Genomic DNA, 115343 nt, shown 5'->3' with positions numbered 1-115343 from the left:
CCAAATTGAACCGAAAGATTAGATACTGATAACATAATGTCTTTATTAATTTTTTGCAAAAGTAGAAAAATCTCTTCACCGAGAGAAACTAAAAGCCTTTAATTTTACAAGTATAATTGATTCAAAATTATAGTAAAATCAACATTTAACAACGTATTAACAAGAGTTACTATTCGCAAGGTTTATTTTTGTTAGAAATAGATAATACCTACGATTTAAAATACTTATGAAACTATATTTAGTTACATTCTTAATATCCTCACTCTTTTTAGGTTGTAATTCTAATACTGAAAAAGGAGATACTGCCTACTTTGGCGGCGAAATAATTAACCCAAACAACAACTACATTACCATTTACAGTACTGAATCAGAGCGTGATACAGTCTATTTAGACGATAACAATCGATTTTTATATAAGATAAAAGATTTACAAACAGGATTATATTCGTTTACACATGGTGGCGAATACCAAACCTTACTTATTGAACCTAACGACAGCATTCTTTTTAGACTTAACACTAACGATTTTGACGAGTCGCTTGTTTATACTGGGAAAGGTTCTAAAAAGAACAATTACTTTATTAAAGCCTTCCTTCATGATGAAAGTGAAAGTAAAAAATTTCAAAAACTTCAACATTTAGAGCCCGAAGAATTTGAAGTTCATATAAAAATGCGGAAAGAGAAAAAAATTGAGAATTTAGAACGCTTCTTAGCATCTCATCAAGTTTCGCCTTTATTTGACAAAATAGCAAGAGCCAGTATTAATTATGACTATTACGCATATAAAGAGCTCTATCCTTTTGGTTATTTTGGAAACAATCAATTAATTCATTTTAAAGATCTACCAGAAGGTTTTTACAGCTATCGTTCTGATGTTAATTTTAACGATGCAAGCCTTAGTGGTTTATATTCTTATAACCGTTTTTTACTTTGGTATTTTCAAAATATTGGTCTTCAAAAATACTATCAAGATGGTTCTCACTTAGCTTTTAACAGGCACTCTCTAGATTATAATCTTGATAAATTAACAATGATTGATAGCGTGGTTCAAAATGAGACCATAAAGAACTACCTTCTCATGTACGCTACCCGCGAATTTATATTTAATAGTAGTAATGCTGAAAAGTCTAAGAGTATACTAGATGCCTACTTAGAAAAAAGTACAGACGCAAAAAGAAATGAATACATTAATAATTTAGTGAGTGCAACAACGAATCTTTTCCCTGGAAATACAATTCCTGATGTAAAGATTGTGGACTTTAATAATAAAGTTGTAGACCTGCATTCTGTAATAAAACAACCAACAGTTATCTATTGTTGGTCTTCAAATTTTAAATGGAGTTATCGAAATAATCATTATATGATGAAAACTCTAAAAAAAGACTATCCAGAAATGAATTTTATCGCTATTAATATTAACGATATGAATACCGTTTCTTGGAAGAAAACTTTAGGACTTTTAAAATTCCCTACGGAAAACGAATATATGTTTAAAAACCCTAGTGAAGCGATTAAAACCTTTGCTATTGTATATTCTCAAAAAGTAATTATCGTTGATAAAAATGGCACTATAATAAAGCCAAATGCCGATTTGTTTGGAAAAAATATAGGGTATCATATTGAAGCCGCTTTAGAGTCGTCTGCCTCAAAAAAATACACCTTAAAATAAAAAACTCCTGATTATCACTAATCAAGAGTTCTTCAAATATTTTATATAATGTAATTAATTGCCCTTTTTATAATCGGCAAGAAACTTCTCTAAACCTATATCTGTTAAAGGATGCTTCAACAGCCCCATAATTGAACTCAGAGGACCAGTCATAACATCTGCACCCAATTTTGCACAATCTATTACATGCATTGTATGACGTACAGAAGCTGCTAATATTTCGGTATCAAAACCATAATTGTCATAGATCATTCTAATTTCTGCAATTAAATTTAAGCCATCTGTAGAAATATCATCTAAACGACCAATAAAAGGTGAAACATAAGTTGCGCCTGCTTTTGCAGCCAATAACGCTTGTCCTGGAGAAAAGACTAAAGTGACATTTGTTTTAATCCCTTTATCTGTAAAATATTTACATGCTTTCACGCCATCTTTAATCATTGGCAATTTCACTACGATTTGTTCATGTAAGTCTGCTAGGGCTTCCCCTTCTCTTACCATGCCTTCAAAATCTGTCGCAATGACTTCAGCAGAGACATCACCATCAACAATATTGCAAATATTAACGTAATGCTTCATGATATTGTCATGACCTGTAATACCTTCTTTTGCCATCAAAGACGGATTGGTAGTTACACCATCTAAAATACCAAGGTCTTGCGCTTCTTTAATCTGATCGAGATTGGCTGTATCAATAAAAAATTTCATGTGTAGTTATGTTATAGTTGTGTTTAAAATTATGTGCACGAATTTACAATTTTATCACACCTTCCGAAGAACATATTATGAAATGATATTAACAATATACAATCTATGGGTTAATGATAATGGTATATTCTTTGGATGTAGAATCTGAACACAGCGGATCATCATATTGATCTGTATCATAGTCATAACTTAAAGGAGGATCAACAAATAAATAAACGGTAAAAGTGTAAGTTCCCGGATGTGTTGGCAAACCTTCTATAGAAACCGTTCTGTAATTAACAAATAGCTCTAAACCGTCAGGCAAATTATCATCAACTTCGAAAATATAACCATAATCGTCATCCCGAGGTTCATTTTTAATCTCGGCTCTAAACTCATCATAATAATAAGATTCCACCGTGCCTACTTCAAAGGACTTATTTGGTAATTCTGGTCTGCGATTAATAATACAATCAAAGACGTCCTCACAGCTAGACAACATAATTGAACTTAAAACAAATAATAGTAGAGGTAATAGTCGTTTCATAATGATTAATGATTTCTCAACTAACATCAAAAAACATACCAGAGGTTATAATTTATAATGATTAAGCAACAATTTCTCATAGACTTTATCTGGAAGAATACGTTTCAAAACAATCGAGAATTTTTGCATAAACGCTCCAACTTTATAGTGAATTTTTGGCGTTTTAGTGTTGATAATTTTATAAATCATTTCAGACACCATTATCGGATCGCCCCCACTATCAACATCATCGTCAATAGCTTTTAATACATTTCCATATTTTTTCTCATACGGAGATCCTTTTACAACAGGTGCATGGTATCTTCCAGCGGCAATATTTGTGGCGAAATCTCCAGGAGCAACATTAGTCATATGAATATTGAAATCTCTTATTTCCATTCTAAACGCCTCAGTAATCAGCTCTAGTGCACCTTTGCTTGCGCTATAAATACCTCGATATGGCAACCCCATATATCCAGCAATTGAAGTTACATTAATAATCAATCCTGAATTTTGTTTTCGCATTTGTGGTAAGACCGCTTTAATTACATTTATAGGACCAAAAAGATTAGTTTCGAAATTACGTTTAATTTCTTCATTAGGTATTTCTTCAATTGGACCAGTAATACCTGCGCCAGCATTATTAATAAGAATATCTATTTTTTCAGATTGTTCTACCACAGTTTTGATTGCATTATCAATAGAATTAATATCTGCAACATCTAGAGCTACTAACTTTATTTTCGAGTCTGGATAGCGTTCTGGAGATCTACTTGTTCCATACACAGTATACCCCTTTTGAGAAAGAAATTCTCCTATAGATTTACCTATTCCTGAAGACCCTCCTGTAATTAAAACAACTTTGGACATATTATTATGGGATAATTTGATTTCAAAAGTACAATAAAATAGGAAAGTATTGGGTACAAAAAAAGGCAAGCTACCTACATCACACCGCTACGACCGCGTACCTTTGCTTCGTTCCCGACCTGGAGGATTAAGCAGGAGCTGGTTGTGTAGGACTTGCCGACTGCAAAGATACAATCTTTTAATACTTTTGCAATGATTTTTTAAACTGAATTTTATTAAATAACTTGCATCAAAATCATATCAAAAATGCGATCAATTAAAACTTTCATAATCACTGTTTTAAGTATCACAATATTCTCATGTGGAAACTCTGGAACTCAAAAAACTAAGTTATCTATTGAAACAGGTGCTAAAAACAATGTGGTTAAACTTGGAGAAACCGTCAATTTATCAATAAAAAACCCTAAGGGATTGGAGATTTCTTCAGTAAACTACAAATTAAATGGAGCTCCTATTGAAGACACATTTCTACTTGATGACGAACGATTAGGCATTCAAACGATTACTGCTACAGTAAAATATGACGATACTTCTCAAGATATTAGCACAAAACTTACTATCCTAAATAATCAAACCCCAAAAGTATATAGTTATAAAATCATTAATACTTACCCACACGACATCACGTCTTATACTCAAGGTTTAGAATTTCATAATGGCGAATTGTATGAAAGTACAGGACAATATGGTGAATCTAAATTGAGAAAGGTAGATTATAAAACAGGTGAAGTTTTACAAAATGTCGATTTAGAAAATCAATACTTTGGTGAAGGTCTAACTATTTTTAACGACCATATTTATCAACTCACATGGCAAGAAGGGCTTGGTTTTGTTTATGACGTCAACACTTTAGATAAAACAAGTAGCTTTACCTACGGAAAAAGTAAAGAAGGATGGGGTATTTGTAACGACGGAACACACATTTATAAAACCGATGGAACCGAAAACATCTGGTTCCTAAACCCTGAAACCTTAGTTGAAGAAGGTAAACTGCAAGCCTACCGCGAAAAAGGAAAAGTTAAAGGTCTTAACGAATTAGAATGGGTTAACGGAAAAATTTATGCAAACCGATATCAATTTAACGGCGTTGCTATTATAAATCCTAATAATGGTGCTGTTGAAGCCGTTATAGATTTCTCTCCTCTCAAAAAATTAGTGACACAACATGATGGTTTAGATGTACTCAATGGTATTGCCTACAACCCCGAAACCAAAACTTTATTTGTTACTGGTAAACGCTGGGACAAACTATTTGAGGTAGAGATTATTGAAAAGTAGCTTTTGCTCAACCAAAAGTCATATTCACTCATTCTCAATTTGAAAGCTATTATGGTTTTTCGTTCTTTGAGTCATGAGAACATCTATTCAAGTTAGCATCCCAGAACCTTGTCATGAAGACTGGAATCAAATGACTCCAAATGAAAAAGGTCGTCACTGCATATCGTGTCATAAAACGGTAACAGATTTTACAGCATCAACAGATGAACAAATCGTTAAAACATTACAAAGTGAGACAAACCTTTGCGGACGATTTAAACCAACGCAACTCCAAAGAAAACTAGTATTAAGCCGAAAAGAGAGAAACAATTATTTATCTTATGTTGCCTCTACTCTTTTTGCATTTTTAAGCCTCGGAGCTCAAGAGGTTAACGCCCAAGGCAAACCTCAAATCATTAAAGTTGACTCTACAGAACACGTCAAACTAAAAGGTAAAACAGTTGTTTCTATTCTTGACCATAAAATGATCACTGTTACGGTTTATGGAGAATCAAAAAACAGATTGGCTTATGCTTTTATTTCATTAAAAGGAAGCACCAACAAGGTGAAAACAAATATGGCTGGAGACGCCACCTTAAAATGTAAAATTAATGATACTATACGTGTTGAATGTAGTGGTTTTGAAACCGTAGATGTACTTGTTAAACAAGCTAGTACTTATAAAATCACATTGGAACCCATTTATTATAAGATTTCTAGTGTCGTAGGCATGGTGTCTTCTGTTGAAGAAGAAAAACGTCCAAATGCATCGAATGTCCAAATTATTGGGAGAATAAGCCCTACATCAATACCAATTCCAACAAAAAAAGAACGTCGCATGCTTATTAGAAATGGAACTATTGAACGTACTTCTGTTGGAAATTTTCTATATAATATAAGTTCTATTTTCAGAAGGAAAGAATAATATCTACTTTTAAGTTTTATTTCAAAAATGAAGGTATGCAAACGCACGAACAGCAGCTTATTGTTACAAAAGACCATTTAGATGAAAGGCAACATGTTAACAATGTGCGCTATGTAGAATGGGTTCAAGACCTAGCCGAAGCACATTGGCTTTTAAAATCAACAGATGCTATGAGAGCCGAATTTTATTGGGTTATGATAAGCCATCATATTCAATATAAAGCCGAAGCTCTGTTGGATGATCTTTTATTGCTTAAAACTTATGTGACCAAATCTCAAGGTGTTAAATCAACAAGAATAGTTGAGATTTATAATGCTGCAACAGGTCAACTGCTCACGAGCTCGGAAACTATTTGGTGTTTTATGTCTTTCCAAACTCATAAACCAACTAGAATTCCAGAAAACATCAACTCCTTGTTTAGTTAAAAGAACATTAAAAGCACTGTTAAAGTCTCTTAATTAGCATATGCCTATTCTCAAAATTCTTTTAATTTGAGATAACAACCATCAACATAACCATTTGAAATTACTGCGATTATTTATCTTGCTAATTATCCCTTTGTGTTCAAATGCACAAACAATTAAGGGTATAATCTATGATGCCGAAGCCACAATTAAAGGGGCTAAATTTGTCAATAAAACTCAAAACATTTTAACCTACTCAAATGGTAAAGGTGTTTTCGAAATTGAAGCAAAACTTAACGACACCATTGTTGTAAGTTCCCTTTTCCATCATCAAAAAACCATTACAGTAACTCAAAATTATTTTGGTCAAGATGTGGTTATTGAACTCAAGAAGGTAACTAATGAACTTGATGAAGTTGAAATATCTAAGGTTAACGAAAAGAAAGTGGATACACTGCTCATTGCAAGTACAACAGCAAAACAAGGACAAATAGCCTTTAAAGAACGTGTGTTTGGAAGTGGTAAAAATTTACAACCTACACTCGATTTGATTAAGTTGGCAAACTTAATAGGGAAACTCTTTAAAAAGAAAGAGGAAACTATTAAAATTATTGAAGTTGAAGATCTACAAAAGCTATTTAAAAAAGGCGCACTTTTTAATGAAAAGTTCTTACGTGATGAGCTTAAAATTCAAAAACAGCACGAATACTTATTCTTTGTTTATTGCAATGCTCAGCAACTAAACTCATCATTACTCTCAAAAAGTAACGAGTTTAGTCTCTTAGATGAACTACTTAAACATAGTAAAGCCTTTAACATTCTTCTTGAAGAACATAACAAAAAAGATTAACCCTAAATATTTTTTTACATCTATACTAAAAGATGACTTCAAAAGTTATATTTTAGTGCCTCCATGCACAATTAGTGCTTTAATACTATGTTTTAGAATTAAAAACCATTATAATTTAAATGGAAAATTCATAATTAGTACCAAAACATCTTAAAATCAACAGTTTAAGAGCTATAAAAAGAATAAAACGAACAGATGAAACGACTTTTATATTTTCTACTTACCATTTCTATACTTATGCTTTGGAGTTCATGTCGTAAAGATTTTGATTTTTCTCCCAGTACTGGAAACTTAACATTTTCAAAAGACACAGTCTATTTAGACACGGTTTTTACTAACATAGGATCTAGTACGTATAATTTAAAGGTATATAACAGAAGTAACGAAGACATTTCAATTCCAACAGTTCGCCTTGGACAAGGAGAAGCATCTAATTATAGATTAAATGTAGACGGACTTCCTGGAAAAGAATTTCAAAATGTCGAGCTTTTAGCCAATGACAGCTTATTCATTTTTGTTGAGACCACTGCTGATATACAAGACCTCGCCCAAAATAGCTTAGAATTTTTATACACAGATGCTATTGAATTTGATAGCGGTAATAATTTGCAGAAAGTAGAATTGGTAACTCTTATAAAAGATGCAGTGTTTATCTATCCAGATAGAGACAATACAACAGGCATTATTGAGACACTAACCTTTGATACTGATGGCGATGGCACTCCAGATGAAACACAAATACAGGGGCGTTTTCTTGAAGATGATGAACTTACGTTTACCAATGAAAAACCCTATGTTATTTATGGCTACGCCGCTGTAGATGAAGGTGATGTCTTAACAGTAAATGCAGGTGCTCGTGTTCATTTTCATGCCAATTCTGGTTTACTTGTAACTAATAATGCATCTTTAAAAGTAAATGGCGCATTGAGTAACGATCCAGAATTATTAGAAAACGAAGTGATTTTTGAAGGCGATCGACTAGAACCTGGGTTTGCCGATATTCCTGGACAATGGGATACTATTTGGCTATTTAACGGAAGTGTTGATAACGAAATTAATTACACTACTATCAAAAATGGAACTGTAGGTATTTTGTCTGAAGGTGATGCCACGGCAACCAATGATAAATTAACCATTAATAATTCGCAAATCTATAATTCTAGTAATTTCGGAATTTTAGGACGTGCGACCTCAATAGCTGCCGAAAATCTAGTTATAAATAATTCTGGACAATCCTCTTTTGCTGGTACTGCAGGAGGGAAATATAATTTTACCCATTGTACTATAGCTAATTATTGGAATAATAGCTTTAGACAGTTCCCTTCGGTGTTACTTAATAATTTCTTTACAGATATCAACGGAAATGACAATGGTTTAGATTTAATTGAAGCTAATTTTAACAACTGTATTATCTTCGGAAATGATAATCCAGAGATCATTTTGGATGATATTAACGACGGCTCGGCTTTTACGTTTAAGTTTACTAATTGCCTAATTCGTTTTCAGGATAGTAATAATAACTTCCCTCAAGAACAATATAATATTAGTAATGGGGACTTATACGATGATTGTATTTTTAATAGTGATCCAGATTTTAAATTACCTTTTGAAAACATGCTGATGATTGGTGATGATTCTGCAGCAAATGGTGAAGGGGATCCATTATTTTTAATTACGACAGATATTTTAGGAACAACCAGAACATCTCCTCCAGATATTGGAGCTTATCAGCATGTAACTTTTGATGAAGATTAACGTTGTTTTGGAACAATTATTGATGCCTTTTAAGCAAGTTAAACCTTAAAAAAATCAATAACTATGGCATCTAAAATTCTAATTAAAAGTATCTTTCTTTTGTGCATAACTTTGAGTTTCACAAATCTTCAAGCGCAACAGCACGAAGTTGAACTTCTGGGACTTGAAACCATTCAATTTAGTACAATCAACAACGATGATGTTTATTATTATACTGGTCAAATCCGTTTAAAAGACCAACAAACATTTAATGGTTTAATCAGTATCAACCATAAGCGCTATAAAGATTACACTACAATTTTAAAGACAAAAGACAAATGTGTTTACATACCTAATGAAAACATCGATACTGTTATTTTGTATAAAGACGATAATCGAGATTATACCGAAACAACCTTTGTTTCAATTAAAGGTCATGACAAATTGTTTCGGGAAATCTATAAAAAAGACAATAGTACCATTGTTTATGATTTGCTAAAAAAACCATTTGATGGTAAAATAATGAACGACATTTACATCAAAGAAAATGGCAAGTTGGTTAGTATTTTTAATTTTTGGTCTTCTGGTCCCAAAAAAGATTTAATTAACTACATCAATAAAAGAGACACAAAAACGTATAAAAGACGCGACTTTAAGTCTTTAAAAGACCTCTTTGCAAAATTATAGATTAACAAGCAGTTAACATGTTTGATAGGGTTATTTCATTAACTTAATTGCTTAATTAAAAACTCTAACAACCATGAAACGCATTATTTTTGTCCTTTTAATAACTTTAAGTGCACAAATATGTATCGCTCAGTCTGCAAAAGAAGGCGTTACAAAAGCATGTATGAATTATCTAGAAGGCTTTTACGAAGGAGAGACAACAAAACTTAAAGCCAGTCTGCAGCCTACACTCCATAAATTTGGATTTTGGAAAAATAAAGACAAGGTTGATTATCGCCAAGTTAAACATATGTCATTCGAGCAAGCCTTGGCATTTGCAACAGACGTTAAAGACAATAAAAAATTTCCAGCTAAAGATGCTCCCAAGGAAGTAACTATATTGGATATTGGTGAGACCATTGCCGCTGCAAAAGTTAAAGCATGGTGGGGAATTGATTTTATCCTCTTGTCAAAACGTGGAGATAAATGGATGATTGAACAAGTCCTTTGGGAAGGCCCACTAAATAAAGAGCATTAAATATATTGGCCTTTCAAATTGAAAGGTCTTTTTTATTTCATTTTTGAGAAACGACTCTAGTTCTTAATAACCTGTCATAAGGTGTTTCTAATGTTACAGCGAGAATCATGTATAAGACATATCCAATGAACAAAATTATCCCTATCAAAGTTGCAATTGGAAACGCAGCATGTTCATTAAACCAAATAGGCTCAGGCAAGTTCAAACCTATATGAATTAATTCCCAAGGTAACAGTTTAAGCGCTGTTCTCTTAAGACCTGTTAGTACTGAAATTTGCGAATTGGGTATAGTATTCAATACTTTCAATCCCATTATTCTTTTCCCAATAGTTGTCTTATATTTTGACGTTTCAGAACATATAAAATAGAGCCAAGTTGGTAATGAAATTGTTAGCCAAACATACATTTGAACATTCCACCCTACTCTAAACCAATCTTCTGTAATCCCAAAATAATTCCGTAGCGGAACTAACACAAATAACTGTAAACACAGCATTACAAAAAGGTATACTATAGTAACATCCATAGTATAGGCTAACGATCTTTTTATAACATAATTAATTTTGCCTGGCATAACCATTTGATTTTTGATCAAATCTACGAGCAAAATTGATTAAGATGTAATAAAAGGGATTGAGCTGTTATAATCCATGTTTCAATTGTCATACTATCTATACCAATTGACAAACTAATACCTAATAAAAAAGCCTTCCAAATTTGGAAGGCCTTTTTTATGTTTTAGGACGCTTACAATTTTAAGCATTAAACAATGGTTTGCCACTCATCATATCATTTACTTTATCTGCAATAGCTTCCAATTTAGCATCGTCTTGATAGTTCATCAAAGCTTCGTCTATAAAACCTACAATGGTTTCCATATCATTTTCTTTTAATCCTCTTGTCGTTATAGCAGCCGTCCCTACTCTAATTCCAGATGTAACAAACGGGCTCTTATCATCAAATGGAACCATATTCTTGTTGACGGTAACATCTGCTTTTCCAAGAGCTTCCTCAGCTTCTTTACCAGTAATATCCTTGTTTCTTAAATCGATTAGCATCATGTGATTATCTGTACCTCCAGAAATAATATGATATCCTCTATCAACAAAGGCTTTAGCCATCGCTGCAGCATTGTGCTTTACCTGAAGCATATAATGCATAAAGTCATCAGAAAGTGCTTCACCAAACGCAATAGCCTTAGACGCTATAATATGCTCTAATGGACCACCTTGATTTCCAGGAAAAACTCCAGAATCTAATAATCCAGACATTTTTCTAAGGTTGCCATTTTTAAGCCTAATTCCAAATGGGTTCTCAAAATTTTCACCCATCATAATTAAACCTCCTCTAGGTCCGCGTAATGTTTTGTGAGTTGTAGTTGTCACCACATGACAATGTGGTAGTGGATCGTTCAAAATACCTTTAGCAATTAAACCAGCAGGATGAGAAATATCGGCCAATAAAATCGCACCAACATTATCTGCAACTTCTCTAAATTTTGCAAAGTCCATATCTCTAGAATATGCCGAAGCACCAGCTATAATTAGCTTTGGTTTTTCTTTTTCGGCAACATCCGAAAGCATATCATAATCGATACGTCCTGTATCTTTTTTTACACCATAAAATGTAGGGTTATATAATTTTCCAGAAAAATTCACTGGAGAACCATGAGTTAAATGACCTCCATGAGATAAATCAAAACCAAGAACAGTATCTCCTGGTTTTAAACATGATGCAAAAACAGCTGTATTAGCCTGACTTCCAGAGTGTGGTTGCACATTTGCATAAGCTGCTCCAAACAAGGTTTTAGCTCTGTCAATAGCAATTTGCTCAACCTCATCAACAACTTCACAACCGCCATAGTAACGCTTACCTGGATAGCCTTCAGCATATTTATTGGTTAAAACAGAACCTGCAGCGTCCATAACTTGGTCACTTACAAAGTTCTCAGAAGCAATAAGCTCTAAACCGTTTATTTGTCGTTCTTTTTCAGCATTTATGAGTTCGAAAATTTGTGAATCGCGTTGCATATATCAAGTTTGAATTAAATTTTACCAAAAATAAGAAATCATTGTATTAAAAAGATTTAAAAAATGGAGTTTAACGCCATGTTTTATGAGCAGGTTATTAACAGGTAAATTTAGTTTAAATTTTTATGGTTTTATGCAATTAAATATGTAGGTTTGAATAGAAAATAAAAACAACAAAACTCTCTATAATATGCCTTTATCTGCAAATAATCCTGATCGCTCATCTTGGTTACACGTTGGAAAAAACTCAGATTTCCCAATTCAGAACATTCCTTTTGGAGTATTTCTTACACGAGATGATATTATAACCATTGGAACTCGAATTGGAGATACAGCCATCGACCTAGGAGCACTACACCAATTAGGTTATTTCGAAGGAATTCCTTTAACAGATGACATTTTTCTTCAAGACACCCTAAATGATTTTATTGCAGACGGAAGAAAAACCTGGCGTTTAGTGCGTAACCGCATTGCCGAAATTTTTGATGCCGAAAATGATAAATTAAAAAACAACAACCCACATAAAGAAATTGTATTATTTCGTTTAGATGAAATTGAAATGCAATTGCCAATTCAAATTGGTGATTACACAGATTTCTATGCGAGTAAAGAACATGCCACTAATGTTGGTACCATGTTTAGAGATCCTGATAACGCTTTAATGCCAAATTGGTTGCATTTACCTGTTGGGTATCATGGACGCAGTTCATCGATTATTCCATCAGGCATACCTATTCATCGACCTCAAGGACAAACAATGCCTGAAGGTGCAAAAAAACCTGTTTTCGGTCCTTCAAATCTTGTTGATTTTGAATTAGAAATGGCCTTTGTAACAACAGATGCCAATGACTTAGGTGAACCAATTCCGATAGATGAAGCTGAAGAATATATCTTCGGACTAGTATTATTTAATGATTGGTCTGCACGTGATATCCAAAAATGGGAATATGTTCCGTTAGGACCTTTCTTAGGAAAAAACTTTGCGTCTTCAATGTCGCCATGGATTGTAACTTTAGACGCTCTAGAACCTTTCAGAGTTGACAGCCCTAAACAAGACCCTAAACCTTTGGATTACTTGCAATCTAAAGGCAAAAAAAGTTTTGACATTCACTTAGAAGCAGCAATACAACCTAAAGGTGCTAAAGAAACTACAGTTTGCAAATCAAACTTTAAATATATGTACTGGAACATGTCTCAACAATTAGCACACCACACTGTTAATGGTTGCCCTGTAAATTCTGGAGACATGATGGGAAGTGGAACTATTTCTGGACCAACAGAAGATTCTTATGGTTCTATGTTAGAGTTGTCTTGGAAAGGAACCAAACCATTAAAAATGAAAGATGGTAGCGAACGTAAGTTTATTAATGATTATGACACGGTTATTATGCGAGGCTACTGTGAAAATGATGGAACACGTATTGGATTTGGCTCTGTGAAAACGCAATTATTACCTGTGTTTAACCCCAAGAAAAAGAAATAAAAACACCTTATTATATATAATTTAAACTCGAGCTAAATAATAAATTTTACCTCGAGTTTTTTCTTTGGCATCATATTTGGAATTGATTAATAAATAATCAATAAAATCCAGAATTATGAAGCAATTACTACTCACAACAGTACTTCTTCTGGTACTAACATCGTGTAGCGGAAGAAAACAAATTGAAAAAGCAATTAGTCATGGTAATTATGACCAAGCTATTAATGACGCCCTACGAAAACTCGAAAATAACAAAGATAAAAAGCGTAAGCAAGATTATATTGTTATGCTCGAAGAGGCTTACTACAAAGTTTTAGAAGAAGACCTACAAGACATCCAGCATTTAAAAAAGGATGGAAACCCTGAGCAATACAAAGTTATCTATGAAATCTATTTGGATTTAGAAGCGAGACAAAATGCTATCAAACGTGTTTTGCCACTACAAATTAATGGTAGAAATTTAAACCTAAAGTTTAATGATTATACTACAGAAATCGTTGATTACAGATATAAAACTTCAGAGTATTTAATAGATGAAGGCATTGCGCTTTTAGATTCTGAAGACAAGTATAACGCTAGAGAAGCCTATAACATATTTAAATATATTGAAAATATCAATCCAAACTTTGAAGAGACCAGAAGTTTAATGACAGAGGCTCATCAAAAAGGAATCGATTATGTGATGGTGTCTATAGAAAACCAAACACGTCAAATCATTCCACAACGACTGGAAGCCGATTTATTAAACTTTGACACCTATGGATTAAATCAGTTTTGGACTGTATATCACGCTAATCAAGTTTCAGATATAAACTATGACTTTGCTATGCAATTACAATTAAAACGTATTAACATTTCACCAGAAGAGGTAAATACGATCCAAAGGTTAAAGCAAAAAGAGATTATTGACGGTTGGGAATATCAAACAGATAGCAATGGTCATATTATGGTTGATAGCCTTGGCAACAAAATAAAAATTGACAAGATTGTTAATGTAAGAGCGCGTTACTTTGAAGTCAACCAATTTAAATCTACGCAAGTTATTGCAGATTTAGTATATACAGACTTAAAAACAAATCAAACACTGGATGCGTTTCCAATTGATAGTGAATTTGTATTCGAACATATTTATGCAACCGTTAGAGGAGATAAAAGAGCGTTAAACAGAAGAGAGTACGATTTAACCCGTAATAGGCCTTTACACTTCCCTACCGATGCGCAAATGGTATATGATACAGGTGAAGATTTAAAACTGAAATTAAAAAACATCATCAACTCTTATCGAATGAGAAGAAGTTGATTCATCTATATATTTCAAGCAAAACTCCCAAAGTAATTAACTTTGGGAGTTTTTATTTCTAAAATTTTGTAGTGATATTTCCAGAAAGGTCAATATTGAAACTACGACCTTCGTCATCTCCAACACTAATCCAATTTTTACTATGGATTCTCATTTTTGGGTACTTTGGTGGAATGAGCTCTTTAAATTCTAAATCCAAAATACCGTGTTTATTATCGGTGCTTACAACAATAAAATCCTCATACTTTCCAACATATCTATATTTAAAATCTAATACGACTGTATCATTTTCATCCACCACACCATTTTTACCATCTATTCCAACAAAATAATAAGTTTTATTATGTTCTTCATCCTTAAATAATGTTTGAACAAAGCTATATTTAGGCGGTATAATTTCTTTGCCTTCTAAATTAACAATACCGCTTTTTCCATCCTTTTTTACTCTGAAATATCTGCCCAACACCACATATTCAATAGTATCATAGATTTGAGGAATCACGATTTCACCTTTAGTATTAATCAAACCATATTTTCCATGATTTAGAGAAAATTTTGATAGACCATGCGTAAAAACAAAATGACTCCTGTACACGTCAAAAGGAATTATAACGTCATTATTTTCGTTAATAACTCCATAGCGATTATTCTTTTTCACACTAGCTACTTCATAATAAAAGGGAAGAGCTTCATCATATATAAAAGGAATTTTAACTTCATTCTTAATATCAACATAACCAAATTTGTTGTCTTTTCCCATTGCAAATAAGTCATGAGTAAATATTGGGTAGCCATTTGAATAATCTAAAGGAACTAGTGTTGTTCCTTGGTAGTCTATTACACCAATTTTCAATTCGGTATTCGATATGTTTTTCACAACCGAATACATCTTTTCAGGTTCAATAACATCTAAGTTTTGAGGGTCTAAATAGTCATTATTAAAAAGTAATATGTCGTCATATATAAATGGTATTACGACTTCATTATTATAATCAACAACACCATGTTTCCCACCTTTTATGCACACAAACCTTTCTGTGTCCTGCGGATAATAATCTTTAACATAATCATACTCCAAAGGCAATATGATAGCACCTAAACTATCCAGAACTCCTCGCTTTTTGGTTTTACTGCTCGTAACATATAGGACGTTATCTTTCAAATAAACATTGGAATATGCGCCTTCCAAAATCTTCTCAAACTTGGAATTATATACTTCGGTTAAATCATAGTTTTTGCGCGCAATGTCGTACTTGCCATATGTTGAAATTCTATCATAAACAGGTTCTAGTAAAATGTCCCCATATGCATTTAGTAAACCGCTTCCTTCCTTTGTTTTTATAATATAATTGCCTTCTCGGTTATATTCTATATTTTCATATGTTTCGGGACGTAATTCCCCTGTTTGCCCGTCCTGCAATTGATACAATTTAGTTTCAAAATCGTAAAATATTTCAAACTGTTGAGCAGATAGCATATTTACATAAAGTAAAATCAGAAACGTAAATATGGCTTGCTTTAGCGCTTTCATATGATTAAGAAATCACTAAATAAACTGTTCCAAATCAATGTCATTTATAGCTCCATGAGATGCATGGGCAACAGTAGATCCATTTTTTATAATGAGTAATTGTGGTGACTGATGAATCACCTGAAATTTATACCCTATTTCATTAGATACATCCCTAAAACTAAGTAAATCCAAATAATACAAATCAACATTCGCATCCACATCATAAGCACTAACAAATTGGTTCATCACCATACTGCTTATACCGCAGCGTGTTGAATGTTTAAAAATAACTTGCGTTTTTGACTGTGATCGCTTCATAATGTCATCTAATTGTGACACATGAATTAAGGCTTGCCAAGGCAATACTTTTTCTTCTTTTGGTTCAGATGAACCGAATATACTTTTTAAAAATCCCATAGTTAATTTTTATATAAATTATGTATGTATAAAATACATTTACATTGTATAAGTCGTACCTTTAATATAATCTTACAAACTGACGAAAAGTCACGTTATCACACACTAAATCGGTCATTTTGTCGTTTAATTTTCATCATTTGCAATTGGTAAGGTTATTGACTTATCACTAGCATAAATTACTAATATAATAATAGTTTAAAATATATGAATTTTAATAATTATACAATAAAATCTCAAGAGGCCATTCAGCAAGCTCAGCAACTAGCTCAAAGTATGGGACATCAACAGATAGAAAACGAACATATTGTTAAGGCTATTTTTGAGGTCGATGAGAACGTACTACCATTCATTCTAAAGAAATTGAATGTAAATATAGACATACTGAAATTAGCATTAGATAAACAAATAGAAAGTTTCACTAAAGTTTCGGGAGCAGATTTAATGATCTCCCGCGAGGCTAGTAAAGCATTAAATGAAGCATCCATTATTGCAAAAAAAATGAATGATGACTTCGTTTCTATTGAACATTTGATTCTAGCAATCTTTAAATCAAAAAGTCAAATTGCTCAAATGTTAAAAGATCAAGGTGTTACCGAAAAAGGACTTAATGCTGCTATCGAAGAATTACGTAAAGGTGATAGGGTCACATCTCAGAGTCAAGAAGACACCTATAATTCACTTAATAAGTATGCAAAAAACCTCAATCAACTTGCTAAAGATGGAAAATTAGATCCCGTTATTGGTCGTGATGAAGAAATAAGACGAATTCTTCAAATTTTATCTAGACGTACTAAAAACAACCCTATCCTAGTTGGAGAACCTGGAACGGGTAAAACTGCTATTGCAGAAGGCTTAGCACATCGTATTGTAGATGGTGATATTCCAGAAAATCTCATTGATAAGCAAATTTATGCGCTAGATATGGGTGCTCTTATAGCAGGCGCAAAATTTAAAGGCGAGTTTGAAGAACGACTAAAAGCTGTAATTAAAGAAGTAACGACTAGCGATGGCGACATTGTTTTGTTTATAGATGAAATCCACACTCTTGTTGGTGCGGGAGGCGGACAAGGAGCAATGGACGCTGCCAATATTCTAAAACCAGCTTTAGCGCGTGGAGAACTCCGCGCTGTTGGAGCAACTACCTTAGACGAATACCAAAAATATTTTGAAAAAGACAAAGCACTCGAACGTCGTTTTCAAAAAGTAATGGTTAATGAACCAGATACAGAAAGCGCCATATCCATACTAAGAGGTATCAAAGAAAAATATGAAACACATCATAAGGTACGTATTAAAGATGAGGCTATCATAGGCGCTGTTGAACTGTCAGAACGCTATATTACTAATCGCTTCCTTCCTGATAAAGCTATAGACCTTATGGATGAAGCAGCTTCGAAATTGCGTATGGAAATCAACTCCAAACCAGAAGAACTGGATGTGTTGGACAGAAAAATCATGCAACTCGAAATTGAAATTGAAGCCATTAAACGCGAGAAAGATGAAGTAAAACTTAAAGCATTGCGTGCCGATTTAGCAAACCTAAAAGAGGAGCGTAATGAAATTAACGCAAAATGGAAAAGTGAGAAAGAAGTTGTTGATAATATCCAAACAGCAAAATCGAATATTGAAGACTTTAAACTTGAAGCCGAACGCGCCGAACGTGAAGGTGACTACGGAAAAGTAGCCGAAATTCGCTATGGTAAAATTAAAGAGGCTCAAGAACAGTTAGAAGTATTACAAAAAGAATTGAAACAAAATCAAAATGAAAGCTCTCTAATTAAAGAGGAAGTTACGTATGATGATATTGCAGAAGTGGTTGCGAAATGGACAGGTATTCCAGTAACAAAAATGCTTCAGAGCGAACGTGATAAACTTTTAAAATTAGAAGACGAATTGCACAAACGTGTTGTAGGGCAAGAAGAAGCTATAACAGCTGTTAGTGATGCCGTTAGACGCTCTAGAGCTGGCCTTCAAAACCCTCAAAAACCAGTGGGAACCTTTTTGTTTTTAGGAACCACAGGTGTAGGAAAAACAGAATTAGCAAAGGCTTTAGCCGAATATTTATTTGATGACGAGAACGCCATGACAAGAATAGATATGAGCGAATTTCAAGAAAGTCATAGCGTAAGTCGATTGGTTGGAGCACCTCCAGGTTATGTTGGATATGATGAAGGTGGACAACTTACGGAAGCTGTGAGAAGAAAACCATATTCAGTTGTTCTACTAGATGAAATTGAAAAAGCTCATCCTGACACTTTCAATATTCTTTTGCAGGTGCTAGATGAAGGACGTTTAACAGATAATAAAGGTCGTGTAGCAGATTTCAAAAACACTATAATTATCATGACCTCAAACATGGGAAGTCAGATTATTCAAGAACGTTTTGAAGCTACTAAAGACATAGACTCTGCCATCGAAATAGCAAAAATCGATGTTCTTAGCTTACTAAAACAGAGCGTACGACCAGAATTTTTAAATCGTATAGACGATACCATAATGTTTACGCCGCTGAGCAAAGCAAACATAAAAGATATCGTTGGCTTGCAGTTAAAGGGTGTTCAAAAAATGATTGCAAAACAAGGAATCACTTTTGATGCCACGCCAGAAGCCATAGCATATTTGGCCGAAAAGGGATATAACCCGGAATATGGGGCTAGACCTGTAAAACGTGTGATTCAAAAAGAAGTATTAAATGCTTTAAGTAAAGAAATCTTGTCGGGACAGATAACAACCGATAGCATTATTTTACTAGATTCATTTGATAATAAACTCGTATTTAGAAACGAAGCTAGTTTCGTCTCAGAAGAAATTTAAATGATACTGTAACAAAATCTTTGTACAACAGTCTTTTAAGTGGTTGGTTAGTTGAAAAGCAACGTAAGTTTTAGAAATAAAACGAGCGTTGCTTTTCCGTTTTACAAACTATAAACACCTGACAATTAACGATTACTTCGGATAAAATTTACTATTTTTATAAGAATTAATCCCTTTTATCATGGCTACAAAATACACTACCTCGCTCCTATTAATTCTTATTTGCACTTCCGTTTACGGACAATGGATTGATTTTGATGACGAAACCGATTCACGTATAGTTATTACCAATGTTACAGGAAACAACGATATCAATGCTGTAGATGATCAAGAAAAAGACTTAGCTGTAGGTGATTTTGATAGGGATTCAAGAATGGATTTGGTTGTCGTAAGAAAAGCACCATTTTCCTCTCCTGGAGCCAAAACTGACTTACTATTTATGAATAGAGACGGCGTTTTAACAGATGAAACCCACCTTTATGCTCCGGAATTCTTATCGGATGTCACAGATTCTAGAGATGTAATTTGTATTGATGTTAATAATGACGATTGGCCAGATTTATTTGTCATTAGCACTTTTGAAGATCAGCCTAAATTATTTATTAATCAAGGAAATGATATTGATGGTAACTGGCAAGGGTTTGAAGATGAGACAAGTACACGTTTACCCACAATAACTGTCAATCCTATCCAATTTTGTGCTGGCTGGGGAGGCGATCTCACAGGTAACAACTTTAATGATTTATACATGATAAATTATGCGCCTTCAGGAAACGCTCGCGATGTTTTACTCATCAATGATGGCACTGGAAATTTTACAGACGAGACCATAGCCCGTTTAGGAGATTTAAGAAATTCTAGCTTTGGTACTGGTGTAGAATTTCACGATGTTGATAACGATTCAGACTTAGACATTATTAAAAACCTAGGGTTAAACGATATTACTCCATTTAATACCAAAGGCACCATAATTTTATATAATAATGGTGATGCCACATTTACCAACTGGCAAAGACTTCCAGGACCAAATCCTTATATGTTTACCGCAGGTGATTTGGATGATAATGGCATGCTCGATTTTTACTTAGTTGATGATGCTGCCGATTATGTCGATAAAATCACAAGTGTTGTGATAGATCAAAACGTCACATCAACCCAATATAATATGCCTACCAATAGAACTGACGGTTTCGGTGGAAATGTAAAAATGGTGGATATTGATGATGATGGCGATTTAGATGTAGGTCTATCTAGTGTAGATACAGATCTTCCTCCTTGTGAAACTAGTGCGATTAGGCGATTTATTATTTTTGAAAATGACGGCCTACATAGTGGAAATTTAACGCATCCATATGGAGATACCATGAACCCATGGAACGTTTCGACCTATGACCATGACTATATTGATATTAATAATGATGGTTATATGGATATCATTCTTGGAACTTGCGACGGCTATAAAATTTTCATGCAAGAGAACACGACACTCTCAAGTGAAGAACTAGATACCGAAAATAGGGTGTCCATAAAACCAAACCCCAGCGACGGACTCCTCACAGTGTCGTTAAGCGATGCCATGATAGCTAATTTTTCAATTCATGTGTATAGCATTAACGGTAAACAACTTCTAACTATAGACGACAATAACAGCAATAGAATTTCTAATGACATAACGATAGACATTAGAAACCAAATAAGTAGTGGCATCTATTTTTTAAAAATTAAATCTGGCGTAGAAACTATAACGAAAAAAATAATTATTGACTAAACATCTAATAAGTCCTTACATCTAGCCAGTTGTTGCTTAAACATAGTTTCGCTCATATCAACGCGCCACGTTGGTACAATCCTTTTGCTTAATTCTTTCCCTTTTTCAGAGTGTAGAAGTTCTGGAAATGCTTTATCTAAAACGTCTAACATAACGTGTGTTGCTGTTGATGCACCAGGTGAAGCCCCTAATAAACAGGTGACACTTCCATTCTCACTGCTTACCACTTCAGTTCCAAATTGTAGAACTCCCTTTTCAAATTCATTTTTCTTGATAATTTGAACGCGTTGTCCAGCAACTAACAATTCCCAATCTTCACTTTTAGCCTCACTATAAAACTTCCGAAGTTCTTGCATACGATCTTCATGATTCATTGTCACCTGCTCGATAAGGTATTTGGTTAATGGAAGATTGTGCCAAAACGCTCCCAACATAGGTGAAATATTATTCCATTTTATAGACTTAAATAAATCTAGGTTTGATCCTTGTTTTAGAAATTTAGGGCTAAAACCAGCAAAAGGTCCAAATAACAACTCTCGCTTCCCATTAATAAAACGTGTATCAAGATGAGGCGTAGACATTGGTGGATCATTTGGTCCTGCCTTGCTATAGACTTTAGCAAAATGTTGCTTAATTATGTCCTCATTTTTACAAACCAACCATTCACCACTTACGGGAAAGCCTCCATAGCCATGTTTCTCAGGAATCTCAACTTTTTGTAACAGCAATAAACTACCGCCTCCAGCACCAATAAATACGTGATGAGCATCATAGTACTTTTTTTGATCAGTTTTTAAATCTCTTGCAATTATAGACCATTCAATATCCTCATCAGGATCTATGTCAAGCACCTCATGATAGCACTGCACTTTGGTATCAAATTGTTCGTCTAGGATTGAAAATAATTGCCGCGTCAAATTTCCGTAGTTAACCTCTGTCCCTCTATCAATTCTGCTCGCAGCAATTGGCTCATCTGTTGCTCTTCCGTTAGCTATCAGCGGGAACCACTCCTTCATTTTATCAATCTGTTCTGTATATTCTATATCGTCAAACATAAAATGTGATTTCATAGCTTCATAACGACGCTTTAGATAACTCACATTTTCGGCACCATAAACCCAACTATGATGCGGAACATGCTGTATAAAATCTTGAGGGTTTTCTATCAATCCTTGTTCAACCAAAAAAGACCAAAACTGTTTAGATACTTCAAATTGATTACAAATTTTAATCGCTTTCTTTATAGACACATCATTATGCTCATTGGTTGGGCAATAATTTAATTCACATAAAGCAGAATGCCCTGTACCAGCATTATTCCATGCGGCCGAACTTTCTAAAGCAACAGCTTCTAGACGTTCTAAAATGAGAATATTCATATTAGGATCAAATAACTTAGCCATTAGCGCTAAAGTCGCACTCATTATTCCTGCACCAACACATATTAAATCATAGTCTTTATCGATATGAACAGTAGTTTTACTCATGTTTTTTTTATAAATATAATCAAGTAAATCGAGTTTTTTATACTTTTAAATATACCGTTTGGTATATTTTTAATATATTTGTTTCATGCACACTAAAGCTGATCTTACGAAACACTATATTTTAGAAACTGTAGCTCCTATTTTTAATCAAAATGGTTATGCTGCAACAAGTATGAGCGATATTACTCAAGCTACAGGTTTAACCAAAGGCGCCATCTATGGCAATTTTAAAAACAAAGAAGAATTGGCAATATCAGCTTTTAAATTTACAGTAAAGGCTTTAATGAAACGTATTTCTAGACATTTAGAACTCAGTGATTCACCAATTCAGAAGTTATTTTTGATTTCAGACTTTTATAGAAACTATTATGACTATAGCAAGCAGTTAGGCGGTTGCCCTGTACTAAATATTGGTGTTGATGCAAACAATCAAAATACACCTTTATTAGAAAATGTAAAAATTGTAATTGAAAAAATTCAAGATCAGGTGGCGACTATTATTGAAAATGGAATTGAAGCTGGCGAAATTTCAACCGAAATCAATGCTATGCAATATGCAAAACGACTTGACACCATGATTCAAGGAGCCGTCTTTATGACCTATACCATGGATGACGAATTCTATATGAAAGACACAATGAATCAAATTGATCAAATGATTCATAACGACTTAAAATCTTAAAAAAATTTAACATATAATATACCAATTGGTATATTCTAAAAACAACACGTATGACACTACCAAAAATTGTAAACAGTAAAACAAAAATAAGGTTTCAAGACTGTGATCCTTTCAATCATTTAAATAACGGAAGCTATATCAACTACTTCATGAATCACCGCGAAGATCAATTATTAAAGCATTATAACATTGACATTTATAAAATGGCTCAAAAAATTGGTATAAGTTGGGTGTCTAGTAGCAACCAAATTGCTTATCTCAAGCCTGCGTTTTTAATGGAAACGGTAATCATCGAATCCCAATTAATATACTACGATTCTAGTCAGCTTAAAGTAGAAATGCGCATGTATAACGAAGACAAATCACAGCTAAAAGCAATTATATGGTGTGGCTTTGTACATTTCAATCTTCTTAAACAATCAAGAGAACAACATTCAGAAGCGTTAATAGCCCTCTTTAAAAGTATTATTAGTCCAATAGACAGGGCCACTTTTGAAGAACGTGTTCTTGAATTTAAACGAATTAAAACAGAAATTTAAATGGCGTGTAACATTTCAGTATTCATAGATACTTATAAGAGGAAACTTAAACTTTAATTATGAAAAAAATACTATGTTTTTTGGCATTATGCCTTGGCTTTTTTACCAACTCTAATGGACAAGAGCTTGAAAAATCGCTATTATGGGAAATATCTGGTAACGGATTAAAAGAGTCATCATATTTATATGGTACTATACATATGACTTGTGATGCATCTCTGGACGAAGATGTACAAAAAGCAATGAAGGCAACCAAATTACTTGTATTGGAGCTAGATATGGATGACCCTTCAATGCAAATGACAATGATGAAAGGTCTATACATGAAAGATGGTAAAACCATTAAAGATTTAGTCACTGAAGACGAATACAAAACTATATCAAAATTTATAAAAGAGGAATTAGGAATGCCTCTTGAGGCCATGGCTAACATTAAACCATTCTTCATAAGTGCCATGTTTTATCCGAAATTATTGGGCTGCCCTGTTCAATCTTATGAAGAAGCGCTGATGAAAGTTGCTCATGAACAAAACGAAGAAGTTTTAGGCTTAGAAACAGTTGAAGACCAATTAAATGTATTTGATGAGATTCCTTATAAAGATCAGGCTGCCGACTTATTGCGTTCTGTAAAAGACAACTTAGCTTATGACAAAGAATCATTTGTTAAAATGCTTCAACTTTATGACAATGAAGATATTGAGGGCATGGATGTTATGATGAAAGAAGATAAAAATTTATCGACAACCAAACACAGAGACAAAATGTTGGATAACAGAAATAAAAATTGGATACCTAAGATCGAAGAATTCTCTAAGAAACAGCCTACATTTTTTGGTGTTGGTGCAGGTCATCTAGCAGGTAAAAAAGGCGTTATAAAGCTATTAAGAAAAGCTGGATACACTGTAAAAGCAGTGAACTAATGTCTTAAAAACACAGCTTAAGCCTCTGAAAAGAGGCTTTTTGTTGAAAACTTGTTTAAAACTCTTGATTTATACAATAAAACTTTAGTAATTAAGGTTATGATTATTAGATTTAATTGCTAACTTTGAATTGCTATTAATTCCCAAATTTACATTAGTTAAAAGTATGCCGATTCTTCTTCAAATCAAGAATTGGTGATAAAATACGCCTACTTTAATATGAATATTAACTCATATATTGATCACACACTCTTAAGTGCCTCTGCCACTGAACGGGACATTATTGACCATTGTAATCAAGCCAAAAAACACAAATTCTACTCTGTTTGCATTAATAGTTGTTATGTACCATTAGCAAAACAATTACTAAAAGATTCTAGTATAAAAATCTGTACCGTTGTTGGTTTTCCTTTAGGAGCTTCTTCAACTGAAGCTAAAGTTTTTGAAGCCAAACAGGCCATTGACGATGGTGCTCATGAAATTGACATGGTCATGAATCTTGGTGTTTTTAAAAGTAAAAATTATGTTGAAGTTTTTAAAGATATCAAAGATGTAAAAACTGCAATTGGAAAAACGCCATTAAAGGTTATCATAGAGATTAGTGAATTGTCTAAAAACGGCATTGTTAAGGCATCAGAAATTTGCCTAGATGCAAAAGTTGACTTTGTAAAAACCTCTTCTGGTTTTACAAAAAGTGGTGCTACGCTTACCGCTGTAAAAATTATTAGAAAAACGGTTAGAGACAAATGTAAGATAAAGGCTTCTGGTGGAATAGGCGATTATGAAACTGCCAGGAAATATACTGACATTGGTGTAGAACGAATTGGCACTTCCAAAGGTGTTGCTATAGCAAATGGAGAGCTCTCGCGCGCCGATTATTAACCTTAAGTTTTAACATAGTTTTTTAAGTTTTAAATTTGGAGTCATTTATATTTGACTATCAACAAAACACTACTATGAAGCATATTATTACACTACTACTAGTTATCACTATAGCTTTGCCTTCTTTTGCTCAAGAAACAGGTAAAAAAAACGGAGAAATTACGACCTATTATTTTATTCGTCATGCAGAAAAAGATAGAAGTGATAAAACGAATAGAAATCCTGATCTCACCGATGCAGGAAAAACAAGGGCAATACATTGGAGTGAAATCCTTCAGCACGTTAAGTTTGATGCTGTCTATTCTACAAAGTATAATCGTACTATGCAAACCGCTGCGCCTACTGCTGAGAAAAACAAAGTTGAACTTCAGTTCTATGACCCGAGAGCATTATATTCTGAAGATTTCGCCAAGGCAACTCAGGGACAAACTGTTTTAGTTGTTGGACATAGTAATACAACTCCTGCTTTTGTTAATATGATATTGAAAGACAAAAAGTACGAAGATATCAACGACAATAATAATGGCAACCTTTATATTGTGACCATATCTAATGGAACCACAACAGATCAGGTTCTAACTATTAATTAACCGTAACCTCCTCTAGTTCTATTTTAGATAATAGTTTTAGCTGATTGTTATTAAATAATTCTGGTAATTTAATTAAAGATATCGAGGCGTCATCGGGCTTATAATTATTATAATCTACAAACCTTATACCTTTAATATAACGTTCATTATAGACCTCTCTAAACCGAAGTCCTAAACCGTCACTTTCATTGTATGAGTATGCCAAATAATCAACCTTGTATGACGCTTTGTTAATCCAATAAATAAATACGTCTTCAAAGTCTTCTCCTCCTCCATCTTGATTGAAGGTTACCTGAATAGTAAAATACTCATGATCTTTAATCATCATATCTGCCAATCGTTTTTTATTAACCGCAGCATCGTTTAAACCATATGGTAGTACAGAAAAATAATGTACTGAGTTTACAGAAGCCGCATATTTAGCTGCCATAGTATCTGTGACGTTCATTGGAAAATTATCAACAAACCTCATAAACCCTTTATTATTTAGAACATCTTTGACCTCATTAATAGAATCTACTTCCTCAAATATCAGCGCTTTAAATTGTCGTTCTAAGTGAAAAACCCCTTTATTTCTAAAAGCCATATAATGCTTGTCTCGAAAGTCAAAATGTATGGTAGTAGAATCCATCAAATCCCCTCCAGACACTTGAATCGCTTTGTCTATAAGCGATTGTGCTGTCACCGTTTCAGAAGCATCAGATTTACAATTTAAAAGCAAAAAGGATAACGTAATAATAACGAGATATTTCATATAATTAACTTTAGAAATTAAGTCGGAAAACTAATCATTTCATAACAGCTATAAAAGTTAAAAATAATTACCTTTGCCTTCCATGCAAAAACCGGTTAACATAAAAAACAAAAAAGCAAAGTTTGAGTACGAAATTCTCGATACTTACACCGCTGGTATTGTACTTACTGGAACAGAAATTAAATCCATTAGAGATAGTAAAGCCTCCATTGCCGAAAGTTTTTGTGAGTTTAATGATCGTGGAGAATTGTTTGTAATAAACATGACAATTCAAGAATATGTCTTCGGAAACTACTACAATCATAAACCTAAGGCAGAGCGTAAACTTTTGCTTAATAAACGTGAACTTAAAAAACTTGAAAAGGAAGTTAATGTTAAAGGAAATGCTATTGTTCCATTGCGCTTATTTATCAATGAAAAGGGTTTAGCTAAGTTAGAAATTGCCTTAGGTAAAGGAAAAAAACTCTTTGACAAACGCGACACAATAAAAGATCGCGATAATAAACGCCATCTAGATCGTATAAAAAAAATCTATAAGTAATTACATATAGATAAGTTCAAAATCTGAGATAATATTTAACAGGAAAGTTAGTTTTATTTATGATTGTTTAACAAAAGTCATTTAAATAAATACCTATGTTTGGCATCGCTTAGGCAACCTTTTTATAAAATTGTGCGTCTATATAAATAAACCATCAATCAATTCTTATGAAACAAAAATTACTCCTCGCATTCACATTCTTAATTACTTTTCAATCTTTTTCTCAAATCCAAGGTACGGTTAAAGATAACAAAGACGAACCCTTACCATTTGTAAATATTTACATAGAAAACACCTATACAGGGACTACAAGTAACGAAGACGGCAACTACGAACTTGGCATTAGCAAATCTGGTGATTATACTATTGTATTTCAATTTTTAGGCTATAAAACGGTAAAAAAAACAGTAACCATAAGTTCCTTTCCTTATACACTAGACGCCACTTTATTAGACGAAGAAATTTCGTTAAACGAAGTTGTTGTTAACGCCGAAGAAAACCCTGCCAATATTATTATTCGTCAGGCTATTGCAAAGCGAAAAGAAAATCAGAACAAAATTCAAAGTTATAAATCAGACTTCTATTCTCGTGGATTGATTAGGATTAAAGATGCACCTGAAAAAATTCTTGGTGCCGAAGTTGGAGATTTAGGTGGCGGACTAGATTCTACAAGAAGTGGTGTCATTTACCTATCTGAAACAGTTTCTAAATTGGAGTTTTTAAGACCAAATAAACTCAAAGAAAAAATCTTAGCTTCTAAAGTTAGTGGCGATGACAACGGATTTAGTTTTAACAATGCCATAGATGTTGACTACGACTTATATAACAATACTGTAGAAATAGGGAATCAAATTATTACACCAATTGCTAATAATGCTTTTGGATATTATCGTTATAAGTTAGAAGGTATCTTCTATGATGACAGAGGTAACCTTATCAACAAAATAAAAGCAACGCCTAGGCGAGAAAATGATCCCGTTTTTGAAGGTTATATATACATCGTTGAAGATCAATGGACCATTTATGCAGCCGAATTAGATATTACAGGAACTCAGGCTCGAATTCCTGCCGTTGACAAAATTACCATAACACAAAATTTCTCCTTTTCTGAACAAGATAATATTTGGGCTAAAATATCTCAAAATATAGATTTTAAATACGGAATTCTTGGTATAAAAGGTGATGGTCGCTTTACAGCCGTTTACAGTGATTACAAATTTAATCCTGGCCTAACACGAAAAGATTTTACCAGAGAAATTGTATCATTTGCAGAGGCTGCTAATAAAAAGGACTCTACCTTCTGGAATACAATCAGACCTGTACCTCTAACTGTCGAAGAAATTACAGATTATATCAAAAAAGATAGCATCCAAATTGTTCGAGAATCTAAAACCTATAAGGATTCTGTGGATGGTGTGAATAATAAATTTAAATTAGGTGATATCGTTGGTGGATATACTTATACTAATTCATATGAAAACTGGAGAGCTGGCATTAGCTCTCCTATAGAGGCTATTAGTTTTAATACAGTTCAAGGGTGGAATGCTAACATAGGTGCTTTTTACACTAAAAGTTACGATGATTTTGAGCGCTTCTTTACCATAAGAGGAAACATTAATTATGGCTTTAGCGATGATCGTTTAAGAGGGACACTTTCAGCAACTTATAAATTCAACAACAAGAGCAGACCTTTCTTAACACTTTCGGGAGGTGTTGTGACCCAACAGTTTAATACAAGTAATCCTATCTCCAAATCTTTAAACACAGGTTTTTCTCTATTTTCAGAAGAAAACTATATGAAGATTTTTGAATACAGCTATGTTCAAGCCTCCTATTCTAATGAATTATTCAATGGCTTTAGAATTAATACAAGTTTAGGCTATCAAAGACGTAAGGCGTTATTTAACACCACAGATCAGGCGTGGTATCCAAAAGATGACAAAGTTTATACTAGCAATAACCCTTTAGATGAAACAGCTTATGGTGTTGCTCCTTTTGACACTCATAATATCATGAAATTTAATCTTACGGCTCGCATTAATTTTGCCCAAAATTATTTAAGCTATCCAGATGGTAAATACAACATTCCAAATTCTAAGTACCCAACCGTAATTCTTGGATACGAAAAAGGCTTTGCGTCATCCATAGACGATTATAATTTTGATCAAGTAAAATTTAGAGTAACACAAGGGCTCAATGTTGGCGATAAAGGGCGTTTTCGATATAATATTAAAGCGGGTAAATTCTTTGGTGGAGATGATATCGCTTTTGTAGATTATCAACATTTTAATGGCAACCAAACACATATTGGCTCTGGATCTTATCTCAATGTCTTTAATAATTTACCATATTACGCGGCTAGCACTAATGATTCATATTTAGAGATGCACGCCGAACATGATTTTAACGGATTTCTATTAGGAAGAGTGCCACTTCTAAAGAAACTAAACTTTAATCTTATTGTTGGAGCACACGCCTTATCTACTCCAGACAATAAACCATATCAAGAATACACAATCGGGCTTGACAATATTGGTTGGGGAAAATTTAGATTTTTACGTTTAGATTACGTACGTTCGTATCAAGGTGGATTTCAAAGCGATGCATTTCTGTTTGGCTTGAAATTCTTTTAATCTCAACATTATGAAAAATTTAATTTTAATTTTATTCGTGATTGGTTCTCTTAGCTATGGACAAGATAAAACCGATTACTCAAAAAAAGTAGCATCCTTAGATAGTACAATAGAAACGTTATATAGTGTTATCTCTGGAGATAAAGGTGAAGCCCGTAATTGGGAATTATTCAAGTATCTATTTCATAAAGATGCTAAACTCATTCCGTCAGGGAAAGATAACGAAGGTACTCACAATGCCACCTTCATGACACCAGATGATTATATTCAACGCTCAGGTAAATGGCTTGTTGAAAATGGATTTCACGAAGTTGAAATCAGCCGAAAAGTTCAAACTTTTGGTAATATTTCTCAAGTATTTAGCACATACGAATCCTTCAGAAACAAAAGCGATAAAGAGCCATTTATGAGAGGGATTAATAGTATTCAACTATTAAACGATGGCAATCGTTGGTGGATTATTAATATCTATTGGCAACAGGAAACAAAAGACAACCCAATACCTAAGAAGTATTTGAGTAAACAATAAGTTTTTAGGTCTTACATCTTTTTAAACGCATACTCATGTTTAACTATAAAATGATTTAACTTTTATCAAAAAGTTAAATCATTTTAGTTTAGCCATATTACTTCTTATTTTTATCAAAACATTTATCAAACTATAAATTATGACAAGTTCAGTTAAATCGACATCATTAATGCTCTTTGCCTTATCGGTATTCTCTTTTAGCAATGCCCAAGATACGTCTCAAGAAGCAAAACCTGCTTTTAAAGACGGAGAAGCGCAAATCGTTGAAGCGTTTAGTGATTCTGGAAAATGGATACGACACGATTTATGGGTAGAAACTAATTTTGATACCGATGGCGACGGTAAATTAGACCGAATGCATGTTGATGTTACACGTCCAGAACAAACGGAAAGTGAAGGCTTAAAATTACCTGTAATATATGAAACAAGTCCTTATTATGCAGGAGTTGCTGCAGATGTACCAGGTGTGTTTTGGAATGTAGAGATAGAACTTGGAGAGGCCGCAGAAGAGCGCGCACATCCAGAGGTTAAGCGTCGTGGTAAACGCCCTATCATATCTAATTCTCTTATAAGAACTTGGGTTCCTAGAGGCTATATAGTTGTACATTCATCGTCTCCTGGAACAGGTTTATCACAAGGTGCTCCTACAGTTGGTGGCGACAATGAATCTCTAGCGCCTAAAGCTGTTATCGACTGGTTAAACGGTCGCGCAAAAGGTTATACAACACCAGATGGAAACGAAGAAGTTAAGGCCAATTGGAGTACAGGGAAAGTTGGTATGACCGGAACATCTTATAATGGTACTTTACCCTTAGCAGCAGCAACAACTGGTGTTGATGGTTTAGAAGTCATCATTCCAATTGCTCCTAACACGTCATATTATCATTATTACCGTTCTAATGGGTTAGTGCGTTCCCCAGGAGGATATTTAGGAGAAGACATTGATGTGCTTTACGATTATATTCATAGTGGCGATGAAGCTAAACGCCCTTATAATAATAAAACGGTTAGAGATACCGAAATGGCCAATGGCATGGATCGTCTCACAGGCGATTATAACGATTTTTGGGCTGGACGTGATTATCTCAATGAGATGAAACCAATGAAAGCCGCTTTGCTAATGTCACACGGATTTAACGATTGGAATGTCATGCCCGAACATAGCTATCGTATATATAAAGCTGCAAAAGAAAAAGGCTTGCCTGCTCAAATCTATTACCATCAAAATGGACATGGTGGCCCACCTCCTACAGCTATGATGAACCGTTGGTTTACACGATATTTACATGGTATTAAAAATGGCGTTGAAAATGAAGCAAACAAAGCGCATATCGTAAGAGAGGATGATAAACCAAATAACCCAACAACATATAAAGATTATCCAAACCCAGATGCCACAGATGTCACCCTGCATCTCACTGCTGGTGGAAATAAGGCAGGAGGCTTAAGTACGACTAAAACTAAAGGGAAAGCCATATCCGAAAAATTAATTGATGATGTAAGTTTCTCTGGAAAAGATTTAGCTAAAGCGGAATCATCAGAACATAGACTCTTATATCTTTCTCCTACACTTACTGAAGATATACACATTTCTGGCTTGGCAAATATTACTATTGAATTAAGTAGCAACAAACCAGCGGCAAATTTATCTGTTTGGTTGGTTGCCTTACCGTGGGATGGCGGAAAAATCACAAATGATATTATCACTCGTGGATGGGCAGATCCTCAAAATCATAAATCATTAACAAAGAGTGCTCCGTTAAAAATAGACAAATCCTATACTTTGAATTTCGATCTTCAACCAGACGACCAGATTATAAAGAAAGGCCAGCAAATTGGTTTAATGATTTTTTCTAGCGATAAGGAATTTACATTACACCCAGACCCAGGTACGACGCTGTCTATAAATATCAAAAATACTAAGTTGAACCTTCCTATAGTTGGGGGGATTGAAGCTTATAAAAAGGCTACACAGAAATAAATGACAAAAATACGTGCAGTAAAAAGCAAGGATGACTGCAATGCTATTGCTCAACTAGCCAACATAATTTGGCGCGAGCATTATACACCAATAATTGGAATAGATCAAGTAAGTTACATGCTGGATAAATTTCAATCTTCTGAAGCCATTAAGCAGCAAATAGAAGATGGTTACAAATATTATGCAATCAGTTATAATATGGTCTTGGTTGGCTACCTGGCGATTAAAAAAAATGACCATACCATGTTTTTAAGTAAAATCTATATCTCCAAAGATTTTAGAGGTCTTGGTATCGGCAAGACGGCTTTGAATTTTATCGATCAAGAAGCGACAAATCATGCGTGTAAAACGATAACATTAACGGTAAATAGGTTTAATACGAATTCTATCAATGCCTATGAAAAGTTAGGCTATATCAAAACCAGAACAGCCATTAAAGATATTGGTGAAGGTTATGTTATGGATGATTATATAATGGAGCGAACACTTTAATCATTATTTGTTAATAAAAAAAATAGCCATTTAATTCTTATCTTCTAATAAAGGTACAAAACGAAATTCTCCAAATTCATGTTGTTCAAACTCTTTTGGCCCTTTTCTAATAAATAAGGTCATAATTTGTACATCGTCTCCAACGGGAATAACTAAACGTCCTCCTATTTTAAGCTGACTTAATAAGGGTTTAGGTACGAAAGGAGCACCAGCTGTTACAATAATACTATCAAAAGGAGCTTCATCTTCTAAACCAATATAACCATCTCCAAAAATGAGTTTCTTTGCTCTGTATCCCAATTTTGGTAAGAATTTGCTTGTCTTTTTATAGAGTTCATTCTGGCGTTCAATACTGTACACCTTAGCGCCAAGCACACATAAAACAGCCGTTTGATAACCGCTTCCTGTTCCTATTTCAAGAACGGTATCACCACGTTTAACTTGCATAAGTTCGGTTTGAAATGCAACAGTATATGGCTGTGAAATGGTTTGATCGGCAGCAATTGGAAATGCTTTATCCTGATAAGCATGATCTAAAAAACTAGAATCCATAAATAAATGTCTTGGTATGGCACCTATAGCTTCCAGAACTTTTTCGTTAGATATGCCTTTGGATTTTAGCGTGGCCACCAGCTTTTGCCGTAGCCCTTGATGTTTAAACGTGTCTTTCAAAGTAGTTAAGTTTGTTATGCTAAAATAACTGAAACATTTTTATACTGAAAGTTAAATCTAATTGAATTATCAACCTCATAAAAGCAATGATTTTTTATTGTCATTTTCTCATAAATAAACTCTGAAAAATCTTATTTTTGTTGAAAACGTAAAATCATGCTAAAAGCTGGTGTTCTAGGTGCTGGTCACCTTGGTAAAATCCATTTAAGACTTCTTAATCAATCTGAAAAATATGACCTTGTTGGGTTTTATGACGCAGATGAAACCAATGCTAAAAAGGTGGAAACCGAATTTGGTTATAAATACTTTAATTCTATTGAAGCGCTTATTGAAGCTGTGGATATGGTAGATATTGTAACACCAACCTTGTCGCATTATGATTGCGCTAAAAAAGCAATCGCTCAAGGCAAACATATTTTCATTGAAAAGCCCATTACTAACACAGTTGAGGAAGCAGAACACATTAGAGAATTATTGGCCAAACATAACATTAGAGGTCAGGTTGGTCATGTAGAGCGTTTCAATCCGGCATTTATAGCAGTTCGAGATCAAGTCAATAACCCAATGTTTATTGAAACACATCGTTTGGCCGAATTTAATCCACGTGGCACAGATGTTCCTGTCGTTCTCGATTTAATGATTCATGACATAGACATCATCTTAAGCGTTGTTAGATCTAAAGTAAAAAATGTTTCAGCAAGTGGTGTTTCTGTAATAAGTGATACACCAGATATTGCAAATGCAAGAATTGAATTTGAAAATGGTTGTGTTGCTAATTTAACAGCAAGTCGTATTTCTCTTAAAAACATGAGAAAAACACGTTTCTTTCAAAAGGACGCTTACATCTCTGTGGATTTCCTTGAAAAGAAATGTGAAGTTGTAAAAATGAAAGATGCGCCAGAACAACCTGGAGATTTTGATATGATTCTACAAAACGCTGAAGGCATAAAAAAACAAATCTATTTTGACAACCCGCAAATAGCTAACAACAATGCTATCTTAGACGAATTAGAAACATTTGCTGATGCTATAAACAACAACACAACACCTATCGTAACACTTCATGACGGAACCGAAGCCTTACGCGTAGCAACAATGATAATAGATCAATTTTAAAAAATAAAATCAATATAAATGAAAAACGTAGCAGTTATAGGAGCTGGAACCATGGGAAACGGAATTGCCCATACTTTTGCTCAATCTGGATTTAAAGTACAACTAATAGACATTAGCGAAGATTCTCTTAAAAGAGGTATAGCCACCATTTCTAAAAACCTAGATAGAATGGTTGCTAAAGAGAAAATTTCTGAAAGCGACAAACAAACTACGTTGGATAATATTACAACATTTACTAGCATCACCGAAGGTGTGGAATATGCTGGTCTTGTGGTTGAAGCTGCTACAGAAAATATTGACTTAAAACTTAAAATTTTCAAGCAGTTAGATGAGGCGTGTCCAGATGACACTATTCTAGCAACCAACACTTCCTCTATTTCGATTACTCAAATTGGAGCGGCAACATCTCGTCCAGAAATGGTTATTGGAATGCACTTTATGAATCCTGTGCCTATCATGAAATTGGTAGAAATCATTCGTGGTTATAATACGAGTGACGAAGTAACTAATACCATTATGAAATTGTCAAAAACTTTAGGTAAAATACCAACTGAGGTTAACGATTACCCTGGATTTGTAGCCAACCGTATTTTAATGCCTATGCTTAATGAATCTATTGAAACACTCTACAATGGCGTTGCTGGTGTAGTAGAAATAGATACCGTAATGAAATTAGGTATGGCACATCCTATGGGACCTTTACAACTAGCAGATTTTATTGGCCTTGATGTTTGTTTATCTATTTTGAATGTGATGTACGACGGATTTAAAAACCCAAAATACGCGCCTTGTCCATTATTAGTTAATATGGTTAGAGCAGGTAAACTTGGCGTGAAATCTGGTGAGGGATTCTATGATTATTCTGAAAGTAGAAAAGCAGAAACTGTAGCGAAGCAGTTTACTAAGTAAATCTCCTTTTTTATGACTCGTTTGTTTATTTGTGGGCTTCTTTTACTTGCTTTCGTAGCATGTAAGAACCATGATAAAACAACAAATGAGGAAGTCCATACTATAGAAGATATCGTAATTACAGAAGACACAACGGAAGTCATCGAGCAGAAAACAGACTATCTCAAACTTCTAACAGACAATCCTGATTATAGTTCTGATGGTTTTGATTTTCCTATTGGCAAACCAAATGCACGTGGTTATTACAATGCTCAAAAATTTCAAGAAAACGATCATTTAGGTGATGATTGGAATGGCGTTGGTGGTGGTAACACAGATTTAGGAGACCCTATATATGCTATAGCAAATGGTTATATTAGTGAAGTAAAAGATTATGAAGGTGGCTGGGGAAATGTGGTTAGAATTGTGCATTTACATAATAACACATTATACGAATCACTATATGCACATTGTGATACTATGGTTGTAAAGGCAAATAACTTTATAAAGAAAGGTGAGCAAATTGCTACTATTGGCAATTGTAATGGTAATTATTATGCACATCTTCATCTAGAACTAAGAGATGCCGTTGGCTTAAGTATTGGAGGTGGTTATTCTTCTGATACTACAGGATATTTAGATCCAACAGCGTTTATAAATAAAAACAGAAAATAATTGGCAAAAATACTTCCATTTAAAGCAGTTCGACCAACACGTGATAAAGTGAGTCTTGTTGCATCGCGCTCATATCAAACGTATACACAGGCTGAACGTGAAGCTCGATTAGATTATAACCCGTTTTCTTTTTTACATATCGTAAATCCTGGCTATAAATATGCCCGAGAGATTACAGGTACAGAACGCTATACACTTGTGCGCAATCGTTATTTGGAATTTAAAGAGGATAATGTTTTTGTGCATGACAAAACACCATCATACTACATTTATAAAATCGTAGATAGAGATCACCAAGTGTTTAATGGTATTGTTGCAGCAGCTAGTGCAGAAGATTACGAAAAGGACACCATCAAGAAACATGAGGATACTATTGAATATCGCGAACGTATTTTTAAAGACTATTTAAAAACAGTTGGATTTAATGCAGAACCTGTGCTTCTCACCTATCCAGATAATCCAACCATTTCAAAAATCATTCAAAACGTTCAAAAAGAGCGTGCAGAATTTGAATTTACAACGACCTATAGAGACACACATTATCTGTGGAAATTAGAAGATCCATCGTTACTTGACACTATCAAGGAAGCCTTTGAAAAAATGTCTACTATCTATATTGCAGATGGTCATCATCGCTCGGCGTCGTCATATTTGCTTTATAAAGACGAAAAAAAAAACAACCCAAAACATACTGGAGATGAGTCTTACAATCAATTTATGACCTTTCTCATTCCAGAATCAGAATTGCGTATTCATGAATTTAACAGACTAGTAAAAGACTTAAATGGACTTACAAAGGAAGAGTTCTTAATCGAATTGGATACCATCTTCAGAATTGAAAACAGAGGTGTTGTTCCCTACAAGCCCTCAAAAAAGCATCATTTTAGTATGTACTTAGATGGTGAGTTTTATTCCTTATACCTTCGGAAATCGCTCTACAATTTTAAAACATCTTTAGATGCCTTAGACCCCCAAATTTTATACAATACTATTCTTCAACCTATTTTGGGCATTGAAGACCTAAGAAATGATGTGCGTATCGATTATATTAATGGCAAGAAAGACATCATTAATGTAAAAGAACGCATTGACAATGGTGAATTTGCTGTTGGGTTTGGTATGGTTCCTGTAGATATAAACGAAATGAAACACATTGCAGACGACGGACTTAAAATGCCTCCTAAGAGTACTTTTATTGAACCTAAACTTCGAAGTGGTGTCACAATTTATGAATTCTAAAATCGATATAGTATGAAACTCAGGTGGTCTTTTATTGTATGTTTAATGACATTAACTATGCAGGCTCAAGATTTCGAGGGTGTCATAACTTACAAGTCTGAATATCCCATAAATAAAACGGCTTTATCAAATGACGAACTCAAGAAAGAATTAGGTACAGATGTAACTACTTACTTCAAAAATGGATATTACAAAGAACTTACCAATTCAAGATTCATCAGTTATCAGCTTTTTAGGCATAATGATTCTATGGTGTATTACAAACACAACATAAAATCAGATTCATTGTTCTACAGCAAGGTTAACACTGACAAAAAGGAAACATTTTCCTATAAAATTGAAAAAAGAACAGATACAATTTTAGGCTATATATGCGATAAACTCATTGTAGAAGATGGCTATGGTACAAAAACATACTATTATACCAGCGAACTCTCATTAAACCCTGAATATTACAAAAACTTTACGGTAGGTAATAAGTATGACATTATGAAACTAATGAAAGCAATATACCTTAAGCTGGAAATGACCTACGATGCTATAAGCGTTAGAGTTGTAGCAACAGAAGTAAAAAAACAAAAGTTAGAAAATTCGGTTTTCGATATTCCAAAGCATCAATACATCATAGAACAGAATATGTAAAATGAAATATATCTTAGTCTCTTTATTAATTGTTATTATCATTTATAATATCTATAAACGATGGGACGAGTATACAGGAAAAAAGGCAGAAAACCCAAATGATTGGTGGAATGATAAAGGCTCAAATCTAGATTAATTATAACAAGGAAATGGACATCAAACAAAATCTAAATACAATACAATCTCAATTACCAGAGCATGTCACCCTAGTTGCTGTTTCTAAAACAAAACCTGTAAGTGATTTGATGGAAGCCTACGCTGCTGGGCAACGTGTTTTTGGAGAAAACAAAATCCAAGAAATGGTAGAGAAACACGATCAAATGCCTAAAGATATAGAGTGGCATATGATTGGTCATGTACAGCGTAACAAAGTAAAGTACATGGCAAAATTTGTGACTTTAATTCATGGTGTTGACAGCCTAAAATTACTCAAGGAAATTGATAAACAAGCTCAAAAGCATAATAGAATTATCAATTGTTTACTACAGATAAAAATTGCTGAAGAAGACTCCAAATTTGGAATGTCATCTTCTGATGCCAACGAATTATTACATTCAGAAGACTTTTCAACATTAAACAACGTTAATATTATTGGTGTTATGGGAATGGCAACATTTACCGATGACAGCTCACAAGTTCGACAAGAATTTGAAAGACTTAAATTAGCGTTTGATATGCTCAAAACAACTCATAATACACTTGATGTGATAAGTATGGGAATGAGCGGAGATTACCAATTAGCAATTGATTGTGGAAGTACAATGGTTCGTGTAGGAAGTAGTATATTTGGCAGTCGTAATTATTAAATTAAAAACATCAATTTATCTACGCAATACTCGACATAGAAACAACAGGCGGAAAGTACAATGAAGAAGGCATTACTGAAATTGCCATCTATAAATTTGACGGACATAAAGTCATTGATAAGTTCATTAGTCTTGTCAATCCAGAACGCGAAATACAGCCCTTTGTGGTTAACCTTACCGGAATCAATAGTAATATGCTAAAAACGGCTCCAAAATTTTATGAGGTCGCCAAGCGTATTGTTGAAATTACCGAAGACTGTATTATTGTGGCTCATAACGCCCAATTTGATTATAGAATTTTACGAACAGAATTTAAGCGTTTAGGTTTTGGTTTTAAACGTAAAACTTTATGCACTGTTGAACTTTCAAAACAATTAATTCCAGACCAGCCTTCTTACAGTTTAGGTAAATTAACAAGAGCACTTGGCATTCCTGTTAGTGATAGACATAGAGCCAATGGTGACGCCATGGCTACAGTGAAATTATTTAAAATGTTATTATCTAAAGACATAGATAAACATATCATTAAAAGTAATGTCAAAACAGAAGTTATAAAGCGTCTTAATGATAATCATCGCTTAATTATAGATAAATTACCTTCTATTACAGGTGTCTATTATATTCATGATGAAAGCGGTGAAATTATATACATAGGTAAGAGTAAAAACATCAAGCATCGTATTAATCAGCATTTTACAAACAACAGTACTAAGTCTAAAAAACTACAGCTATTAGCAAAATCAGTTACCTATGAAGCCACAGGAAGCGAACTTGTTGCCTTGTTAAAAGAGAGCGAAGAAATAAAAAGAAATAAACCACTATATAACAGAGCGTTAAGACGAACTATCTTTACACACGCTTTATATAGTTTTATTGACGAAAATGGCTATATCAATTTAAAAATTGATAAAACAAATGCTAACGAAAAACCCATAACCACATTTAGCAATATGCAAAGTGCTAAAAGTTTTATGTTTAAAGTGGTTGAGCAATATATGCTCTGCCAGAAATTAACAGGTTTATATCCAACATCATCAAATTGCTTTAATTATACGATCAAAAGTTGTAATGGAGCCTGTATCCATGAAGAAGCTCCAGAAGATTATAATAAGCGTGTTCAGGAACTCATTGCTAAGAACAGCTATGACAATAAAAATATGGTTATTATCGATCAAGGTCGAGATATAGACGAAAAAAGTGTGATTTACATTGAGAATGGGGTTTTTAAAGGTTTAGGCTTTTACGATCTAAACCATCAAATTAATAATATCGAAATTCTCGAGTCTATTATTACACCAATGGAAAACAATCGAGACACACAGCACATTATTCAAAGTTATTTGCGCCGCAATAAAAGAGTTAAAACCATTTCACTTTAATTTATGAGATATATTACAGTATTACTTTTGTTACTAGGTGTTACTTCCGCACATTCACAATCAAAATTTAATTCAGACAGTTTTGATGTCACAAAAGAAGACCTAGAACTAAATGTATTTGAAAAAGATTCTACCGCAAATGCATTAGTTATATATGAAGTTGGAGAAAGTGATGTTAATTCTCGAACTCTCAATATTGAAACAGAGGTAAAGAAAAAAGTAAAAATCCTTAATAAAAAGGGATTTAGTTACGGCGAAGTAATCATTCCTCTTTTTGAAGATTATAGCGGAGACAAAGAAAGCATCAAAAACATAAAAGCTACTGTTTATAATCTCGTAAATGGTTCTATTGAAAAGACTAGATTAAAAAAGGCCGCTATTTTTGAAGAAGACGCATCTGAAAGTTTAAAAACTATTAAAATCGTATTTCCAAAAATAAAGGAAGGCTCTGTAGTTGTTTATAGCTACACCAAAATATCTCCTTTTCTATATAAGTACAAAGGATGGAGTTTTCAGAGTGACATTCCTAAATTGTATAGCGAATATAATGCAAGTATTCCTAGTCATTTTGAATACCATGCAAAATTAGTAGGAAACTTAGAATTTACATCTAAAGAAATCACAGAAGACCCTTATTGCACTAGAATACCAGGTAGTAATGCTATATGCAATGTTAGCAAGTATATTATGAAAGATATTCCTGCTTTTATTGTTGAAGATTATATCACTACAAAAGACAACTATCTGTCAAGAATTGAATACGAGTTAAAGTCTATAAAAGGATATCGAAATACTAAACATATCACAAAAACATGGCAAGTAGTTGATAATCAGATTCTTAAAGACACTTCTTTAGGACATGAATTGATCCAAACAACAGACTATAAAAATTTAATTTCAGAAGACATTACTTCGCTTTCTGATCCATTAGAAAAAGCGAAAAAAATCTTTGAATATGTTCAAAGCAACTACAAATGGAATGGCGGAAAACGTGCTTTTGACAACATTTCAACCAAATACCTAGTAGAACACAAAACGGGAAATGTTGGAGACATTAACATGTTATTGTACTTATTACTAAACGAGTTCGAAATCGACGTGCAACTCATCGTGCTCTCCACAAGGGAAAATGGGTTTGCTACGGTGCTTTACCCCGTTATTTCTGACTTTAATTATCTCATCATAAAAGCTGTAATTGATGGTAAAACATACCTATTGGATGCAACAAGTAACTATGTGGCCTTTGGAGAGGTCCCTTTTAGATGCCTTAATCAGTATGGAAGAGTTTTAGATTTTGCAAACGGAAGCTCTTGGTATGAAATAAAAATTGAAGACACTAGTCTCATGCAATATAGTTATGAGTTAAGCATTGATAAAGATCAAAACATTACAGCCAATGTAGATTTTGAATCAACTGGCTATCATGCTTTACCCATAAAAGAACGTTATTTTGAAGATTCCGAAAAGTTTATACACAACTTTAAAAATGAGTTTGACTTCTTAGAATTTTCAAAATTTGAGGTAATTACAAAAGAAAAAATCTCAGACAGTTTTAAAAGTAGTTTTGAAGTACAAAACACAGCCGAAATCATTGGAAATAACATATATTTAAATCCAGTACTGTTAGAGTTTTTTCCAAAAAACCCTTTTAGATTACAAGAACGAAGTTATCCAATTGACTTTGGTTACAAGGACACTTATATCTATAAAATTAAAGTTAATGTCGATGATTCATATAACATATTAGAGATTCCTCAAAACCTAAACCTTTCTTTACCTGGTCGAGAGGCTTCAGTACGCTTTTCTGTTCAACAAAAAAACAATGAGGTCTTATTATATTTTAAATTATCCTTCAGTCAAGCTATTTATCCACCTAATTATTACGAAGCTCTAAAAGAAATTATGACTAAGGTTATTGACATACAGAACAACTCCATTATTGTCTTAGAGAAAAAACAATAAACTTTTAGTATTTTTGAATTCATGAGCACTAAAACTTCAAAATGGCAAAAGAAACTGCATGAAATAATTTATGAGGCAGATACGCCTGCCGGAAAATTGTTTGATGTCATCTTGCTCTTTGTTATTTTAGCGAGTATCGTTTTAGTAATGCTTGAAAGTGTAGAAAGCATTGACACGAAATATCATAACTTTCTTATTATTTCAGAATGGATTATTACCATTCTATTTTCTATAGAATATATAGCTAGAGTTATTAGTGTAAAAAAACCATTAAAATACGTTACGAGTTTTTATGGTATCATTGATTTACTTTCTACTATACCAATGTACTTATCCTTCTTTTTTGTAAGTTCAAGTTCACTCGTCGCTTTTAGAGCATTACGATTGTTACGTGTTTTTAGAATTTTAAAACTCACGCGTTATATAGGCGCGTCAACAAATTTTGTAAGAGCTTTAAAAACCAGTCGAGCAAAAATTGCTGTTTTCCTTTCTTTTGTAATCATTTTATGCATTATTCTCGGAACGATTATGTATTTAGTAGAAAGCAAAGAAGGTAGTGGTTTTACAAGTATTCCACGAAGTGTATATTGGGCTATTGTGACATTAACTACAGTTGGTTATGGTGATATTGCACCTGCAACACCCTTAGGTCAGTTTATTGCTTCTTTAATTATGATTATGGGTTATGGTATTATTGCTGTACCCACAGGAATTGTGTCTTCTGAAATGACAAAAGTAAATAAGCACGACGTACACACAAACACACAATCTTGCCCTAATTGTTTAGAAGGAAAGCATCGTGATAACTCTCAGTTTTGCCATAATTGTGGTCATGAATTAAATGAAAACTAACTATTTAATTTCTATTGTTGGTCCTACAGCGATAGGAAAAACGGCACTTAGTATTAAGCTAGCCAGTCATTTTAATACCGAAATTATTTCGGCAGATTCCAGACAGTTTTATAACGAAATGCAGATTGGCACTGCTGCTCCTACCCCTTCTGAACTTGCCGCTGCGACTCATCATTTTATAAAACATTTATCTGTAGATCACTATTATAATGTTGGTGCTTTTGAAAAAGATGCTATTGCATTACTTGATAAGCTGCATCAAAAACATAAAGTCGTCGTTATGGTTGGAGGGTCTGGACTTTATGTAAACGCTGTTACGAAAGGCTTAGACGATTTACCAAAAATTGATGTAGCCACAAGAACATTACTCAATACTCGATATCAAAACGAAGGATTAAAACCTTTACAGGCTCAACTTAAAGCATTAGACCCGAAAGCCTATAAAACAATTGCTATTGATAATCCGCAACGTGTTATAAGAGCTTTAGAGGTTTGCCTCTCAAGTGGAAAACCCTACTCTTCATTTTTAAAAGGCAAGGACAAGACAAGAGCCTTTAAGACGATTACCATTGGGTTAACAGCAGAGCGACAAAACATATATGATAGAATCAACCAACGTGTTGATCTTATGATAACCGAAGGTTTACTAGACGAAGTAAAGCAGTTAAAACCAATGCAACATCTCAATGCCCTTAATACAGTAGGATACAAAGAGCTCTTCAATTACTTAGACGGCACATGGGATTTAGAATTTGCTATTTCAGAAATAAAAAAGAACACCAGACGTTTTGCAAAACGCCAGCTAACCTGGTTTAAAAAGAACGAAAACACCATCTGGTTTGATTACCAATATAAGTTAGAAGCTATCGTAGCTGCAATTAAATTAGAGATGGATTCATAAAAAAAACCAATCAACAAATGATTGGCTTCTTTTAATATGATATAATTCTACTTAGGCATCTTGATTAACAACTAATCTAAAACCTTCTCCATGGATATTTAAAATCTCCACGTTTTCATCTAATTTTAAATACTTTCTAAGTTTAGCAATATACACGTCCATACTTCGAGATGTAAAGTAGTTATCATCTCTCCATATTTTTGTTAAGGCCAATTCACGAGGCATTAGGTCGTTTTCATGTAAAGCTAACATACGTAATAATTCATTCTCTTTTGGAGATAATTTAATCGGATCTTTTCCATTAAATTTTAAGAAACGTAATTTAGAATTCAAGTCAAAACGTCCAATCTTGAATTCAAATTGCTTGCTATCTGCAATGGTATCTGTAGCTTTACGCTGCATAATTGCCTTAATCTTCATTAAAAGTACTTCACTGTCAAATGGCTTGTTTAAATAGTCATCTGCACCAACTTTATACCCTTTAAGAACATCTTCTTTCATAGCTTTGGCAGTCAAGAAAATAATTGGAACATCAGTATTCTTTTCCCTAATCTCTTTAGCTAGGGTAAATCCATCTTTATAAGGCATCATAACATCTAATATACATAGGTCATAATCGTCCTTTTTGAATTTTTCGAAACCTTCCATTCCGTTTTTAGCATGAACTACGTCATAGTCGTTCATGTTTAAATAATCTTTTAAAACCGTTCCAAAATTTGGATCGTCTTCTACTAAAAGAATTTTCTTATTTTGCTCTTCCATAATTTATGATATTAATGGTAGCTTTATTATGAATGTGCTACCTTTTCCCTTTTCACTTTCTACTGATATATGACCTTGATGATCATCTATAATTCGTTTAACATATGCTAAACCTAAACCGTGCCCTTTTACATTGTGTACATTTCCAGTATGTTCTCTATAAAACTTCTCGAACACTCTTTTTTGAACTTGCTTAGACATTCCATTTCCCTGATCTGAAATTTTAAGCAATACATTATTACCGATGTTTTCAGAATAAACATCAATCTTTGGTGCCGAATCACTATATTTAATAGCGTTGTCTAAAATATTGACAATCACATTTGTAAAATGTGTTTCGTTAGCCAAAACCGATGATTTATCTGCTTCTAAATGCGTTTTAACGTAGCCTTTTCTGTCCTCTACAATCAATTCAACATGCGTAATAGCATCTTCTACTAAGTCGTGGAGCTTTACACGTTCCTTACTAATGTTAAGTTCGTTTTTTTCTAACTTCGAAATTCGTAATACATTTTCTACTTGAGCATGCATTCTCTTATTTTCATCCTTAATCATTTTTAAATAACGCATGACCTTATCTTGATCACCAATTATTTTTGGATTTCGTATAGAGTCTAAGGCTAAATTTATAGTTGCAATAGGCGTTTTAAACTCATGCGTCATATTATTTATAAAATCAGTTTTGATTTGAGAGATTTGACGCTGTCTAATCAACTGATAAATAGCACTTGAATAAGCCAAAATAATTATGGAAGTAAAAATGATAGATAATACAATCATTCCCAAAATTGACGATAATAAATATTTTCTCCGTTCAGGAAAATCTACATATAACGAGTATTTACTTCTTCCTTTATCATCCAAAAAAACTGGAATTCCTATAGTAGACTCTGGATTTAATTCAAAATTATCAGACCTAATTTTAGTCGATAAATCTTTGTCATAAATTGCATATTCAAACGCTGTTTTTATACCACTAATTGAAAATTGAGATTCTAAAAAATCTGAAACTTCCTCATTAGAGATACGTTTATAAATTGGATAGTTTTTATAAACTGCGCGATAGTTTTTTTTGTAAAAACTTCGCCCCAACTCGTCCATTGTACTATAATCTCTAAACGTTTGAGATGGGCTTAAACTTATTCTTCCATCTATAGGGCTTCGATCATAAACTTTGGTTTCACTAATATTAGTAAACCTGCTTATGTTTATACTGTCTGTACCAATGTCAAAGAACAATGAGGGCACTTTAAAACTTTCTTCCGCAATGGCATTTCTAAATTGTATGGCCTGATCAGTATCTTCATCAAAAGAGTCATAAATCAAAAGTTGTTTGATTTCTGTAGTATCAGGCGTTCTACCATTTTTGGTAACTTCTTTATATAACCTATCATAACTAAGAAGTTCTTTGTCTTCAATAGCTTTCGACACTAAACTTAGAGATCGAATAACATCAGACGTAAATTGTTTTTCCTCGTTTTTTAAGGTGTTATTTATAAAAAATGCTTGAACGAAAATGATGCCAATGAGTGATAAACTCATTAAAACCACCAATAAAATGAATAGCTTTTTGCCCATCATTCAAATTTAGTATTTTAACATTTAGAACTATTACCATTTAACCTTACATTAACAAATATGTTAATTTTTCGATTTTTTGATTTTTTGGAGAATAAATTCATGAATTTTTAAAACTTGTTTTTGAGTATGCTCCAAATCGTTGTTAACAATCACAAAATGAGACTTTTCAGTCTTTTCCTTGTCACTCATTTGATTTTTTATGACGGCCTCAATTTTTGATTTCGTCTTATCATCTCTTTTCATAACGCGCTTAATACGTTCGTCTATATGAGCTGTAACGGTTATAATATAGTCATACTCATCTTCTTTACCTTGTTCAAAGATAATTGCGGCCTCTTTGATCACATAATCAGATTTTTGCTTCTTCATCCATCTTTTAAAATGGGATGCCACTTTAGGATGCACAATGGCATTCATTTTTTCAAGATACGTCTTATCATTAAAGATTTTTGAGGCTATAAAGGGCTTATTAAGTCCTTTTTTGGTGTATGCTTCTTCTCCAAAAAGCGTAATAAGTTTACGCCTAATAACTTTGGACCTATTCATTAATAGCTTCGCTTCGACATCTGCTATATATATAGAAACACCAAGCTCTTCAAAGAAAGAGGCTACTGTAGTTTTTCCACTACCTATTCCGCCAGTAAGTCCAATTACAATCATTTAATAATAATATATTCTACTTTATTCTGCTTCATTTTAGCCGTTTTAACCTTGGATGAATTTACAATCAATTTGGGCGTAAAGTAGGACTTTCCAGACGCTAACACTTCATTGTAATCACATTCAATTTTAAAATCATTGGGAGTGACATATTTATAATCCTTTAAACTCAAATAGTAAGCTACTTTTATGTGCTTCGGAAAAAAGTTAATTTCATTAGTATTAGGCAAGTTTAAAATTGAAATAGGAATTTCAAATGTTCCTTCCGTAAATTTCTCTACCTCTGCTTTAATCCTGACATTATCTTCCGATAGTTTTAAATGCTTTGACGTGCTCTCGAATGCTAAATCTAATTCGGTATCTACATTGGTCTTGACATTATTTAAGTTGAAAGGCACGGTTTCAATGAATGCTATTTCAGAAATTTGGTCTTCTGCTCCTATAACTTTGACCGAATCTGGCATGAGTTCAATTCCATTTAAAGCATCATATCCTAGAGCATAGTTGACTTTAGATTTTAAAACTACTGGTACCATTTTAGTGCTTAATTTTCCGAAAGGAAAACGCAAAGTATCTGGAGTGACTGAAACGATTTTAACCGAATTACCTAATTGCTCCTTAATAGCGTAGGTTCCTTTTTCTGCAAGCCATATATATGTGTTGTCTTTCACAAACGTACTCGTCTCAAAATCTAACTGATAGGAATTATCATAAAAGTAATATGAGAACAAATTGAATCCATGCGTTGACACGGTTACATTCACTTTAGGAACACTATCGAGCGTAATCACATTAGCTTCAGGTAAGTTTTTATATTCTACATTAAAAGGGATTGTTTCCACATAAGTTTCTGAAAGTTTAGTTACAACTAAAATTAAGAATGCTATTAAAAAGAAAAGACCAAAAACATTAAGTCTTTTATTTCTTATTGATTGTCCTAATTTTGATTTTATACTATTTAGCATTTTTAAAAAATAATTTAGGAAATCTTTGTTCTGGTTTCTTTTTTAAAACCGCTACTGCCAATGTAGATTTTAAAAACCCATAGCCATAACCGAAAAACTGAATAAAAATAGCTAAAATAGATTGAATGGCTACACTTAAATTTACAGTAGCTGTTAAAGCCAAAACAAAAGCAAATAGAATATACAAGGCATACATCATTATGAAAATTTTAATTCCAACTAACCAACCAATTAATGCTATTATAAAACCAAGCGAAAATACGGTTGGAAACCAATACGTCAAACGTCTCGTTTCGGGATGCCAACTATTAAGAATTGGTCTTACTAAACCAAATTTATGAACTTGCTGATAAAATTTCTTCCAAGAAATGCGTCTTTTATGATATACGAAGGCCTCGTTAATTAACACTGTATCATAACCCAAATTATTCAACCTTATTGATAAATCTGGATCTTCACCTGGGTGAATGATACCAAAACCACCAGAACTCGTAAAGGCTTCCTTAGAGATCCCCATGTTAAAGCTACGCGGTTGAAACTTATCTCCCGATATTTTCCCTCCTCTTATGCCTCCAGTAGATATGAAAGACGTCATTGCAAAGTTAATCGCTTTTTGCAAATTGGTAAATGAACCATGTGCCGCATCAGGGCCTCCAAAACAATGAACAAAATTAGCAGAAAGATATCTATTCACAGTTTCCAAGTACTGTGATGGCAGTAAACAATCGGAATCTAAAATAATAAAGTAATTTCCTTTTGCCCTTTGCATTCCAAAATTTCTCGAATCTCCAGGTCCCGAATTTTCTTTAAAGAAATAGGATATATCCAATTGTGCCTTGTAGTTTTCTACCACATGCCTACAATCTTTGGATGATCCATCTTCAACAATAACAACCTCATAAGCCAGATCTCCATCTAATTGGCTAAAACTCATAAGTAGTTCTTCTATTTCTTCGGGTCTGTTATATACAGGGATTATAAACGAAAAATGCAGTGCTCTCATACAATACAAAGGTAGCCATTGTATTTAAATTATTATATTTAAATTATCATTCAAGTAGATCAAAAATGAAATCAAAAAATATATTCATTCATATCCCGAAAACGGGCGGCACAACTATCAATTGTATTATGACAAAATCGGATTGGCAAACCGAGCCCGATTTTAATTATCGACATATTCTATATGATACAAAACGTTCTAATTCTGGAGACATCTTTAATCCGTTAAAAAACGAAACCTACTCTGACTATCACATCTTTACGATGCTAAGAAATCCAGTAGACAGACTCATATCTGAATATTACTTTATAAAAGACAGACCCGAGTTTATGTCATTATTAAAACCAATTCCAAAGAATCTAATTGAATATGCAAAACATAAACAGACTGGTAATTATATGGTGGGGTTTCTTTTAGGCAAAAGAATGTATGACGAAGACCTAGTTACAAAAAATGATTTACAACTTGTTTTAAATACCATTAATAGTTTAAATATAAAGGTTGGTTTCTTTGAAGAGTATGAGAAATCAATGCGATATTTTAGTTCAATTACTGGAATAAAATGGCCAAAAACTATCGATATAAAGAGAAAAACATTGAATAGGCCTGAGATTAATGATGTTTCCGATGTGATTAAGAATAGCATCAAAAAAAACAATGCGCTTGATTTTGAACTCTATAATCATTGTAAGGCCATGTTTAATGACATGGATCTTTCAGGGAGCGATTCTAATAAGATTAGTTTTATTGGCAATGAATATGATTATATTATGAAATATACGCAGCGATTTAATCTTTTACAAGTTGGATTAAAAAATGTGAGCTTTATAAACAATAATCAAATTTACTTTAAGGACTTAAATCAATACTTACACAATAAACTTAAACAGAAAGAAGGCAAATCGTATGTGATGATATGGACTGATTATTTTATAAAATCGTGTCATGAGGCATTTCCAGGTTCAGGGCTAATAAAAAAACTAAACACCTTAGATTCTCATCAAGAGCCTTTAGAAAAAGTAAAAGACATGTGTAAGATTTTAGATCTAGAACTAAGAACGAAAGCCATGACCTATAACAAACCCCTAATTTTCGATCCTTCTAAGCTCAATATGAATTTAAGAATAAAGAAAGGTTTGTTTTCAATTCTGAAATCAAAATTAGGATAAAATAAAAAGCCCAATCAAATGATTGGGCTTTTAAATTTATGTAATTCACTAAGTTTATTGCTTAATAACTCTTACTGTTTTAGTTACATCACCAATTGTTACTTGCACGAAGTAAGCTCCTTGGCTTAAACCATTCATATCTACAGTACTTTCAACTGCATTAGGCGATGTTCTAAGAACTTCTTGACCTAACATATTATAAACAGCTACATTTTGAATATCCTTCTGTGCACTTAATGTTAACTCATTTTTAACTGGGTTAGGGTAATAAGTGAACGCATTTGGATTTTCTACACCATCTACAGAAAGTGTTGCATCAACAGATATTGTAAAGTCACCTTCAACTCTTCCTGCTGGAGGAGCCGTTGGAGGAGCAATACCATCATTCCAAACTCTAACAAGGTAAGTATTAGAAACTGTTAAACCTGTAAGGTTCAATGTTTCACCACCATTAGCATCAGAACATCCTACCTGAGTTGCTAAAGTACAATCTTCATAAACAGCAACGTTAGCTTGATCTGCAGTACCTAAAGTAGTAATAACAGTCATGTCAGCTTCAGAAGCAGTAAAAGAATACCATACATCTACGATAGTAGCTAAACCACTCTCACAAGTTGGATTAGCATCTGCAGCTTCTACAGTTGCACCAGCAGTTGTTCCTGTTTCGGCAACACCAACAGCTAAGCCTTCTGCATTAGCACATAAGTCATTGGCAGGAGCTACAATAGCAGGAGCACAAGTCACCCCTAAATCATAATTTCCAGTATCTCCAACATTCCATCCTTCTACAGCAATGTAATACGTCGTTGTACCATCAGAAATAAACGTTAAGAAAGATCTATATGATTCTGGTGGATTAGCTCCACAAGCATCTGCATCTTCATTTTCTGCAACTTGCGTTAAGTTTCCAGAAGTTCCTGTAAATACCATGATACCTGTATCATAATCTGAAGCACAAAGTGATAATGTCACTTCCTCTGCAGATCCAGAACCTGTATAAGTAAACCATACGTTAGGCGCATCAAAATCTGCCCCACCAGCAGGCTCTCCAGGATAATCTTCATCAAGAGTTGCATCAACTGTTGATCCTGTGTAGTTCATACCACAAGCAACAGGGTCTGCACCAGCGAAATCATCATTAGATGGAGGACAGTTGGCTGCGTTATACGTAAGCGCCGCACTAGATGTAGTACATGTACCATCATCATCATTGGTTACTGTAATGATAACATTTGTTCCGTTAGTGTAGGCACCATAAGAATACGTCCCAGCAGTTAAACCACCACTAGCAGCAGTACCTTGGTCATCTGTAATAGTTACACCAGAAGCTGTACCTATATCATTAATGACTACTTCTAATGTGAAGTCTGTATCAGTTGGACAGTTCGGTATCACATTGTAAGTGACATCAGGAATTGAACAAGACGGACACAGTGCTGAAATCGCTGTTGTAATACTGGTTTCTGCACCAGTACCAACTTCTGCGCCGAGCGCATCGAGTATCCTATAGGAGGTTTCGGCTCCAAAGCCTCCGCCACCATTCCAGAGCGTGGTAATCATATCACCATCGTTCACGGCAAATGTCATTGTCATTTGCACTCCAGCCGGACTTCCTTCGCCACCTGTAAAAGTAACGTCATCTAAGACCTCTACACCGTTTACAAGTACATCCATAGTGTTGCCATTCCAGCCATCACCCCAAGAGTCATTCATCTCCAAGGTATAATTACACTGGGCTTTAGCGGAAAAACTAAAGCATAAGGTAACAATTGCAATAAATAAAAAAGTAATTTTTTTCATATTAGGTTGAATTTAATTATTATGTGTTAAAATTATGATAATTCTATAATATATAATACTGAATATTATAAAATCGATAAAAAGACAAAAACACCGATAAAATACCATACCACTTTCATAATCAATATTTTACAAAACACCGATAGTTATTGGCCTCACACTATATTTTCTTTTTAAAAACCACGAAATCCAATAAAAAAAGAGGCCATTTTGGCCTCTTTTAAAAATAATTGTGAATTTGTATTTTACTGTTTTATAATTCTTATTGTTTCTGTAACATCATTTATTGTCACTTTCACGAAATAAGTTCCAGTTTGTAATTGACTCATATCTAATTCAGAACGCAATTCTCTTGGAGCAATTGTTAATACTTCTTGACCAAGCATGTTGATAACTGTAATAGCATCAATTGCGTTTTGAGCATTTAACGTTAGCGTGTTTTTAACTGGGTTAGGGAAATATGTAAATGCATTCTCATTTTCAAACTCATCGGTAGATAATGAAGCATCAACAGTAATTGTATAATCTTCAGTTTCACCACGAGGTGTAGCTGCCGATCCATATGAGCAAGGTGCATCATCCCCTGGATTTGCATCGTTCCAATCAATTAACACTCTCATTCTATAATCTCCATCTGGTGTTGCATCTGGTATAGTAATTGTTCCGTTAAATGGTCCATTACCATAACTTGTTGTACTAAAAGCAACTTCAGAAGTATCAAATACGAAATCATTGTTCCAATCAACCCAAACTGCACATCCTACAGTACCACCAACAATCACTACTTCAAAATCAATTGTCGCATTTGGTCCACCACTTGCAGACATTGTAGCCGAATTGTTTTGATAGTTATTAGGTGCTAAACCAGAACTTAAATTTGTAATATTCATATCATTCCCTGACGTAGAAAAATCATCTATATACGTCGCTGTACTTGTTCCATTAGGAATACAATATCCAGCGTTAAAAGTAAATGGTTGTGACCAACTACTTGTATCTCCTCCTCCACAATCTGATTGTACACGTAAGTCATAAAGTGTATCCACTGTTAAACCTGTAGCTGTATCGAATAAGTCGGCTGTTGATCCACTTGAAACTACACCATCTCCCTGAGCATTACCTTGAGGAACAACCTCCCAGTTATATCCTACTGGTGTTGTACCATCAGTTGGTGCTGTCCAAGAAAGGTCGGCTGAACTTGGTGCAACGAATGCTGCATCAAGGTTTTCAGGAACAACACATGAAGGCGGTGTTCCAACACATACATCAAACGTAGTTTGCGCTGTACCAGTAGGACTACTACTCCATCCATAAACTCTTACATAATAAGTATTACCACCTGTAAGACCTGTTAAATCTAAAGTATTAGGATCACTTTCTCCTACTTCGTTGGCTGCTGTCATATTACATCCTGCAGCATCATCAAACACACTCATTCCCATATCTACTGAAGTACCTACTTGAGCTACAATATTTAAAAGTGAGATTTGATGTTCCGCTCCTGTTGCAACAAACGTAAACCAAACATCGTTATTTGGTGTTCCTGTAGCATCATCTGGCTGTGGTGATTCTGTTGCACTCACAGTTGTTCCGCTAGTTACAACACCGCAAGCTAAATCAGCATTTACAGTTAAAGCAACTGCAGCATCACATTCGTCGTTTGCAGGAGGTGCAGGTGGTGTTCCTACACAAATATCGAAAGTTGTTTGAGCAGAATTTGTACCACTCCATCCATAAACTCTAACATAATAAGTATTGCCATTAGTAAGACCAGTTAGATTAAGTGAATTAGGATCACTTTCTCCTACTTCATTTGCTGCTGTCATATTACATCCAGCTGCATCATCAAATACGCTCATTCCCATATCTGTTGAAGTTCCAATTACCGCAGTAACATTTAAAAGTGAGATTTGATGTTGAGCACCCGTTGCTACGAATGTAAACCAAACATCATTATCTGGCGTTCCTGTGGCATCATCAGGTTGTGGAGAAGCTGTACCTCCAACCGTAGTTCCGCTGGTTACTACACCACATGCTAAATCGGCATTAACAGTTAAAGCAACTGCAGCATCACACTCATCATTTGCTGGTGGTACGGCAGGCGTCGTAAACGCTACTGGACCTACCCAATTACTTGTAGATCCGCTACAATCTGATCTAACGTATATTTCATAATCATTCTGAGCAGTTAATCCCATTAACATATAAGGATTTGCAACGCCTGAAGCCGTTGGTGTACCTGTCGCTGTTCCTGCAGCCGTAATGTCTACTAATTCTACATCCCATAACATTGCTGTTCCAGCTTCTGTCCAAGCTATAGTAGCCTCAGTTGGAGATGTCGGTGTCGCTGTTAGCGATGTTGGATCTGGACAAGCTGGAGGTATTGCAGACGTAATTGTCGGAGCATCAAAACAGAAACCCCATTCATAAGCAGCTCCACCGGCTCCACCATCGTCTAAAAACGAAATTCTATATCTAAAACCTGATTGCTGTGTTCCTGTAAACCCAGCAATGTTTAAAACAATACTAGTAAAGGAATCTCTTGCCCCTGCACAGAAATCATTTTGAGGTTGATCTGCGGTTCCAACAAATTGCTCCCAAGTAGTCCAAGCTCCTGCATCAGCATCCCAGTATTCTAGTGTTAAAGTATCATCTAAATCATTATAAGTAAAATCTACACTTACTGTTAGCCAAGTTTCACCTGCACCAAAAGCAGCTGTTAAATCTATAACAGGAGACTCTGCAGCAATGTCATCATCACTACCATTTCCGGCATCATCATCATCAAATGCAAAATTAGCAGTTAGGGTTGGATCAGCTTCAAAAGCAAGAGGGTCTGTATTATAGACTCCGGTCACGGTCCAATTCGCATTGGGCCAACTTGCATTTTGATTAAGCGTTTGCGCCATCAATTCGCTCGTAAAAACGAAAGAAAACGTCAACAGAAAAAATAAAGTAATCTTTTTCATATTAATTAATTTTTTAAATAGTTATCGTTTAAAATTAAATTAAAAATCCATGACCGAATCAGGCGCATGTCCTTAATCGATTAAAGGTCAAAAACAACGATGAATTTGAATTTACCTTAACAAAAAATAGAACTCAACATCAGTTTTTTACTTTTAATCGTTGAAAAATTGATTACAGAACAATTAAACAATGGTCAAAGTTGCTTTTTATCGATTAAAAAATGAATTACATATAAGAAGGCATCAATTTTTTAAAACTCTTAAGGTCTCATAACGGTTTTCAATAAAAACCTTAACGATATAGATACCAGACTGCAGTGAAGACATGTCTATGTGTTGTGCTGCACTTTGATTTTTAATAGCAATAACTAGCTGCCCCAAAACATTTCTAATTTCGATTGCATCAATACTATGCGACGTAGCTATTCTCAAAATATCCTGTACAGGATTAGGGTAAATTCTTAAATCATTGTTGATTGAATTCTCATCTATGGCTAGTGATTCTCCTTCAATAAGCACAACTACTTGGTTGGATTGTACATTAAAATGCAATTCTTCAAGACCGCTAGGCCAAGTTACTTTCACATAATCTACCAGTGAATTATTATCTAATCCAAAATGCATCGTTCCAGAGTTTTGCCCCAAATAACCTTCTCCACATAATTTATAGCCATATTGCTTTTCTCCGTTAACGGAAATCTCAACTCTAGCTCCAATAGCATCTCTATTACTCTGTGTCCCTTCCAATTTCAATTTTAGCCAATTCCTTGAATTAGATGTCATGTTTTTCCATAGAAACATATCTTGACCATCATTACTTACTACAATGTCAAGTAATCCGTCATTATTAATATCACCTGTTGCATTAGAATAACTCGCACCATTATCCATGGGGAAACAACTATTATTTAAAGTAAACGTATTATTATCATTGTTTTCATAAAATGCGGAAGACAACAAACCTCCCACGCTTCCATCATATTGTCCACTTACATACAAATCAAGATCACTATCATTATCAGCTTCAAAGAACACTGCTCCCCAACCGATGCTATCGAACGTAGTCCCAGTAGACATTGCCATATTCTGAAAGGTTTCATCGCCATTGTTTTTTAAGAGGTAATTTCCAGAAGGACTATTAGTGATATAAATATCAAAGAAACCATCTTTATTATAATCGCCAACTGTAACAGACATGGCATCAATTGCTATATTAGTTCCAGACGATATACTAATATCTGTAAACGTACCATTGCCATTATTTTTATAAAGTTTGTTTTCGTAATTAAGTTTATCGTTAGACACATAAAGATCTTGATATCCATCGTTGTTAATATCTAAAAATGCGGCACAAAATGAGAATGCTGGATCTTGATCAATCCCAGCTGGCAAAGTCATATCTGTAAATGTGCCATCGCCGTTATTCTTATAAAGTATGTTAGAAAATATTGACGTTCTATTACTTAAAAAGACATCTAAAAACCCATCATTATCATAATCTCCCCAAGAAGCCCCATAAGTAAATACGTTACCAGTTATCATACCAGAAGTGGCCGTAATATCTTCGAAGATCATATTTCCATTGTTCTTCAATAGTTTATTACCATTAGTATCACTAGTTACGAACAAATCATTATCTCCGTCGTTATCAAAATCTACCCAAACTGCACATCTTGTTTGGTAATTGATGTATGGTAAATTAAAATCTTGTTCAGCAAAAACACCAAAAAAGTTTTTAAAAAACCTCAACTCATTATTATTAGCAGTGCTAATTGTAATATCATCCCAACCATCGTTATCATAATCAAAAAAAGAAACACCATTTCCTAAAGATGTTAATCCTGGAGAAATATCAACACCCAAATTAGCAGCCATGTTCTCAAATTGTATTTGAGCATTTACTACATTTAGTGAAAGCGTATAAAGCAACAAAAAACAAAAGGTTTTTTTCATAACTAGTAGTTTTCAATATTCGATAGTATAATATAAGAATAAAATAAAAAAGAGGCCTAATTTAAAATTAGACCTCTTTGTCATATAAAGATATTAAAGATTACTCTTTTAAAACTCTTATTGCTTTGGTTTGGGTTTCAATAGAAACCTTAACAATATAAGCTCCAGATTGTAAATTAGACATATCTATGTTTTGAATCGTATTTTGGCTATCAATTGCAATAATACGTTGCCCAAGAACATTAAACACTTCTATTTTATCAATAGTTTTAGGTGAATCTAAAGTTAATACATCTTTTACTGGATTTGGATAATAATTAAAGCCAGCAAATGTATCGTCTTCTACTCCTAAACTCGTTGGAGACCAAGCACAAATATTAAAATCTCCTTTAACATTATCACCAAATTCCCAAACTCTAATTAATAGAATATCACCAGGTGTTAACCCCGTTAATTCCACTAGAGAAAACAAACCAGTACCACCATCATCATCACATCCAGCAGATAAAAGATTACCTGAAGTTCCTGAGTACACTTCCATTGTGGTATCTGTAATTCCACTTCCATCAGCAGAAGATGTTTCAATTGTTAATTCGCCCGTTGCAGGCACCATAACTTTAAACCATACATCTCCACCTTCATAACCAGAGGCGCCACATGAAGGATCTCCCTCTCCAGAATCTGTAGCACCTACATTAGAACCTAATGTTGGTGATTCACACAATGTGTCTCCAACAGAAATTTCAACTGCACCTGCCGGTACATCATTTTCAGGCGGACAAACATCTGTCGAGAACGACTCAGTAGCTGCACAAGTATCATCGGCAGCATCTTCTATTGTTACATCATAATCTGTTGCGGCATTTAAACCAGTAATACTATAAGGCGACGCTGTTCCATCAACACCAGAAATTACGGGTGCACCATCTAACAAAATATTAACTGAAGTAGCACTTCCTATATTAGTAATATCTACATCAATAACGAAACCATCTTCAGATGGACACGTATTACCGCCATCAGATAATGCAAATGACGCTGGTATACAAGCTGGTGGTGGCACACAACTTACATCAAGTGTATATGCTCCTGCATTTGTTGAGAAACCATGTACTAACACATAGTAATCTGTACCTACTGTTGTTGTAAATGTAAATAAAGACGTGGTACCTGTACCTCCATCATCATTTCCTCCAACACAAACTAAGGCATCACATCCACCTTCAAAGACTCTAATCTTTGTATCAAAAGTTGACAAACTTAAATCTAAAGTGACATCATCACCTTGACTTCCATTAGCCGCTGCTCCATCATTAGAATTCGCTCCTGTAAATCTATACCATACAGCTCCTGCCGATCCTGCCGAAGTTCCACAGAATCCTGGATCTGGATCTTCTGGATTCGCATTTGTTGTATCTCCTGTATACTGACCATCACAAGCAATCTCTATAGCTCCAGCGCAGTCATCATTTTCTGGTGCCGGTTGTGGACACGTAAAATCAAATGTTCCAACAGTTGAACTACATGCTGCATCTAAAGCTGTTAATTCAATTGTTACTGAATCTCCACTATTATAAGGTCCTGTTGTTACTGTTCCTGCTACTATTGGGTACGTATTTGTTCCATCGTCTAAAACACTTCCTGCATCTCCAGCATCTGAAAACACGTGATCTACAGTAAATGTTCCTGTTCCATCTGGATTACAACTATCAACGACGGTCGAACTATCTAAAACTGGTGGTGTACATGCTGGTGGTGGCACACAAGTTATTGTCAATTCAAAAGCTCCAACATTACCAACGTTCCAACCTTCAACTGAAATCCAATATTGCGTTCCTACTACTGAAACAAATGTGGTCTCCGCTGTAAAATTAACCGCAGATCCACCACACTCATCAAATCCATCATCAATACAAGTCAAATTACCGGATGAGCCTGTAAAGACAAACAATTCAGTGTCAAAATCTGTATTTGCACATGTAGACAATGTGACTGTATCTCCTGTTCCAACAAAACCATACCATACATTTGATGAGTCAGTATCTGCTCCTGTATCTGGTTCTATTGTAGCAACATCTGGAGCATCGGCTTCATCAATTGTAGCTGCAGATGTATCTCCCGCATATGTGTTTCCACAAGTTATATCAATAGCATTTGCCAAGTCATCATTCTCAGGTCCTGGTTGTGGACATGTAAAATCAAACGTTCCTACTGTAGAACTACAATCTGTATCTAAAGCCGTTAATTCAATTGTCACTGAATCTCCACTATTATATGGTCCTGTTGTTACTGTTCCTGCAACTATTGGGTACGTATTTGTTCCATCGTCTAAAACACTTCCTGCATCTCCAGCATCTGAAAACACGTGATCTACAGTAAATGTTCCTGTTCCATCTGGATTACAACTATCAACGACAGTTGAACTATCCAATGTAGGCGGTGTACATGTTGGTATAACTGCACATGTTAAGGTAAGGTCTATTGTTCCAGTAGTGCTGCTAGAGCCTGACCAATGTGCTATATACACATAATAAGTCTCATCTAATACTGAGGTGAAGGTAAACGTCTCTTCTCCGGCTGAACCATCATCACAACCAACATTTGCTAATGCTCCACAAGCTCCACTTGTGATTGCCATTTCATGGTCAAAACTAGCAGTAGAAGTTAATGTCATATCACCCCCTGTTCCTGTGAATGTAAACCAAATTCCATTTGTTCCCATTGTACAGCCACTTCCTTCTTGGTCTCCAGTAGACCCTACAGATGAAGTGTTTATAGTCTCATCACATACTATTGGTGTTGCATTAGCACAGTCAACATTATCTGGAGCTGCTGGTGGATCTTGTACAACCCACTCAAGTGTAAAGGTACCTGATCCTGTAGAAAAGGCAGACTGAGTCCAAAAAACTGTTTGATCAGATCCAGTGTCATTATCCCATGTTTCTGTTTGCGTATCTGGGTCATCAGTGCAAACAATAAGTGTTTCACCAGGACATGTCCCATAAGCTAATCTATGCTTAGAATCATAGCTATTTGCAGATTGACCTATGACGAGTTGTTGCCCATCTGGCACAAGAATTGAAAACACTTGGTCTGGTGCCCCTACATTGGTTAAACAATCTTGTCCGAAATCATTAGCTGCACCTGTGGTATCGCCATTATATGGACTTGTCAAGGCACCTAAATCTATTACTCCTGCACAATCCTCTTGTGAGAATGCGAAGCATGATAGCAATAGAAAAAATAATAAAGTAATTTTTTTCATTTTTGTCGGTTTTTAGTTAATGTATTAATTAATAACCCTGTAAATTATTCATATTAAAAGCATTACAATCAAAAAGAACTTAACAAGATATCAACAATTCGACAAAGCATAAGAAAACACCGATAAGTGGTTGTGCGTGATTAAGAAAAAATCTAAATTTTAACAAAAAACATGCGTTTTTTTATAGTTTTTTAAATCTTTAGTGCGTTTTTTTTCTTTTTTAGTCATATGTTCATCGAACAAAAAATACCATTTATCTATTATAATCCCATGTAAAACGATAAAAATATAAGCATAAAAAAAACCGATGTTTTCACATCGGTTTTGGTTATAAAAAGGTGTATTATTATATTATTGATTCTCTACAAAGGCATCCATTACAGCATCGCTTACACCCATATTACTAAAACCACCATCGTTATACAGGTTTTGAAGTGTAACACGTTTTGTTAAATCACTGAATAAAGTCACTGTGTAATTAGCACAATCTAATGCTGTTGCATTACCTAAAGGCGACATTTTTTCGGCATAAGAAATAAAACCATCAAAACCTTTTACCCCTTGACCTGCGGTCGTTGGTGTAGGCGATTGAGAAATTGTATTCACTCTAACTTTTTTATCTCTTCCGAAGAAATAACCAAAACTACGTGCAATACTCTCTAGGTATGCTTTATTATCAGCCATGTCATTATAATCAGGAAACACGCGTTGTGCTGCCATATATGTTAATGCAACAATACTCCCCCATTCATTCATAGCATCTGCTTTATATAAGGTTTGCATAACCTTATGAAAAGACATAGCCGAAACATCAGTTCCCTTTTGGGTCCAATCGTATTTTTGATCTGTATAAGCTCTTCCTTTTCTAACGTTTACAGACATCCCAATAGAATGCAATACAAAATCGAGTTTACCACCAAGGATTTCCATAGATTGATTAACTAGATTCTCTAGATCTTCTTGCGAGGTCGCATCGGCAGGAATAATTTGAGAGCCTGTTTTTTCAGCCAACTCATTGATTTGCCCCATTCTCATTGCAATTGGTGCATTAGTAAGTACAAATGTTCCGCCTTCTTCGTGCACACGTTCTGCTGTTTTCCAAGCGATTGAATTAGAATCCAATGCGCCAAAAATAATTCCGCGCTTTCCTTTTAATAAATTGTATGACATGCGTTTATAATTAAGATGTTAGTTGATTATTTATAAGTTCAAAGATAGTATTAATTGAGTAATTGTTTAGCATGCTCTATGGCAGAATTTGAAACGTCTACTCCACCTAGCATCTGTGCGATTTCAACAATGCGTTCCTCAGGCATTAATTTTTTTAGTCGCGTTTGTGTAACGTTTTCAATATCTTTTTTATAGACTTTGAAATGTGTATCGCCTTTTGCCGCAATTTGAGGTAAGTGCGTGATTGTAAACACCTGCATTGTTTTACTCATTTGCTGCATAATGCTTGCCATTTTATTTGAAATTTCACCTGAAACACCCGTGTCAATTTCGTCAAACATAATAGTAGGTAATTGTGTGTATTTTGATAAGATTGATTTAATTGCCAGCATTATTCTTGACAATTCACCTCCTGAGGCTGCTTTTTTAAGATCATTAAATTGACCTCCTTTATTTGCAGAAAACAAAAATTTTAGATTATCGGTTCCATTAGTCAAAAACACCTCCGAAGGCTGTAATTCAATATTAAATTTCGCATTAGGCATACCTAATGTTCCTAAAATACGCTCTAATTGTTTGATGAGATCTGGAATGACCTTCACTCTATTAGAATGAAGCGCACTAGCTTTTAGTTTTAATTGTTCATTAATAACGATTATGGCTTTCTCCTTTTCTAAAATATCAGAATCTAAGTGCTCTGTGGCCGAAACTTTTTCTGCAAGATTTTCTTTTACTTCAATTAACTCCTCTATGGATTGGCTAGTGTGTTTTAGCATTAAATTATGAATAACTTGCAATTTCGAATTTACAGCATCCAAGCGGTTTGGATCGGCTTCTAACTGTCCCTCTAACTGTTCAATCTCGGAAAACATATCATCTAATTCAATCAAACTACTTACAACACGCTGATACATATCTTCGTATTGTTTTCCGAAACCCGCAATCTTACCTAGTTGATTTTTAACCTCAGACAGATTAGTAGTAATACCTACCTCTTCATGACTCAGTAGACGATGAGATTGTGTTAATTTTTCTTTTATATCTTCTACATTATTAAGAGTTTCAAACTCACTTTCTAAGGTCTCTAATTCTCCAGCAACTAGTTTAGCTTCCTCCAATTCCTTTAACAAAAACAAATTGTAATCCAGCTCTTTTATAGATTCGGCCTTTTGCAAATGAAGGTGTTCAAGCTCGGCTTTTAATCCCTTATATTGTTTGAGTTTATCGGTATAATCTGTTAACAGCACCTCATTATTGGCCAAGGCATCAATAATTTGAAATTGAAAGTCGTCGTTAGTAAGCTGCAAAGTTTGGTGCTGTGAGTGTATATCTAACAAGCGTTCGCCCAAAACTTGAAGGCTATTTAAATTTACAGGTGTATCATTAATAAAAGCTCTAGATTTTCCTGAAGGCAAAATCTCTCTTCTTATTATGGTAAGCGATTCATAATCTAAACCTTCTGTAACAAACAAAGTCTTTAAATTATATTTAGCAATATCGAAGATAGCTTCAATAATACACTTTTTTGAAGCGTCTTTTATCGCACTTAAATCTGCACGTTTACCTAAAATTAAAGACAATCCACCTAACAAAATAGACTTACCCGCTCCTGTTTCTCCAGTAATAATTGACAATCCATTATTAAAGTTTACATGGAGCTCATCTATAAGCGCATAATTTTTTATAGTAAGTTGTGTAAGCATTTTCGTGTGACTAATTACAGTATGAAATTACTGAAATTAACATAAAAACAAGGTGTATAAACTTAGAAATTTATTTTACGCCATTTAGCAGCATGAAAAGGAGCAATTCTTGTTAAGGTTGAAATCAAATCAGACACATTAACAGACGGACCATCACTAAAAATTTCTTGTATTTCGTCTGATTTAGCATCAAAAAAGACACGCATTAAATACGAATTTGGCCGACGATTATTCAAGGTTTGCAAATCGGTTATTGATTCTGCTATAGCCTGTTTACCTTCTTTAGCATCATTACTCATTTCATCCAAACCATTACGATGATATTCGTACATAACATCTCTAAATTCCTTAAAGGTAGATGACAACACATTATCTATTAACACAAAACGTGTTTGTTGCCCATCTGCCAACTTCCAACCTTTAGCATTATTTTGCTGTGAATAATTTACAATGGTTTGTGCTTGCTTATAATATTCTTCACCTCCTTTAGGAGCAAATGTATCAGCGTCTAAACCTAAAATCATATAAATATGAAACGTAATCATAGATACAAGATTAGACTCAAACTGATTAGGATTATAAACAAAATTCTGAAATTCTAAATATTGAAAGTTGAAATCTTTATCGTTGTAATTATAAACAGGTGCAGCATAAGTAGAGCCAAATACTGGTCGTGTACTTTGCACTTGAAGCGTTGCTTGAAACAAGTCGGTATCATAATTTTCGATGGTAATAATCATACCACAATCGATACGCTCTTGGGGTTTAAACGACTTATCTGTCCACTTTGTATTATTAATAAACTCTGTTAACTGACGTTCCAATGTTTTAAAAACTTGAACATTTTCGTTACCAGTTTTTTGTGCATTTACAACAACATTACAGTTTAGTTCTTGCGACCAAGCTGTAGACATTACCAAGGCTAATAGAATAAATATATAATTACGCATGTGTTTGTTTTAAAATTTGTTGCATTAAATCTTGTGCTACTTCAGTTTTTGATTTTAACTCGTGAGCAAAAATGTCATGAGATGCAGTTATAAAAGTAACTTTATTTGTTGAACCACCAAAACCAGCGCCTTTATCATTTAATGAATTAAGAACGATTAGATCTAAATTTTTAGCTGCTAATTTCCCTTTAGCATGTTCTAATTCATTATTGGTTTCAAGAGCAAAACCAACCAAAAACTGTTGTTTTTTTATAGCTCCTAAAGATTTCAAAATATCCTTTGTTTTTTCCAACTCAATAGTAAACGTTGATTCCTTCTTTTTTATTTTTTGGGTAGCAACATTTTTTGGTCTATAATCTGCAACAGCAGCCGAAAGAATAGCGATATCACAAGTATTAAAGTGCTTGTGTACCTCATCATACATGTCTTGAGCACTCTTTACACGCTCTACGGTAATCATGCTTTGATTAACATGTTGAGATGATGGTCCTGAAACCAAAATAACTTCAGCGCCTAAATTAGCAGCCGCTTTAGCAATTTCAAACCCCATTTTCCCGCTAGAATGGTTCCCGATAAAACGTACAGGATCTATGGCTTCATATGTTGGTCCTGCCGTAATCAATATCTTCTTACCTCTTAAAGGCAATTTTCCGAGAATATCTTTTTCTACAAAGGCAATAATATCTTCGGGCTCTGCCATACGCCCCTCTCCTACGAGCCCACTCGCTAATTCACCAGATGTGGCTGGAATCATCACATTTCCGAAGGATTTCAACTTTTCAAAAGAATGCTTAGTAGAGTCGTGTTTGTACATATCTAAATCCATTGCCGGAGCAAAATACACAGGGCATTTAGCAGATAGATAGGTAGCAAGTAATAAATTATCGCAGGTTCCATTTGCCATTTTAGACATTGTATTGGCTGTAGCAGGAGCGATTACAAAGAAATCTGCCCACAGCCCAAGCTCTACATGGTTATTCCACATAGCATTGTCATCTTCTTCATTGGTAAATGTAGAATAGACTGGATTTTTAGATAAGGTAGAAAGTGTTAAAGGTGTAATGAAATCTTTAGAAGCAGGTGTCATAACGACCTTCACGTTAGCACCTGCTTTTATAAATAGCCTAACTAGGCTCGCTGTCTTGTAAGCCGCAATACCGGCAGTTATGCCTAATAGTATATTTTTGCCGCTTAATATAGACATGCTTATATTATTCCTGAACGTCGTCTTCAGTGTTTCTGTAATAAATCTTGTCGTCTAACCATTCTTGAACAGCTAAAGCGTGTGGCTTAGGCAATTTTTCATAGAATTTAGACACTTCAATTTGCTCTTTGTTTTCAAAGATTTCTTCTAGACTATCATTATAAGTAGCAAACTCTTCAAGTTTATCAACTAACTCACGTCTAATGTCTGTATTGATCTGTTCTGCTCTTTTTGAGATTACAGAAATTGCTTCATAGATATTATCTGTTGGTGCATCAATGACATTTCTGTCATAAGTTTCTGTTGTTACAGGAGCATTGGTCTTCTTTAAATCCATTATGTATGTGTATTAACTTTTTGTATTATATTGTTGTACAGCCGTTGTCATTTCTTCATTCATCTTATCGGCATCTTTCATTAGTTCTGAATTAGGAAAGAACTTTTTAAAACTGTCATAATAACTTATTGCAGTATTTAATCGTGCCTGTTTTTTTGACTGTATACTATTAATTCCTAATTTATATGCAGAATCCAATCTATAGAACATGGCTTCTTCTTTAAACGTTGTTCCTGGAAAATCTGCCAAGAAGTTATCAAACGCTTTTATAGCCGCTTCATAATCTGATGATTCAAAATAGGCTACTCTATTATATTGTTTTGCAATTTCGAATGCTTTTCGTTCTAACTTATAATCTAATTCTTTAATCAACTTATTAGCTTGTGGTAGAAAATCAGAATTCGGATATTTATTCACAAATAATTGTAGCTTTTCAAGAGCTTCTATCGTTTCTTGCTGTTCTTTACTATAAACAGGAGATACTTCATAATAGCTCTTAGCCGCTAAAAAAGCAGCCTCTTCAACTTTCTGACTGTTTGGATATGAATTTTCAAATCGCGTAAAGTGATATCCTGCTTCGAGATAACTTCTCATTTCATACAATGACTTTGCATGCATAAAAGTTAATTTCTCAGCTTGTGGTTTACCAACATATTTCGGAAGAATTTGTCCTAACAACTTATAGGCCTTAGACCATTTTCCGTCTTCGTACATTTTCGTACCCAACTCAAATTTGGTCTTAATATCTTCAGACTTTAATGCTTTTTGGTATTCGCTACAAGAGTTAAACACCAAAAGAGCGACTAATAAGTAAACTAATTTCTTCATAAATAAAAAACAGGTTGCAAAAGTACGTATTTCTAACGTATTATAAAAACAAAAAATTATGTTCAAAAATAACGTTTGAAATCAGGTGCTCACTAAGTTTAAGTATATTTTAACTATTAATCTAGTCTTCTAAATTTTGTAGTGCTGTTTTTATCTTTTGTTTTAGCTCTTCTGTGGCTTCCACCAAAGGCAATCTAACTGCCGATTTTGATAAGTTCAAGGCTTCTAAAACAGCTTTAATCCCAGCAGGATTATTCTCAGAAAAAATAAGGGATGTAAGCTCCATTAATTCAAAATGAATCTTATAAGCCTCTTTAGCCTTCCCTTCGAGTCCGAGATTAATCATAGTCGTGAATTTTTTAGGTAATGCCTGTCCTAAAACAGATATCACTCCTGCTCCACCAGCCAAAACAACTCCAAGCACCAAATCATCATCTCCAGAAATTATCAAGAAATCATCTGGCTTATCTCTTAGTAATTTTAAGTATTGATGCACGTTGTTACCAGCCTCTTTTACTGCGATTATATTTTTAAAATCTCTTGCCAATCGCAATGTTGTTTCTGGTGTCATATTAGAAGATGTTCGACCAGGAACATTGTACAAAATGATATCTACTGGAGACGCCTCTGAAATGGCTTTAAAATGCTGATAAATTCCTTCTTGTTGTGGTTTGCTATAGTATGGTGAAACAGACAGAAGCGCATCAATAGCACTCAAATCTGTAGTTGTAATTTCTTCAATAACCTGAGCTGTATTATTTCCACCAACACCCAAAACCAAAGGTACTCGTCCCTTATTAGCTTCAACAATTGTCTTTATAATATCCTGTTTCTCATGTTTAGTAATCGTAACGCTCTCTCCTGTGGTACCACTAATTACGATATAGTCTGTACCATTGTCTATGTTAAAATTCACCAAGTTTGCCAATGCATTATGGTCTACCGTAAGGTCTGCATTAAAAGGCGTGATAATGGCCACACCTGTACCATGAAATTTAGTCATTATAATTTATTTAAAACGGTTAAATATTTTTTCATTTCTTTTTTAAAAACCGAAAAATTTTTTGGTTCTATATTTATCATCAAATCGTAAAATCGTTGATCCTCATTCGTTAAACCAACTTTGAAATTTGCTTTTGATGACGCCACAATCATATCGAGTTCTAAGTGTTTTTCCCTATAATAAGAGATTAACACATCAAATTTAGTATCAATAAAAGTTTGTAAGTCGATATTATTTATCTTTCCTTTCCAACCAAAATCTTTTGGATTGAAATAAGTATCCCAAAGCACATTTGTGTCTTTCGAATCCTCAACAAAAGCTATTATTTTAGTCTTTGCCTGCTGAATTCCTAAACTTTTAAAATACATTCTAAAAGACTCAAAATCTGAATATTCACTAATATTCAAAATAACACCTACAGTTGCCATTTTACTGTTACTAACAGCAACACTTCTAGCACTTAACAATTTGTTGATGTATTTTTGGTTTGATTTTGTCTTAAATGCCTTTAAAATCATTTATATTTATGCTTTGTACAAATGTACTAAAAACACATCGTACGATATTGTAAACATTTCACAATAAATTCTATGAATTATAAACATTTTATTCTTCTTATTTGCCTTGTTACGTTGAGTTCGTGTAAACAAGACAGTTACCTCAATAAAATTGAAGGAAAACAAATAAACATCTCCGATAGTCTTCAGGCAGATAAAACTATAGAAGCATTTATTAAGCCTTATAGAGAACACGTTAATGCTAACTTGGATAGTGTTTTAGCTTATGCCGTTAATACATTATCTAAAAGTGATGGGGAGTATAATACAGCCATAGGAAATATGATGGCCGATGCCGTTTTTGAGCAAGCCAATCCTATTTTTAAATCTAGAACTGGTCATGATATAGATATGGTACTGCTTAATCATGGTGGTATTCGTGCAATCATTTCCAAAGGAAACGTAACCTCAAGAACCGCATACGAAGTGATGCCTTTTGATAATTCGGTTGTGGTTGTAGAACTAAAAGGGCAACAAGTAAAAGAATTATTAGATTATCTCGTTAGAGCTAAACGTGCGCATCCTATTTCTAAATTAAAAATTACTCTTGATAAAGACACACTTTTACAATCTGCTTTTATTAATGACAAACCTATAGATTTAAACACATCTTATTTTGTTGCAACGAATGATTACTTATACAATGGTGGAGATCGAATGAATTTCTTCAAAACTAATGACAGTCTTTATGTTTTAGATTACAAGGTTAGAAATGTGCTTATTGATTATTTTTCAGAGACTGATACTTTAAGACCAGTTATTGATGATCGTTTTATTCAGTTAAAAAATTAATTATGAAAAGAAGAGATTTTATTCAGCAAACAGCAGCGGCGTCAGCATTAATTGGACTTGGCGGAATGGGTTTATCATCATTTAAACCAGCTACTAAAAAAATTACCATCTTACATACTAATGATGTTCACAGCCATATTGATGCTTTTGGTCCAGATGATGGACGAAATCCAAATCAAGGTGGTGTTGCCAGACGGGCTAGTTTAATTGATGCCATTAGAAAAGAAAACCCCAATACTTTATTACTAGATGCAGGAGATATTTTCCAAGGCACACCATACTTTAATTATTATGGAGGTGAACTGGAATTTAAACTAATGAGCATGCTTAAATATGACGTTGCCACCATCGGAAATCACGATTTTGACAATGGTATTGACGGACTTTATGCACAATTACCACATGCTAAATTTGATTTTGTTTCAGCGAACTACGATTTCTCAGATACTGTTTTAGACACTCATGTTAAGCCATATCGTATCATTATAAAAGATGGGATTAAAATTGGAATTTTCGGATTAGGAATTGAACTCGAAGGACTTGTTGAAAAAAGGATGTATAAAGAAACTCTTTATTTAGACCCTACAGAAACAGCCCAAGAAATGACACGTATTCTCAAACAAGATGAAAAATGTGACCTAATTATTTGCTTATCACATTTAGGGTACAATTATAGAAATAGGCCAGAAAAGATTAGTGATCTCAAATTAGCAGAAACCACAAAAGATATCGATTTAATTATTGGAGGCCATACGCATACATTTCTTAAAAAACCAACGGTTGTAAAGAACGCTATTGGAGAAAATTTATTAGTAAATCAAGTAGGCTGTTATGGTATCAATCTTGGAAGAATAGATTTCTACTTTGATTCTGATAAGAACAAAGCGGCAAACGGAAAATCTATTATCGTTTAATTATAAATGAACTCGAATTTCGCGTAATCGCTCTGTAGTAGGAATGAAATACGTCTTAAAATTAATGCGCTTGTTATTATTTCGATTCATGTAGTAATCATAAACATACTTATATAGTAAAAACAAACCTGCCGTATGAAGGACACCTTCGAAGACTTCGAATATCCAATAATAGACATATAAGTTACATATATAGTGTAACACATCTGAAAACACAAAACAAAAAACCATCAATAAAAAGGTAATAGACTGCGCTGTTTCTCTACTTAAATACACGGCAAATGCAAAATAAGTCATAGCTATTAATGTAATACCATGACAGATATATAGTACTAGATTTATAGTATCTACAAAATTATCTTTGGCTACACCATAAAGCGCATATAGAAAATACGAATTGAGCAATAGCACGAGTACGAGATACACAGTGACTAAACCTTCAAACTTAACACGCTTCAATTTTCCTAGAAGAACAAAAATGAGTAGCAAGTAAGCACCAATATACATTGTTTTTGATAATTTAGAAGCTATGTCTCCAAAATCAAATACAGAAAAGGCATCACCTACAAAAAACACTAAAAAAACGGTTAAAAAGATGTTAGCCATTTTATTAAGTTGACAAAAGTAAAACGTGAGTAATATCGTAACCGTGATTAGCTTGGCTATTTTAGGCACAACGATCACATCAAAATAGGTAGCTAACGACGTGCCAAGAAGCAAGACGAATAAGACCATAACCAATACCATATTTGGCTTTAATTTTTGCATTTTATGCATGGTAGATTTTTTATTGGGTGAAGCAAATATACTAAAAATTGCGTATTTCAACGAATAAAACATACATTTAATCGATTTTTTAACAAATTTTATCTGTATCTGTAGGGTTTATTTTTCTAATCGTCTAATAGACAATACACTTATATTATGAAAAAATATTTACCACTTATTTTGAGACTTGCAGTCGCCATTATTTTAATACAAACCTTACGCTTTAAATTCACAGGGCATGAAGACAGTATTTATATTTTCTCAAAAGTTGGTTTAGAGCCTGTTGGCAGAATTGGTATTGGAATTGTCGAGTTAATAGCAGGTATCTTATTACTGTTCAAAAAAACAGCCTGGGCTGGTGCAACATTAACAATAGGTATTATTGGCGGAGCAATTATGATGCACTTAACGCAATTAGGAATAGAAATAAAAGGTGATGGAGGTGTACTTTTCTATACCGCAGTTACAACATTTGTACTAGCACTAATTATTCTCTATATCTATAGAAAAGACATTCCTGTTTTAGGAAAAAAATTAAGCTTCTAAATTTTGAGTTTCGTAAGCCATTGTTTGTTCATTTTCTAAACGCGACTGCAGATAGAAGAACGCAAATGCAGCCACTAAAAACATTGAACATAATACATTGAGTACGTTAGAATCGGCAACATAAAAATAAGCGAGTTGTAAGATTTCAGAAAACACAATACAAATAGATCCTATGAGGAGATTCATTGATTTCTTATTATCCTTATGCATATAGTTAATTAAAGCTAATCCCATCAAACTCATAATTACTGCATTGTATATAAACTCAAGCATATATTCCGAATTATCAAGCTCTTCTCTGGTTGTATCGGTAACTAAGTACACGACAAAAATGCCTAAAACCGTAAGTAATATCGTTTGCACAAAAAATTTAGACATTGCTTTAAACATATTGGTTCCAACAAATATTCTAGCAATTAAAAATGAATAAGAAAATATATAAAGGCCATTTCCAATATAATAGAAGTAGTCTACATCATTACTAAAATCAAAATCTATAACCCAAGTTACATAGTTTAATATTTCCGCAGCGGTAAAAAATAGGAGAAATAACAAAAAGAAGATTTGCTTATCCTTTACACGCATAACATACAATATGGTTAACATGACCATAGCCAATGCTCTCACTCCAGAAGCGTGTAGTTCTAAAGCCTGAGATTGCAGACCTAGAAATAGTATACTCAATAGTATAAGTACAATCCCTATAATTTTACTTAAATACATAATTTATTCCTTAATAGCATAGCAAATATATGCAAAAAATACATATAAACGAATAAAAATGCATTTAATCGATAAAATTTAACATTTTGTAGGAATTTTAATTCAATTTGGATAAAAATTCAGATTCCGAGATTATTGCGACTCCAAGTGTTTCTGCCTTAGTTCGCTTACTTGGCCCCATTTTATCACCTGCAACTAAAAAATTAGTCTTGGAAGAGATTGAGGATGAGACTTTTCCGCCATTATCTTCAATCATTTTTTTCAGTTCAGTTCTTGATACAGTTTCAAAAACTCCAGACACTACTATAGATTGTCCTTTTAGCTTATCTGTTTGATTCGCCAATTTTTCTGCAGATAATTCTAACTGTAAACCATAAGACTTCATTTCATCGACAATCATTCTATTTTCTTCGGAAGAAAAGAATTCCACAACACTTTCTGCAATTCGGTCTCCAATTTCATCAACAGCAATTAAATCTTCTACCGAAGCTTCAATAATAGCATCAATATTCTTATAGTGTTTAGCTAGTTTTTTGGCCACTGTTTCTCCTACATAACGAATACCAATAGCAAAAAGCACACGCTCAAACGGAATTTGCTTAGACGCAGCAATACCTTGTATTAAGTTCTCCGCACTTTTTTCAGCCATACGTTCTAAGGGCAATACATCTTCTTTTTTAAGTGTATACAAATCCGAATAATTCGAGATTAGACCTTCATTCACTAAGAGCGCTACCGTTTCTCCCCCTAAGCCTTCAATATCCATAGCCTTTCTTGAAATATAATGCTGAATACGACCTACAATCTGCGGATTACAACCATTATAGTTAGGGCAATAATGTTTAGCATCACCTTCTTGTCGTATCAATTCGGTTTGACATTCAGGACAATGTGTTATGTATTGCGTAGGTTTTGAATCCTCTGGTCGCTTAGACAAGTCAACAGCGATAATCTTCGGAATAATCTCACCTCCTTTTTCAACAAAAACCTCATCCCTTTCTCTAATGTCTAATTTTTCAATTTGATCAGCATTATGCAACGATGCTCGTTTTACAGTAGTTCCTGCTAATTCAACTGGCTCCAGGTTAGCCACAGGTGTTATAGCTCCTGTTCGCCCAACCTGATATGTAATTTCATTAAGTCTCGTAGACACTTGCTCTGCCTTAAACTTATAAGCCATTGCCCAACGTGGTGCCTTAGAGGTATACCCCAATTCTTCTTGTTGTTGAAGACTATTAACTTTAATGACAACACCATCTGTTTCGTAAGGTAAGTCATGCCGATGTACATCCCAATGCGATATAAACTCCAATACCTCATCAACCGACGAGGCTAATCTCGCCGCTTCTGGCACCTTAAACCCCATTTGTCTAGCACGTTCTAAACTTTCAAATTGTGTTTCAAAACCAAGGTTTCGACCAGTAATATTATATAATAAACATTCTAAAGGCCGTTTCGCCACTTCTGCACTATCTTGAAGTTTCAAACTTCCAGAGGCCGTATTTCGCGGGTTCCTATACGGCTCTTCTCCTGCCTCCAGTCGCTCCTCATTCATTTTATTAAATCCATCAAAAGGCAACACAATTTCGCCTCTAATATCAAATTTAGGAGGAAAATCACCTTGTAATTGTAAAGGAACAGATTTAATCGTTTTTATATTCGTGGTCACATCATCTCCCTGAGTACCATCACCTCGTGTAACTGCTCTAAGCAAATTACCGTTTTCGTAAGTCAAGCTAATTGAAGCGCCATCGTACTTTAATTCACAGGTATAAAAAACATCTCCATCAACGAGTTTCTTAATACGTTTTTCCCAATCTAGTAAATCTTCCTTTGAATACGAATTATCTAAAGAATACATGCGATGCTCATGAACAACAGTATTAAAGTTTTTAGTAACCTCTCCTCCAACTCTTAAGGTTGGTGAATTGGCATCATAAAACTCTGGATGCTGCTCTTCTAAATCTTGCAGTTCTTTAAGCTTCATATCAAATTCGTAATCGCTAATTGTTGCATTGTCAAGAACATAATAATTATAATTATGCTCTCGTAATTCTAAACGAAGGTCTTTTATTTTTTGCTGAATTGTCATTAAAAATGGTCGTAAAAAAAAGTTATCTTTAAGGCATCTAATATACTAAAATGTACATCAAAAAAATTGTAGCCCTAAGTGTTTTTATTAGCTTTTTATTCAGTTGTAAATCTGAAGAGCATAGAACTACCAAAATCTCTCAAATCATTCCTACACCATCAACACAAACTATTAATCCAGGTTATTTCGTTCTTAATAATGACGTAGGAATCACCTACGATGACAATTTTAAAACCTCTGGCGATTTTCTTCAGAATTTTATCGAAACCGGAAGCTCTATTACTCTTGAGAACAACGACGATATAACATTTGTTCTTGACAACTCCATAGAACATAACGAAGGCTATGTACTGGATATCAAACCATATGAAATACGAATTCGTGCAAAAACCGATAGAGGTGCGTTTTATGCTGTACAAACACTACGACAACTGTTACCTCCAGAATTTGAAAACAATACATTTTCAGAAGAAACAGTTAGCATACAATGCATGACCATTACAGATGCACCTCAATTTAGTTATAGAGGAATGCATTTAGATGTTGGTAGACATATGTTTTCTGTAGATTTTATTAAAAAATACATTGACGCGCTTGCCATGTTAAAAATGAATACATTTCATTGGCATCTTACTGAAGATCAAGGTTGGCGTATCGAAATAAAAAAATACCCAAAATTACAGGAAGTGGCTGCATTTCGAGACGAAACATTAATTGGACATTACAGTGATCAACCACATCAGTTTGACGGAAAGCGTTATGGTGGTTTTTACACACAAGCCGAAATTAAAGATATCATCGCATATGCGCAAAGTAGACAAGTTACTGTAATTCCAGAAATTGAATTACCTGGTCACGCTCAAGCAGCTATTGCTGCCTACCCTAATTTAGGATGTACTGGAGAACAAGTTGATGTCGCCACTAAATGGGGTGTTTTTGAACATATCTATTGCTCTAAGGATGAAACCTTTGAATTTTTAGAAGATGTGTTAGACGAAGTTGTCGCTCTTTTTCCTAGTGAATATATTCATATTGGAGGTGACGAAGCACCAAAAACACAATGGAAATCGTGTAATAAATGTCAAGAGCGTATCCAAAGTGAGGGTTTAAAGGACGAGCATGAGCTTCAAAACTATTTTATCACACGCATTGAAGCTTATCTTAATTCTAAGGGCAAACAAATTATTGGCTGGGATGAAATTTTAGAGGGTGGATTAGCACCAAACGCAACCGTTATGTCATGGCGTGGTATTAAAGGCGCTGTTGAAGCGGCAAAACAAAAACACAATGTGGTTATGACACCAACATCACATTGTTATTTTGATTATTACCAATCTACTAATCCGGATGAACCTACTGCTATAGGTGGCTTTTTACCTTTAGAGAAAGTCTATAGTTTCAATCCTATTCCAGAGGAGTTAAATGAAGACGAAGTACAATATGTACTTGGCGCACAAGGTAATATTTGGACAGAGTATATGCCTACTTCAGATCAGGTAGAATATATGGCATTCCCAAGAATGCTCGCCATGAGTGAAGTAGTATGGTCAAAAGACGAGAACAAAAATTATATAGATTTTACAAAACGTGTAGAATTATTCAATCAACGCTTAGATATGTTAGATATTAACTACGCCAATCACCTTTATGAAATTTCAGGGGAGCTTATTTCTGAAGGCGACACAACAGCATATGCACTAGTAACAACTACAGATAATAAGACGATCAGGTACACTCTAGATAATTCGGAGCCTAATGTATCGTCAGAGGTTTACAAAACTCCTATTCCAATAACGGAAAGCCAAACTATCAAAGCAGCCGTTTTCAATTCTGAAAAGCGTTTAGGTTCTACGTTTTCTGAAACTATAAACTACCATAAAGCCGTTGGAAAAACAATTACGATTAACAAAATACCACACAAATCGTATTCGGGTAGCGGCCCCGAAGGTTTAATAAATGGCATTTCTGGAAGCGATTCCCGATATGGCGATAAAGAATGGTTAGGCTTTTGGGGAGAAGATATTGCAATTACAATTGATTTAGGTGAAGACACTGATGTTAAATCTATTAAAACAAGATTTCATAACGGTAAAGGACAATGGATCTATGCGCCTAAAGAGATTGAATTTGGGTTTAGCGCTCATGGTATAGATTCAAAAGCAGATATTCCAACTTCAGAAAAGAACATTGTAGATGTTATTATTAAAGCCAATGTCAATACGAGATATATTTATATTAAACTCTCTAATTATGGCATTATTCCAGATGGCAACCAAGGCGCTGGCAATAAGGCATGGACTTTTATTGACGAAATCATAGTAAACTAATATGCTTTTAGAAATTTGTGCTAACTCATACCAATCTGCAAAAAATGCTCAAGAAGCTGGAGCACATCGCATTGAGCTTTGCAGTGAATTATCCATTGGAGGCATTACACCAAGTTATGGGTTGATACAACAAGTTATTACCGAATTAGAGATCGAAACTTTTGTGCTCATAAGACCTAGAAGTGGAAACTTTTGCTATTCTGAAGCGGAGTTCGAGATTATCAAAAAAAACATTCAAGTCTGTAAAGATTTAGGATGTCATGGTATTGTTTCAGGTGTTTTGAATTCTGACAACACCATAGATATTAAACGCACACAAGAACTTATAGCTCTATCTCACCCATTACCATTTACCTTCCATCGCGCTTTTGATATGGTTCCAAATCCTACAGAAGCTATTGAACGACTTATCGATTTAGGTGCGACTAGAGTGCTCACCTCTGGGCAGCAACCAAAAGCCATTGATGGTCTAGACACATTAAAAATGTTAAAACAGCAAGCCCAACATAGAATTACAATCTTGGTTGGTAGTGGCATCTCTTCGGAAAACGCTAAAGTTTTTAAAAATGAAGGTTTTCATGAAATCCATGCTTCAGCTTCTGAAATTATCAATTCTGAGTCATCGTCATATTTCGGAAACACACCTCAAACGGTTTCCAGTTTAAAAGAAATTAAAACCATTTTAAACGTGATTACAAATGAAATATAGTCTAATTGCGATACTTTTACTATTACTAACAAGTTGTGAAGCAAAGCATGATTTACCAATAGCTACCGCTTTGCAAGACAATTGGCAATTCAAAGCTGTAAATGATTCTATTTGGCATGTAGCAACAGTACCTGGAAATGTACATGCCGATTTGCTAGACAACAAACTAATAGAACATCCTTTTATTGGTGCTAATGAAGACAGTCTACAATGGATTTCTGAAACGGATTGGGAATATAAAACTACATTTTCAGTCCCTAATGAAACACTTAGCAAAAAACACATAGCTCTAAATTTTGAAGGACTAGACACCTATGCATCAGTATTTCTAAATGATAGTTTAATTCTGAAAACGGATAATGCATTCCGAGCCTTTTCTGTAAATGTGAAATCGGTTTTAAAACCTCAAAATAAATTGCGAATTGTTTTTGAACACACGTCTATTTCCGAAGAACAAGAGAAAGCCAAATTAGGATATCAACTTCCTGAAGGCAATCGTATTTTTACCCGCAAAGCCCAGTTTCAATATGGCTGGGATTGGGGGCCAGAGTTAAATACAAGTGGCATTTGGCGCCCAATAATGTTGGAGACCTGGAATGATTTAAGACTAGAAGACTTAACCATAAAACAAAGGCTACTGAATGACTCGATTGCAGACATGACGGCCACTTTTGATATTAAGTCTGAGGTGATTAAAGACAAAGAGCTAGTCTACGAAGTTTATGTAAATGATGTACTTCATACTACTTCTAAAGTGGTTCAAAAGGGACACACCAGAACGGTTCCTTTTCAAATAAAATCTCCAAAGCTGTGGTGGCCACATAATTTAGGAGATCCATATTTGTATACTATAAAGATGGTCTTAAAGAGAAACAACAGCATTATTGATAGTGTTTCTATAAAAAAAGGACTTAGAACTATTGCCTTAGTTACTGAAAATGACACCAGAGGAGAATCTTTTTATTTTAAAGTCAATGGCGTTCCTGTATACATGAAAGGCGCTAATTATATTCCACAAAACAGCATGCAAAATAAAGTGACTGATGCGCATTACGAAAAACTTCTAGATGACGTCGTTGATGCCAACATGAATATGCTTAGAGTTTGGGGAGGTGGTATTTATGAAAATGACATTTTTTATGATTTATGTGACGAAAAAGGTATTCTTATTTGGCAGGATTTCATGTTTGCTTGCGCCATGTATCCAGGAGATCAATCATTTCTTGAAAACGTTCAAGACGAAGCTACTCAAAATATCAAACGACTTCGTAATCATGCTTCCATTGCCTTATGGTGTGGAAATAACGAAAACTCTGAAGGCTGGCATCGCTGGGGATGGCAAGCCAACAGAAGTGATGAAGAAAAAGATGAGATTTGGAACAATTATTTAAAGGTATTTGACTCTATTCTCCCTAAAACAGTTAATGAATTTACTGACGCACCCTATTGGGAATCTTCGCCAAAATATGGTCGTGGCAATCCAAAATATCAATTTGAAGGTGATGCCCACGATTGGTGGATTTGGCATGACGCTTACCCTTTTGAACATTTAGAAGACAACGTTCCTCGTTTTATGAGTGAATTTGGATTTCAAGCCTTTCCTAGCTATGAAGCCATCCGTTACATCAATCAAAGTGATTCTTTAGAAATTACTTCGGAAGGATTTAAAAATCATCAAAAACACGTGCGCGGATTTCAACTTATTGACGCCTACATGAAACGCGATTTTCCAGTGCCTGATACGGCAGAAGATTACATTTATCTGAGCCAAATACTTCAAGCCTATGGTATCACTAAAGGTATTGAAGCGCATCGCAGAGCCAAACCTTATAACATGGGAACCTTATATTGGCAACTTAACGATTGTTGGCCGTCTGTATCTTGGTCTAGTATAGATTTCTTCGGAAATTGGAAAGCCCTACATTATAAGGCAAAAACATCATTTGAAAATGTCCTCATATCTAATACAGTAGAAAATGACACATTAAAAACTTATGGCATAAACGATAGTCTCACGGGTTTTGATGACACCTTCACCTATATCATCACAGATTTTGACGGGAAGGTTATAGGAACTGGAACTACCATGAATACACAATTAAATGCCAATTCAAGTCAATTAATTCATACGTTAGATGTAGCAAACCTTAACATAAACAAGGACGAAGTTGTTGTTGCAACTATGTTTGCTAATTTCCACTCTTACGCTTACCTGGTTAAACCAAAAGATTTAAAACTAAAAAAGGGGGCTATCAAAAAAACAATTTCAAAAACCTCTAACGGATTTGAAATCAAATTAGAAAGTACAACGCTACAAAAAGATGTGTTCCTTTATACAAAAAGCAAAGGCCACTTTAGCGATAATTATTTTGACCTCATGCCAAACGAGACGATTATCATTGAATTCAAAACTCAGGAAGGTTCTCTAGACGATTTAAAAATAAAAACACTTAATGATCTAATGGATTAATTATTTGACACCTCTAATCATCCTATCTTTACCAGAAAGATCTTTTTTAAGCGTTACATTCTTAAAATTAAAACTGTGCATAAGATCAATCATTTCTTTTCCTAAATATTCATTGATTTCAAAATACAAAACACCATTATGCTTTAGGTGGTCTTGAGCAAATTCGCAAATCGCTCTGTAGAATTGTAGCGGATTTTCATCATCTACAAACAAGGCCAAATGCGGTTCGTTAAGCAGTACATTCGGTTTTATCTCTTTCTTTTCAAGATGTCTAACGTATGGCGGATTAGAAACGATAACATCAAACACCTGCGACGTCGATACAAGATTTGGATGATTTGGTTTTAAAATAGAATCATGAATAAACTCCAGGTCAACATCATTTAGTTTGGCATTGCGTTTTGCCACAACCAATGCATCTTCTGAAATATCTAAAGCAAAAACCACACTGTTCTTAAGATGCTTGGCCAATGAAATAGCAATACAACCCGTTCCTGTTCCAATGTCTAATATCTGATAAGATTGATCCTTTACCTCATCAATAACTAAGGCCACCAGCTCCTCTGTTTCAGGACGTGGTATTAAAGTATGCTTATTAACTTCAAATGGTAACCCAAAAAACTCGGTCTCTCCTAATATATACTGAATTGGCTGTTCTAACTTTAAGGCACTTAACGTTTCAAAAAGCGGTTGCTCTTCTATTTTAGAAAGCGCATATTCTGGTTCTACCATTAAATGTATCTTATCTAACTGCAAATAATGAGCAATTGCTAGATAAAAAAACGAATCCACCTCATCTTTTCCATAGAGCACATCTAACTCCTTATGATACAAACCTTGGATATCTTTTAATCTCATAGCGATTTAGTCATCCAAACACCACATGAATAATGTCCAGTATTCCCTAAAGGTTCGGTTCTATGCTTAAATCCATTCTGTTCATAAATATGAATAGCCGCTTTAAGTTGCGATGCCGATTCTAAATAACACGTTTCAAAACCAAAATTCTTAGCCGCATCAAGACATTTGGTAAACATAGCTTTACCAAAACCTTTGCCTCTTACTTTGGGGGAGAAATACATTTTTTGAAGTTCACAGACATTACCATCAAAATCTTTTAAAGGCTTTATGCCTCCTCCACCTAAAATCTCATCCCCATTTGCTAAAACAAAATAAACCTCTTTATCGCCTTGGTAAGACTCATACATAAAGGGTGTTTCGGCATCTTCATAAGCCGTTCCCTTTAAAGGAATTTTAAACTCTGGGAAGCAAGCTTTAATTATAGCTTCTATTTGCGCATTGTCCTCAGGACGAATTTCTCTAATAATGATATTATCTTGACTCACTTTATTATAGTATTTTTGCATTCTAATTTCGGTATGAAGATACTGATAAATCTATTTTAAAAAGATGAGAAATTTCATTTTATTATTAACAACAGCCCTAGTTTTCCATAGTTGTAGTGTTAAGGAAAAGCCGTTATTTATTGCTGTTGAAGATATCAAACTTGATGAATCTACCTCAAAAACAATAACCCTTAAAGCTAATGCCATTTTTCAAAACCCTAATGATGTAGGTGGCCGATTAGAAAGTGATAACATTTCAGTATATATCAATGATATTAAAGTGGCTCATGTCTCTTCTGAAAGTTTTAAAGTTCCTGCGAAAAAAGAATTTACAGTACCATTAAAAGTTAAAGTAAGTACCGATAGTATTCTGAAAGGTGACAATAAAAATATCTTAGGTAGTATATTAAGTAGTGTTATTAACAAAAAAATTAAAGTACAATATAAGGGAGAGATTGTTTATAAAACACTTGGGTTTTCATATACATACCCTGTAGACGAAACTGAAATGGTTAAGATAAAATTTTAATTTTCTTTTTTGAAGAACTTGTTTTTAATTAAAAGGAGTATATCTGAAACCAAATACACTAAAACGATAATAATACCTATAACACCAAGGATTTTGGCTCTAGGTTCATAGATAGGATTAGCGTAATTTGATGTTTCGAAACTCATTTTATATCCAAGAAAAATTAGAAACAAACAAAACGGATAAGTAATTAAGCGTATTAAGACGTTTTTAATCATAAACAAATATAAACATCTAAACTAAATTTGACTACCAGCGAAACCTATATAAAACGATGCATTACCATTGCAAAAAACGGTTTAGGCACTACTGCTCCAAATCCGATGGTAGGTTGCGTAATTGTTCATGAAAATCAAATTATAGGAGAAGGTTTCACAAGTGCTTATGGTGGCGCACATGCCGAGGTAAACGCTATAAACTCAGTAAAGGATAAAAATTTACTTCAAAAAGCGACCTTATATGTAACGCTCGAGCCTTGTTCTCATTTTGGAAAGACACCTCCTTGTAGCAATCTTATTATTGAACATCGTATTCCAAATGTTGTCATTGGAACTATGGATGATAACACGCAAGTTGCAGGACAGGGAATTGCTAAACTGAAAGCCGCAGGGTGTCATGTAACAGTAGGCGTTTTGGAACAGGCTTGTAAAATGCATCACAAACGTTTTTTTACATTTCACAATAAAAAACGCCCCTATATTATTTTAAAATGGGCAGAATCTAAAGATGGTTTTATTGCGCCAAAGTCTAAAACAAAGAAAGCGCCAGTCTGGATCACTAATCGATATTCGAGACAATTAGTACATAAATGGCGTGCTGAAGAGCAAGCAATTTTAGTTGGAACGCATACAGTACTGGAAGACAATCCAAGTTTAACCGTTAGAGATTGGACTGGATTACATCCCATTCGTGTAGTTATTGATCGCACTCAAAAACTCTCTAAGGATCACTCCATATTTAATTTAGAAAGTGAAACAATAATCATTTCAGAAGACAATACAGATTTCAATAAATCCATTCCTCCACAAATAGGAACCATTTTACATTCAAAAGCTATTAATTCTGTTATCATTGAAGGTGGAGCGCAAACGCTTCAATCTTTTATTGATAGCAATCTTTGGGACGAAGCTCGAGTTTTTACAGGTACAATCCATTTTAGTGAAGGTGTTAAAGCGCCACATTTTTCTGGACATCTCATTTCCGAAGAACATATAATGACTGATACATTAAAAATTTATGTCAACAATTAAAACTATTATTTTCGATTTTGGTGACGTGTTCATTAATTTAGATAAACAGGGTGCCATACAAAATGCATTAGACTTATTTGGCTTAAATGAACTTCCAGAAGACCTTGTAGCCATAAACACCTTATACGAACAAGGTTTAATGTCAACCTCAGAATTTCTTGGGTTTTATGAAGAAAACTTTCCTTCTCTGTCTAAAAAAGACATTACGAATGCCTGGAATTTTATTCTTAAAGACTTCCCTGTGAAACGGTTGGAATTCATTAAAACATTAGCAAAGGAAGGTAAATACAACCTCATTTTATTAAGTAACACAAATGAATTGCATATCAATTGGATAAAAAAACATGTGGCGTTTTACGAAGAATTTAGAGCTTGTTTTAACAAGTTTTATCTATCACATGAAATCAATCTAAGAAAACCAAATTCAAATATCTATGAGTTTGTTTTAACAGAAAACAACTTAAAAGCCGAAAACTGCTTCTTCATTGATGACACTAAAGACAATACAGAGGCAGCAACAGTTCTAGGAATTCATGTTTGGAATATAGATGAAACTAAAGAAGATGTTATAGACCTTTTCACTATAAACAAAAGCATATTTTGATTTATCTCTTATTAAGCATAGCGGCATCCACTTGTATTTTTATCATATTTAAACTCTTTAATAAATATGGTATAGACACCCTTCAAGGGATTGTTGTAAATTATTTAACGGCATGTTTATTTGGATTGTGGATTTATGATGAGCCCATCGTTGTTAACGACATCGTTAATGCCCCATGGATCTATGGAGCCATTGGTCTAGGGTTTTTGTTTATTGGTGTCTTTACAGTCATGGCATTAACGGCACAGCGTAACGGGCTTTCTGTAGCATCAGTTGCTTCAAAAATGAGTGTCATTATCCCTGTAATTTTTGGTTTATATATGTATAATGAAGGTATCGGGTTTCAAAAAATAATGGGTATTGTTCTAGCGCTTGTTGCGGTTTATCTAGCCTCAATAAAACCTAAAAACTCTGGCAACATCACGAAAGGACTGTGGCTACCTATTTTGTTGTTTTTTGGTACTGGTACCATTGATACTTCCATTAAATACATAGAGACCGCTTATTTACCAGAAAATGGTATTCCTATTTTTTCGGCAACCGTTTTTGCCTTCGCTTTTACAATTGGACTAACATTATTAATAGTTAAAGCTATAAAAAGGTCGTATAAATTTCCTATCAAAGCCATTATTGGTGGTGCCATTTTAGGGATTATCAATTACTTCTCCATTTATTATTTGCTTAAAGCACTTAACCACGACAACTTAGAAAGCTCAACTTTATTTACAATTAATAATGTGGCCATTGTTATGGTGTCAACACTTTTAGGTGTCATTTTGTTTAAAGAAAAAATCTCTAAAAAGAACTGGATTGGAATTGCAATTGCAATTATATCTATAGTAATAGTAACTTTGGCATAAATGGAAAACAGCGACATTTACAAAACTATAACCAAAGCATCTCCTGAAGTTTTATTTAAAGACAGAAACAGCAAGTTTTATGGCTATGCATTTCCCGTCACCACAGAAGATGACGTTAAAAACCATTTGAATACGCTTAAAAAGAATCATCACCAGGCAAGGCATTGGTGCTATGCATATCAATTTGGTATGCAAGAAAAAGACATTGTATTTAGAGCCAATGATGACGGAGAGCCCAATAATAGTGCAGGAATGCCTATTTATGGCCAAATCCAGTCTTTTGAAGTAACCAACATACTCATTGTAGTGGTTAGGTATTTTGGAGGTACCAAATTAGGTGTTGGAGGTTTAATTAACGCTTATAAAACTGGAGCCCAATTGGCGCTAGAAGCTGCCACAATTGTATCTAAAACAATAAATATTGAATATGCTATCTCTTTTGATTATAAGAATATGAATAAAGTCATGAGAATTATAAAAGAGAAACATTTAAATGTTATAAATCAGACTCTAGAATTGAGTTGTAAAATTATAATCTCGGTAAGATTAAAAGACGCACCTTCAATTTTCGAAATTTTTGACAACTTATATGAGATTAATATAAAGAAGTTGAACGATTAAATATGCAGTTTGTCTAAAATATAATCTGGACATCTTGTAGGCCGATTCTTATGAATATCCATAAATACCAAAACAGAATTTCCTGTTGTTAAAATTTCATCATTTTCATTTAAGATTTCATAATCAAATTCAATTTTGGCAGTTGGCTTTTTTACGAGTTTAGTTTTTACTTTAATGAGGTCGTCATAACACGCTGACTTTTTGTAATTTATACTTAATGAAATTACTGGCAACATGACACCACTCTTCTCCATCTCCTTATAGGAAAATCCCATTTTTCGTAACCACTCGGTTCTTCCCATTTCAAAATATTGTGCATAATTACCGTGGTACACAACTCCCATTTGATCTGTTTCTCCATAACGTACTCTAAATTGAATTTCATCAGATTTGGAAAGATCCTCCATAGTTTTTGATATTTTTTTTGTATTTTCGAACCGATTTAAACATGAGAAAAAAATTCTAGAAAATCAATACATTTTGATTTTTTTATTAAAAAATTTGTTCACATATTTGTCATGTAAAAATTATACCAGAGAAACTCGAATTTCTCTTTTTTTTGCTAACTAACTAACAACACAAAAATTAACTTAGAGAATGGATATAACTGCGCAATCGGTTTGGACTAACTGTCTCTCATTTATAAAAGACAACATACAACCTCAAGCCTACAAAACATGGTTTGAGCCTATAGTAGCAGTTAAGCTTACCGATAATGCTTTAAGTATTCAAGTACCTAGTAAATTTTTCTACGAATGGTTAGAAGAACACTACGTAAAGATTTTAAAAGTTGCTCTTACTAAACAATTAGGTGAAACTGCCAAATTAGTTTATGTCATTAAAATGGAAAACACCTATGGCAACAAACAACCTTTTACAGAAAAAATTCCTAGTTCTAATCGTGGAGCCTTAAAATCTCAAGATGTAGATGTTCCTTTAAACAACAAAAATCCTGAGCTTAAGAACCCCTTCGTAATTCCAGGAATTAGAAATGTAAAAATCGAATCTCAGCTAAATCCAAACTATAGTTTTGAAAACTTCTTAGAAGGTGATTCTAATCGTTTGGCTAGAAACGCTGGCTTGGCTGTAGCAAATAAACCTGGTGGAACCTCTTTCAATCCTTTATTAATATTTGGAGGTGTTGGCTTAGGAAAAACACATTTAGCTCATGCTATTGGTGTTGATATAAAAGATAAGTATCCAGAAAAAACAGTACTATATATCTCTGCTGAAAAATTCACACAACAGTATATAGACTCTGTTAAAAAGAATAATAGAAACGACTTTATTCACTTCTATCAAATTATTGATGTTTTGATTATTGATGATGTTCAATTCTTATCAGGAAAATCTGGAACCCAAGATGTGTTCTTTCATATTTTTAATCACTTACACCAAAACGGAAAACAAGTTATTCTAACTAGTGACAAAGCACCTGTTGACATGCAGGATATTGAACAACGTCTACTGTCTCGTTTTAAATGGGGACTTTCAGCCGAACTTCAAAGTCCAGATTTTGAAACGCGTGTTTCTATACTTAAGAACAAATTATATCGCGATGGTGTAGAAATGCCAGAAGAAATTGTAGAGTATGTTGCGAAACATATCAAAACCAATGTTCGCGAATTAGAAGGTGCTATTATTTCTTTAATTGCACAATCCTCTTTCAACAAAAAGGAAATTACGGTTAACCTTGCCAAAGAGATTGTTGAAAAATTTGTTAAAAACACTAAACGTGAGGTCTCTATAGATTATATCCAAAAAGTAGTATCAGACTATTTCCAAATGGATGTTAGTACGCTTCAGTCTAAAACAAGAAAACGTCATATTGTACAAGCAAGACAGTTGGCTATGTTTTTTGCAAAGAAATACACCAAAGCATCTCTTGCTAGTATTGGTTCTCAAATAGGAAAACGAGATCATGCTACAGTACTACACGCTTGTAAAACTGTAGACAACTTATCATCTACCGATAAACAATTTAGAAAATACGTAGAAGATTTGTCGAAAAAACTTTCTTTATAAACATTACAATGACTAGTATTTTAATGGTTTGCCTGGGGAATATTTGTCGTTCACCATTGGCACATGGCATATTAGAATCCAAATTACCTTCTGATAGATTTTATGTTGATTCCGCAGGAACAGCAGGTTATCATATTGGAGACCGTCCAGATCATCGTTCTATTGCAGTTGCAAAATCTCATAATGTGGATATTTCAAGGCAGCAGGCAAGGCAGTTTCAAACATCAGATTTTGATACCTTTGACATCATCTATGTTATGGATCATTCTAATTTTGAAAACGTAGTCAAACTTGCAAGACATACTAAGGATATAGCAAAAGTAAAGCTCATATTAGAAGTTAATCAATCGATTACCAATAAAAGAGTTCCAGACCCTTATTATGGTGAAATGTCAGATTTTGAACACGTATTTTCACTTCTAAATAATGCTTGTGATATCATTTCTAAAAAGCTAACGCGTAAGTCCTTGTAACGATTCTGTTAATAGACTCTTAATTTTTTTCGTATTTTGTAAAAAAATTCCTTAAAATCTAGAAAAATGAAAAATTTAACTCTTTTCCTAGCCTGCTTTGTTATATCCCTAAGTTATGCTCAAAACATCAGCTTAGAAGTTTATGCGTCAGGCTTATCTTCTCCAGTAAATGCAAAACATGCTGGTGATGACAGATTCTTTGTTGCAGAACGCGCTGGTGTTATTAAAATTATTAATGCCGATGGTAGTGTAAACACAGCTCCCTTCTTAGATATCGATCCTAGAGTCATCAATAATGGTGGTGAACAGGGATTACTAGCAATGGCATTCCACCCCAACTATGACACTAATGGCTTCTTTTTTGTGAACTACATCGATAACAATGGTGACACAATTATCTCAAGGTTCACAAGAAGTACAGCGGATACAGCTGACCCAAATTCTGAGGTCATCTTATTAAACATCTCGCAACCATTCCCTAACCACAATGGTGGCGATATGCACTTCGGCCCTAATGATGGATATTTATATATCTCAACAGGCGATGGTGGTTCTGGTGGTGATCCAGGAAATCGCGCACAAAACATGACCTTATTATTAGGTAAAATGTTAAGACTCGATGTTGATGTAACACAAACTCAAATAGACACAGGTATAACATATCTTATTCCTAGTGACAATCCTTTTGTAAGTGACTCTGCTGTTTTAGATGAAATTTGGGCATCAGGACTAAGAAATCCTTGGAAATTCTCTTTTGATAGATCTAATGGTGATATGTGGATCGCAGATGTTGGTCAAAGTAATAGAGAAGAAATCAATCGTGTTTCGTCTACATCAACAGGAGGCGAAAACTATGGATGGAAGTGTTTTGAAGGCACTTCAACATTTAGCAATGGAGCTGGTTGCAGTACTATTACTCACACACCTCCAGTTGCAGAATACAACTATGGTGGAAATCCTTTCAAATGTTCAATCACTGGTGGTTATCGTTATAGAGGAACAATTCAAACAGGGCTCCAAGGTTTATATTTCTTTGGAGATTACTGCAGCGATGAAATTGGAGTTGTTCAAGAAACAGCACCAGATACTTATACTTTGAATTTTGTCGATGACTTTTCGGGTCAAGGTTGGTCTGGTTTTGCTGAAGACGTAAATGGTGAACTTTTTGTAATAGGCTTGCTATCTGGAACAGTTTATAGAATTGTTGATGATAACTTAAGTGTTAGTGACGAAACTTTAAATAGCATTAGAATGTTTCCTAATCCTGCAAAAAACACCTTAACTTTTGATTTAACAAATGCATCCAATCAAATTAATAGTGTCAATATTTTTGATATACAAGGTAAATTAATCCAATCGAACACCAACTTTGATCAGCAACTGGTTACTTTAAACACGAAATCATTAACTAGTGGTTTATATATCGTAGAAATACAAGGAACAGATGGAAAGAAAAGTGTTCGTAAACTCATTAAAGAATAAATGAATCCAAATTTCGGAAAGCTATATCTTATTCCAACACGTCTCGGCGACAATCCGCCTCTTGAAGTTTTACCTATTTCGGTAAAAAAAATTATTGAATTGGTAGACGATTATATTGTTGAGAATGAAAAAACAGCACGACGATTTATAAAAAAGGTAGATTCGAGGAAACAACAATCTACCTTAAACTTTAAAATTCTAAACAAATATACCCAGCCCGAAGAAATTCAAAATTTCTTAGAAGACTGCAAAAAAGGAAAACCAATGGGTTTGCTCTCAGAGGCTGGCTGTCCAGGCATAGCCGATCCTGGTGCTGATATTGTAAAACTAGCACATGATAATAATATTCAGGTGGTACCCTTGGTAGGACCTTCTTCTATAGTTCTAGCATTAATGAGCTCAGGAATGAATGGCCAAAGTTTTGCTTTTAATGGATATATTCCTATTGATAAGCAAGAGCGAAAGACCACCTTAAAACGCTTTGAACGCTTGTCGTATGAGCAAAATCAAACACAATTATTCATAGAAACACCTTATCGTAACAACAAAATATTGGAAGATATTTGTTCTACGTTACATCCCAACACAAGAGTTTGTGTGGCTTGCGATATTACGCTCCCTACAGAATACATCAAAACCATGACTGCAAAGGAATGGAAACATAACAAAGTTGATTTACATAAACGACCAGCTATTTTTATTATTCATAAAGATTGAGATTAATCTCAGTTGAAAGCTGAATGTCTGGCGATTTAAAAAAACGCGCTTGCCCTTCGTAAAACACAAGGCGTTTGACATTAATTTTACACTTTTTTGACATTTCAAATGGTATTTAACCTGCTTTATAGCATACATTTATGACCATAAATCAATACATTTTGGTCGCATGAAAAAAACTATTACAATTTCAGGAATTACCCTAATCATACTATGCATCTTAGTTTATGGCGCACTAAACCTAGATCATAAGAACGTAAACTATGCTAAAGATTTGAATAATGGGCTTAACCCCGTTACGGAGCCTACAAAAACGAGTGTAAACAAAAATAATCAGCGATTTTTTTATTCTGTAGGTAACCGATATGATGTTATCAAAAAATCTGATTTACTTAAAGCCAAATCAATTAAAGATTTCTTGCGAAAAGAGCAAATGCCTCCTTTAGACTCTTACCAATTTATAAGCATGATTGTCGTTAAGGACAATAAGCAAACAGATGAGATAGCAATGCGTAAAACCGATAAACTATCTAAATCTCAAATTGAGTTATTAAAATCTGCTAACTTTTCAACACACATTTTAATAAGAAGTGATTATGAAAACATTAGTGAAGAAACATTACAAACCAAATATGGTTATTGGTGTCCTCACTTAACAATTGTTCCTGAACAACAAGCAAAATATATTTATGGTCAGGACGCACTTGTATCCTATCTAGAAGAAAATGGTGAAGCAGTATTAGAATCAATTGATGAGAATAAGTTCAAATCTGTTAGTGTCTATTTTACAGTAACCAAGGAAGGCCTGATAAGCAATACTAGAATGGAATCAAACTCGAATCATCCAAAGGTTGATGAGAAGATAATAGAGCTTATTACTGGTTCTTCTGGGCAATGGGTTCCTGCAAAAAACATTAAGGGAGAAGATGTTGATCAAGAGCTTGTCTTTTCGCTTAGTACAGGCTGTTAAATAAAAAAAAGCCAATCTATATGATTGGCTTTTCTCATTCATTCATTAATCTAAAATATAATATCGACTATAATGTCGCTTTGGCTCTTTTATCTGCTTCTATGAAAGAGGTATCATATCCTGAAAACTTTTTCATATAATGTTTAACAGTCGTTCCGTAAGCATCAGAGAAATTATTACTTCCATAACTTCTCAAAAACTTCTTAACGCTACCTGGTCCAGCCAAATGGGCCGCAGCCAAAATCCCAGACTCCGTAATATCAACACCATTAATCTTCTTCCCAACAAAACGTTCGATATCCTTACGTAAAATCCATTTATTACGTTCTGCGTTGGCTAAAAATGCCTTTTCTTGTAGTTTTGGATTATATAAAAATTGTGTTGGATTATAGATTCCAATCATTTTCAATGTTTCTTTACCAAATTGGTATTTCCCTAAATACCCTAAAGTATTTACTGTAAAATAGTTACCTCTAGACTCTTTAAATGCTAGAGCTTCTTTAAAACCATGGTAAGATTTGCCTAAATACGGAAAATAAGTGTACGTTGATGGCATTGAACTAGTTGCTTCTTTCAGCGTTAATTCATTATCATTAGGTGTATGCTCGTTAAAAGCAATGTCCTTAGATATATTGTAATCAAGCTCTAAACCTTCAGTTGAATAATCGGCATAATTGATCGATTGCTCAGGTTTAAGTGCCAAATAAAGTGTGACACAAATAGCTAATGGTACAACAAAATAATTACCTACTTTTTTAATCATAATAGCTAATTTTAGTAAGTCGAAATCATCCCCTTCTATGACTTACAAATTGCGCCTGCAAATATACGCTTTTTTCTATATATCTGAAAATAAGCTGTTAAAGTGTTGTTAAAAGTAGATATAGTGGAGCTTTATGCCGTTTTTCCCGTTGAATTCAATAGCTGGAAAAGGCACTTTTATGACGTTCAAAACGTCAAATACGGTTCTCAACACTCGAGAATTTGTGCGTATTCTAGACAAATCTACATCCAAACTAAGGAAAAATTGCCGCTGTCTATTTTGAGTTATAAATATGTTATTAACATTTTCCTCTTTTCCGGTGAGCATTCCCTCTGCACTATAACCAACTGCCAGGTTAATCCATTTAGGAATTTTACTATCCTTAAAGAAAGAATGCACATTGGCACTCAACCAATATGTTTGTCCATTATAATCCTTTAAAAGCTCTTCTAAAAACCCCTCTCCTAGTTTATCAGGTCGCTGACTGGCATATTGTGTTTGATGAAATGAATACTTCATTGTTATACGTTGCTCGTCCCATAACAGTTCTTGTCCGACATACAGTCCAGTTCCCAAGCCATTGGCAACCATATCAGACCAAGAAAATCCCCATTCTTCAGAATAGCCATCAAAAATTTCTACAGCAGTTAAAAATCCAAAACCTAAGGTAGCTCCATAAATAAGTTGATCTTTTTTGGAAACACCACTCCATCTTAGGGCATTTGCTCCTAGTCTTCCAAGTTGATAAGACGAAAACACATGACCGAGTTTGTCCATTTGCAACCACTCATCTGTATCATTTATTGTTTTAAATTTAGATCTAGGGAAATCGGCATACCATAATTGATCGAGTCCTATTAACGTTAGTGTAGCTAAGGAAGTTTCAGCAATAACAACAGCATTACGTCTTGAATTGTGCAGGGTATCGCTTGGTTTTAAAAAAGAATCGCCCCTTGATTGAGAGTGAGCAGAAACCAACACCAAGGCACATATCAGAAATAAAAAATGTCGAATCCTGAACATTATTTATTAATCCCTTGAGACGAAAGATAACGTTGATACTCTCTAGCATTGACATTATGCTGAGATAAAGTTTTTGCGAACTTATGAAATCCGAGTTTTTTTGCATTGGCAGCAAAATACAAGTAATTATGCTTTTCATAATTGAGTACTGCATTAATGGCTGAAATATCAGGCATAGCTATTAATCCTGGAGGCAAACCTGCATTCATATAAGTATTATAAGGTGACTCAATATCCTTATGTTTGTTCAGTACTCGTTTTATAATCGTGTTTTTATATTCGGGTAATTTATACGCTGCAAATTTCAAGGTTGGATCAGCTTGCAAAGGCATTCCAATGCGCAATCGGTTCATATATACACCAGCAATTCTTGGTTGTTCACTGGCCTGCTTTGATTCTTCATGAACAATAGATGCAAGTGCCATTATTTCATCTTGAGACAAGCCAATAGTTTTAGCTTTTGCTTTTCTATTGTCATTCCAAAAACGATTATATTCTTTGAGCATTCGGTCTCTAAATCCTTCTGCCGACGTATTCCAGAAAAACTCATAACTATTTGGGACATACATACCCAGAGCTGTTTCGTTTGAAAAGCCGTTTTCTTCCAAGAATGACGTATCAGTCATTGCTTGAATTAAAGCGGTACTATCGGTATCTATTTGGTTGCTTATTCGACCTGCCAACTTCTCAAGACTCTCTTGGTTGTTAAATGCTATTTTAATAGGAACATTATTACTTCGTATAGAATTAATAATATCATTATTACTCATTCCTTTTTTAATGACAAACTTTCCCGCCTTTAAATTAGAAGTGTACTTCTTTCGTTCTGCCAAAGCATCAAACCCCTCAATATCCTTAAGTAAGGGTTCTAGTTGCATTCTTACATCTTTGTAGGCGTCGTTTTTAGACACAAAAATGTAAGCCTCATCATTATTGAAGCTGGTATTTGGCGATAACATCGCGTTATAGACATAATATCCAAAATAAGCAGCAACAAGCAAACCTATAATTGCGATAGCCCAGAGTATTTTCTTTATATACATTTAATTAAGAAGTATTTGTAATAAGTATTCATTTTTATAAGAACCATTTACATAGTTCCAGTCTTTTTTTAATCCGATTATATCGAATCCCTGATTTTTAAACAACTTCAAGCTCATATCATTTTCTTCGGAAATATTACAAAACAGTTGATGCATATCTAAGTGTGACTTACAGTAAGCTATTAATAACTGCAATGCTTCCTGTCCATAACCTCTTTGCCTCATATCCTTGTCTTTTATCAATATTCCCACACCAGCACGTCTATTTTTAAAATCAAAATCAAATAAATCGATCATTCCAATAGCTATATCATTTTGAGTACAAATTACTAAACGCAATTGTTTGACTTCAAAAATATCTTTATGAGCTTGTTCAAGATATTGCTTTATTAAAAACTTAGAATAAGGTGTTATCGTATTACTTACTTCCCAAATATCCTGATTATTCTCAATGGCATGAATAAAATCAAGATCTTCTGGCTCTAAAGCTCTCAAATAAATATGTTCTCCTTTGAGTGTTACCATTATATATGACCTTTATAAACTTGAGTTGCTGGACCAATAAGCCATATATTCTCATAACTTCCATGACCTTTTTCAAAAGATACTTTTAGCGTCCCTCCTTCAGTTTCTAACGTTATCAGGTTTTTTTCTGTCTCTCCTATATAGTGCATTGCCAAGGCAACTGCTGTAACCCCTGTACCACAAGAATAAGTCTCATCCTCAACACCTCTTTCATAGGTTCTTACCGAAAAACTATCATCACTATTCTTACTTACAAAATTAACGTTACTCCCTTCTTCATTATAAGGTTCACCTGATCTAATTTGTCTTCCGATAGTCTTAACATCAAATGATGCCAAATCATTAGCCATTTGAATATGATGTGGCGACCCTGTATCTAAAAACGTATGAGATTCGTAAGTCTCAATAGAACTAACATCTTGCATTTGTAAACTTACCAAGCCATTTTCAATTTTAGCCTTATGCAGTCCGTCAATAGCCTCAAAAGTTGCAGTATCCTTAATGACACCCAAAAAATTAGCAAAGGCAGTTATACATCTTCCACCATTACCACACATAGAGCTTTCATTACCATCTGCGTTAAAATAAACCATTCTAAAATCGCATGATTCATGAGTTTCAAGAAGTATTAATCCGTCGGCACCAATACCAAACCGTCTATCACATAAAAAAGAGATAAACGCCGTATCTTTTTTGTTGAAAATTTGCTGACGATTATCAACCATCACAAAATCATTTCCTGTTCCCTGATATTTATAAAATGTAAGTTCCATAGGTGATGCAAATATATAAATAATGATGCGATAATTGTGTTGTTAAATGAGCGTTAAATTAGACGTTAAAAATCGTTAAAGTTCAATTTCTACTTCAATAAATAGTTAATTTTAGTCGTTACATTTTGTAATAACATTTAAAACCTAATAACTAATGAAAAAGATTTTAACCTTAGTATTTGTTTCGGTGTTAGGTGGAATCATAGCATTATCTGCCTACACTCTTTTTATCGAAAAAAATCAAACTATAACCATAACTGAAAGCTCAAACGAGCCACAATTTTTGAATGCGAGTTATGACACAAATACAGCCAACTTGATTAATGGCGAACAACCAGATTTTATTGAAGCTGCCGAGAATACAATTAACTCAGTAGTTCATGTCAAAAACACATCTATAGTAAGTGGAGCTTTAACCTTTGAAGATTTATTCTACGGACGAAGTTCACAACGCGCTCAAGTTGGAACTGGTAGTGGTGTTATCATTGATAAAAATGGCTACATTATTACTAATAATCATGTGATTGCTGGTTCTAGTAGTATTTCTATTACTTTAAATGATAATAGAGTATATGAGGCTACACTTATAGGTGCAGATGAAAAAACAGACATCGCTCTTTTAAAAATTGAAGCAGACGAAGATCTTCCTGCCATCGAATTTGGAGATTCAGATCATGCCAAAATTGGCGAATGGGTTCTGGCTGTTGGTAATCCTTTTAACCTTACCTCTACTGTAACTGCAGGAATTATCAGCGCTAAATCTAGAGATCTGTCTGGACGAAACTCTCAATCGTTTATTCAAACAGATGCAGCGGTAAATCCTGGAAATTCGGGAGGTGCTTTAGTGAATTCTAATGGTAGACTTATTGGTATCAATACGGCTATTACATCAAAAACAGGGTCTTACATTGGATACTCGTTTGCAGTGCCAAGTAACATTGCCAAAAAAGTAGTACAGGATATTATTGAATATGGCGATGTACAAGAAGGTGTGCTTGGTGTATCTATTTTAAATAGAAATTCTGACGAAGCAAAAGAACTAGGAGTAAGCGAAATTCAAGGCGTATATATTAGTAATGTCGAAGATAATTCTGGTGCAGAAAAAGCAGGTATCAAAAATGGAGATATTATTAAAAGATTAGATAACGTAGAAATTTCTAAATTTTCAGATTTGAGCGGCTATATTAAAACCAAACGCCCTAATGATGTCATTAATGTTGAAATTGAACGTGATAGCAAAGTTAAGATTATCCCTGTTACGCTTTCAAAAAGCGATATTATTAGTGTCAAATTTATCGACATGGAGTTACGTAATCTCCCTTCAAAACTTAAAAAAGAATACGATATCAAAAACGGTGTTATTGTTCAAGATAATAAGAATAGTTTCCTCTATTCAAAACTAGGTATCTCACGCGGGTATATTATTACTGGTATCAACGACGTTCCAATTAATAGTGTAGAAGATATTTCAAAATTCACCGAAAAATATGGTGATAAAGCTCAAGAAAACATTTTTAAGCTAGAATATTTAAATACCAAATTAGAGCGAAAAGAAGTCATCTTTAGATAGACCAAAATCAAACGAACAAAAACCTCTTCAAAATTTAAAATTTAGAAGGGGTTTTTATTTTGTATAAAAACGCTACGAAAACGTTTGAAATGTATTATTTTTGCAAAAATTTTTAAACACACAACACACTAAATTAATTACAATGGGTTTGAACGGAACTTATGAAAAAGAACTCGCTTTTCAAGCAGATCGAAGAAGAGCTACAGTTGAATTTATAAAAATTGTTAGCGATCTTTGGTACGACAAATCAATAGAATTGGTGCTTTTTAGAAACCAACTAATTGATCGTAACGTGAGCGAAATTTTAAATCTTCACGAATATGCTGGAGAGTTTGTACAGAAACCAATTTCAATTTTTGATTCTGTAGAAATTGCGCAAGCAATTAAAACGTTAGACCTTCCTCCTGCCAAGTTAGATATTGGAAAGTTAACTTACGAATTTCATCTTGAAGACCAAAAGTACAGTAATGCTACTGGATTTGTTGCTGAAAAACTTAAAGACGCTAAGAAAAATAAAGCCATACAACCAAAAGATGTGGTGCTTTATGGTTTTGGACGAATTGGTCGATTAGTGGCCAGAGAGCTAATGACTAGAACAGGAAAAGGAAGTCAATTACGTTTAAGAGCAATTGTAACTCGCGGAACTATTGACCAAGTTGTTCTTGAAAAAAGAGCCTCTTTATTACGTAACGATTCTGTACATGGTGATTTCCCAGGAACTGTTATTGCCGATGCAAAAAACAGTGCGTTAATTATCAACGGAACTACCGTAAATGTCATATCGGCTAATGCTCCTGAAGATATTGATTATACTAAGTTAGGTATTAATAATGCCTTAGTTATTGATAACACTGGAGCTTTTAGAGATGACGAAGCTCTAGGAAGACATTTAAAGTCTAAAGGTGTTGATAAAGTATTATTAACTGCTCCAGGTAAAGGTGTTCCTAATATTGTTCATGGTGTAAATCACTTAGAAAACAATCCAGATAAAGTTGATATTTTCTCTGCCGCATCTTGCACGACTAATGCCATCACTCCTGTTCTAAAAGCAGTAGAAGACACATTTGGTGTTATAAGTGGACACTTAGAAACAATCCATGCCTACACAAACGATCAAAACTTAGTTGATAATTTTCATAAAAAATACCGTCGTGGTAGAGCTGCAGCACTTAACATGGTCATTACCGAAACTGGTGCCGGAAAAGCTGTTTCAAAAGCCTTACCATCGCTAGAAGGAAAATTAACATCTAATGCGATTAGAGTGCCTGTTCCTAATGGTTCTTTAGCTATTTTAAATTTAGAATTAGAAAAAGAAACATCTGTTGACGGTATTAACACCATCATGAAAAAATATGCTCTTGAAGGTGATTTAGTAGAACAAATCAAATATGAAATGAGCGATGAGTTAGTATCTAGTGATATTGTTGGAAGCTCTGCTCCATCTATCTATGATAGCAAAGCTACTATTGTTCGTGCTGACGGAAAAAATGCTATTTTATACATCTGGTATGACAACGAATATGGTTATAGTCATCAAGTCATTAGATTAGCTAAATACATTGCTAAAGTAAGACGTTTTTCTTACTATTAGTCTTGAATATAATTTCTAGAAAAATCCCATTTTTAAAAAAGTGGGATTTTTCTGCTTTATAGAAGCAACCATTTTAATGTTTCTGCATCTAGTAATTAGAATCTATAAATCAATTACTATGAAAATGAAACCTTTTGCCTGGCTATTGCTATTATGCTTTAGTTTGAGCTTTCAATCTTGCTGGTTAACCGACACCGAAGATGACATCGTCACAACTACTGTTCCCGATTATTACGTACCTGTAATTATGCAACGTTCAGTTTTCGAAAACACCACTACACTTCAAACAACTCCAGAAGTCATTGTCAATTCAGGAAAAATTTATGTAAAGGATAACTTCATTTTTATAAACGAACGCAATAAAGGTTTTCATATCATCAATAATACAGATCCATCTAACCCAGAAAATATAGCATTTCTAAATGTTTTAGGATCTTCAGACCTGACGATTAAAGGCGCATCAATATATGTGAATAACGCAACAGATTTACTTGCGCTCACTTTAAATGCGCAAGAGGGCACAATGGAAATTACCAAACGTATCCCTAATGCCTTTCCTCAAATAAGCTCGCCATTAGGATCTAATTTTTATGGCGTACAAAACAACGAAATTATTGTAGACTGGACCTTAAACGAGAACAACTAAACTTAAAACCCACGAATTATGAAAAAATATATCTTTTTAATAATAACAGGACTTGTGTTGAGTTGTGATTCTGACAGCTCAAGTGATTCAACCACTATGTCTAACGAAACTGGAAAAGCAGGTTCATTAGCGCGTTTTACATCCTACAATGATTATTTATATACTGTAGATAATCAGAAACTAAATGTATTTAACATTGCTAACAGAGAATCTCCTGTAAAGGTAAATGAGCTTCAAATAGGGTTCAATATAGAAACCTTATTTAACTATAAAGAATACCTGTATATAGGTTCTCAAAATGGAATGTATATCTATAGCGTTCAAAACCCTGAACAACCTCAATATTTATCTGATGTACAACATTTTACAGCTTGCGATCCTGTAATTGCCAACGCTACACACGCCTATGTTACATTGCATGCCGATATTGGATGTGGTACAACAATCAATGTTTTAGAAACCTATGACGTGACAGATGTTGTAAACCCTATTTTAATTTCTAGTCGAAATTTGACTAAACCTATCGGATTAGGATTGTACAATGACTATCTTATTGTTTGTGATGATGAAGTTAAAATATTTGATGTGTCTGATCCCAGTAATTCGGTCTTAGTTCATGCTATAAATCGCAGTGCTTTTGATGTTATTGTTAACAATAATACCTTGATCCTTATTGGTGAAAACGGATTATATCAATACAGCCTTAATCCAAATAGTATCCAAAATACAGAAGAGTTGAGCACTATCAACATCTAAAATCAACTTTCATTCGTATATAATTTAGCCTCACATTTAGTGAGGCTAAATGTTTATATCAACATATTGATTTACACCTAAATTATCATATAAATTGTTATATTGCTACCATTAATTATGCTATTAAAACTCAACCAAACCAAGATGAAATTTTTTAAGACATTACTACTCTCTACTCTTACTGTACTATGTTTTTCTGTGGCTTCTGCACAAACAACCAATGATGAGGAAAAATTATCATTAAACAGTGGGACTATCGACAATCAATTTGAATACGTTATTAGACGTTCAAATAGCTGGCAAGATTATAAAACAGTTAAGAAAACATGGCTTTATGCATTAAAAGCGCATACCATTGATTCTTTGAAAGCAGTTCATAAAGATTTAGATGATACTCAAGCTATTGTTCAAACACAAGCCAAGGAAATTGAAGACCTAAAATCTAATCTTGCTAACACTAAAACGAGTTTAGATAACACCATTGCCGAAAAAGATAATATGGAACTTTTCGGGATTCAAACCAGCAAACCAAACTATAGCTTAATCTTATGGAGCATTGTTGGCGTATTGTCGGCACTTTTATTGTTCTTTATTTATAAGTTTAGAAATAGTAATGCTATAACTAAGCAAGCCAAAAAGACCTTAGCTGAAACCGAAGAGGAATTTGAAGAGCACAGACGTGTTGCACTAGAACGTGAACAAAAAGTAAGACGTCAATTACAAGACGAAATTAACAAGCAAAAAAACAACGGATAGTCATTTCTGAGGAAATAAAAATTCGTGTACTGTTTTAAATTTAAAATCTGTAATTTCGGTTACAGATTTTTTTTTATGACTATCACGCACGCACAACTCAAAGACTTAGATGCCCTGATTGGCTTATTTGAAGGCTATCGCATATTCTACAAACAAGAACCAAATCCACAAGCTGCAAAGCGCTTTTTAACACAACGCATCGTTAAGAATGATTCTATTATATACATTGCTTATGTTAATAATCAACCTGCTGGTTTTACTCAGCTATACCCATTGTTTTCTTCTGTATACATGAAGTCAATATATATGCTCAACGATTTGTATGTAGCTTCCAAATTTAGAAACCAAGGTATTGGAGAAGCGTTGATTAATCGGGCTAAACATTTATGCCAGTCTGAAAATAATAAAGGTATGGCCATTCAAACAGCTTTTGATAATCCTGCGCAGCACTTATATGAACGCTTAGGTTTTGAGAGAGATACCGATTTGCAGTTTTTCTGGAAAAATGCATAAACTTCAACTCAAGTTTCAATTTAAAATTATATAAATGAGCTATCATATTTATACCGAAAACAATAAAGAATTAAAATTATCTGATATACTTCAAAGCGAGCATTTACCAACTAATGTAGCGATTGCTTTTGGACAATTAGAAGATGAAATCATAAATGGTTACTCTAAACTATATATACCTCATCAATCTTCAAGAGGAGTCGTGATTACTAAAGATGATACCGAATATGACATCGAACTAAATATAGGCTCAAGTAAAGAAGATTATCATCTTGCGTCCAAAATTGCTTTAGCTCTAGGTACTTTAAATAACTCCAAAATTTCTCCTGAATTTGATGAGAGCCTGTCACTCAATGAATTTGAAAAAAAATATGACACAGCTTGGGCTGAGGAAAGTCAATCGATAGGTGTAAGTACATTGATAAGCATCGTAAAAGAAAAAAGCCCTATAGTAAAGATTAATGGTTGTAAACGAGGGTATTACTTTGGTGAAAACATGATAAATGAATTCTCTATAGATAACCCAGACGAAAAGCAGTTTACAGAACGTTTAGTTGAAAACATAAGACGCATTCAGTTCATTGAAGATTTAAATGAAGACCTAAATATCCCTAGTTTAATGGAAGCTGATTTCCCTGAAGGTGTAAAAACATTTATAGTTGTTCCTCCAGAGTTTAAACTATTACTTTTAAAATCAGACTTCATAGTTTTAAATGATAATAAAAATGTACTTAAAGTAGAGGCTAATAAATTTATTGATATTCTTAATACAAAGTCCATGCTCGAAAGACTAGACGAAGAACAATACATAATGAACCCAATTAAAACTAGTGACTATGCCGAGTTAATGGCCTTGTTTAACAAGGAACAACCGCAGAAAGAAAAAAAGAACAAAAAAAGCTGGAAATTTTGGAAATAGCGTCATGTCTAATACCATACAAAAAGTTCGATATGAACCATAAATAAAGGCCTTACTATCATAAAAAATTAAACTAAATACCTTTGCGAGAATTTCCTAAGAACATAAGATTTAAATACAATTGGAGAGCCTATCAGCATCGCGTATTAGAAGACTTACAAAGTCATTTAGAAGATTCGCATTTACATATAGTGGCACCTCCAGGATCTGGCAAAACAGTTTTAGGCCTAGAGGTTGCTATCAGACTAAACAACCCTACATTAATCTTAGCGCCTACTATTGCTATTAGAAATCAATGGATACAACGCTTCTGTGAATTATTCTTACAAGTAGAAACCACACCAAACTGGATATCAAGAGATATCAGAGCTCCAAAATTTTTAACAGTTTCAACCTATCAAGGTTTACATGCAGCCTGTAATGACATTGTCATAGACATGGATGATGATGATGATGATGATGATGATGATAAAGACTATATTGAAGACCGTCATGAACTTGTCATTTCAGACACCAATATGGTAACGATTGTCAATAATTTAAAATCTCAAGGCATCAAAACCATTATTGTTGATGAAGCACATCATTTAAAAAATGGGTGGTGGTATACACTCAATAGTATTAAAGATCAATTAGACCCAATAATAGTAGGTTTAACAGCAACACCTCCTTACGATGTTACCGTTAATGAATGGCAGCGCTATTTAGATTTGAACGGACCTGTAGATACAGAGATTTCTGTTCCTGAACTCATCGTTGAAGGTGATTTATGCCCTCATCAGGATTATGTATATTTTACCCTACCTTCAAAGAAAGAAAAACAAGGCATTGCCGCGTTTAGAACGCGTATTTCTGAATTATTCGAAAGCATTAAAACAGACGAGACACTTATTCGAGCCATAGAAAATCACCCTATTTGGTTGCTTCCCTCTCTTCATGTTGATTGGATTTACACTCATCTTTCCTACTATTCCGCCTGCCTCATATTTTTAAATTCAAACGGAAAAAAGATCTCAAAATCCCATTTGGATATCATTGATGATAAACCGGTTAGTATTCCTAGCTTTGATTATGATTGGATTGAAATTCTCTTAGAATTCTATCTCTTTAGTAAGGATGATTATTTTGAAACCTTTGCAGATCACAGAAAACAACTAGAAAATCGCTTAAGACAAGGTGGCGCTTTAGAACGCAAACGTGTTCATTTCTCTAAAAATAAAAAAATGTCTCGCTTTCTAAGTTCTAGTATCAGCAAACTACAAGGTATTAAGAACATTATAGAGTTTGAATACAATCAGCTAGATGATAAACTAAGGTTGGTTGTTCTATCAGATTATATAAGAAAAGAGTTTATAACCAATACCTCTGAAAACAAACTTGAATTAAATAAACTTGGTGTTATTCCCATTTTTGAAACGTTAAGACGGGATAATCCTAATCATATAAAACTAGGCGTGCTAACAGGTTCTCTAGTTATCATTCCAAAAAAAGCGCTTTCAGCATTTCAAGAAAAAGCGCAACAACTTAATATTTCTAATATAAAATGGAACACACTTGATTATGATGGTAATTATATTCTCATTAATCAAACCGAAACACTAAAACATCATATTGTACATATAACTACTGAAATTTTCCAAAACGGTCACATAGAGGTTCTTGTTGGAACAAAGTCCTTACTGGGTGAAGGTTGGGATGCTCCTGCCATTAATACTCTCGTACTCGCTACATTTGTAGGTTCATTTGTACTATCAAATCAAATGCGTGGTCGCGCTATTAGAACTCAAAAAAGTAACGATTCTAAAACGGCAAATATTTGGCATTTAGCCTGTATGGATACATCATCGTCATCAAATGGTGATGATTTTGATGTTTTAAAACGACGCTTCAGAAGTTTTGTTGGAGTTTCCTTTAGGGAAAAATCGAGCATTGAGAATGGTCTTGATAGACTTCAGATACCTGCAAATATTAACAGAAAAAGAACAGTCAATCAAACAAATGAAACCATGTTTGCTCTGGCGGCCAATCGTAATGAAATTAAACAACGATGGAAAAATGCTATTGCATCTGGCGTCACATTAATAGAAGAAATTAAAATTCCTTATCGTGAGGAGCGTCCATATAAAATAGCAAAGTCGGTGTCCTATTATAAAACCATCTCTAGTATTGGTGCAGCTATTATTTTTGGGTTAATAATATCTTCTGGATGGTTCCTTGAAGTCGTTTTTAAAATACTGCCACAGCATATTAGCTCATCTGGAGCGACCTTAGTTATAACTGCGATTAGTATGTTAGGGTTTTTATTGTTTGGAGGTCTCACTTATAAACATTTACGATTATACCTTAAGTATCGAGATCTTTCAAAAGACATACACAATATTGGTAAAGCCTTGTTGGCTTCATTGGTACATGCCAATTTAATTCACACGCCCATTGAACATCTAAAAGTGGTCTCAACAAAAAATGAATATGGCGCTGTATTTTGTCATTTAGAAGGCGGTTCAACCTTCGAGAAATCAACATTTATCAACGCGTTATATGAGATTATTTCTCCAATAGACAACCCTAGATACGTGATTATAAGAAAGCATGCTTTTTTTAATATGTATCAGCAAAAAGATTATCATAGTGTGCCAGATCAACTTGCTAAGAACAAAAGACTAGCAGCGTATTTCAAAACGCAATGGCAAAAGCATGTTGGTCATTGTAAGCTCGTATTTACCAGAACTCCTAAGGGTAGAAAACTACTTTTAAAATCGAGAATAAAATCTTTAGCTGCACAATTTAAAAATAAGATTGAGCATGTTAATAAATGGCGATAATCAAAACTCTCAATTAAAATAAATTTATCTATTTGCTGGCTACGGCAGCTTTAACATTAAAATTCTTAAGTCATCTTTAAAAGTATTCTTCCTCGACTCTATGATTTAAATTATCTTTGCAGTCTTAATTACAACTTATGCGTATAGATATTATTACCGTTTTACCAGAATTGATTAAAAGCCCGTTTGAAGCATCTATATTGAAACGTGCTATTGAAGCCAATTTGGTAAGTGTGCATTTCCACAACCTTCGAGATTATGCAACAGGAGGCTATAAGGCTATCGATGACACCCAATTTGGAGGCGGAGCTGGTATGGTTATGATGATCGAACCTATAGATAAATGTATAAGTAAATTACAAAGCGAACGCCACTATGATGAGGTGATCTATATGACTCCTGATGGTGAACGCCTAACGCAAAGTATTGCTAATCAAGTGTCTTTAAAACAAAATATTATCATTTTATGCGGACACTATAAGGGTGTTGATCAACGCGTTAGAGACAAGTTTATTACGAGAGAAATATCTATTGGTGATTATGTCTTGTCTGGAGGTGAATTGGGAGCAGCAGTATTGTGCGATGCCGTTATTAGATTGATTCCAGGAGTATTAGGAAATGAAACATCTGCCCTTACCGATTCGTTTCAAGATGGTTTGTTAGCACCACCAATTTACACCAAACCACGTGAATATGATGGTATGAAAGTGCCCGAAGTATTATTTAGCGGAAATTTTCCTGAAATAGAAAAGTGGCGCGAAGAAGAAGCCTATAAACGGACTAAAGAAAGACGACCAGATTTATTGGACGATTAAATTATTGAAGTAACCCGATGGATGATTATCAATATTTATATACCGTAAGTCATGTTATTTATAATTTGGCTTCACTATTAGTCGTTATCAGTTGTATTGTTATTGTGACTAAAAAAAGAACATTAGCAACAATATTAATGCTTATTGGAAGTGTGTTTGCTTTTCTTTTTGGTATTGGAAGTATTTATATATATGCCTTTACTGAAGCTTACGGAACCGACTCATCAATAAAAATGAATGCAATATCTAATTTAATTTCTGGTCTCGCTTATATAATATTTTGTTTAGGCTTGCTACTCTTTGCTATATCTCATTTTAAAAAAGACAGAACTAAAAATGAGTTCCTAGACTAAAGTGTTAAGGATTGGAACGGCATCCTTTTTACATCATTCTAGTTATGCCTAGTATGGCATCAAAAACCAGTAAAAAGATATAGTGAAAAGCCTGCCGTTTGGCTTCCTATAAAAAAGCCAAACGGAACACCCAAAAAATATGAATTAATAATTGTACGTTATTAATTATTAACTATCTTTGCACCCACTTTTGGATTAACCTCTGGCGAGAATCGTGAATGTTGATTTGAAACAACCTTGATAAACATAATAAAATGAGTTCTTTAGTAAAATTTGTACAAGACGAATTTGTAACAAAAAAAGATTTTCCAGAATTTGGAGCAGGTGATACTATTACAGTGTATTACGAAATTAAAGAAGGAAACAAAACACGTACACAGTTCTTTAAAGGTGTTGTACTACAAGTAAAAGGATCTGGTACTTCTCAAACATTTACAATTAGAAAAATGTCTGGAACTATTGGAGTAGAACGTATTTTCCCAATTAACTTACCTGCACTTCAAAAAATTGAAGTGAATAAAAGAGGTAAAGTTAGAAGAGCAAGAATCTACTACTTTAGAGGTCTTACTGGTAAGAAAGCAAGAATTAAAGAAGTTAGAAGATAGTAAGCTTCGACCACATAATTTCGAAAGAGCCTTGACAATTGTCAAGGCTTTTTTAGTTATGAACTTTTGTTAATAACTGTGGTTTATAAAATGTGAATATCTAAATAGATCAAAAATTTGGAATTCTCAAACAAAAACATACTTTAGCTAAACAATTAACAACAAACCTAGTTTGGTTTTGAATTAAGTTTTGAATTTATGTTAAATTGTAATAAAGCAACGTTCTTTATATAGTATTGTTTTTTGAGATTTTGAAAACTACAGGTGTAAGCGTGTAAGTAGCGAAATCATGAAACTTGAAACAAATTAGATGTGTAAGCAGGTGATTTGAATGAAGTGGAAAGCTTTGAAAAAGTAACAGGAACGAAAGTAAATGTGAAAAGGATGAGCAATGTTTATCGAGGCAGTCTAACACGCAAGTGAAAGATTAAGAGAAATAAACATCAAGGAAAGCAAACTAAACCGAAACGAAGTAATAACAGGTCAATACATTTTGAAAGTTAAGAAACGTTTCATTGAAATAGTGAAACTTGAACCGAAAGAGACGAGGGAACGCAAGTTCAGCTGTCTCGATTTTAGCAGCAATGCTAAATAGGTCACGCAAAGCTATCTCAAAAAAGCCATGTCAAAGTAGTTCAGCTACCATGATATGGCTTTTGTTTTTTTATCTCTCTTCGTTTTTATAATTTTAATGACTAAACTTTGTATACATGAACCTTCCCTTTATTAGCGATGAAACCTACAAAAATATAAGTTATACAAAACAGGAACTCCCAAAAGCCGAATATGATAATTGCACCTTTGTAAATTGTGATTTTTCAGAATCCTATATTTCAAATATTAGCTTCCTTGACTGAGAGTTTATAGATTGTAACTTTAGTATGGTAAAAGCAAAAGGTACCATTTTAAAAGATGTACTATTTAACAACTGTAAAATGGTAGGTTTTCCTTTTCACGACTGTAACGCCCTCTTTATGTCGTTCAAATTTAAAACGTCTCAATTAAATTTTGCTTCTTTTCATAATCTGAAACTCAAAAACACAACATTTGATCAATGCAAGCTAGAACAAACAGATTTTACCGAAGCCGATTTAAGTGGTTCTAAATTTGATGACTGCAATTTACTTCGAGCCATTTTTGAACATACAAATTTAGAACATGTCAACTTTTCAAATTCTTACAATTTGTCTATAAATCCAGAGCTTAATAAACTTAAGAATGCCAAGTTCTCAAAGGAGAATGCACTCGGACTCTTAAATAGCTATCAAATTAAAATTGAAGATTAAAACTTATGTATGGTTTTGAATTTGACAAAACAAAGCCAATAAATTATCAATTTCTCAATTTCTTACTTAAAATGTGGTACTTCTCTAAAAAGCTCATTATGTAGTCTTTATGTATTTCAAAGAAACCTTAGTTTTTTGTATATTTGCACAGCTTAAAAACTAAGCGTTTTCTATACATTAAATACTATCATTTTATGGCAAATACTCCTACAATCATTTACACGAAAACAGATGAAGCTCCTGCATTGGCAACGCATTCATTGTTACCTATTGTAAAATCGTTTACTAAATCGTCTAACATTAATATAGAAAGTAGAGATATTTCTCTTGCTGGACGTATTTTGGCGAACTTTCCAGATTTTTTAAACGAAACACAACGTGTTCCTGATGCCTTAGCAGAATTAGGAGAATTGGCTAAAAATCCAGAAGCAAATATTATTAAGCTTCCAAATATAAGCGCATCAATTCCGCAATTGAAATCTGCTATTAAAGAATTACAAACTCAAGGCTATCCTTTACCAAGCTATCCGGATGAACCAGAAAGCGACAGCGAAAAAACAATAAAAGCGCGTTACGACAAAATAAAAGGAAGTGCTGTTAACCCTGTCTTACGTGAAGGAAACTCGGATAGACGTGCACCTAAAGCTGTAAAGAACTTTGCGAAAATGAATCCGCATTCTATGGGAGCCTGGTCGTCAGATTCTAAAAGTCATGTTGCAACGATGTCACATGGTGATTTTGCACATAATGAGATATCTGTAACTATTCCAAATGCAACTTCAGTAAAAATTGTACATACTGATAGCGACGGAAACGCTACTGTTTTAAAAAATAATTTACCATTATTAGAAGGAGAAATTATTGATGCTACAGTAATGAGCAAGAAGGCCTTGCTAGCATTTTTAGAAGAACAAGTTAAAGATGCAAAAGCAAAAGGTGTATTGTTTTCATTACATATGAAAGCTACAATGATGAAAGTTTCTGATCCCATTATTTTTGGGCATGCTGTACGTGTGTTCTTTGCCGATTTGTTTGCAAAACACGGGGATACATTTGAAGAATTAGGTGTTGATGTTAATAACGGTTTTGGAAACCTAGTAAGTAAATTAAGTGAACTACCAGAAGATAAACGCCAAGACATAGAAGCAGATATTAAAATAGCATTTGCTCATGCTCCAGATGTTGCTATGGTAAATTCTGATAGAGGTATTACAAACTTACATGTACCAAGTGACGTGATTATTGATGCGTCGATGCCAGCTATGATTCGTACGTCTGGTCAAATGTGGAATGCCGAAGGAAATCAGCAAGATACTAAAGCTGTCATTCCAGATAGCAGTTATTCTGGTATATATACAGCTACTATAAATTTCTGTAAACAACATGGTGCTTTCGATCCAACAACTATGGGAACTGTTCCTAATGTTGGACTTATGGCGCAGAAAGCTGAGGAATATGGATCTCATGACAAAACTTTTGAAATCTCTGCTAACGGAAAGGTTGAAGTTATAGACGCATCAGGAAAGGTATTAACCTCTCATAATGTAGAAGAAGGAGACATATGGAGAATGTGTCAAGTCAAAGATGCACCTATTCAAGATTGGGTAAAATTAGCCGTTACAAGAGCTAGAGCATCCAAAACTCCTGCAGTATTTTGGTTGGACGAAAATAGAGCTCATGATGCCGAACTCATAAAAAAAGTTAATGCATATTTACCAACACATGATACATCTGGTTTAGATATTAGAATCCTTTCTCCTATTAAAGCTACCGAGTTTACATTAGATCGTATCAAAGATGGACAAGATACTATTTCGGTTACTGGAAATGTATTAAGAGATTATTTAACCGATTTATTCCCAATTTTAGAACTGGGAACTAGTGCAAAAATGTTGTCTATCGTTCCATTAATGAATGGAGGTGGTTTGTTTGAAACAGGTGCTGGAGGATCTGCCCCTAAGCACGTTCAACAATTCACTAAAGAAAATCACTTACGTTGGGATTCCTTAGGTGAGTTTTTAGCATTGGCAGTGTCATTAGAGCACTTCGGAAATGTAAACAATAATGCGAAAGCCATTATTTTATCTGAAACGCTTGATGATGCCACTGAAAAGTTGTTAGCTAACGGAAAATCACCATCTAGAAAAGTTAATGAATTAGATAATAGAGGAAGTCATTTTTATTTGGCACTCTTTTGGGCTGAAGCCTTGGCAAATCAAGACAAAGATGCTGATTTAAAACATGAGTTTACGCAAGTTTATAATGAATTACACGCAAACGAAGCTCAAATTGTTAACGAGCTAAACAAAGTACAAGGACAATCAATGGATATTGGTGGATATTACGAGCCTAACGAAAATTTAACTTCTAATGCTATGCGACCAAGTGACACTTTAAATAACATCTTAGGATAACACTTTAACATTATATATAAAAAAAGACTGTCTATTTAGATGGTCTTTTTTTTATACAGAACAAGTTGTAAATTTACAGAATGACAAAAGAAAACCTAATTGCTTGCCATAATAGAATTAAGCCTTACATCCACAAAACACCTGTTTTAAATTCAAGGTTAATTAATAATCTGGTAGGTGCCGAGTTGTTTTTTAAATGTGAAAATTTCCAGAAAACTGGGGCCTATAAAATGCGTGGTGCCACCAATGCAATTATGTTGCTTACTAACGAACAAAAAACTAAAGGCGTTGTAACACATTCTTCAGGGAATTTTGCCCAGGCCCTGTCATTAGCAGCACAGAGTTTAGACGTAAAAGCCACAATAATAATGCCTTCCAATTCTCCAAAGGTAAAAAAGGATGCTGTAAAAGAATATGGTGGCCATATCATAACCTGCGAACCAACAATCGAAGCTAGAGAAGCAGCTGCAAATCACGTTATCAAGAAATCAGGAGCTACATTCATTCACCCATCAAATGATCCCAATGTCATTTTAGGTCAAGGTACAGCCTGTATGGAATTACTAAATGAAATCCCTAATTTAGATGTCGTGTGCTGCCCTATTGGAGGTGGTGGATTAATTGCTGGGTCGGCATTATCTGCACACCATTTTGGCCAACATTGTAACGTTTTTGGGGGAGAGCCATTTGAAGCAGATGATGCTTATAGGTCTTTACGCTCAGGGAAAATAGAAACCAATAAAACTGCAAATACAATTGCTGACGGGCTAAGAACACAATTAGGTCATCATAATTTCCCAATTATCAGGGAACATGTCAAGGAAATTATTAGAGTCACAGAACAAGAAATTGTGCAAGCGATGCGTTATGTTTGGGAACGAATGAAAATCATTATTGAACCCTCAAGCGCTGTTGCGGTTGCGGCTATATTAAAAGAAAAAGAACAATTCAAAAACAAAAAAGTGGGTATTGTTATTTCAGGCGGAAATGTTGATGTTAATAGACTTCCCTTTTAATAATTAATTAACTTAAAAAGACTTAATTCTGATAGCATTCTTTCTTATTTTTGAAATATGACGGCATTCAGAAAAAACCTACCATTTTTAATTATATTCATTCTCAACATTGTCTCTGCTCAAGAAACATTTACTCTAAATGGTGTTATAACCGATTCTGATAGTAATGAAACGCTAATTGGTGTCAATATTATTTTCCCCGAATTACAAACTGGCACCAACACTAATGAATACGGCTTCTACTCTATTTCACTTCCTAAAGGAGACTATAAAATGCAAATTAGTTATTTAGGTTATACAACTATTACACAAACCATATCCTTTTCTGAAGATAGAACCTTAAACTTTAAATTACTTGAAAGTACTGAAAGTTTAAATGAAGTAGTAATTAAACAAGATGTAGAAAGATTAAATATCAAAAAGCCTCAAATGAGTGTTAATGCATTGTCTATTAAAACTATTAAACAAATGCCTGTTGTATTAGGTGAAGTTGATGTGATTAAATCTATAACTTTACTACCTGGAGTCACCAATGCTGGCGAAGGAGCGTCAGGATTTAATGTTCGGGGTGGCGCTGCAGATCAAAATCTGATATTACTCGACGAAGCTACTATTTTTAATTCATCTCACCTTTTTGGCTTTTTTTCAGTGTTCAACCCAGACGCTATTAAAGATTTAAAATTGTATAAAGGGGGTATTCCCGCACGATATGGAGGACGTGTCTCTTCTGTTCTAGATATTTATCAAAAGGAAGGGAATAGCAAAACATATAAACTAAGTGGAGGTATTGGAGCAGTATCTAGTCGTTTGTTGGCCGAAGGTCCTATTGTAAAAGATAAAGGTGCTTTTTTGGTTGGAGGAAGAGGTTCTTATGCCCATTTGTTCTTACCACTTATTGATAATGATAATGTTGCCTATTTTTATGACTTAAACACCAAATTGAATTATAAGCTAAATGACAATAACAGCTTATATCTGTCTGGGTATTTTGGTCGTGATGTTTTTAGAATTGCTGATAACTTTGAAAATACCTATGGAAATTCGGTGCTTAATTTAAGGTGGAATCATTTGTTCTCTGACAAAATTTTTTCCAATTTATCTCTAATATACTCTGACTATTTTTACGGATTGGAGTTAGATTTCATAGGATTCGAATGGGACTCTGGTATTCGAAATTTTAATTTAAAATATGATTTTAAACATTATCTGAATACTAATTTTCAACTTAATTATGGCATCAATAACATCTATTATAAATTCAATCCAGGAGAAATAAAACCTAATCGATCAGACTCAGGAATTGTAAGAGAAAAATTAATAGACAAGTATGCTAATGAATTTGCAGCTTATATTGATGTGGAGCATAAAATTTCCAATAAACTCATTCTGAGATATGGTGTCCGTTTAAGCAACTTCATTAGGTTGGGACAAGATGAATTAAACATATACCAAGATAATAACCCGCTTATATTTAATGAAGAACTACAAATTTATGAGGGTGCCGAACCCTTAAACACACAACAATTTAGTAGAAGTGATAAAATTGAAACGTTCACTAATTTAGAACCAAGACTAGCCATTGCTTATGCGTTCAACGATGACACTTCAATAAAAGCAAGTTATAATCGAATGGTTCAATACCTGCATCTACTATCAAATACGAGTTCCCCGACACCATTAGATGTTTGGACTCCAAGCGGTAAATATATTAAGCCCCAACTACTTAATCAGTATGCTTTTGGGTATTTTAAAAATATTAAAAACAATACCTACTCATTAGAAAGTGAAGTGTTTTATAAAACCATAAAAAATCGTATTGATTATATAGATGGTGCCAACCTTATTGCTAATAATGCCATAGAACAAGATATTCTTAATGGAGAAGCTCGCGCCTACGGTTTAGAGTTATTATTGCGGAAAAACGAAGGAAAATTTAAAGGGTGGCTTGCCTATACATTATCAAAATCTGAACAAAGAACACCTGGCAGAACAACGCTTGAAACTGGAATCAATAACAGCCAATGGTACAATACTGGATACGATAAAACTCATGACATTTCATTTAATGGGAATTATGAATTAAACGAAAAATGGACTTTTGGAGCCAATTTCATTTTTCAAACTGGACAACCTACAAATTATCCTTCTGGTCAATTTCAATTTCAAGGTTTGACCGTACCAATTTATGAAGGTTCAAGAAATAGTGAACGCCTTCCGGCATATCATCGTATTGATATCTCGGCAACCCTTACTCCCAGAAAGAATAAAAACCGAAAATGGCAAGGTGAATGGGTATTCAGTATATATAATTTATATAACAGGAGAAATGCGGCTTCAATAAATTTCGCTAGAAATCAAGATACTTTCGTAAATGAGGCAACAAGAACCTCAATTTTTGGGATTATTCCAGCATTTACTTATAATTTTAAATTTTAAGTCATGAATAGATTAATATACATAGTAATAGTGTTTTTGACATTAACAAATTGTGAAGATGTCATTGAAGTAGAAGTTCCAAATAGTGATCCTCGTCTAGTGGTAGATGCTTCATTTGAATTTTATCTTAACGAAGATCCTGTAGCCTTTGGAGGCTACTTGCGCCTTACCATGTCTGCGCCTTTTTTTGGAGACAATATTCCAACTGTTAATGATGCTACGGTCTATATTACAAATCTTGAAGACAATTCAGTGGTTAATTTTGAAGCATCTGGAGATGAAGGTTTTTATGTTCCTCTTGCTGGTTCAATTGTAATACCACAATTTGATATATCGTACGAGTTAACGGTGATTTATAATAACGAAACTTTTAAAGCCATAACGCAATTATATCCTACAACTCTGATAGAAAACATTGAACAAGGTGATGGAACTCTATTTGAAGAAGATGAAACAGAAATTATCGTTACCATTACGGATGACGGTGATAGAGATAATTTTTATTTATTTGATTTTGATTTTGATCTATTAGAAGTTAGTGAAGATCGGTTCTATCAAGGTGAAACATTTACATTCTCCTATTTTTATGAAGACATGATACCAGGCCAAGACGTAACCATAAAAGTATTAGGAATTGATGAACGTTATTTTAATTATGCCGGATTACTTATTGAACAAAGTGAGCAAGAGGGAGGGAATCCGTTCCAAACCAATCCAGCTTTATTAAGAGGAAATATAATAAATATTACAAATCCAGATAATTATGCCTTGGGATATTTCAATTTGTCTGAAGCAGATAGACTTAATTTTACTATACAAGAATAGCTTAGGTCAAAAGACTTAGATTAATCAAAAATATTTTATTTTTGGTTTATGACATTTATAAAAACTACCGAACAAGATTCTAATTATAATCATTTAGAAAAAATGACTATAAATGAACTCTTAACTCATATGAATAATGAGGACAAATCTGTTCCTTTGGCTGTCGAAAAAGCGCTTCCACAAATACAAGCACTCGCTGAACAAGTAGTAATGAAATTACAAAATAAGGGTCGTTTATTTTATATTGGTGCAGGTACAAGCGGTCGCCTAGGTATTTTAGATGCTTCTGAATGCCCTCCTACTTTCGGTGTTTCTCACGATTTAGTGGTTGGTCTTATTGCTGGAGGTGATTCAGCAATAAGAAAAGCTGTCGAATTTGCTGAAGATTCACTAACTCAAGGTTGGCAAGACCTCAAAGACTTCAATATTTGTAAAAACGACGTTGTCATTGGTATAGCTGCTTCAGGAACTACGCCATATGTTATAGCAGCTTTAGAACAATGTAATAAAGAAGCCATTGTTACTGGTTGTATAACTTGTAACAAAAACAGTCCTTTATCACATGTATCGAAATACCCAATAGAGGTTGTTGTTGGTCCAGAATTTGTTACAGGAAGTTCTAGAATGAAAGCTGGTACAGCACAGAAATTGGTTCTCAATATGATTTCAACATCCGCAATGATTAAACTCAATAAAGTGAAAGGAAATAAAATGGTAGATATGCAATTAAGTAATAATAAACTTGTTGATAGAGGGACTAGAATGCTTATGAAAGAATTGAATATTAATACCGAGCTAGCTCAGCAATTACTTAAACAACACGGCAATGTGAGGACAGCGATTCAAAATTACAAACATGGAAACTAAACGAACAGATAAAGACCTTTTAGTCAAAGGAATAAAAACTATGGGATTGACCTTAGTTTTAATGTTTTTAGGACCAACTTTATTCTATATTGGGCTATCTAATAAAGATAAGCCTTTGTTTATCCCAATTCTAATTGTAGCATCTATTTTATGTGTTCTAGCAATTTATTTTGCTTTTAAAGGTTTAAAAACCATTATGGACAGCATGTTTAAAAATTCATAGTTTTTTCAAACCCAGTATATAAAAAACAAAAAACCCTTTTCATATATATATGAAAAGGGTTTCAAAAAAGGCGACGACCTACTCTCCCAC

107 protein-coding genes and 1 other RNA gene (1 of these 108 running past the window's edge) are annotated in these 115343 nt (G+C 34.0%); 68 read left to right on the top strand and 40 right to left on the bottom strand.

The window, feature by feature from the left end; genetic code table 11:
* On the bottom strand, positions 1–35 hold the start of the coding sequence (locus Q0893_RS16815; RefSeq protein WP_299277841.1) for an ABC-F family ATP-binding cassette domain-containing protein. 1591 nt of this gene lie to the left of the window's left edge; only the first 35 of its 1626 coding nucleotides appear in the window; it begins with the start codon at positions 33–35; the stop codon falls past the left edge of the window.
* 191 nt (positions 36–226) lie between these two features.
* On the opposite strand from Q0893_RS16815, the gene Q0893_RS16810 reads away from it, so the two are divergent.
* Positions 227–1669, top strand: coding sequence for a hypothetical protein (locus Q0893_RS16810; RefSeq protein ID WP_299277838.1), 1443 nt, complete (start codon positions 227–229; stop codon positions 1667–1669).
* Positions 1670–1723: 54 nt separating this feature from the next.
* Here the strand turns inward: Q0893_RS16810 and fsa are convergent, their stop codons facing one another.
* The 4 genes from fsa to ffs all read right to left on the bottom strand — a co-directional run bounded on the left by fsa (position 1724) and on the right by ffs (position 3911).
* Entirely contained in the window at positions 1724–2377 is a 654-nt protein-coding gene (gene fsa / locus Q0893_RS16805; protein ID WP_298903887.1) for a fructose-6-phosphate aldolase, read from the bottom strand.
* A gap of 103 nt (positions 2378–2480) precedes the next feature.
* Positions 2481–2903 (bottom strand): hypothetical protein, encoded by a 423-nt coding sequence (locus Q0893_RS16800; RefSeq protein WP_298903888.1) that lies wholly within the window; start codon positions 2901–2903, stop codon positions 2481–2483.
* A gap of 45 nt (positions 2904–2948) precedes the next feature.
* Positions 2949–3752 carry an SDR family oxidoreductase gene (locus Q0893_RS16795; RefSeq protein ID WP_298903889.1) on the bottom strand — a complete coding sequence of 268 codons (804 nt, stop codon included), beginning with the start codon at positions 3750–3752 and terminating at the stop codon, positions 2949–2951.
* A 60-nt stretch (positions 3753–3812) separates the two neighbouring features.
* An RNA gene (gene ffs, locus Q0893_RS16790) (signal recognition particle sRNA small type) lies at positions 3813–3911 on the bottom strand.
* 87 nt (positions 3912–3998) lie between these two features.
* Here ffs and Q0893_RS16785 point away from each other — a divergent pair.
* The 7 genes from Q0893_RS16785 (at position 3999) to Q0893_RS16755 (ending at position 10126) form a co-directional block, all read left to right on the top strand.
* Positions 3999–5030 (top strand): glutaminyl-peptide cyclotransferase, encoded by a 1032-nt coding sequence (locus Q0893_RS16785; RefSeq protein WP_299277832.1) that lies wholly within the window; start codon positions 3999–4001, stop codon positions 5028–5030.
* 73 nt (positions 5031–5103) lie between these two features.
* Entirely contained in the window at positions 5104–5934 is an 831-nt protein-coding gene (locus Q0893_RS16780; protein WP_299277829.1) for a hypothetical protein, read from the top strand.
* Between the two features lie 35 nt (positions 5935–5969).
* Positions 5970–6359 carry a thioesterase family protein gene (locus tag Q0893_RS16775; protein ID WP_298903892.1) on the top strand — a complete coding sequence of 130 codons (390 nt, stop codon included), beginning with the start codon at positions 5970–5972 and terminating at the stop codon, positions 6357–6359.
* Between the two features lie 94 nt (positions 6360–6453).
* On the top strand, positions 6454–7188 hold the full coding sequence (locus Q0893_RS16770; RefSeq protein WP_299277825.1) for a hypothetical protein: 735 nt from the start codon (positions 6454–6456) through the stop codon (positions 7186–7188).
* Positions 7189–7383: 195 nt separating this feature from the next.
* Entirely contained in the window at positions 7384–8943 is a 1560-nt protein-coding gene (locus Q0893_RS16765; RefSeq protein WP_299277822.1) for a hypothetical protein, read from the top strand.
* Positions 8944–9006: 63 nt separating this feature from the next.
* The gene (locus Q0893_RS16760; protein WP_298903895.1) at positions 9007–9609 is read left to right on the top strand and encodes a hypothetical protein; all 603 of its coding nucleotides are present in this window, start codon (positions 9007–9009) and stop codon (positions 9607–9609) included.
* 73 nt (positions 9610–9682) lie between these two features.
* On the top strand, positions 9683–10126 hold the full coding sequence (locus Q0893_RS16755) for a nuclear transport factor 2 family protein (protein WP_299277820.1): 444 nt from the start codon (positions 9683–9685) through the stop codon (positions 10124–10126).
* 37 nt (positions 10127–10163) lie between these two features.
* Here Q0893_RS16755 and Q0893_RS16750 read toward each other — a convergent pair whose 3' ends face one another.
* Positions 10164–10700 (bottom strand): RDD family protein, encoded by a 537-nt coding sequence (locus Q0893_RS16750; protein ID WP_299277818.1) that lies wholly within the window; start codon positions 10698–10700, stop codon positions 10164–10166.
* Between the two features lie 181 nt (positions 10701–10881).
* On the bottom strand, positions 10882–12156 hold the full coding sequence (glyA, locus tag Q0893_RS16745) for a serine hydroxymethyltransferase (protein WP_298903898.1): 1275 nt from the start codon (positions 12154–12156) through the stop codon (positions 10882–10884).
* 190 nt (positions 12157–12346) lie between these two features.
* On the opposite strand from glyA, the gene fahA reads away from it, so the two are divergent.
* Both fahA and Q0893_RS16735 read left to right on the top strand, forming a co-directional pair.
* Positions 12347–13639 (top strand): fumarylacetoacetase, encoded by a 1293-nt coding sequence (gene fahA / locus Q0893_RS16740; protein ID WP_299277815.1) that lies wholly within the window; start codon positions 12347–12349, stop codon positions 13637–13639.
* Positions 13640–13754: 115 nt separating this feature from the next.
* Complete coding sequence (locus Q0893_RS16735) at positions 13755–14939, top strand: hypothetical protein (RefSeq protein ID WP_299277813.1); 1185 nt, start codon at positions 13755–13757, stop codon at positions 14937–14939.
* 58 nt (positions 14940–14997) lie between these two features.
* Here the strand turns inward: Q0893_RS16735 and Q0893_RS16730 are convergent, their stop codons facing one another.
* Both Q0893_RS16730 and ytxJ read right to left on the bottom strand, forming a co-directional pair.
* A complete protein-coding gene (locus Q0893_RS16730) occupies positions 14998–16470 on the bottom strand; it encodes a WG repeat-containing protein (protein ID WP_299277812.1) in 1473 nt (490 codons plus the stop codon).
* A 15-nt stretch (positions 16471–16485) separates the two neighbouring features.
* Positions 16486–16869 carry a bacillithiol system redox-active protein YtxJ gene (gene ytxJ, locus Q0893_RS16725; protein ID WP_298903902.1) on the bottom strand — a complete coding sequence of 128 codons (384 nt, stop codon included), beginning with the start codon at positions 16867–16869 and terminating at the stop codon, positions 16486–16488.
* A 207-nt stretch (positions 16870–17076) separates the two neighbouring features.
* On the opposite strand from ytxJ, the gene clpB reads away from it, so the two are divergent.
* Both clpB and Q0893_RS16715 read left to right on the top strand, forming a co-directional pair.
* Positions 17077–19686 carry an ATP-dependent chaperone ClpB gene (gene clpB, locus Q0893_RS16720; RefSeq protein WP_299277809.1) on the top strand — a complete coding sequence of 870 codons (2610 nt, stop codon included), beginning with the start codon at positions 17077–17079 and terminating at the stop codon, positions 19684–19686.
* 181 nt (positions 19687–19867) lie between these two features.
* The gene (locus tag Q0893_RS16715; protein WP_299277807.1) at positions 19868–21454 is read left to right on the top strand and encodes a T9SS type A sorting domain-containing protein; all 1587 of its coding nucleotides are present in this window, start codon (positions 19868–19870) and stop codon (positions 21452–21454) included.
* Here the strand turns inward: Q0893_RS16715 and mqo are convergent.
* Positions 21451–22941 (bottom strand): malate dehydrogenase (quinone), encoded by a 1491-nt coding sequence (gene mqo / locus Q0893_RS16710; RefSeq protein ID WP_298903905.1) that lies wholly within the window; start codon positions 22939–22941, stop codon positions 21451–21453. The genes Q0893_RS16715 and mqo overlap by 4 nt on opposite strands.
* An 85-nt stretch (positions 22942–23026) precedes the next feature.
* On the opposite strand from mqo, the gene Q0893_RS16705 reads away from it, so the two are divergent.
* From Q0893_RS16705 to Q0893_RS16685, 5 genes are all read left to right on the top strand, one after another.
* Entirely contained in the window at positions 23027–23623 is a 597-nt protein-coding gene (locus Q0893_RS16705; protein WP_298903906.1) for a TetR/AcrR family transcriptional regulator, read from the top strand.
* Between the two features lie 50 nt (positions 23624–23673).
* Positions 23674–24162: a thioesterase family protein gene (locus Q0893_RS16700; protein ID WP_298903907.1), complete on the top strand. Its 489-nt coding sequence runs from the start codon at positions 23674–23676 to the stop codon at positions 24160–24162.
* 59 nt (positions 24163–24221) lie between these two features.
* Positions 24222–25082, top strand: a complete 861-nt coding sequence (locus Q0893_RS16695; RefSeq protein ID WP_299277804.1) for a TraB/GumN family protein — start codon at positions 24222–24224, stop codon at positions 25080–25082.
* 219 nt (positions 25083–25301) lie between these two features.
* A complete protein-coding gene (deoC, locus tag Q0893_RS16690) occupies positions 25302–25964 on the top strand; it encodes a deoxyribose-phosphate aldolase (RefSeq protein ID WP_298903909.1) in 663 nt (220 codons plus the stop codon).
* A gap of 74 nt (positions 25965–26038) precedes the next feature.
* Complete coding sequence (locus Q0893_RS16685) at positions 26039–26554, top strand: histidine phosphatase family protein (RefSeq protein WP_298903910.1); 516 nt, start codon at positions 26039–26041, stop codon at positions 26552–26554.
* Here Q0893_RS16685 and Q0893_RS16680 read toward each other — a convergent pair.
* Positions 26547–27308, bottom strand: a complete 762-nt coding sequence (locus Q0893_RS16680) for a DUF6503 family protein (RefSeq protein ID WP_299277791.1) — start codon at positions 27306–27308, stop codon at positions 26547–26549. The two genes, Q0893_RS16685 and Q0893_RS16680, sit on opposite strands and share 8 nt — an antisense overlap.
* Positions 27309–27390: 82 nt before the next feature.
* On the opposite strand from Q0893_RS16680, the gene smpB reads away from it, so the two are divergent.
* From smpB to Q0893_RS16655, 5 genes are all read left to right on the top strand, one after another.
* Positions 27391–27849 carry an SsrA-binding protein SmpB gene (gene smpB / locus Q0893_RS16675; protein WP_298903912.1) on the top strand — a complete coding sequence of 153 codons (459 nt, stop codon included), beginning with the start codon at positions 27391–27393 and terminating at the stop codon, positions 27847–27849.
* A gap of 167 nt (positions 27850–28016) precedes the next feature.
* Entirely contained in the window at positions 28017–30482 is a 2466-nt protein-coding gene (locus tag Q0893_RS16670) for a DUF5686 and carboxypeptidase regulatory-like domain-containing protein (protein WP_299277787.1), read from the top strand.
* A 10-nt stretch (positions 30483–30492) separates the two neighbouring features.
* Positions 30493–31011, top strand: coding sequence for a hypothetical protein (locus Q0893_RS16665; protein ID WP_298903914.1), 519 nt, complete (start codon positions 30493–30495; stop codon positions 31009–31011).
* A 139-nt stretch (positions 31012–31150) separates the two neighbouring features.
* A complete protein-coding gene (locus Q0893_RS16660) occupies positions 31151–32992 on the top strand; it encodes a Xaa-Pro dipeptidyl-peptidase (protein ID WP_298903915.1) in 1842 nt (613 codons plus the stop codon).
* Positions 32993–33484 (top strand): GNAT family N-acetyltransferase, encoded by a 492-nt coding sequence (locus Q0893_RS16655; RefSeq protein ID WP_299277783.1) that lies wholly within the window; start codon positions 32993–32995, stop codon positions 33482–33484.
* Positions 33485–33514: 30 nt separating this feature from the next.
* Here the strand turns inward: Q0893_RS16655 and Q0893_RS16650 are convergent, their stop codons facing one another.
* On the bottom strand, positions 33515–34156 hold the full coding sequence (locus tag Q0893_RS16650; protein ID WP_299277780.1) for a protein-L-isoaspartate(D-aspartate) O-methyltransferase: 642 nt from the start codon (positions 34154–34156) through the stop codon (positions 33515–33517).
* A 156-nt stretch (positions 34157–34312) separates the two neighbouring features.
* On the opposite strand from Q0893_RS16650, the gene Q0893_RS16645 reads away from it, so the two are divergent.
* Genes Q0893_RS16645 through miaA form a run of 11 tightly spaced genes read left to right on the top strand, consistent with a single transcriptional unit; the run spans position 34313 to position 44616 of the window.
* Positions 34313–35272 carry a Gfo/Idh/MocA family oxidoreductase gene (locus tag Q0893_RS16645; protein ID WP_298903918.1) on the top strand — a complete coding sequence of 320 codons (960 nt, stop codon included), beginning with the start codon at positions 34313–34315 and terminating at the stop codon, positions 35270–35272.
* Between the two features lie 18 nt (positions 35273–35290).
* Entirely contained in the window at positions 35291–36181 is an 891-nt protein-coding gene (locus Q0893_RS16640; RefSeq protein WP_298903919.1) for a 3-hydroxyacyl-CoA dehydrogenase family protein, read from the top strand.
* A gap of 12 nt (positions 36182–36193) precedes the next feature.
* Entirely contained in the window at positions 36194–36835 is a 642-nt protein-coding gene (locus tag Q0893_RS16635) for a M23 family metallopeptidase (protein WP_298903920.1), read from the top strand.
* Positions 36836–38074, top strand: a complete 1239-nt coding sequence (locus tag Q0893_RS16630) for a DUF1015 domain-containing protein (protein ID WP_298903921.1) — start codon at positions 36836–36838, stop codon at positions 38072–38074.
* A 12-nt stretch (positions 38075–38086) separates the two neighbouring features.
* The gene (locus tag Q0893_RS16625) at positions 38087–38716 is read left to right on the top strand and encodes a hypothetical protein (protein WP_299277775.1); all 630 of its coding nucleotides are present in this window, start codon (positions 38087–38089) and stop codon (positions 38714–38716) included.
* 1 nt (position 38717) lies between these two features.
* A complete protein-coding gene (locus Q0893_RS16620; protein ID WP_298903923.1) occupies positions 38718–38852 on the top strand; it encodes a hypothetical protein in 135 nt (44 codons plus the stop codon).
* Between the two features lie 13 nt (positions 38853–38865).
* Positions 38866–39522 carry a YggS family pyridoxal phosphate-dependent enzyme gene (locus Q0893_RS16615; RefSeq protein ID WP_298903924.1) on the top strand — a complete coding sequence of 219 codons (657 nt, stop codon included), beginning with the start codon at positions 38866–38868 and terminating at the stop codon, positions 39520–39522.
* 17 nt (positions 39523–39539) lie between these two features.
* Positions 39540–40901 carry an exonuclease domain-containing protein gene (locus tag Q0893_RS16610; protein ID WP_299278051.1) on the top strand — a complete coding sequence of 454 codons (1362 nt, stop codon included), beginning with the start codon at positions 39540–39542 and terminating at the stop codon, positions 40899–40901.
* 3 nt (positions 40902–40904) lie between these two features.
* Positions 40905–42863 (top strand): DUF3857 domain-containing protein, encoded by a 1959-nt coding sequence (locus tag Q0893_RS16605; protein ID WP_298903925.1) that lies wholly within the window; start codon positions 40905–40907, stop codon positions 42861–42863.
* 21 nt (positions 42864–42884) lie between these two features.
* Positions 42885–43715: an ion transporter gene (locus Q0893_RS16600; RefSeq protein WP_298903926.1), complete on the top strand. Its 831-nt coding sequence runs from the start codon at positions 42885–42887 to the stop codon at positions 43713–43715.
* Complete coding sequence (gene miaA / locus Q0893_RS16595; protein WP_299277769.1) at positions 43705–44616, top strand: tRNA (adenosine(37)-N6)-dimethylallyltransferase MiaA; 912 nt, start codon at positions 43705–43707, stop codon at positions 44614–44616. Before Q0893_RS16600 ends, miaA begins: the two co-directional genes overlap by 11 nt.
* Positions 44617–44667: 51 nt before the next feature.
* Here the strand turns inward: miaA and Q0893_RS16590 are convergent, their stop codons facing one another.
* The 5 genes from Q0893_RS16590 to Q0893_RS16570 form a co-directional block, all read right to left on the bottom strand.
* A complete protein-coding gene (locus Q0893_RS16590; RefSeq protein WP_230935597.1) occupies positions 44668–45378 on the bottom strand; it encodes a response regulator transcription factor in 711 nt (236 codons plus the stop codon).
* A 3-nt stretch (positions 45379–45381) separates the two neighbouring features.
* Entirely contained in the window at positions 45382–46920 is a 1539-nt protein-coding gene (locus Q0893_RS16585; protein WP_299277765.1) for a HAMP domain-containing sensor histidine kinase, read from the bottom strand.
* Positions 46921–47019: 99 nt separating this feature from the next.
* Entirely contained in the window at positions 47020–47619 is a 600-nt protein-coding gene (gene coaE / locus Q0893_RS16580; RefSeq protein WP_298903929.1) for a dephospho-CoA kinase, read from the bottom strand.
* Positions 47616–48584, bottom strand: coding sequence for a YbbR-like domain-containing protein (locus Q0893_RS16575; RefSeq protein ID WP_299277760.1), 969 nt, complete (start codon positions 48582–48584; stop codon positions 47616–47618). Before Q0893_RS16575 ends, coaE begins: the two co-directional genes overlap by 4 nt.
* A complete protein-coding gene (locus tag Q0893_RS16570) occupies positions 48574–49587 on the bottom strand; it encodes a glycosyltransferase (RefSeq protein WP_298903931.1) in 1014 nt (337 codons plus the stop codon). Before Q0893_RS16570 ends, Q0893_RS16575 begins: the two co-directional genes overlap by 11 nt.
* 65 nt (positions 49588–49652) lie before the next feature.
* Between Q0893_RS16570 and Q0893_RS16565 the strand changes: the two genes are divergently transcribed.
* Positions 49653–50756 (top strand): sulfotransferase family 2 domain-containing protein, encoded by a 1104-nt coding sequence (locus Q0893_RS16565; RefSeq protein WP_298903932.1) that lies wholly within the window; start codon positions 49653–49655, stop codon positions 50754–50756.
* Between the two features lie 54 nt (positions 50757–50810).
* Here the strand turns inward: Q0893_RS16565 and Q0893_RS16560 are convergent, their stop codons facing one another.
* From Q0893_RS16560 to Q0893_RS16505, 12 genes are all read right to left on the bottom strand, one after another.
* The gene (locus Q0893_RS16560) at positions 50811–52556 is read right to left on the bottom strand and encodes a T9SS type A sorting domain-containing protein (protein WP_299277756.1); all 1746 of its coding nucleotides are present in this window, start codon (positions 52554–52556) and stop codon (positions 50811–50813) included.
* A gap of 245 nt (positions 52557–52801) precedes the next feature.
* Positions 52802–55525 (bottom strand): GEVED domain-containing protein, encoded by a 2724-nt coding sequence (locus Q0893_RS16555; RefSeq protein ID WP_299277753.1) that lies wholly within the window; start codon positions 55523–55525, stop codon positions 52802–52804.
* Between the two features lie 243 nt (positions 55526–55768).
* The gene (locus Q0893_RS16550; protein WP_299277750.1) at positions 55769–57478 is read right to left on the bottom strand and encodes an FG-GAP-like repeat-containing protein; all 1710 of its coding nucleotides are present in this window, start codon (positions 57476–57478) and stop codon (positions 55769–55771) included.
* A gap of 100 nt (positions 57479–57578) precedes the next feature.
* Complete coding sequence (locus Q0893_RS16545; protein WP_299277747.1) at positions 57579–60743, bottom strand: T9SS type A sorting domain-containing protein; 3165 nt, start codon at positions 60741–60743, stop codon at positions 57579–57581.
* A 351-nt stretch (positions 60744–61094) separates the two neighbouring features.
* Positions 61095–61913: an SDR family oxidoreductase gene (locus Q0893_RS16540; protein WP_298903937.1), complete on the bottom strand. Its 819-nt coding sequence runs from the start codon at positions 61911–61913 to the stop codon at positions 61095–61097.
* Between the two features lie 50 nt (positions 61914–61963).
* On the bottom strand, positions 61964–63616 hold the full coding sequence (gene recN, locus Q0893_RS16535) for a DNA repair protein RecN (protein ID WP_299277744.1): 1653 nt from the start codon (positions 63614–63616) through the stop codon (positions 61964–61966).
* A gap of 62 nt (positions 63617–63678) precedes the next feature.
* Entirely contained in the window at positions 63679–64566 is an 888-nt protein-coding gene (locus tag Q0893_RS16530) for a DUF4835 family protein (protein ID WP_298903939.1), read from the bottom strand.
* Positions 64559–65770, bottom strand: a complete 1212-nt coding sequence (gene coaBC / locus Q0893_RS16525; protein WP_298903940.1) for a bifunctional phosphopantothenoylcysteine decarboxylase/phosphopantothenate--cysteine ligase CoaBC — start codon at positions 65768–65770, stop codon at positions 64559–64561. The genes Q0893_RS16530 and coaBC overlap by 8 nt, the downstream gene beginning before the upstream one ends.
* Before the next feature lie 7 nt (positions 65771–65777).
* Positions 65778–66107: a DNA-directed RNA polymerase subunit omega gene (locus Q0893_RS16520; protein ID WP_298756595.1), complete on the bottom strand. Its 330-nt coding sequence runs from the start codon at positions 66105–66107 to the stop codon at positions 65778–65780.
* Between the two features lie 12 nt (positions 66108–66119).
* Positions 66120–66935 (bottom strand): outer membrane protein assembly factor BamD, encoded by an 816-nt coding sequence (locus Q0893_RS16515; RefSeq protein ID WP_298903941.1) that lies wholly within the window; start codon positions 66933–66935, stop codon positions 66120–66122.
* Between the two features lie 121 nt (positions 66936–67056).
* Positions 67057–67938 carry a 4-hydroxy-tetrahydrodipicolinate synthase gene (gene dapA / locus Q0893_RS16510; RefSeq protein ID WP_298903942.1) on the bottom strand — a complete coding sequence of 294 codons (882 nt, stop codon included), beginning with the start codon at positions 67936–67938 and terminating at the stop codon, positions 67057–67059.
* Complete coding sequence (locus Q0893_RS16505; protein WP_298903943.1) at positions 67938–68456, bottom strand: hypothetical protein; 519 nt, start codon at positions 68454–68456, stop codon at positions 67938–67940. Before Q0893_RS16505 ends, dapA begins: the two co-directional genes overlap by 1 nt.
* 72 nt (positions 68457–68528) lie before the next feature.
* On the opposite strand from Q0893_RS16505, the gene Q0893_RS16500 reads away from it, so the two are divergent.
* The gene (locus tag Q0893_RS16500) at positions 68529–69287 is read left to right on the top strand and encodes a 5'-nucleotidase C-terminal domain-containing protein (RefSeq protein ID WP_299277736.1); all 759 of its coding nucleotides are present in this window, start codon (positions 68529–68531) and stop codon (positions 69285–69287) included.
* Between the two features lie 2 nt (positions 69288–69289).
* Positions 69290–70201 carry a bifunctional UDP-sugar hydrolase/5'-nucleotidase gene (locus Q0893_RS16495; RefSeq protein ID WP_298903945.1) on the top strand — a complete coding sequence of 304 codons (912 nt, stop codon included), beginning with the start codon at positions 69290–69292 and terminating at the stop codon, positions 70199–70201.
* Here Q0893_RS16495 and Q0893_RS16490 read toward each other — a convergent pair whose 3' ends face one another.
* Entirely contained in the window at positions 70202–70969 is a 768-nt protein-coding gene (locus Q0893_RS16490) for a hypothetical protein (RefSeq protein ID WP_298903946.1), read from the bottom strand.
* Between the two features lie 180 nt (positions 70970–71149).
* Here Q0893_RS16490 and Q0893_RS16485 point away from each other — a divergent pair, with 180 nt between their 5' ends.
* Positions 71150–71515, top strand: a complete 366-nt coding sequence (locus tag Q0893_RS16485) for a DoxX family membrane protein (protein WP_299277731.1) — start codon at positions 71150–71152, stop codon at positions 71513–71515.
* Here Q0893_RS16485 and Q0893_RS16480 read toward each other — a convergent pair.
* Entirely contained in the window at positions 71504–72238 is a 735-nt protein-coding gene (locus Q0893_RS16480; RefSeq protein WP_298903948.1) for a hypothetical protein, read from the bottom strand. The two genes, Q0893_RS16485 and Q0893_RS16480, sit on opposite strands and share 12 nt — an antisense overlap.
* A 97-nt stretch (positions 72239–72335) precedes the next feature.
* Positions 72336–74330 (bottom strand): NAD-dependent DNA ligase LigA, encoded by a 1995-nt coding sequence (ligA, locus tag Q0893_RS16475; protein ID WP_299277727.1) that lies wholly within the window; start codon positions 74328–74330, stop codon positions 72336–72338.
* 50 nt (positions 74331–74380) lie between these two features.
* On the opposite strand from ligA, the gene Q0893_RS16470 reads away from it, so the two are divergent.
* From Q0893_RS16470 to Q0893_RS16460, 3 genes are read left to right on the top strand one after another with little or no spacing between them, the layout of a single operon-like run.
* Positions 74381–76657, top strand: coding sequence for a family 20 glycosylhydrolase (locus Q0893_RS16470; RefSeq protein ID WP_299277724.1), 2277 nt, complete (start codon positions 74381–74383; stop codon positions 76655–76657).
* Position 76658: 1 nt separating this feature from the next.
* On the top strand, positions 76659–77366 hold the full coding sequence (locus tag Q0893_RS16465; protein ID WP_299277721.1) for a copper homeostasis protein CutC: 708 nt from the start codon (positions 76659–76661) through the stop codon (positions 77364–77366).
* Positions 77356–79836 (top strand): glycoside hydrolase family 2 protein, encoded by a 2481-nt coding sequence (locus Q0893_RS16460; protein WP_299277718.1) that lies wholly within the window; start codon positions 77356–77358, stop codon positions 79834–79836. Before Q0893_RS16465 ends, Q0893_RS16460 begins: the two co-directional genes overlap by 11 nt.
* Here the strand turns inward: Q0893_RS16460 and prmC are convergent, their stop codons facing one another.
* Both prmC and Q0893_RS16450 read right to left on the bottom strand, forming a co-directional pair.
* Positions 79837–80694 (bottom strand): peptide chain release factor N(5)-glutamine methyltransferase, encoded by an 858-nt coding sequence (gene prmC / locus Q0893_RS16455; protein ID WP_299277715.1) that lies wholly within the window; start codon positions 80692–80694, stop codon positions 79837–79839.
* Complete coding sequence (locus tag Q0893_RS16450) at positions 80691–81203, bottom strand: GNAT family N-acetyltransferase (RefSeq protein ID WP_298903954.1); 513 nt, start codon at positions 81201–81203, stop codon at positions 80691–80693. The genes prmC and Q0893_RS16450 overlap by 4 nt, the downstream gene beginning before the upstream one ends.
* 43 nt (positions 81204–81246) lie before the next feature.
* Between Q0893_RS16450 and Q0893_RS16445 the strand changes: the two genes are divergently transcribed.
* The 5 genes from Q0893_RS16445 to Q0893_RS16425 all read left to right on the top strand — a co-directional run bounded on the left by Q0893_RS16445 (position 81247) and on the right by Q0893_RS16425 (position 85046).
* Positions 81247–81711, top strand: coding sequence for an LEA type 2 family protein (locus tag Q0893_RS16445; RefSeq protein WP_298903955.1), 465 nt, complete (start codon positions 81247–81249; stop codon positions 81709–81711).
* Positions 81712–81956: 245 nt separating this feature from the next.
* Positions 81957–82961, top strand: a complete 1005-nt coding sequence (gene ribD, locus Q0893_RS16440; protein ID WP_299277710.1) for a bifunctional diaminohydroxyphosphoribosylaminopyrimidine deaminase/5-amino-6-(5-phosphoribosylamino)uracil reductase RibD — start codon at positions 81957–81959, stop codon at positions 82959–82961.
* The gene (locus tag Q0893_RS16435) at positions 82948–83565 is read left to right on the top strand and encodes an HAD-IA family hydrolase (protein ID WP_299277707.1); all 618 of its coding nucleotides are present in this window, start codon (positions 82948–82950) and stop codon (positions 83563–83565) included. The genes ribD and Q0893_RS16435 overlap by 14 nt, the downstream gene beginning before the upstream one ends.
* On the top strand, positions 83562–84425 hold the full coding sequence (locus Q0893_RS16430; RefSeq protein ID WP_299277703.1) for an EamA family transporter: 864 nt from the start codon (positions 83562–83564) through the stop codon (positions 84423–84425). The genes Q0893_RS16435 and Q0893_RS16430 overlap by 4 nt, the downstream gene beginning before the upstream one ends.
* A complete protein-coding gene (locus Q0893_RS16425; RefSeq protein WP_299277700.1) occupies positions 84426–85046 on the top strand; it encodes a YigZ family protein in 621 nt (206 codons plus the stop codon).
* Here the strand turns inward: Q0893_RS16425 and Q0893_RS16420 are convergent.
* A complete protein-coding gene (locus Q0893_RS16420) occupies positions 85043–85453 on the bottom strand; it encodes a thioesterase family protein (RefSeq protein WP_299277697.1) in 411 nt (136 codons plus the stop codon). The genes Q0893_RS16425 and Q0893_RS16420 overlap by 4 nt on opposite strands.
* 190 nt (positions 85454–85643) lie before the next feature.
* Here Q0893_RS16420 and dnaA point away from each other — a divergent pair, with 190 nt between their 5' ends.
* The 5 genes from dnaA (at position 85644) to Q0893_RS16395 (ending at position 90713) form a co-directional block, all read left to right on the top strand.
* Complete coding sequence (dnaA, locus tag Q0893_RS16415; protein ID WP_298903961.1) at positions 85644–87071, top strand: chromosomal replication initiator protein DnaA; 1428 nt, start codon at positions 85644–85646, stop codon at positions 87069–87071.
* A gap of 8 nt (positions 87072–87079) precedes the next feature.
* Positions 87080–87544 (top strand): low molecular weight protein-tyrosine-phosphatase, encoded by a 465-nt coding sequence (locus Q0893_RS16410; protein ID WP_298903962.1) that lies wholly within the window; start codon positions 87080–87082, stop codon positions 87542–87544.
* A 66-nt stretch (positions 87545–87610) separates the two neighbouring features.
* The gene (locus Q0893_RS16405) at positions 87611–89026 is read left to right on the top strand and encodes a PQQ-dependent sugar dehydrogenase (RefSeq protein ID WP_299277692.1); all 1416 of its coding nucleotides are present in this window, start codon (positions 87611–87613) and stop codon (positions 89024–89026) included.
* Positions 89027–89743: an SAM-dependent methyltransferase gene (locus Q0893_RS16400; protein ID WP_299277689.1), complete on the top strand. Its 717-nt coding sequence runs from the start codon at positions 89027–89029 to the stop codon at positions 89741–89743.
* A 169-nt stretch (positions 89744–89912) separates the two neighbouring features.
* The gene (locus tag Q0893_RS16395; RefSeq protein WP_299277686.1) at positions 89913–90713 is read left to right on the top strand and encodes a hypothetical protein; all 801 of its coding nucleotides are present in this window, start codon (positions 89913–89915) and stop codon (positions 90711–90713) included.
* A 67-nt stretch (positions 90714–90780) separates the two neighbouring features.
* On the opposite strand, the gene Q0893_RS16390 is transcribed toward Q0893_RS16395, so the two are convergent.
* From Q0893_RS16390 to dapF, 5 genes are all read right to left on the bottom strand, one after another.
* Positions 90781–91476, bottom strand: coding sequence for a peptidoglycan-binding protein LysM (locus Q0893_RS16390; RefSeq protein ID WP_298903966.1), 696 nt, complete (start codon positions 91474–91476; stop codon positions 90781–90783).
* Positions 91477–91584: 108 nt separating this feature from the next.
* Positions 91585–92499, bottom strand: coding sequence for a DUF2279 domain-containing protein (locus tag Q0893_RS16385; protein ID WP_298903967.1), 915 nt, complete (start codon positions 92497–92499; stop codon positions 91585–91587).
* Positions 92499–93542, bottom strand: coding sequence for an endolytic transglycosylase MltG (gene mltG, locus Q0893_RS16380; RefSeq protein ID WP_298903968.1), 1044 nt, complete (start codon positions 93540–93542; stop codon positions 92499–92501). Before mltG ends, Q0893_RS16385 begins: the two co-directional genes overlap by 1 nt.
* Positions 93543–94067 (bottom strand): GNAT family N-acetyltransferase, encoded by a 525-nt coding sequence (locus tag Q0893_RS16375; protein ID WP_298903969.1) that lies wholly within the window; start codon positions 94065–94067, stop codon positions 93543–93545.
* Positions 94067–94840 carry a diaminopimelate epimerase gene (dapF, locus tag Q0893_RS16370; RefSeq protein WP_299277681.1) on the bottom strand — a complete coding sequence of 258 codons (774 nt, stop codon included), beginning with the start codon at positions 94838–94840 and terminating at the stop codon, positions 94067–94069. The genes Q0893_RS16375 and dapF overlap by 1 nt, the downstream gene beginning before the upstream one ends.
* A 154-nt stretch (positions 94841–94994) precedes the next feature.
* Here dapF and Q0893_RS16365 point away from each other — a divergent pair, with 154 nt between their 5' ends.
* The 18 genes from Q0893_RS16365 (at position 94995) to Q0893_RS16280 (ending at position 115253) form a co-directional block, all read left to right on the top strand.
* Positions 94995–96410, top strand: coding sequence for a trypsin-like peptidase domain-containing protein (locus Q0893_RS16365; RefSeq protein WP_299277678.1), 1416 nt, complete (start codon positions 94995–94997; stop codon positions 96408–96410).
* A gap of 142 nt (positions 96411–96552) precedes the next feature.
* On the top strand, positions 96553–98001 hold the full coding sequence (locus Q0893_RS16360; RefSeq protein WP_298904021.1) for a glyceraldehyde-3-phosphate dehydrogenase: 1449 nt from the start codon (positions 96553–96555) through the stop codon (positions 97999–98001).
* A gap of 118 nt (positions 98002–98119) precedes the next feature.
* Positions 98120–98647: a hypothetical protein gene (locus tag Q0893_RS16355; protein ID WP_298903972.1), complete on the top strand. Its 528-nt coding sequence runs from the start codon at positions 98120–98122 to the stop codon at positions 98645–98647.
* An 18-nt stretch (positions 98648–98665) separates the two neighbouring features.
* Positions 98666–99403 (top strand): hypothetical protein, encoded by a 738-nt coding sequence (locus tag Q0893_RS16350; RefSeq protein ID WP_299277675.1) that lies wholly within the window; start codon positions 98666–98668, stop codon positions 99401–99403.
* A gap of 144 nt (positions 99404–99547) precedes the next feature.
* Positions 99548–100159: a tRNA (guanine-N1)-methyltransferase gene (locus tag Q0893_RS16345; RefSeq protein ID WP_298903974.1), complete on the top strand. Its 612-nt coding sequence runs from the start codon at positions 99548–99550 to the stop codon at positions 100157–100159.
* A 75-nt stretch (positions 100160–100234) separates the two neighbouring features.
* Positions 100235–100672 carry a GNAT family N-acetyltransferase gene (locus tag Q0893_RS16340; RefSeq protein WP_298903975.1) on the top strand — a complete coding sequence of 146 codons (438 nt, stop codon included), beginning with the start codon at positions 100235–100237 and terminating at the stop codon, positions 100670–100672.
* Between the two features lie 34 nt (positions 100673–100706).
* Entirely contained in the window at positions 100707–101591 is an 885-nt protein-coding gene (locus tag Q0893_RS16335; protein ID WP_298903976.1) for a hypothetical protein, read from the top strand.
* Between the two features lie 83 nt (positions 101592–101674).
* The gene (locus tag Q0893_RS16330; protein ID WP_299277670.1) at positions 101675–104413 is read left to right on the top strand and encodes a DEAD/DEAH box helicase family protein; all 2739 of its coding nucleotides are present in this window, start codon (positions 101675–101677) and stop codon (positions 104411–104413) included.
* 137 nt (positions 104414–104550) lie between these two features.
* Positions 104551–105228 (top strand): tRNA (guanosine(37)-N1)-methyltransferase TrmD, encoded by a 678-nt coding sequence (trmD, locus tag Q0893_RS16325; protein ID WP_298903978.1) that lies wholly within the window; start codon positions 104551–104553, stop codon positions 105226–105228.
* 17 nt (positions 105229–105245) lie between these two features.
* The gene (locus Q0893_RS16320) at positions 105246–105581 is read left to right on the top strand and encodes a hypothetical protein (RefSeq protein WP_298903979.1); all 336 of its coding nucleotides are present in this window, start codon (positions 105246–105248) and stop codon (positions 105579–105581) included.
* A gap of 254 nt (positions 105582–105835) precedes the next feature.
* The gene (gene rplS / locus Q0893_RS16315) at positions 105836–106186 is read left to right on the top strand and encodes a 50S ribosomal protein L19 (RefSeq protein WP_298896955.1); all 351 of its coding nucleotides are present in this window, start codon (positions 105836–105838) and stop codon (positions 106184–106186) included.
* Positions 106187–107067: 881 nt separating this feature from the next.
* Entirely contained in the window at positions 107068–107472 is a 405-nt protein-coding gene (locus tag Q0893_RS16310; RefSeq protein ID WP_299277664.1) for a pentapeptide repeat-containing protein, read from the top strand.
* Positions 107473–107666: 194 nt separating this feature from the next.
* Positions 107667–109886, top strand: a complete 2220-nt coding sequence (locus Q0893_RS16305) for an NADP-dependent isocitrate dehydrogenase (protein WP_299277661.1) — start codon at positions 107667–107669, stop codon at positions 109884–109886.
* Positions 109887–109966: 80 nt separating this feature from the next.
* The gene (locus Q0893_RS16300) at positions 109967–110902 is read left to right on the top strand and encodes a threonine/serine dehydratase (protein WP_298903985.1); all 936 of its coding nucleotides are present in this window, start codon (positions 109967–109969) and stop codon (positions 110900–110902) included.
* Positions 110903–110959: 57 nt separating this feature from the next.
* Complete coding sequence (locus Q0893_RS16295) at positions 110960–113338, top strand: TonB-dependent receptor (protein ID WP_298903987.1); 2379 nt, start codon at positions 110960–110962, stop codon at positions 113336–113338.
* A gap of 3 nt (positions 113339–113341) precedes the next feature.
* On the top strand, positions 113342–114163 hold the full coding sequence (locus Q0893_RS16290; RefSeq protein WP_298904011.1) for a DUF4249 family protein: 822 nt from the start codon (positions 113342–113344) through the stop codon (positions 114161–114163).
* A 48-nt stretch (positions 114164–114211) separates the two neighbouring features.
* Positions 114212–115030, top strand: a complete 819-nt coding sequence (murQ, locus tag Q0893_RS16285; RefSeq protein WP_298904013.1) for an N-acetylmuramic acid 6-phosphate etherase — start codon at positions 114212–114214, stop codon at positions 115028–115030.
* Entirely contained in the window at positions 115020–115253 is a 234-nt protein-coding gene (locus Q0893_RS16280) for a DUF6095 family protein (protein ID WP_298904015.1), read from the top strand. The genes murQ and Q0893_RS16280 overlap by 11 nt, the downstream gene beginning before the upstream one ends.
* Positions 115254–115343 lie beyond the last annotated feature (90 nt).

The organism is uncultured Psychroserpens sp. (genome assembly GCF_947494225.1).
Classification (GTDB): domain Bacteria; phylum Bacteroidota; class Bacteroidia; order Flavobacteriales; family Flavobacteriaceae; genus Psychroserpens.
Note: the sequence above shows the minus strand (reverse complement) of the source record. Positions and strands in the feature narration are given on the sequence as shown.

Bases quoted from the DNA above. Each gene is read 5' to 3' on its own strand.
- Q0893_RS16785 (WP_299277832.1), top strand. From the start codon at position 3,999: ATGCGATCAATTAAAACTTTCATAATCACTGTTTTAAGTATCACAATA.
- Q0893_RS16665 (WP_298903914.1), top strand. From the start codon at position 30,493: ATGAAAAATTTAATTTTAATTTTATTCGTGATTGGTTCTCTTAGCTAT.
- Q0893_RS16350 (WP_299277675.1), top strand. From the start codon at position 98,666: ATGAAAAAATATATCTTTTTAATAATAACAGGACTTGTGTTGAGTTGT.
- Q0893_RS16465 (WP_299277721.1), top strand. From the start codon at position 76,659: ATGCTTTTAGAAATTTGTGCTAACTCATACCAATCTGCAAAAAATGCT.
- Q0893_RS16600 (WP_298903926.1), top strand. From the start codon at position 42,885: ATGAGCACTAAAACTTCAAAATGGCAAAAGAAACTGCATGAAATAATT.
- Q0893_RS16585 (WP_299277765.1), bottom strand. From the start codon at position 46,920: ATGAGTTTATCACTCATTGGCATCATTTTCGTTCAAGCATTTTTTATA.
- smpB (WP_298903912.1), top strand. From the start codon at position 27,391: ATGCAAAAACCGGTTAACATAAAAAACAAAAAAGCAAAGTTTGAGTAC.
- Q0893_RS16620 (WP_298903923.1), top strand. From the start codon at position 38,718: ATGAAATATATCTTAGTCTCTTTATTAATTGTTATTATCATTTATAAT.
- Q0893_RS16800 (WP_298903888.1), bottom strand. From the start codon at position 2,903: ATGAAACGACTATTACCTCTACTATTATTTGTTTTAAGTTCAATTATG.
- Q0893_RS16320 (WP_298903979.1), top strand. From the start codon at position 105,246: ATGGATGATTATCAATATTTATATACCGTAAGTCATGTTATTTATAAT.
- Q0893_RS16755 (WP_299277820.1), top strand. From the start codon at position 9,683: ATGAAACGCATTATTTTTGTCCTTTTAATAACTTTAAGTGCACAAATA.
- Q0893_RS16735 (WP_299277813.1), top strand. From the start codon at position 13,755: ATGAAGCAATTACTACTCACAACAGTACTTCTTCTGGTACTAACATCG.
- Q0893_RS16495 (WP_298903945.1), top strand. From the start codon at position 69,290: ATGAAAAGAAGAGATTTTATTCAGCAAACAGCAGCGGCGTCAGCATTA.
- Q0893_RS16530 (WP_298903939.1), bottom strand. From the start codon at position 64,566: ATGCGTAATTATATATTTATTCTATTAGCCTTGGTAATGTCTACAGCT.
- Q0893_RS16295 (WP_298903987.1), top strand. From the start codon at position 110,960: ATGACGGCATTCAGAAAAAACCTACCATTTTTAATTATATTCATTCTC.
- Q0893_RS16310 (WP_299277664.1), top strand. From the start codon at position 107,068: ATGGTAAAAGCAAAAGGTACCATTTTAAAAGATGTACTATTTAACAAC.
- miaA (WP_299277769.1), top strand. From the start codon at position 43,705: ATGAAAACTAACTATTTAATTTCTATTGTTGGTCCTACAGCGATAGGA.
- prmC (WP_299277715.1), bottom strand. From the start codon at position 80,694: ATGAGATTAAAAGATATCCAAGGTTTGTATCATAAGGAGTTAGATGTG.
- Q0893_RS16550 (WP_299277750.1), bottom strand. From the start codon at position 57,478: ATGAAAAAAACCTTTTGTTTTTTGTTGCTTTATACGCTTTCACTAAAT.
- Q0893_RS16715 (WP_299277807.1), top strand. From the start codon at position 19,868: ATGGCTACAAAATACACTACCTCGCTCCTATTAATTCTTATTTGCACT.
- Q0893_RS16340 (WP_298903975.1), top strand. From the start codon at position 100,235: ATGACTATCACGCACGCACAACTCAAAGACTTAGATGCCCTGATTGGC.
- Q0893_RS16760 (WP_298903895.1), top strand. From the start codon at position 9,007: ATGGCATCTAAAATTCTAATTAAAAGTATCTTTCTTTTGTGCATAACT.
- dapF (WP_299277681.1), bottom strand. From the start codon at position 94,840: ATGGAACTTACATTTTATAAATATCAGGGAACAGGAAATGATTTTGTG.
- Q0893_RS16775 (WP_298903892.1), top strand. From the start codon at position 5,970: ATGCAAACGCACGAACAGCAGCTTATTGTTACAAAAGACCATTTAGAT.
- recN (WP_299277744.1), bottom strand. From the start codon at position 63,616: ATGCTTACACAACTTACTATAAAAAATTATGCGCTTATAGATGAGCTC.
- Q0893_RS16730 (WP_299277812.1), bottom strand. From the start codon at position 16,470: ATGAAAGCGCTAAAGCAAGCCATATTTACGTTTCTGATTTTACTTTAT.
- Q0893_RS16405 (WP_299277692.1), top strand. From the start codon at position 87,611: ATGAAAAATTTAACTCTTTTCCTAGCCTGCTTTGTTATATCCCTAAGT.
- Q0893_RS16500 (WP_299277736.1), top strand. From the start codon at position 68,529: ATGAATTATAAACATTTTATTCTTCTTATTTGCCTTGTTACGTTGAGT.
- Q0893_RS16505 (WP_298903943.1), bottom strand. From the start codon at position 68,456: ATGATTTTAAAGGCATTTAAGACAAAATCAAACCAAAAATACATCAAC.
- fsa (WP_298903887.1), bottom strand. From the start codon at position 2,377: ATGAAATTTTTTATTGATACAGCCAATCTCGATCAGATTAAAGAAGCG.
- Q0893_RS16450 (WP_298903954.1), bottom strand. From the start codon at position 81,203: ATGCAAAAATACTATAATAAAGTGAGTCAAGATAATATCATTATTAGA.
- Q0893_RS16575 (WP_299277760.1), bottom strand. From the start codon at position 48,584: ATGCTAAATAGTATAAAATCAAAATTAGGACAATCAATAAGAAATAAA.
- mltG (WP_298903968.1), bottom strand. From the start codon at position 93,542: ATGTATATAAAGAAAATACTCTGGGCTATCGCAATTATAGGTTTGCTT.
- Q0893_RS16445 (WP_298903955.1), top strand. From the start codon at position 81,247: ATGAGAAATTTCATTTTATTATTAACAACAGCCCTAGTTTTCCATAGT.
- Q0893_RS16695 (WP_299277804.1), top strand. From the start codon at position 24,222: ATGAAAAAAATACTATGTTTTTTGGCATTATGCCTTGGCTTTTTTACC.
- Q0893_RS16640 (WP_298903919.1), top strand. From the start codon at position 35,291: ATGAAAAACGTAGCAGTTATAGGAGCTGGAACCATGGGAAACGGAATT.
- Q0893_RS16615 (WP_298903924.1), top strand. From the start codon at position 38,866: ATGGACATCAAACAAAATCTAAATACAATACAATCTCAATTACCAGAG.
- Q0893_RS16700 (WP_298903907.1), top strand. From the start codon at position 23,674: ATGACACTACCAAAAATTGTAAACAGTAAAACAAAAATAAGGTTTCAA.
- Q0893_RS16555 (WP_299277753.1), bottom strand. From the start codon at position 55,525: ATGAAAAAGATTACTTTATTTTTTCTGTTGACGTTTTCTTTCGTTTTT.
- Q0893_RS16565 (WP_298903932.1), top strand. From the start codon at position 49,653: ATGAAATCAAAAAATATATTCATTCATATCCCGAAAACGGGCGGCACA.
- Q0893_RS16765 (WP_299277822.1), top strand. From the start codon at position 7,384: ATGAAACGACTTTTATATTTTCTACTTACCATTTCTATACTTATGCTT.
- Q0893_RS16655 (WP_299277783.1), top strand. From the start codon at position 32,993: ATGACAAAAATACGTGCAGTAAAAAGCAAGGATGACTGCAATGCTATT.
- Q0893_RS16605 (WP_298903925.1), top strand. From the start codon at position 40,905: ATGAGATATATTACAGTATTACTTTTGTTACTAGGTGTTACTTCCGCA.
- Q0893_RS16590 (WP_230935597.1), bottom strand. From the start codon at position 45,378: ATGGAAGAGCAAAATAAGAAAATTCTTTTAGTAGAAGACGATCCAAAT.
- Q0893_RS16385 (WP_298903967.1), bottom strand. From the start codon at position 92,499: ATGTTCAGGATTCGACATTTTTTATTTCTGATATGTGCCTTGGTGTTG.
- Q0893_RS16515 (WP_298903941.1), bottom strand. From the start codon at position 66,935: ATGAAGAAATTAGTTTACTTATTAGTCGCTCTTTTGGTGTTTAACTCT.
- mqo (WP_298903905.1), bottom strand. From the start codon at position 22,941: ATGAGTAAAACTACTGTTCATATCGATAAAGACTATGATTTAATATGT.
- deoC (WP_298903909.1), top strand. From the start codon at position 25,302: ATGAATATTAACTCATATATTGATCACACACTCTTAAGTGCCTCTGCC.
- Q0893_RS16560 (WP_299277756.1), bottom strand. From the start codon at position 52,556: ATGAAAAAAATTACTTTTTTATTTATTGCAATTGTTACCTTATGCTTT.
- Q0893_RS16705 (WP_298903906.1), top strand. From the start codon at position 23,027: ATGCACACTAAAGCTGATCTTACGAAACACTATATTTTAGAAACTGTA.
- Q0893_RS16660 (WP_298903915.1), top strand. From the start codon at position 31,151: ATGACAAGTTCAGTTAAATCGACATCATTAATGCTCTTTGCCTTATCG.
- Q0893_RS16300 (WP_298903985.1), top strand. From the start codon at position 109,967: ATGACAAAAGAAAACCTAATTGCTTGCCATAATAGAATTAAGCCTTAC.
- Q0893_RS16460 (WP_299277718.1), top strand. From the start codon at position 77,356: ATGAAATATAGTCTAATTGCGATACTTTTACTATTACTAACAAGTTGT.
- Q0893_RS16390 (WP_298903966.1), bottom strand. From the start codon at position 91,476: ATGATTAAAAAAGTAGGTAATTATTTTGTTGTACCATTAGCTATTTGT.
- Q0893_RS16680 (WP_299277791.1), bottom strand. From the start codon at position 27,308: ATGAAATATCTCGTTATTATTACGTTATCCTTTTTGCTTTTAAATTGT.
- murQ (WP_298904013.1), top strand. From the start codon at position 114,212: ATGACATTTATAAAAACTACCGAACAAGATTCTAATTATAATCATTTA.
- Q0893_RS16795 (WP_298903889.1), bottom strand. From the start codon at position 3,752: ATGTCCAAAGTTGTTTTAATTACAGGAGGGTCTTCAGGAATAGGTAAA.
- Q0893_RS16540 (WP_298903937.1), bottom strand. From the start codon at position 61,913: ATGTCATACAATTTATTAAAAGGAAAGCGCGGAATTATTTTTGGCGCA.
- Q0893_RS16810 (WP_299277838.1), top strand. From the start codon at position 227: ATGAAACTATATTTAGTTACATTCTTAATATCCTCACTCTTTTTAGGT.
- Q0893_RS16365 (WP_299277678.1), top strand. From the start codon at position 94,995: ATGAAAAAGATTTTAACCTTAGTATTTGTTTCGGTGTTAGGTGGAATC.
- Q0893_RS16645 (WP_298903918.1), top strand. From the start codon at position 34,313: ATGCTAAAAGCTGGTGTTCTAGGTGCTGGTCACCTTGGTAAAATCCAT.
- dnaA (WP_298903961.1), top strand. From the start codon at position 85,644: ATGGATATAACTGCGCAATCGGTTTGGACTAACTGTCTCTCATTTATA.
- Q0893_RS16420 (WP_299277697.1), bottom strand. From the start codon at position 85,453: ATGGAGGATCTTTCCAAATCTGATGAAATTCAATTTAGAGTACGTTAT.
- Q0893_RS16360 (WP_298904021.1), top strand. From the start codon at position 96,553: ATGGGTTTGAACGGAACTTATGAAAAAGAACTCGCTTTTCAAGCAGAT.
- Q0893_RS16570 (WP_298903931.1), bottom strand. From the start codon at position 49,587: ATGAGAGCACTGCATTTTTCGTTTATAATCCCTGTATATAACAGACCC.
- ytxJ (WP_298903902.1), bottom strand. From the start codon at position 16,869: ATGGGATTTTTAAAAAGTATATTCGGTTCATCTGAACCAAAAGAAGAA.
- Q0893_RS16280 (WP_298904015.1), top strand. From the start codon at position 115,020: ATGGAAACTAAACGAACAGATAAAGACCTTTTAGTCAAAGGAATAAAA.
- Q0893_RS16520 (WP_298756595.1), bottom strand. From the start codon at position 66,107: ATGGATTTAAAGAAGACCAATGCTCCTGTAACAACAGAAACTTATGAC.
- Q0893_RS16625 (WP_299277775.1), top strand. From the start codon at position 38,087: ATGAAACTCAGGTGGTCTTTTATTGTATGTTTAATGACATTAACTATG.
- Q0893_RS16425 (WP_299277700.1), top strand. From the start codon at position 84,426: ATGGAAAACAGCGACATTTACAAAACTATAACCAAAGCATCTCCTGAA.
- Q0893_RS16410 (WP_298903962.1), top strand. From the start codon at position 87,080: ATGACTAGTATTTTAATGGTTTGCCTGGGGAATATTTGTCGTTCACCA.
- Q0893_RS16490 (WP_298903946.1), bottom strand. From the start codon at position 70,969: ATGCAAAAATTAAAGCCAAATATGGTATTGGTTATGGTCTTATTCGTC.
- dapA (WP_298903942.1), bottom strand. From the start codon at position 67,938: ATGACTAAATTTCATGGTACAGGTGTGGCCATTATCACGCCTTTTAAT.
- ligA (WP_299277727.1), bottom strand. From the start codon at position 74,330: ATGACAATTCAGCAAAAAATAAAAGACCTTCGTTTAGAATTACGAGAG.
- Q0893_RS16345 (WP_298903974.1), top strand. From the start codon at position 99,548: ATGAAATTTTTTAAGACATTACTACTCTCTACTCTTACTGTACTATGT.
- Q0893_RS16290 (WP_298904011.1), top strand. From the start codon at position 113,342: ATGAATAGATTAATATACATAGTAATAGTGTTTTTGACATTAACAAAT.
- Q0893_RS16335 (WP_298903976.1), top strand. From the start codon at position 100,707: ATGAGCTATCATATTTATACCGAAAACAATAAAGAATTAAAATTATCT.
- Q0893_RS16355 (WP_298903972.1), top strand. From the start codon at position 98,120: ATGAAAATGAAACCTTTTGCCTGGCTATTGCTATTATGCTTTAGTTTG.
- coaE (WP_298903929.1), bottom strand. From the start codon at position 47,619: ATGATTGTAATTGGACTTACTGGCGGAATAGGTAGTGGAAAAACTACA.
- coaBC (WP_298903940.1), bottom strand. From the start codon at position 65,770: ATGTCTATATTAAGCGGCAAAAATATACTATTAGGCATAACTGCCGGT.
- glyA (WP_298903898.1), bottom strand. From the start codon at position 12,156: ATGCAACGCGATTCACAAATTTTCGAACTCATAAATGCTGAAAAAGAA.
- Q0893_RS16470 (WP_299277724.1), top strand. From the start codon at position 74,381: ATGTACATCAAAAAAATTGTAGCCCTAAGTGTTTTTATTAGCTTTTTA.
- Q0893_RS16670 (WP_299277787.1), top strand. From the start codon at position 28,017: ATGAAACAAAAATTACTCCTCGCATTCACATTCTTAATTACTTTTCAA.
- trmD (WP_298903978.1), top strand. From the start codon at position 104,551: ATGCGTATAGATATTATTACCGTTTTACCAGAATTGATTAAAAGCCCG.
- Q0893_RS16435 (WP_299277707.1), top strand. From the start codon at position 82,948: ATGTCAACAATTAAAACTATTATTTTCGATTTTGGTGACGTGTTCATT.
- Q0893_RS16480 (WP_298903948.1), bottom strand. From the start codon at position 72,238: ATGTATTTAAGTAAAATTATAGGGATTGTACTTATACTATTGAGTATA.
- Q0893_RS16305 (WP_299277661.1), top strand. From the start codon at position 107,667: ATGGCAAATACTCCTACAATCATTTACACGAAAACAGATGAAGCTCCT.
- Q0893_RS16750 (WP_299277818.1), bottom strand. From the start codon at position 10,700: ATGCCAGGCAAAATTAATTATGTTATAAAAAGATCGTTAGCCTATACT.
- Q0893_RS16685 (WP_298903910.1), top strand. From the start codon at position 26,039: ATGAAGCATATTATTACACTACTACTAGTTATCACTATAGCTTTGCCT.
- Q0893_RS16545 (WP_299277747.1), bottom strand. From the start codon at position 60,743: ATGAAAAAAATTACTTTATTATTTTTTCTATTGCTATCATGCTTCGCA.
- Q0893_RS16375 (WP_298903969.1), bottom strand. From the start codon at position 94,067: ATGGTAACACTCAAAGGAGAACATATTTATTTGAGAGCTTTAGAGCCA.
- rplS (WP_298896955.1), top strand. From the start codon at position 105,836: ATGAGTTCTTTAGTAAAATTTGTACAAGACGAATTTGTAACAAAAAAA.
- clpB (WP_299277809.1), top strand. From the start codon at position 17,077: ATGAATTTTAATAATTATACAATAAAATCTCAAGAGGCCATTCAGCAA.
- Q0893_RS16400 (WP_299277689.1), top strand. From the start codon at position 89,027: ATGAATCCAAATTTCGGAAAGCTATATCTTATTCCAACACGTCTCGGC.
- Q0893_RS16395 (WP_299277686.1), top strand. From the start codon at position 89,913: ATGAAAAAAACTATTACAATTTCAGGAATTACCCTAATCATACTATGC.
- Q0893_RS16780 (WP_299277829.1), top strand. From the start codon at position 5,104: ATGAGAACATCTATTCAAGTTAGCATCCCAGAACCTTGTCATGAAGAC.
- Q0893_RS16635 (WP_298903920.1), top strand. From the start codon at position 36,194: ATGACTCGTTTGTTTATTTGTGGGCTTCTTTTACTTGCTTTCGTAGCA.
- fahA (WP_299277815.1), top strand. From the start codon at position 12,347: ATGCCTTTATCTGCAAATAATCCTGATCGCTCATCTTGGTTACACGTT.